Below are 111,026 nucleotides of genomic sequence, written 5' to 3'. Positions count from 1 at the left end.
AGGGCGTAGGAGGTCTCCGGGCGGACGGGATGGTCCTCGTCCAGGGGCAGATGGGCGGGACCGGCGACCCTGAAGGGCGGCCCGAGCACGGTCTCGCTGGAGGCCCACACCACCCGCCGGATGCCGTGCACCGCCGCCGCCTGGAACACGTTGTACGTGGACGTCGTATTGGCCGTGAACGTCGCCCCCTCCGCCAGTTCCGGGTGCAGGGTGTGCGAGTCGGGTACGCCCGTCGCGGCGAGATGGACCACCGCGTCCACCCCGTCCAGCGCGTCCACGGCCTGCCAAAGCTCGCGCAGATCGGCCCGTCGATAGCCGGGGGGCTGCGCGCGCATCGGCGCGACATCGACCTGGACGGTCTCCTGGCCGTGCGCGGCGAGCTCCGCCACCACCGCCCTGCCGATCCGGCCCAGCCCACCGGTCACCGCTACGCGCATGCCAACTCCCCTGCCAGGCAACGGATATGACGGATCGCCACATAAACACGGATCAGGGACTATAGTCGTTGCGCTAACGCTTCGTAAGGTGACCGCCCCGGCGGGTATCCGAGGAGTACACATGGCGCGGATCGTAGTGGTGCACGGGATCGCCCAGCAGTTCAAGGGGCCCCGGTCCCTCCTCGCCTCGGTCGCGCCCGCCCTGCGCGACGGCGTGACGGCCTCGGGTCCTCGCGCACCGGAGCTGAGCGACGACGACATCACCTGCGCCTTCTACGGCGACGCGTTCGTCCGGCCAGGCACCCGCGCCACCTCCCTCCCGGCCTACGACGACGCGGACGTCGAGCCCGACTACGAGTCGGAGCTGCTGCTCGAATGGTGGCTGGAGGCGGCACGGGTCTACCCGGAGGTCCTCGGCCCCGACGCGAAGTCCCGTGGGGTGGCCGGGTACCTGGCCGGCCGCCCGCTGAAGCGCCCCATGGTGCGCCGCGCGCTCAACGCCCTGACGCACGCGCCCTACTTCGCCCGGGTCGCCGAACCCCTGCTGATCTTCGGGCTCAAGCAGGTGCGCCGGTACTTCAACGAGCCCGGCCTGCGCGACCGCATCAAGGAAGCCGTCGCCCAGGCCATCGAGCCGGACACGCGCGTCCTGGTGGCGCACTCCCTTGGCAGCGTGGCCGCCTACGAGTTGCTGTGCGACGAGGCGGTACGGGCGGCCCATCCCGAGTGGGGGATCTCAACGCTGATCACGCTCGGCTCCCCCCTGGGCCTGCGCGGCCTCATCTTCGACCGGCTACTCCCGGCACCCCAACAGGGGCACGGGACATGGCCGTTGGGGATCCAGAGCTGGACGAACATCGCGGATGCGGGTGACATCGTCGCCCTGGTCAAGGAACTCGCTCCCCGCTTCGGCCCCGGGGTCGACGACCGGGAGATCGACAACGGCGCCGAGATGCACTCAGTGGACCGCTACCTGACCGCCCCCGTCACCGGCCGGGCCATCGCCGCCGGTCTCGGCCTCTGAGCCGGACCGTACCCGGTCAGCCCGTGCCCGCGGGGCCGGCGGGGACCTCGGTCATGCGCGCGTCGTAGCCGGTCTCGGGGTTGACGACACGGCCTGCGGCCCACCAGTTCTCACGGGCCGTTTCGAGGACCACCAGCATCAAGTCCTCCTCGGGGACGTCGGCCATCAGTGCGAGGTTGTCGACGATCGCCCGGAACAGTTCGCTCTTCTGCTCGGCCGTGCGCTGGTTGAAGCACAGCTGGATGAACATGGTGTGCTCACCGCGCGGCAGACCGAACGCGACCGGCTGCATGTGGAAGTTGTCGGGGGCGACCTCGTGGAAGACGTGGAACTGGTCGTCGTCGGGGATCTTCAGGACGTCGACCATCGCCTTGTGGAGGGCGGCCGAGACGTTGGCGCGGAATTCGGGTGTGGTGCCCTGGCGCAGGCTGATGGTGATCAGTGGCATGGTCGTTCTCTTTCCGGTGTGGCAGCGGGAGTTGGGGCGCTGCCGAGGAAGGCAGGTGGTCGGTCCGGTCGTGTGGCGCCGCGTGGCGGCGGAGACCTGGAGGCAAGCCGGCAGCGTGACCGGGCACCCAACGAGTCGCCCCCAAAGGCGGGTTGTCGGTTCACTCATTCACGTTAGGAACACCGACATCCATTCCGCCAGCGAATGGATCGCATGACGGGTATGCTGATCGCTCATGGACGTCACGCTGGTCGGGCTGCGGGTGCTGCGTGAGGTGGCCGAGCGGGGTACCTTCACGGCTGCGGCCCAGGCGCTGGGCTATACGCAGTCGGCCGTCTCCCGACAGGTCGCCGGCCTGGAGCAGGCCACCGGCGTCCTGCTGTTCGACCGCCACCCGGGCGGTGTGCGGCTCACCAACCCCGGCCGGGCCCTGTTGGCTCACGCCGTGACCGCGCTGGACGCGCTGGAGGCGGCCGACCGGGAGCTGAGCGGCGCGGCGGACGCCAGCGGCCGGGTGCGGCTCGGCTTCATTCCCGCCGCCGGGGCCGTGCTCGTGGCCCGCGCCCTGGCGACCCTGAGCCGGCAGTCCCCCCGCATCCAGGTCACCACACGGGAGGGGGCCACTCCCTCGCTGCTGAGGGCGCTGCGCGCCGGCGCCCTCGACGTAGCCCTGCTCTCCTCGCGGCCGCCGCACCGCTCACCCGACGCCGACGATCCGCCCCTGCACGCGGAGCCCCTGTTGGAGGATCACCTGGTCCTGGCGGTGCCGGCCGAGGGGCGCTTCGCCGACCGCACCGGTGTCACCGCTCAGGAAATCGCGGGCGAGACGTGGATCGCCGGCACGACCGGCACCGACGCGCCCCTGCTGGGCATCTGGCCGGGCCTGCCGGGTCGGCCCCGCGTACACCATGCCGCCCGCGACTGGCTGACGAAACTGCACCTGGTCGCGGCCGGAGTGGGCATCACCACTGTCCCTTCCATGCTGCTGTCCGCGATCCCACCCGGCGTCCGCCTCATCACCGTCGACGACCTCCCCGAGGAACGACGCCGCGTCAGCCTGGTCCGCCTGCCGGGCTCCACCACCCCCTCGACGGACGCCCTCATCCACGCCCTCCGCCGACACGCCGCCGACCTCGCCGAATAGCGTTCCACGCACGGAAGTTGGGGACGCGCGCACATCCGCCGCCACGGATAGGCCGCGGTCAGCGCCGGTTCGCGGGCCGGTCGGCGAGGCGGCAGTCGATCCGGTGGAGGACATCGCCGTTCAGCTCCAGCTCATCGCCCTGTACGCGCCCGCTGTACGTACCGGCCCCGCCGGTGAGGCGAACGGCCGCGCCGCTCTGCAGCCACGTGCCGCGATCGGGAGCGCGCGGTCCGACGAAGCACATCGCGCCCGGCGGACAGTAGTACGCGAACTTCAGCTCGAACGTGCCGTCGGCGCGCAGCTCCAGGCTGTCCACCCCGTTGGCGCCTGGCCCGGCACTCGACTTCCACACCCCCACTGCCGTGGTCCGGGGGCGGGCCGGCTCGGCCGTGCTGTTGCGGGGCGCGACGGGCTGAGCGAGCGCCGGCCCCGGGGCAGCCGTCGTAAGCACGGCCACGGACAGCATCGCGCCGGTCAGAGCCTTCAAGGCCCGGCTGTTCATCTCCATGGCAGCAGCCTGGCCTACCCACGCGGTCAAACCCGGGAGCCGTGCTGTCCCGTCTCATCGGACTTCGACCATCCCGATGAGGCTCTGCCGGTCCTTCTCGAACCCGTCCGCTGTGAACCGCGGACGCGTTCGAGACGCGAGGAAGAAGAAGCCCCGCCTCGGCGGGTGATGAACGCCTTTCACCTCACCAGGGCACGACACCGGCGTCGTCGAAGAACTGGCCGGTCGGGCCGTCGTCGGGCAGGGTCGCGAGTTTGATGGCGATCGCCGCGCCCTGTTCGGGGGTGCGCACGCCGTGGAAGTCGTTGAGGTCGGTCGCGACGTAGCCGGGGCAGCCGGCGTTGATCAGGATGTTCGTGCCGCTCAGCTCCCGCGCGTACTGGAGGGTGACGGCGTTCAGGAACGTCTTCGACGGCGCGTACGCCACGGCCACCGGACCCGCCGTCCGCTCGGCGGCGGTTCCCGACTGCCGGGTGAGGGAGCCGACGGTGCTGGACATGTTCACGATCCGCGGTGAGGCGGAGCGACGCAGCAGCGGCATCATCGCGTTGGTGACGCGGATGACGCCGATCACGTTGGTCTCCACGACCGTCCGGATGGTGGCGGGATCGATCTGGGTGGGCTGCTGCGGCATGCGGCCGGCGATGCCGGCGTTGTTGACGAGCACATCGAGGCGCCCGGCCCGTTCCTCGACCAGCCGTGCGGCGGCGGTCACGCTCGCGTCGTCGGTGACGTCCAGTGGTACCCCGAACGCGTCGACGCCGGCCGCGCGCAGTCCCTCCACCGCGGCCTCACGGCGCTGATCGTCGCGGGCGCCGACGCCGACGCTCCAGCCGAGGGCGCCCAGGCCCGCCGCGATCTCGTAGCCGATTCCCTTGTTCGCGCCGGTGACCAACGCGATCGTTCGTTCGCTCATGGGAACCATGCTGCCCTCGGACTCCGGCTCGGGTCCAAGACCGATCGGGTGGCCGGCGATACCGTCCGGGTATTGATCCGGGGTAGCGTGGCCGGATGGAGACCCGGGAGCTGCGCTACTTCGTCGCTGTCGCCGAAGAGCTGCACTTCGGGCGCGCCGCGCACCGGCTCGGGATCGCGCAGCCGCCCCTGTCACGGGCGATCCAGCAGCTCGAACGCCGGCTCGGGGCAACGCTGTTGGATCGCACCAGCCGCGCCGTCTCGCTGACCGAGGCCGGCTCGGTGCTGCTGGCCGAGGGCCGGGCGGCCCTCGACGCGGTGGACGCCGCTGAGCGCCGGACCCGCCGCGCCGCCCTCTCCGCGACCGGCCGGCCCGGCCTCGTCCTGGTCACGAAGGCCAGCGCGTCCAGCGCGCTGCTGGCGACACTGCTCGACGCGTACGCCGCCGAACCCGGCGCGGTCCCGGTCGACGTCATCCTGTGCGGCCCGGCCGAGCAGGAACGGCTTCTGCGCGAGGGCCGGGCCGACGTGGCGCTGCTGCACCATCCGTTCGACTCGACGGCCGGGCTCCACGCCGAGGAGCTCAGCACGGAGGGCCAGGTCGCGGTCCTTCCGGCCGGGCATCCGCTCACCGCCCGGGCCCATGTGCACATGGCCGACATCACCGGGCTGCCGGGCCTGCCCCTGCCACGCTGGCCCGATCCCGACGGCACGTACCCGCCCGGCCCGGGCCCCCGGGTCCGCGACCACGCGCAGTTGTTGCAGCTCGTCGCGCTCGGTCGTGCCTGCGCGGTCTCGCCGGAGTCGTGCCGAGCCCAACTGCACGGTGACGTCGCCGCCGTACCCGTGCTGGACGCGCCGAAAGTCACCACCGTGATCGCCTGGCCACCGCACAGCCGGTCCAGAGCCGTCGCCGACCTGGTCCGGACTGCGATGCGTCTCCAGTAGTTCCCGCAGGGCCGGTCAGGTTCCGCCCTTCGTGGCCCGGCACCAGACGATCGGCAGGCCTGGCCGGCCATTTCTCGGGTGCGGGCGCCCCCCTCGTCGGCGTGGGAACGGGTGCCGATCACTACGGCGCGGGAGCGCTCGGGGTCGGGCAGGGTCACCGCGCGGGCCGTACGGGCCATTCGGACCGCCCAGGCCGCCCAGGCCGATCGGACCGCTCGGGCCGGAGCCAGGTGCGCGGCGACTCGCGAGAAGGCGGATCAGACGCATGCGCACTGGCCCCGGCGATCCGTACGATCCGTACGATCCGCACGTCCATCTCGTCCCCCGACGCCGACTGCATCAACTGCCCCATTCTGAGGGGGAGTTCAGAGAGACACCAGGCAGGTGTCCGGCCGCCTCCGGCCGGGGTGCCGTACGGCTCACTCGGCAGCCGCGATCCAGCCCTCCAACTGCTCGATGGTCGTGGCCGGATCGGCGACCAGCGCGGCTAGCCGGTCGTCGGCGGAGTTGAGGGTGGCGAGGGCGGGGCAGCGGTGACAGGCGTCCACTCCTGTCTGGTTCCACCATTTGCAGCGCGGGCGGAGGTGGCACCGCGGCACGGCTCCCGTGTCCTGCGGCGACGGCAGCGTCTGAATGCGCTGGATCAGACCGCAGTTGTCGCCCACTCGGTTCGCGCAGGCGGACGTGCAGTGCGAGGCGAACCTGAGCACGCGATTGGGCGCGATGCCTTCGGGGATGCTCGCCAGCACGTCCCCTGCGGGCACCGGCTCGTCCAGATAGACGACCTGGCCGTTCTCTCCTGATCTGACGCCCAGGACGAGGGATTCCGGACGGTGGGCGTCTCCGCTCGGGCACCAAGTGATGTGGTCTTCGCCTTGCTGGTCCACGGTGCGCACCTCCGCGTCGTCAGGCGGACGCGGACTCGGCGCCGTCCGGGGTGCTCAGAATGAGCCCGAGGATGGGTCCGCCGGTGGTCCCGCCGAGCTGCTGCTCGGCGACGACGGCCTTCTGGATGTGTGCGGAAAGGTTCTGAGCGTCGGTTCTCTCTGCGGCGTTGGCCACGCCACCGGCGGCGAGCAGCCCGGTGACGAGCGCGGCCGTGGCCGCGGCGGCACGAAGATTGGGGTTCATGGTGTCCCTCCTTGACATTGTCGTCTCGACTGACAAGGGCGACCGTATGCAGCAACTCCCCTTCGGGGAAGGCGTTTTGGTGCGTACTTATTTTCGTCAAAGTGCGGATGGCGCAGTCGCGGCGAGCGTGCTGCCACCCGTCCCGGTCCGGGGGCGGTCAGCGGTGGAAGGCGGTGGTCGCATCGAGCGCGGCCCGTGGGGTCGTGACCCGGTTGACCGGCGCGGCCTCGTCGGCGTAACCGAAGGAGACGCCGACGAGCAACTTTCCTTCTGTGACGCCGAGTTCGGCACGGACGACATCGGCGTAGAAGCTCAGCAGCCCCTGCGGGCAACTGTCCACTCCGTACGCCGCCATCGCCAGCAGCAGCGTCTGCATGTAGGCGCCGACATCTGCGGCCAGTCGGGCCCCACCGTCTCCGGTGACGAACAGGAACGCGGCGTGCGGCGCACCGTAGAAGCGCAGGCTCTCCGCGTCGTAGGCCGTGCGTGCCTCGTCGTCGCCGGGCGCGATGCCCAGCGCTCCGTACAGCTCGCCGCCGAACGCGGCCCGGCGCGCCCGGTGCACCGGGGAGTACATCCCTTCGGAATACGGGAAGTCCGCCGAGATGCGCCGCTCGGCGTGAGCAGCCTGAAGGGCCGTCGCCAGACGCTCCAGCGCGGCGCCGCTGACCACTTCCACTTGCCACGGCTGCGCATTGGAGTTGGACGGCGCGCTGCCGGCCAGCGCGAAGACCGCCCGCATCGTCGCCTCGGGCACCTCTGCCGGACGGAAGGAGCGGGTGGCTCGTCGGTTGCGCATCAACTTCTCCGCGCACGCGCTCAGTTCAGTGGAAACCGACCTGCTCATGGACACTCCCCAGACTCCAGTCATGTAAACGCGATCGTTTACTTGAGAGCCCGACCCTAGCAAGACGCATCGCCCAGGTAAACGCTTCCGTACACTTACCGCATGAGTTCGGCAGTCACGGCATCTCAACGACGGGGGCGCGGCGGGCGGGAGCGGATCCTGGCCGCCGCCGCCCAGCTGTTCACGGCCCAGGGGATCAACGCGACCGGAATGGAACAGGTCGCCGAGGCGGCACCGGTGTCCAAGCGCACGCTCTACGCCCACTTCCGGACCAAGAACGACCTGGTCATGGCCCACCTGCAAGGCCTCGCCTCGTCGGACGCCACCCTGGAAAGCGTGCTGACCCGCGACGACATCCCCCCACGGGAACGCGTCCTCAAGCTGTTCGACCAGCCCGTGCCGGACGCCGCTCCGGTCCGCGGGTGCCCGTTCATCGACGCGGCCGCGGAGTTCCCCGACCCCGCGAGCGCGGCCCACGCCTACGCCCGCGAACAGAAGCTGCGGATGGCCGAGCTCATCACCGCGTCGCTGAAAGAACTCGGCTGCCCCGAACCCACCGCGCTCGCCGAGCAGTTGGCCACCCTCGCGGACGGGGCGGCGAGCCGCGCGATGGTGCTGGACGAAGCCGACTACGGCCGGCACGCACGGGCAGCGGCAGAGGTCCTCCTCGACCACGCCCTTCGCAACGTCGACTGACGCTCGCGACCCCCACCGAGGAGGTGGGCCGCCCAGCCCGGCCGCCAGCACCAGCCCCCCCCCCCCCCCGGCCCCCCTGCACCTCCTCGCCGAGCCGAACGCTTTGTCAACTCCACATGAACTGACGGGTGTTGGTGCCCGGCCTGTGGTTCCCTGAGTTCATGACCGTGCTCGTGACCCGCCGCCACGTCGACTACGTGCGTGTCACCACCACGGGTTGTCCCGCCATGAGCTGACGTCACGCTCCAGCACCCCAGCGCCCTTCCCCTCACACCGTGCTGCCCCCTGCCCCGCTCAGGACGGGGCGGCAGCCCATGCGGTGCACGCACCCCCGCCGACACCCGCGCACCCGCCTGCCGCACAAGGGAGAACCATGAGTCAGCCCATCGACGCCGTCACCGCGGGCCACACCCCCGACGACGAGCCCGTCGGACCCGACACCTCGGCCTGGTCGTTCGAGACCAAGCAGATCCACGCCGGCGCGGTGCCGGACCCGACGACCGGGGCGCGGGCGGTGCCGATCTACCAGACCAGCTCGTTCGTCTTCCGCGACACCCAGCACGCCGCCGACCTCTTCTCGCTGGCCGAGCCCGGCAACATCTACACCCGCATCCACAACCCCACCCAGGACGTCTTCGAACAACGCATCGCGGCCCTGGAGGGCGGAGTCGGCGCCGTGGCCCTCGCCTCCGGGCAGGCCGCCGAAACCCTGGCCATCCTGACGCTGGCGTCCGCAGGTGACCACCTCGTCTCCAGCACGTCGCTGTACGGGGGTACGTACAACCTCTTCCGCCACACCCTGCCCAAGTTCGGCATCGAGGTGTCCTTCGTCGACGACCCGGACGACCTCGACGCGTGGCAGGCGGCGATCCGGCCCAACACCAAGGCCCTCTTCGCCGAGACGCTCGGCAATCCGCGCGGCAACGTGCTCGACGTGCGGGCCGTGGCCGATGTCGCACACGCGGCGGGCGTCCCGCTGATCGTCGACAACACCGTGCCGACCCCCTACCTGCTGCGGCCCATCGAGCACGGCGCCGACATCGTCGTGCACTCCGCGACCAAGTTCCTCGGCGGCCACGGCACCACCATCGCCGGTGTCGTCGTCGACGGCGGCACCTTCGACTTCGGCGCACACGCCGAGCGGTTCCCCGGCTTCAGCGAGCCGGACCCCAGCTACCACGGCCTGCGGTACTGGCCCGCGCTCGGCCCGGGCGCGTTCGCCGTCAAGCTGCGCGTCCAACTGCTCCGCGATCTCGGCCCCGCCCTCTCGCCGCACTCCGCGTTCCTGCTCCTCCAGGGCGTCGAGACGCTCAGCCTGCGCATCGAGCGGCACTCCGCCAACGCCCAGGCCCTGGCCGAGTGGCTGGAACAGCGCGACGAGGTGGCCGCCGTCCACTATCCGGGCCTCGAATCCAACCGGTGGTACGCGGCGGGACAGCGCTATCTCCCCCAGGGCGCCGGCGCCGTCCTCGCCTTCGAGCTGCGGGACGGCGTCGAGGCGGGCAAGCGGTTCGTGGACGCCGTCGAACTGTTCAGCCACCTCGCCAACATCGGTGACGTACGCAGCCTCATCATTCACCCGGCGTCGACGACGCACAGTCAGCTCGACGAGGCACAGTTGACCGCGACCGGTACGGCGGCCGGGCTCGTGCGTCTCTCGGTCGGCATCGAGAACATCGCCGATCTGAAGGCCGACCTGGAGGCCGGGTTCCGCGCGGCCAAGGGCGCGTCCTGAGCGTCGTGTCCGGCCGGTCCCGGCTCTCCCTCCCGCCGGCCTCCGGGGCCTGGCGGGAGGGAGACCCGCCCGGGCGCCGCGAGTGGCACACCCGGGCGGGGCCTCTGGCTCTTGAGGCGGGCGGTGAACTGCCCGCCGTGCGGCTGGCGTTCGAGACGTGGGGGCGCCTCGCGCCGGACCGCTCCAACGCGGTCCTTGTGCTGCACGCCCTCACCGGGGACAGCCACGCCTCGGGTCCCGCCGGGCCCGGCCACCCCTCCCCCGGCTGGTGGGACGGGCTCATCGGCGCGGGGCGCGCGCTGGACACGGACCGCTGGTTCGTCGTCGCCCCGAACGTGCTCGGCGGTTGCCAGGGCAGCACGGGTCCTTCCTCCGCGCGGCCCGACGGCAGGGCCTGGGGCAGCACCTTCCCGTTCCTCACCCAGCGCGACCAGGTCGTGGCGGAGGCCGGTCTCGCCGATGAACTGGGCGTGCCAAGCTGGGCGTTGGTGGTCGGTGGCTCCATGGGCGGGATGCGCGCTCTGGAGTGGGCCGTGTCGTATCCGCAGCGTACGGACGCGCTGCTGCTGCTCGCCACCGCCGCCGGGGCGAGCGCCGAGCAGATCGCCTGGGCGAACATCCAGCTCCACGCCATCCGCTCGGATCCCCACTGGCGCGGCGGCGACTACCACGACGCCGGTCCTGGGCGCGGCCCGCACACGGGCCTCGGCCTGGCCCGTCGTCTCGCTCATGTCACCTACCGCAGCGAGCCGGAGCTGGCGGCCCGCTTCGGGCGGACGCCCCAGGGCACGGAGGATCCGTGGGACGGCGGCCGCTACCAGGTCGAGTCCTACCTCGACCACCACGCCGACAAGCTGGTGCGGCGCTTCGACGCGGGCAGCTATGTGACGCTGGCGGAGGCCATGAACAGCCACGACATCGGCCGTGGCCGCGGTGGCACACGCGACGCCCTGCGCCGGGTGACGGCCCGCACCCTGGTCGCCGGGGTGGATTCGGACCGCCTCTATCCGCCTTCGCAGCAAGCGGAGTTGGCGGCGGGTATCCCCGGTGCGGACCGTCTCCGCGTCATCGAGTCCCCGTACGGGCACGACGGATTCCTCATCGAGGCCGAGCAGGTCGCCGGGCTCGTGCGGGAACTCATGGGATAGCGGGGGCCGGTCCGCCCGGGGGCGCCGGTGCGGTCGCCGGCCCCGGCCCCGGGCGGTGGCTCACCGCCTGCGCCACTCCTCGGCCAGCAGTTCGTAGGACCGCACCCGGTCCTTGTGGTCGTGCGTGATGGTGGTGATCAGCAACTCGTCGGCCCCCGTGGCCTCTTGGAGCCGGGCCAGCTGATCGGCGACACTGCCCGGGGAGCCCACGAACTGCGTGTCGGTCCGGTCCCGCACCAGCGCCCGGTCCTCATCCGACCAGGTGTGGGCGCGCGCCTCATCGGGCGTGGGGAACGGGATGGCGCCCTCCGCCGTCCGGATACTGCGGACCCACAGTCCGTAGCCGGTGGCGAGTTCGCGGGCGGTCTCCTCGTCCTCGGCGACGACGACATCGGCCGACACGGTGACGTAGGGCTCGGCCAGGGCGTCGGACGGCTGGAACGCGGCGCGGTATCCCTCGGCCGCCTCCAGCACCGTACCGGGGCTGACGTGGTAGTTCGCCGCGAACCGAAGGCCGTTGCGGCCCGCGGCTTCGGCGCTCTCCCCGCCGCTGCTGCCCAGGATCCAGACCTGGACGTCGGCGCCCTCCCCCGGCACCACGTGTGCCTCGATGCCGTCCTCGGAGCGGTACGTGCCCGCGAGCAGCGCGAGGACGTCGTCGATCTGTTCCGCGTACTGCTGCGACTCCGCGTTGGGCAGCAGGAGCAGCTTGCGCTGGAGCGCGACCCGGGGCGAGCCCAGGAGGTGCTCGAAGGAGAACCGGGGCGGGATGCGCAGCCCGTTGGGGGCGCGGCCGTCGACGACCGGGGTGGCGCCCGGGACGGGAGCGGCGGGGGCTCCCGGCGGGCGGCCGCCGGAGCGGCCGAGCCCCAGGTCGAGGCGCCCGGGGTGCAGCGCGTCGATGAGGCCGAACTCCTCGACCGTGGACAGGGCCGTGCGGTGGCCGAGTTGGACGGCCCCGGAGCCGATCCGGATGGTCGAGGTCGCGGCGGCGGTCAGGGCGAGGACGACGGCGGGCGAGGTGCCGGCGACGCCCGGGTTGAGGTGGTGCTCGGCGTACCAGTAGCGGGCGTAGCCGAGTCTCTCGGCCTGTCTCGCCAGGTCGATGGAGTTGTGCAGTGCCTCGGTGGCCGTGGACCCGGACGATATGGGGACCAGGTCGAGGATCCCGAGGGGGATGTCGGACATGTGCGAAGGCTCCTCAGCGGTCGGCGGGCACGACTACGGGGTGGGGTCCGGCTGCCGGGGAAGCCGGGCCTCGGGCGGTTCCGGGAGGCATGTCAGGACGCCGAACGGACGTCGTGCCGCCGGTCGTCCGGGTGGGCCAGGCCGAGGTGGTCGCGCAGTGTGGTGCCCTCGTACTCCGTGCGGTACACGCCCCGCTCCTGGAGCAGGGGGACGACCTGGTCGGCGAAGGTGTCGAGGCCGCCGGGTGTGATGTGCGGGACGAGGATGAAGCCGTCGCTGACGTCCGCCTGCACGAAGTCGTCGATGGTCCGCGCCACGGTGGCGGCCGAGCCGACGAAGGTCTGCCGGTTGCCGGTCTCGATGACCAGGTCCCTGATCGACCACTTGTTGGCCTCGGCGAGCTCGCGCCATTCGCGGGCGGTGGCCAACGGGTCCCGGTACATGCGGACTTGGGCACGTCCCCGGGCGACGGTGTGCTCACCGAGGTCGGGGTCGACGTCCGGGAGCGGGCCTTCCGGGTCGTACGCGGACAGGTCGCGATTCCACACGAACTCCAGGTGCTTGATCGCGGTGGCCCCGCTCACCTGCTGACGGCGCACATCGCGTGCGATCTCCTCGGCCTCGGCGTCGGTGTCGCCCAGGACGAAACTCGCGGCGGGCAGGATCAGCAGCTGGTCGCGGTCCCGGCCGTAGCGGGGCAGGCGTCCCTTGACGTCGGTATAGAAGGCCTGGCCCTCCTTCAGCGTGGCGTACCGGCTGAAAATGGCGTCGGCGCTCGACGCGGCGAACTCGCGCCCCTCCTCGGAGTCGCCCGCCTGGAAGATCACCGGGCGGCCCTGCGGGGAGCGCGGCACGTTGAACTGGCCCTGGATGTCGAAGTGTTGGCCCGTGTGGACGAAGGAGCCTGCCTTCGCGTCGCTCAGGAACGTGCCGGTGGACCGGTCGGCGAGGATCTCGTCCCCGCGCCAGGAGTCGAAGAGCTCGTTGGCGGTCTCCAGGAACTCCCTGGCCCGTGAGTAGCGCTCCTGTTGCGGCAGGAAGCCGCCGCGGCGGAAGTTCTCCCCGGTGAAGGCATCCCAGGACGTGACCACGTTCCACGCCGCGCGGCCGCCGGAGAGGTGATCGAGGCTGGCGAACTGGCGGGCCACCTCGTAGGGCTCGTTGAAGGTGGAGTTGATGGTGCCGGTGAGGCCGAGCCGGTCGGTGACGGCGGCCAGCGCGGCCAGGACGGTGAACGTGTCGGGGCGGCCCACCACGTCCAAGTCGTATATCTTTCCGCCCTGTTCGCGCAGCCGGAGCCCTTCGGCGAGGAACAGGAAGTCGAACTTGGCGCGTTCCGCGGTCCGCGCGAAGTGCGCGAAGGAGCTGAACTCGATGTGGCTGCCGGCCGCCGGATCGCTCCACACGGTGGTGTTGTTGACGCCGGGGAAGTGGGCGGCCAGATGGATCTGCTTCAGGGGCTTGCTCATGTCGTGCGGTCTCCGTCCGGCTCAGGCGGTGGTGGCGTAGCGGTTGGCGGGACGGGCGAGTCCGAGCAGTCCGCGCAGGGTGTCGGCCTCGTAGGCGCTGCGGAAGGCGCCGCGGCGCTGGAGTTCGGGGACCAGGCCTCGGGTGATCGCGGAGAGGTCGTGGCCGACGACGGCCGGGCGCAGCCGGAACCCGGAGAGGCCCGCCTGCCGCAACTCAAGCAGCAGATCGGCGAGTTGGGAGGGCGTGCCGGTGAAGACGCGGGCGTCGCTGGTGTACGGTTCGCCCGCGAGGGCGTCGAGCCGTTCCCGGCGTGCGGTGGCCTCGGCGGCGTCCTCGTCGAGGAAGACCACCAGGTCGCCGAAGACGTGCACGGTCTCGTCCGCGCGTCCCGCCACGGCCTGCTCGGCGCGGATCTCCGCCACGATCGCGCGGGCCTGGTCGCTGTCGTGCGGGGTGACGTAACCGATGTCGGCGGCCCTGGCCACGAGGCGGTACGGGACGGTCGCGTGGGCGAGCGCGGTGACGACGGGCTGCCCCTGCGGCGGACGCGGGGTGATCGATGGGCCCTTCACACTGAAGTGCTCGCCCTCGAAGTCGATGTAGTGCAGCTTCTCGCGGTCGATGAAACGCCCGGTGGCCGCGTCGCGGATCTCCGCGTCGTCCTCCCAGCTGTCCCAGAGCCTGCGCACCACCTCCACGTAGTCGGCCGCCTCTTCGAAGTGCGTGCGCACCGCTTCCTGCCCAGCGGGGGTGTTGTAGCCCCCGGCGGGCAGCGACGGAACGGTCCGGCGTCCGAAGTGCGCCGCCTCGTTGGGGCGCGGTCCGATCTGCACGCGTACGCCCGCCCGGCCCGTACTCACGTAGTCGAGCGTGGCGATCGCCTTGGAGATGTGGAACGGCTCGGTGTGTGTGGTCACCACGGTAGGGACGACACCTATGTGCCGGGTCAGTGGCGCGATGCGGGCGGCGATGAGGACGGCGTCCAGGCGGCCCCGCACCTGGTCCGTACGGTCGTCGGGCTCGGTGAGCCGCGACGACTGCGGTCCGAGACCGTCTTCGATGGTCACGAGGTCGAGCAGTCCGGTCTCGGCCTCCGCCACGAGGTCGGCCCAGTACCCGGCGGTGAGCAGTTCCCCGGGCCGGGCAACCGGCTCCCGCCAGGACGCCGGATGCCAGCCGGTGCCGTCGAGGGCGACGGCGAGGTGGAGGGGAGAGGGTGTTGAGGTCACGGCAGTGACGCCTTCCTGAAGATCCGTACGAGGATGCCCGCCCGTGCGAGGGCGCGGCCACAAGGGAACGTCAGGGGCGACAGAGCGCGCCGGCTACGCGCAGCAGGTCGATGTGGTGCCGGGAGTACAGGTACAGACGACGCGGGGCCGGCTTCGGGGAGGCAGGGCGGCGGGACGACGTACGCACCTGGCTCACCGCCCCTTCCCCCCGGTGTGCCCGGGCCCCTCGCCGGCCTCGCACCGACGGCGCCCCAGCTGGGCGCCGCACGGCCTTCAGCAGGTCCAACAGCACAACTACGCCTTTTCTTCCCGGAGTTCGGGCCGATGTTGTCCGTCGTCGAGGCGCGGGTCCGACGGCCGTCCCGGGGTGCGGACGAGTGTGAACCGGGTATGGCGGCGCAGGGTGAAGCCGATCGACTCGTAGAGCCGGATGGCGTTGGTGTTGTTCGCGGCCGCGTGGAGGAACGGGGTTTCGCCGCGTTCCCTGATGCCCCTCGCGACAGCGCGGACGAGCCGGGTCGCCAGTCCCCGGCCGCGGTGGTCCGGGTGGGTGCAGACGGCGCTGATCTCGGTCCAGCCGGGCGGCCGCAGCCGCTCCCCGGCGAGCGCGATCAGCCGTCCGCCCTCCCGGAGCCCCAGATAGGTGCCGAGCTCCACGGTCCTGGGCAGGAAGGGGCCGGGCTTGGTCAGGGCGATCAGTTCGAGGATCTCGGGTACGTCGGCGGGGCCCAGCCGCACGGCGTCGGGGGCGGGCTCGTCGCGCAGCGCCGTGGCCACCATCTGGACGCCTTCGCCGCTCTGCTCGATGTGCCAGCCGTCCGGCACGGTCAGGGCGGCCGTGACCGGAGTGACGGCATCGGGTCCGACGAGCAGGGCCAGGTCGTCCCAGGCGAGGACGTCGTCGGGGTCTTCCAGTGCGGTGAAGGGCGAGACGTCCGCGGGGAAACGGGCGGCCCGGCCGTGGCGCTCGGCGAAGTGGGCCTGGGGGCCCGTCAGTGCTGCCCAGGCGGCGTTGTCCAGGACATGAGGTTCCGTCAGGAGGGAGTCGGCTCCCGACGGCGGGGCGGGGTACACGCTGGTGGACATGGCGGTGCGGGTCTCCGTTATCGGGATCGCGACGGGATCTGTGCCGGGACGCGGCGAGTACCCCGGCGGTGACGTGTGGACGTCCGTGGGCGAGGGGGTCGTCAAGCGCGGGCAGCCGCACCGCGACAGCGGCCGGCGTCAGGGATTCGAGGAAAGGTCAGCCTCGGCTGGGGGCGCTGCCCATGTCCGTACACAGCGCGCTGCTGACGCGCAGCAGGTCGACGCAGCGGTCCGTGCACAGCGGGATGCGGCCGGGATGGGGCCGAGCGGCCGTCCCATCAGCTGCGCGCATCACTGTCACCGTCACTTCTCCGGGCCCGTTTGTGTCCGCCGACCCGTTGCTCCGCGTCCGAGCGCAGCACTTCGAGGGCATCACGTCGTTCGCGAAAGGTAGGCAGGCGCCGAAGGGAATGTCAATGTACGGGCCACCAGTTGAGACCCCCTGTCGGCCTTCTTGACGGCTTCGCGAAGCCCGCCCAGACTGGCGAGGACGGTCACGATTGTCAGCGTCCACCCGGCGGGTCCGCCCCGCTCCGTGGTCATCGGCCCCGGCCCGCTGACAGGCAACCCTTCCACCGCGACGGGGTGCCCCGGGTGACGACCGGGTCCCGCCTGCACGGCGGGGCAAGCGTGGTCTCGCGTCCCGCGAGCCCCGAGGATGAGGCGGGTGGACATGCCGAGGAGCGGCTTGACCAGGCGCCTGCACATCGATCTTCAGCGCGTCTCCAGCGCCTACTGATCCGGGACCGGTCCGCGCGATCCGGACCGTCCCCGACCAGCGCAGCCGCCCCGCATCCAGCCGCTGGTGCGCTCATGGCCGCAGTGGCGTCTCATTCCCAGGGAGAGTCATGCCCGAGACCGTTTCCCGCAGTTCCCGCACGGCCGCCTCCACCGGCTGTCAGCCGTCGGCGCCCGCTCAGGGCTCGCGCCCCCGGACCGTGGCGGCGGCCGCGCACCCACGGCGCTTCCGCAGCCGCATCGGCGCCGGCGCGGCCGGCGGCTTCTATCCCGCACCACGGCGCTACGACCTTTTCCTGTGCGGGAGTTGTCCCCGTTCGATGCGCATCGCGATCACCCTCGACCTGCTCGGTCTGCGCGACACGGTGGCCACGACGCTCCTGGTCTCCCCCACCGCGACCCCCGACGGTTACGCCGCGCTGCGCCGCGCCTACGAGACCACCGGGTACCACTACGACGGCCCCCTGACGGCGCCCGCGCTGCGCGACCGCTGGAGCGGACGGATCGTCAGCAACCACACACCCGACATCCTCCGCGACCTCGCGGGCCCCCTCGCCGGTGAGAGCGCCGGGCCCCTCATCCTCCGGCCGCCGCACCTGGTCGGGGACATCGAGGCCCTGCGCACCCTCCTCGACCGCGTCGTCACTCCTGCCGCGCCTCCCTCGGCGCGGCGGGCGGCGCTGGCCTTGCTGGACCGCCGCCTCGCGCGGCGTCCTCATGCGCTGGGCGAGGAGTTGACGGCTTCGGACGTGGACCTGTGGGTGGCGCTCGTCCATCTCGACCGGGCCGAGCTGGAGAGCGCGTCCCCCCGGCTCGGGGACTACGTACGGCGGCTCGGCCAGCTGCCCGCCTTCCGGAACGCGCTCAAGGCTGTGCCCGATCCGGCACGAGGCGCGGTCGGGGCGGACGGGTCATGACGCCGATGGCGTCGGCGGCCTCGGGAGCGTCCGGCCGGCCGCCGTGTGCGCGCTGAACACCGTGGTGGGCCGGTCGAGGCGGTCGCCGTCCACGGTGATGTCGACGGCCTCGTTGTAGAAGGCGAGGAGGTCCCGAATCGCGCCCACGGCGGGCAGCGGGCGCGGGTACGTCCAGACGACGTTCGGCGGCACCTCGGCCCCGCCGCTCCACGACCAGTACGCGGCGGTGCCCTTGTACGGGCATCCGGTGCTGTGGTCGGTCGGTTTGAACAGGTCCAGGCGGACGTCCTCGCGCGGGATGTAGTAGCGCGTGGGAAGCCCGGTCTCGAAGAGCAGCACCGGGCGGTGGGTGTCGGCCACGACCGTGCCGTCGATCTCGACCGTCACATGCCTGCTGCTCGCCAGCGCGTCCACGCGCTTGTGCGGGTCGCGGGGGTGGATGAAGATCTCTTCCTCCTCCTCGTACCAGCGGTCGAGGCCGCGGCCGACGCGGCTGAACCACTCGAAGGCGATGTGACCGGAGAGGTCGTCCGCGGGGAACGTCCAAGCCGCGTTCTCGCTCAACTCCCCATCGGCTACGAGGTCGTAGAAGATCCGCGAGCCCGTGTGCGTACCCGTCGGCGGGTTCTTCGCCGGCCGGAGCAGGTCCTGGCAGACCTCGTCGCGGGGGAAGGCGTACAGCGGGACGGGCACGTCCGGCTCCCACACGAGGACGGGGTGCCTCCTGTCGACGACGGTGACCTCGCCCTTGCGGCCGCGGACCCAGCGTTCGCCGGGCTCCCACACGAGGCCCTCCGGGGTGGTTCGGACGTTTCGCGCGGTGGGGAACGTGGTCATGAACGGCTCTCCCTCGGCTTGCTCCGTGCAACTCCTCGCCCGAGCGGGCCGAACAAGTGTCTCCTTGTCAGCCGGGTTCGACAGGGGTTCACTGGAGGCGTGTCCGCCGTCACCCGCGCACTGGAAGCCTTCTGGCCGTCCCGCCGCGTCTACTTGTACGACCTGTTCTGTCGCTGAGCGCCCCGCGCCGAGCCACTTCGCGCACCCCGTACGCGCCGGATCCGCTCGTGGCCGTGCCGTGCGCGCCGCAGGACCCCACTCCGGACGACGCACCAGAACTGAGGACACATGTCTGTGACCGATGAGCTGTTGGCCAACAACGCCCTGTACGCGAAATCCTTCGTCGGCCCGCTCCCCCTGCCGCCCGCCCAACACCTCGCCGTCCTGGCCTGCATGGACGCACGGCTCAACGTCTACGCCCTCCTCGGCCTGCGGGAAGGTGAGGCCCACGTCATTCGCAACGCGGGCGGCGTCGTGACTCAGGACGAGATCCGCTCCCTCGCCATCAGCCAGCGGCTGCTCGGCACCACCGAGATCATCCTCATCCACCACACCGACTGCGGGATGCTCACCTTCACCGACGACGGCTTCAAGGACGAGGTCCAACAGCAGACGGGAATCCGGCCGCCCTGGGCAGCGGAGGCCTTCACCGACCTCGCGACCGATGTCCGGCAGTCCGTCGCCCGCATCAAGGCCGACCCGTTCATCCTGCACAAGGACGCGATTCGCGGGTTCGTCTTCGACGTCGCCGACGGCAGGCTCAACGAAGTCGTCTGACGCGTACGAGTCACCCGGAGCGGGGCCCCTTTCCGGCCCCGGCAGCACACATCCGCGGGGCCCGGGCACTGCTTCGGTACCCGGGCCGGGCCGCTCACCGGCGCGCCACCTGCTGGGCCGCCCGCCGGTGGGCTACTTGCTGATGGCGAAACGCATCAGCGCGTGCTCGTCGCCCTGCTTGATCTTGCCCGTCACATTGATCACTTCGAGCTTCCAGGAGGCCCCGTCCCGCGTGGCCTTGGCCACGGCGCAGCCGTTGTCCTGCGTCAGGAGGCTGGGCCAGATGTCGGCGACCTGCTGCGCGCTGCCGCCGGTCGCGTCGTAGACCTTGAAGCTGATGTTGCGGGCCTTCTGGAACGAGCTGCCCTTCTTGAAGGCGGCGGCGACGAACACGATCGACGTTATGTTGGCGGGCACGCGCGCGAACTCGACCGTGACGGTCTCGTCGTCGCCGTCTCCGCGACCGGTCTGGTTGTCACCGCTGTGCACGAGGGAACCGTTGCCCATCGGGTCCAACGAGTCGAGACCGGCCAGCCGCACCGGGTCCCCGCCCTGCATGGCGATGGCGATCAGGTCCAGGTCGGTACCCGTCTTGCGGCGGAGCAGACCGACCACCCCGCCGCTGCTGCCGGCCGTGGGGTCCCAGGACACACCGAGGGAGAGGTGAGTGACCCCGTTCAGGTCCGCCGGCCCGGTTTCCTTCGTCAGCGTGATCATGCGTCAGCCATCCTCTGATAGTTCGTAAAGCACCATAAAGAGCAAAGTGTGCCCAATGCGGTGACGGCCCGGGACAGCGGGTCCCATGAGGAGCACGACCGGGGACGCTCCGGGGTTCCCGTGCGAGCCGACGGGCGCGTCATCGCCGCGCGCGGGGGTCGTACGCCGTGTGGCTGTTCTGGCCGCCCGCGGACAGCAGGTCCGGAACGGGGGCCGGGGCGATGAAGTAGTCGCTGTCCTTGGGGCGTTGCTCTGCCTGGGCACGCCGGGGGCGCGAGGCGGGCTCCAGGTGCGGGATGTGTTTCGAGCAGTGGACGTAGGCCTCGTGCACCGTGATGTGGACCCACAGTTCGGGCTGTCGTCCGGGGGCGGCGTCGACGGGGATGTGGGCGTGGGCGATGCGCGGGTCGGCGGGGGCCAGCAATCCGGCGGTCCCGTTGACGTGCAGTCCTATGTGGTGATGGGTGAAGTCCATGAACAGCAGCCCGACATGGGGGTTCTCCGCGATGTTTCCGGCGCTGGCCATGACGCCGTTGCCCCGGTATTCGGGGTAGATCAGGGTGCTCTCGTCGAGGGCCGTGACGAAGCCCGGTGGCCCGGCTCTGAAGCTGGAGTCGCAGCGGCCGCGCGCGTCGGCGGTGGAGAGGAACACCATGGACTGGCGCCCGAGGAACTCCCGCATCGGCGGGGTCAGCACGGGGTGCACCTGGCGCGAGTAGAAGGAGTCCGCGCGCTCCGAGGTGCCGAGGTGGGCCTGGAGGGCACGTTCGCCCGGGGAGGGAAGGGAGTGGGGGCTGGTCACGGTGCTGGGTTCTCCTCGGGGTGGCGCGTGGGGGCGAGGGGGGTGTTGAGGACGGGAACGTCGAGCGGGTCGTGGTGGATCCGGGTCGGCGGGACGCCACCGCGCATGAGGTTGTGGGCGGCGGAGACGACCATGTCGGGCGGCCCGCAGAGGAACGCCTCGTGCTGGTCCCAGGGCCCGAATTCGCGCAGCACCTGCGGCAGGGTCCCTTCCCTGCCCACGATGCGCTGGTGGGAGACGGCCGCGCGGACCGACAGCCAGTGATGCCGCTGGGCCATGCGGAGCATGTCGTCGAGGCCGTACAGCTCGTCCGCCGTGCGGGCGCCTATGAAGAGGTCGACGTACCGTCGTATGCCGGTGTACGCGGCCTGTTCCAGGATGGCGCGGATGGGGGCGAGCCCGGTGCCGCCGGCCACGCACACCAGGTCGCGGTCCTCGGCGGCTCCCAGGGCCATGGCGCCCTGCGGCGGCCCGAGTTGGACGATGTCGCCGACGGCGGCGCGGTACACCAGAGAGTTGCTGACCACTCCGCCGGGTACGGCGCGGACGTGGAAGGTGAGGGTGTTGTCGGGCCGGGGGGCGTTGGCCACGGAGTAATGGCGCCACGCCAAGGGTCTCCATGGCGTCTCCATGCTGACGTACTGGCCCGCGACATAGGCGTAGGGGAGTTCTGGACGCACGGTGATCTCCGCGATGCCGTTGCCACGGGCCAGATGGCCGACGATCTGCGCCTTCCACGTTGCGGGGCGCACACGGCTGTCCTCCTCGGCCGCGAGGACCATCACGCTGGCGGCGGTGTTGTACGCCTTGGCCCAGGCGGCGGCCATCTCCGGCGTCCAGCCGGGGCCCGCATACCGCGCCAGTGCCGCGAGCAAGCACTCCCCGACCGCCGGATAATGCGCCTCCAGGGCTCCGAACTTGCGGTGGTCACGCCCCAGCAGAGAGCAGAACCGGACCAGGTTCTCCGGGTCGTCGGCCAGCTCGATGATGCGCAGCAGACCCCGAAGCAGACGGTCGCGCTGGACGTCCATGTCGGCGGGGAAGAGTGAGCGGACCTCGGGGTAGCGGGCGAAGAGGATGGCGTAGAAGTACACCGTCACCTCGCCGGCCTGCGGTTCGACCACCGCGAGGCCCGCACGTATCAGGGCGACCTCCCGCTCGTTCAGGGGCGGCGCGTTTGTCGCGGATGCCCCCGATGCCTCGGATGCCCGCGGCGGTGGCTCGTGGCCCGGCCGGGTAGCAGTGGAGTAAGCGGGGTCGAGCGGCGGCGTGGGGGCCGTGCGCAACGATCGTCGGGACACAGAGTTGTCGCAATCTCAGAGACCGCCGTTCCGGGAAGCCTGAACGGCGGGTGGGCAGGGACGCAGTGGTTCGGGCGGCTCACCTTCCAGACGGGGCGTTGGCATGACGTTGATCGTCTTCCCCTGAATTACTGCGCCAGCCCTGTCGGACTCGTTACCCAAACGCGCTGCGCGGTGACTACGACACGTGGAGTGGGCACAGCCTCAAAGAGGGGAGCCATCGCCCTGCCGGGAGCTCCCTCGTCACGGCTGCGCGGGGCCTTGCACGCCCCGTCGAGCCACGCTCACGCCAGCTGGTTGACCAGGTGGGAGAAGAGCGCGGGCAGGCGGGTGGCCAGGGGCACGATGCGGGGGGCCAGACGTGGGTTGGAGCGGACGCGGAGCAGTCCGTCGGTGAGGAGCCGGTAGCGCCGGGAGGCGCGGTGCCAGGCCTGTTCGTAGTCCTGGGGCCGATCGGCGCGTACGCAGCGCACGAGGTGGGCCGCGCCGGCCAGCGCGAGGGAGATGCCCTCGCCGGTGAGCGCGTCGATGTAGCCGGCCGCGTCGCCGACCAACAGGATGCGCCCCTCGACGCGGGCGCGCACACGCCGGCGCAGTGGTCCCGCGCCGCGCACCGGCGTCGAGGCGTGGGCGTGGAGGAGCCGGGCCAGGGCCGGGAAGGCGGTCAACTGCTCGTCGAAGGGCGCCCGTTGACTGGTCAGGATGGCCACGCCGACCAGATCGGGTGCCAGCGGGGTGACATAGGCCTCGGACCGGGGTGCCCAGTGGACCTCGACGCAGTCGGTCCAGGGCGCCACCGCGAAGTGCCGGCGCAGTCCGTAGCGGGGCGGCCGGGTGTCGGGGCGTTCCAGTCCCAGCTGCCGTCGGATGGGCGAGTGCAGACCGTCGGCGGCGACGAGGTAGCGGGCCGTGAGTCCGGCGGCGGTGACTCCGCGCGCGTCCTGGCCGACCGGGCCGACCCTGAGGGGAAGGACGGGCACGCCCAGATCCGCCGCCCGGCGGGACAGCGCACCGTGCAGCTCTGTGCGCCGTACGCCCCGCCCCGGCCCGGCCCGGAATCTGGCTTCGGCCAGGCGGTCGCCGTCGAGGTAGCGGATGCCGTGGATGGGCCGGCCGGGCAGCGTGACGCCCAGTTCGCGCAGGGCCCGGACGGCGCCCGGCATCAGGCCTTCGCCGCACGCTTTGTCGACCGGGGCGGTGCGGGGCTCGGCGACCACCACGTCGAGGCCGGCCGAGGCGGCGTGGATCGCGGTGGCGAGCCCGGCGGGCCCGCCGCCGGCGACCAGCAGGTCGATCACACCGGTTCCGGGACACAGCGCTGGAGGGCGAGCGTCTCGCAGCGCAGCCGGGTGGCGAGCAGCGGGAGGTTGAGCAGGGTGAAGGCGACAGCGGTGAGCCACGCGGAGTGGACCAGGGGCAGGGCCACGCCTTCGACGACGACGGCGACGTAGTTGGGGTGCCTGAGCAGACGGTAGGGGCCGGTGGTGACGAGTGGCAGGCCGGGCACGACGACGACCCGGGTGTTCCAGCGCGGCCCCAGAGTGGTGATGCACCACCACCGCAGTACTTGGGCCCCGAGCGCCAGCGCGAGCATCGGCCAGCCGAGGGCCGGCACGAAGGCGCGGGGGGCGAGCTGGGTCTCGGCGAGGCAGCCGAGGAGGAGCCCGGTGTGCAGCAGGACCATGGTCGGATAGTGGCCCCGGCCGTATTCGACGCCGCCGCGCGCGAGGCTCCACGTCATGTTGCGGCGCGCGACGACGAGTTCCGCGAGCCGCTCGACGGCCACCAGCAGGATCAGAAGGGTGTACGGGTTCATCCGGGCCTACCAGCGGAGCAGGACGAGTTCGGAGCAGAGGCCCGGCCCCAGTGCGAGCACCAGGCCTGCGGTGCCCGGCGGCGGCGGACGCAGCGCGAGCGTGTCCCGCAGGATGTGCAGGACCGAGGCGGAGGAGAGATTGCCGACCTCGGCCAGGGAACGCCAGGTCAGGTCGAGCGCGCGGGCGTCCAGCGCGAGGGTCTCGCGAAGCGCGTCCAGCACCTTGGGGCCGCCGGGGTGGCAGACCCATCCGGTGACGTCCGGGGGCTTGAGGTCGTGCTCGGCGAGGAACGAGCGCACCTCTTCGCCGAGGTGGAGCCGCACCAGCTCGGGCAGTTCGGCGCCGAGCACCACGGTGAAACCGCTGTCGCCGATGTCCCAGCCCAGCGCGTCCTCGGTGCCCGGATACAGGCGGCTTCGCGTGGCCACGACCCGCGGTCCCGCCTGCTCGCGAGCGCGCGGATGGTCGCTGCCCACGGCCACCACCGCGGCGGCCCCGTCTCCGAAGAGCGCGCCGGCCACCATGCCCCGGACGGAGTCGTCCCGGCGCTGGAGGGTCAGGGAACAGAGTTCGACGGAGAGCAGAACGGCGACTTGGCCGGGTCTGCCCTCCAGATAGTCGTGCAGCCTTGCCAGACCGGCGGCGCCGGCGACACAGCCGAGACCGAAGACGGGGACGCGCTTCACGTCCGTCCGCAGCCCGATCCGCCCGGCCAGCCGCGCCTCGATCGACGGTACGGCGAGCCCGGTGACGGAGGTGGAGATCACCAGGTCCACGTCCTCCGGCGCGAGCCCGGCCTCCGACAGGGCGGCGACCATCGCCTGCTCACCGAGCCCGAGGGCCGTCTCGATGAAGAGGTCGTTGGCTTCCCCGAATCCGTTCAGCCCGGCGTACCGCTCGAGCGGCAGGGCCAGGTGGCGGCCGGCTACTGCGGCGCCGGCGTGCAGACGCCTCAGTACGCTGCGGTCCGCGCCGGGCGGCAGGCACATCGCCGCGACCGCCTCGGTGATCTCGGACTGCTGGTACCGATGGGGTGGGAGCACCCCGTGGACAGCAGCGATTTGGGTCATTCGGCCACAATAAGTGCGAACTGATCAGCAGTCATGAATTGGTTGATATCCGGCAGGTCGGGCGGCACCTATGCTCGGGGCGTGGACACCACCGCGGCCCCTGCCGCACAGCCGCGCACCGCCTCGGGTGGGCGCCTCATCGGGCTGCTGGCGGCCTCCCACCTGGGACCCTCGCTCACCGTCACCGTGGTGGCGGCCGTCCTCGCGGCCACCGCCGGGCGCGACACGGGCGGCACCGCCCTGACCGCGTCGGCCGTCCTCACCGGACAGCTGTCGGTCGGCTGGTGCAACGACCGCGCCGACCTGCGCCGCGACATCGCCACCGGCAGGCGCGACAAACCGCTGGTCACCGGAGCGGTGACACCGCGCACGGTAGCGACGGCCGCGCTCTGCGCCCTTGCGCTGTGCGTCCCGCTGTCGCTGGTGAACGGGCTGTCCGCCGGGGCCGTCCACCTGGCCGGGGTGGCGCTGGCCTGGGCCTACAACCTCGGCGTCAAGCGCACTCCGCTGTCCTGGTTGCCGTACGCCGCCGCATTCGGCCTGCTGCCCGCCTTCGTCACGCTCGGGCTGCCCACCCACCCCTGGCCCCCCGGCTGGGCCATGGCGGCCGGGGCGCTGCTCGGCGTCGGCGCGCACGCCGCCAACGTCCTGCCGGACATCGAGGACGACCTCACCACCGGCGTACGGGGACTGCCCCAGCGCCTGGGCGCACGCCGGGCTCGCCTCATGGCGGCCATCCCGCTCCTGGCGGCCTCGGCCGTCCTGGTCTTCGGCCCGTCGACGCCGGTCGGCCCCCCGGAATGGTCCGGCCTCGCGGCGACCGGCGCACTGGCCGTGGCCATCACCCTGCCCCCACCCTCCGGCCCACACAGCCGCCTGCCGTTCGTGGCCGCCCTGCTGTTGGCGCTGCTCGACGTCGCCCTCCTGGTACTGCGCGGGGGCGCGCTGGCCTGACGGGGGGCTGACGAGCTGAGCGGCGCGGAAGAGCTCAACGCGACTCACCGGGAGGCTGCATGACGAGTCGTCAGATAGAAGACGTGGCCGGGGGCGACCTCACGGCCGCCCCCGCACAGCACTAACTCTGCTTCTTGACGTAGGAGATCGCCGAGAGTCCGAGCGTGAACGTACCGACGAACGCGGCCGCGCCCGAGCCGATCGCGGTCAGCGGAGCCATTCCAAGGACCACCAGCATGACGCCGGCGAGCAGGCCCACGACCGTGGAGCCCAGGAGAAGGGTCATGACCTCAAGAGCACGGTGATTGCACGCGGCCTGGGTCGAGTTGGTTGCCACTCGGCACCTCCATTGAGTTTTGCTGAACCTGCCGGCCTCCGGACACAGCTCACCTGAGTGAGTGTCCCGGCGGCGATGGCTTGCTAGGTCCCCCGTGGGGCCAGCGGCTGCCATCTGTGCAGTTCAGAACTCAACAAGGGCCTCCTGCGAGAGGGATGTGACGCGGTCAGATTACTGGCCCACGGGCATCGCGGCAATGGCGATGACGCCAACACCGTTTCCACCGAGCCCAGTTAGGCCCAGCCCGGCCATTGATTGGCCCAAGGCGCGACAAGGCGGGCGATGCCATGAGGGGCCCCTCCGGGCCGGTGAGGGATCACCGTGAACGCGGTCGGACCCGGCGTCGCGTCGACCGGCACGATCGCGCCGCGCACCTCAACTCACCAAACGGTAAGGGGACTTGAGGTGATCCGGGCGTGCCGGCTCCGCCTCAGACCCCGCTCAGGTGAAGAGCGCCGTGATCAGGGCGATGTCGTCGTCCTTGTTCTGGCCGAAGCGCGCGAGCAGCACATCGCACATCTCCTCCAGGTCCTCGGGGCCCCTCGCCACCGCGTCGCGGAATTCGGCGAGGGTGTCGTCGAGGTCGGCGTTGCGCACCTCCACGAGGCCGTCCGTCACCATGAGCAGGCGCGTGCCGGGCGGGGCGGGCAGGACGGTGGGCGGTGGGTGGGAGAGGCCGAGACCGAGGAGGGGGCCGTGCGGCGTGTGGTAGCGCGGGCCGGTCTCGGGGTCGATCACCAGCGGGGGAATGTGGCCCGCGTTGGCGATGTGCAGGCGGCGCTCGTCGGGGGTCACCAGGACCAGGCACAGGGTCACGGTGATGCCGGGCTGGGAGTGGCCGAGGAGTATTTCGAGGCGCTCCAGGATGCGGTGCGGCGAGTGGCCCTCGATGGCGTAGGCGCGCAGGGCGTGGCGTACCTCGCCCATGACGGTCGCGGCGGTCACCGAGTGCCCGACCACGTCGCCGATGGCGAGCAGCAGACCGTTGACGGTCTGGACCGCTTCGTAGAAGTCCCCGCCGATTTCGGCGTGTTCGGAGGCGGGGAGGTAGCGGAAGGCCAGGTCGACGCCCGGAACGGTCGGCAGTTCCTTGGGGAGGAACGAGCGCTGCAGGGCGAGGCCCAGCGCGTGTTCCTCGTTGTAGGTGCGCAGGGCTTCGAGGGCGAGGGCGCTGGCGTTGGCCAGTTGCTGGAAGAGCTGCTCGTCGTCGGCGCTCCGCAATGCTTCGGCGGGGACGGCCAGACAGATCGGCGGGCGGCCGCGCTTGGTGCGGGACAGCGCGAGGGCGACGTCTCCGGACAGGTGGTCGCCGGGCAGCAGGGCGCGCCACTGCCCTTGCGGGATGCGCACGATGGTCACCCCGGTGCCCTGGTTCAGGCCGTGGGCCGACAGTTGCTCGATCAGGTCCGGGTGGGCGGGCTGTACGCGCAGTGGCTGCTGGGGGCCGCCGATCATGCTGTGCACGGCCTGCGCCTGGGGCGAGAGGAACACCGCGCTGGCGGGGCACGTCAGGACGGTGGCCGCGCCGCCGGTGGCCGCCGAGGCGAACGAGTGGAAGCCGACCGCGCTGTAGACGTCGAGCGTCGCCCTGTTGAGCGCGATGAGGCGTTGCGCGAGCAGTTCGGCGCGCTGGCGGGCGCGGGCGTAGCGCAGCGTCGCGGTGACGGTGGCGAGGAGCTCACCGGGGTCGATGGGCTGGTCGAGATAGGCGTCGGCTCCCCTGCGCAGGCCCTCCGCGTGATCGTCCGGGCTGATGGCGGCGGCGGATATCTGGATGACGGGCACATGGGCCGTCAGCGGATCCGTCTTGACGCGTTCGCTGACCTCGAAGCCGCTCATGTCGGGGAGCCGGACGTCGACGATCGCGATGTCCGGGAGTTCCGCGGACGCGACGTTGAGCAGGGCCAGCCCGTGTTCGCCCGTGCCGGCCGTCAGGACGGTGTGGCCCGCGCGCTGCAGCCATCGGGTGAGGATGTAGCGGTTGGTCTCGTTGTCGTCGATGACCAGAACGGTGGCGGGTCGAAGGTCGGGGGCTTTGTCGATCATTGGCCTGCCCCTTTGGTTTCCGGGTGCGGGAGGTTCGCCTGGCTGAGGTCCGGCAGGCGCAGGCGGACGCAGGTGCCGACGCCGACGGTGCTGGTGAGCGTGAGGGCGCCGCCGAGCAGTTCGGCGAGGGTGCGGGCGTAGGGGAGGCCGAGGCCGGTGCCGGGCCGCCCGCTCTGGTGCGGTCCTCTGACCTGGTAGAACGCCTCGAAGACCCGCTCGAGTTCGTCGCCCGGGATGCCGACTCCCGTGTCGGTGATGGTGAACAGCACCGAGCGGCCGGCGGGTTCGGGGTCATCGGCAACGTCGAGGCGCACCTCGCCCCGCTCGGTGAACTTCAGGGCGTTGGTCAGCAGGTTGCGCAGGATGCGGACGAGCAGCGTCTCGTCGGTCACCAGGGCAGGCAGCCGTTCGAGGTCGGGCAGGACCAGGGTGACGTCGTCGTGGCCGTGGCTGCTCAGGATCAGGCTGCTGAGATGGCCGATGAGCAGCCGCAGGTCCACCGGTTCCGGGTGGACCTCCAGATGGCCCGCCTCGGCCTTCGCGACATCCAGCAGATCGCTGACCAGCGACAAAAGGATGTGCCCGCTGGACGCGATGAGCTCGACCTGCTCGCGCTGCTCGTCGCTGAGCTGGGGCGAGCTGGGGGCCAGCAGCAGTGTCGACAGCGCGACGACCGAGTTGACGGGCGTGCGCAGTTCATGGCTGATGTTCGTCCAGAACCGCGTCTTGGCCTCGCTGGCCTCCTGCAGCTGGTGACGCTTGTCCTCCAGCTCCGAATGCAGCGCCAGCACACCACTGTTGGTGGTTTCGAGCTCCTGCGTCAGCTCGGAGTACAGCGCGAGGACACCGCGGTTGGTCTCCTCCAGCTCTTCGTTGAGCCGGTGCAGTTCTTCCCGCTGGGCGCGGGTCTCCTCCAGTGCGGCGATCAGGTCGCGGGTCTGGGCACGCAGGTCGTCGGCCTCGGTGGAGCGGACGCCTGTCTGGAGCACCCGGGTCAGCCGGCCGCGCTGCTCGGCGCCGCTCGCGCCGTTGGAGGGGAGCGGCTGGGTGATGACGATGCGGCGGGGCGCGGCATCCGCGTCGTGGTCGACGCGCACGAGCTTGCCGGCCAGGGCGAGCGTGTCCTGGCCGGGCGGCGGCCCTTCGCGCCAGGTGAACGTGACGACGAGGAAGCCCTGTTGAGCCGACTGGTCGAGGCTGAACGAGACCTCCAGGCCCTTGCAGGCGAGGCGGTCCCGGCCGAGCTCACTCAGCGCGGTGGCGAGCCGGACCTGGTCCTGGCCGTCCAACGCCAGTGCTGCCGCGGCCTGTTGGGCGCTTCGGCGCAGGCCGAAGACGTCCTGCGCCGAGGCCAGAGCGAAGGACGCCAACGCGCCTGCCGACACACCGCCGCCGTGGAGCACCCCGGTGCGACGGCCGCGTTCAAACGCGTCGGCTGCCATGTCCGCTCCGCTTTCCGCCGGTCACCAGGCCCCCTTGACGACAACCACACTGGCGTCGTCGCGCCGTACCGCCGCTTCGCGGAGCAACTGGCCGGCCATGACGAGCGGAGTGTGGTGCAGGAGACCGGGCAGCGCCGTGTGGTCCCAGCGTTCGGTCAGCCCGTCGGAGTGCATGACCAGGGCGCCGCGTTCGGGCAGCGCCTCCTCGAAGGTTCGCAGGCGCCGCATGTGCGCGCCGACGATTCCGGGGGCCGAGAGGAGCGCCTTGCGGCCGTCGTCGCCGACGAGGAAGCCGCTGACATTGCCGATGCCGCAGTACAGCAACCGGCCCGCGTCGGGCTCGATCCGGGCCACGGCGACGGCGCCGCCACGGGTGCCCTGGAGTGCTCGGTGTATGGCGCCGAGGACTCCTTCCGGGCTCGACTCGGACGTGGTCTCGAAGGCTTTGACCGCGGCCTCGCTGGCACGTGCGGCGAGGGGCCCGTGCCCCAGGCCGTCACACAGCATGGCCAGGATGACGGGCCGCCCGGCGCCCTGGTCGACGCCGCGCACCGCCCATGCGTCCCCGCACACGCTCTCCCCGCTGATGGGCCTGGTGACCCCGGCGGCGAAGGAGGATCCGGGCGAGGCCACGGCCGCCCTGCCGTCCAGGGAACGCGGCCAGAACTGGGCCGCCATGACCGTGCCGCGGCCCGGGATGGAGTGCAGGTCGAAGTGGTCCGCGAGGCGGGCGACCGCGCCGAGGCCGATGCCCAGGGTGCCCGCGCTGGACGCCCCGTCGGCGAGGGAGGCGGGCACGTCCGTCATCCCGGGCCCCGAGTCGACGGTGAGGAACTCGACGCCGGCCTCGCCGGCCTCGCGCACCACGCGCAGCAGCAGCGCCCCGTCCACCGCGTGGCGGTGGACGTTGGTGGCTGCCTCGGTGACGGCGAGGGCGACCTCGGCCGCGCGGTGGGTGCTCAGACCGACCCGGCGGGCCAGCGCGGCGGCCGCCCCGCGAGCGGCGGCCGCGAGCGACGCGCCGTCACGGAACCACGCCACGTCCTCGCTGGCCAGAACCGTCGTAGTAGTCATCGGACCCACTTGATGATGGTCACGACCGTGCCTTCGCCGGGCGCGGTGTTCAGATCGAAGTCGTCGACCAGACGGCGGGCGCCGCTCAGCCCGAGCCCCAGCCCGCCGCCCGAAGTCCAGCCGTCCGTCATGGCCTGCTCGACATCGGGGATACCGGGACCGGAGTCCTCGAATATGGCGGCGACGCCCCGCTTGCCACCTCGGCTGACGGTGCCGGCCTTGACCGTGCCCCCGCCGCCGTAGATGAGGGTGTTGCGCGCGAGCTCGCTCGCCGCGGTGATCATCTTCGTCTGGTCGACCAGCGACAGACGGCACTCCTGGGACAGCGCCCGGATGGCTTGGCGGATGTGCACGAGATCGCCACTGCGTGCGATCGGGTAGACCCCCGGCTCCTCCCCCGCCGTCCAAGGCGCTTTCACTGCAAGCCCGAACTGGCGGACCGGTTCAGCTTCGCCAGCCCCTTCTCCAAGTCCAGTGCCGTGCTGACCCCGCCGAGCGAGAGGCCGAGCTCGACGAGGGTGATGGCCACGGCCGGACGCATGCCCACGACCACCGTCTCGGCGTCGAGCACACGCGAGATGGAGGCCACCGTGGCCAGCATCCGGCCCACGAACGAGTCGACGATCTCCAGCGCCCCGATGTCGATGATGACGCCCGTGGCCGACCGCGCGACGATCTGGTCCGCCAGGTCCTCCTGGAGGTTCAGAACCGTCTGGTCCTCCAGGTCGAACTGCACGGAAACGATCAGCGTGTTCCCGATCCGGAGGATCGGAATGCGCTCGCTCATCGCTGCACGCTCTGGTGGGAGATCGTGTCGACACCGGACCGGCGCAGGGCCAGCTTCAGGGCGTCCGCGAGGCTCGCCTTCGTCACGATGCCGTCGAACTCAATGCCCAGGGCAACGATGGTCTGCGCGATCTGCGGGCTGATGCCGGACACCGTGCACTCGGCACCCATCAGACGGGCGGCGACGATCGTCTTGAGCAGGTGCTGGGCGACCTGGGTGTCCACCGCGGGGACACCGGTGATGTCGATGATGGCCTGCTCGGAACCGGTGTCCACGAGGGCCTGGAGGAGCTTCTCCATGACCACCTGGGTGCGCGCCGAGTCCAGCGTGCCGACCAGCGGCACGGCGATGACCCCGTCCCACAGCCGGACCACCGGCGTCGACAGTTCCAGAAGCTGCTCCGCCTGGGCGGTGATGAGCTCGTCGCGCGTCTGCGTGTAGGTCTCGACGGTGAACAGACCCAAGCCGTCGAGAATGCGCCCCAGCTGAAGATAGGCACGCACCACTTCGGCGCTGCCGTCCTCGAGGAGCGGTTCGAGAACTCGCTTGAGCGCGAAGACGCTGATGGCCGTCTCGCTCGGCGAGAAGCCCTGCCGCGCCCTGTTGCGCGACAGTTCGGTCAGCAGTGCGCGAACCTCCGACATCTGCTCGGAGTGAACATCGGTCGCACCCTGTCGCAATGCCTCCACGAGCGCGTCGTACAACTCGCGCAGCTCACGGTCGAGCTCGGCCTTGCCCACGCGACTGCCCAGCGTCCCCGACACCTCGCGAACCCACGACGAGGCCAGGTCCTTGTCATCTACCGACAGGATTCCCACCAGGTCCACAGCGCTGTCTCGCTTCACCATTCAGGCGCTCCTTCGGTATTCATATATTCGCGTCAGAGCTGACCCATGCAGCGTACGGCACACAAGACCCCCGTCGTCACGGTCCGCCAGGCCGCTCCCCCGCAGGAGTTGAAAAGTCGGTCTGCCATCTCCTGCGGCGGTGCCGGAGCGCGTGCCGCGCGGCCGCGCATCCCCGGCGGGGCGGGATTCACATGAGGTCGTCGGACAGGGCGATGCGGGTCGTGACGCGTTTGCCCACCGGCTCGCGGCTGACCTCGAAGCTGCGGCAGACGCCCATCACGATCTCCAGACCGTGCTGGCCGACCCGGCCCGGGTCCGTCGGGCGTGCCATGGGAAGCGTGGACTCGCTGTCCCAGACGCTGACCTCGACGGCGCCGTCGCTCACCTGAAGGTCGAGCAGGCAGGGCCCGGGAGCGTACTTGTAGGCGTTGGTCACCAGCTCGCTCACCACCAGCTGGACGGTGCCCATCACACGTGATGACACCGGGATCCCGTGGACCGACTGGACCTCGGCCAGAAAGCGACGCGCGACATCACGGGCCTCCGCGATGGGCTCGTCGCCACCGAATGTAGCCGCCGACCATATCGGCCGGTCCGCCGTCACGCGCCGGACCGCGTCATTGCACACCATCTGATCCACACCGCCATCCCCGTTCCACACATGCCCAGGTCTGGCCTGCTACCCCGATATGTGTCCCCCACACACTCCCCGCCCCACCTTCTCCCGGCCGGTTCCCGTCACCCCTGGGTCCTCCCCCGTCTCGCGTGCGGGAGACGGGGTCCGCGGTCCCTCACGCGACGGTCTTCGATCAGCGGTCGACCGCCCGGTCGACGAGCACGCCCGCCAGGCCCGTGTACGCCGTCGGGTCGCAGAGGGCTCCGAGCTCCTCGTCTCCGATCAGGCCGGTCAGCTCGGGGGTCCCGGCCAGCACCTCGGCCAGCGGACGGCCGGTCCGCTGGGCGAGCGCCGAGGCCTCGCCGAGGATCCGCTTGGCCACCACCTTGCCGAGCTTGGGGGCGAGTACGGCCACGATGCGCTCCGACACGATCTGACTACCCGTCAGCCCAAGGTTGGCGAGCATCTGCTCCGGCCGGACCTCAAGCCCTTCGGCGAGCTCGACCGCCGTGTGGGCGGCGCCGCCCGTGAGCCGCAGGCACTCGCGCAGCAGCTGCCACTCCGCATGCCAGGCCCCGCCGGAGCGCTCGTCCTCGGAGAGCATGCACTGGGTCAACGCCGAGGCCAGGGCGGGCACTTGGAGGGCGGCGCTGCGGATCAGGGTGGCGAGTACGGGGTTGCGCTTGTGCGGCATCGCGGAGGAACCGCCGCGTCCGGCCACGAACGGCTCGGCCACTTCGGCGACCTCGGTCCTGGTCAGCGACTGCACATCGATCGCGATCTTGCCAAGGGCCCCCGCCGTGAACGCCAGAGCCGCCGCCAGGTCCGCCATGGGCGTGCGCAGGGTGTGCCAGGGCAGTACGGGCCGGGCCAGTCCCGTCTCGGACGCGAAGGCCTCGACCAGCCGGTCCAGGTACTGCCCGGGGTCGGTGGATTGCGCACCGTCAAGGCGTGCGTACTCGAGGTACCCGGCAAGGGTCCCGGCCGCGCCGCCCAGCGACACGGGCAGGCCGCCGTCCAGGACCTGGGTGATCCTCTGTTCCGCGTCCAGGACCAGCTGACGCCAGCCCGCCGCCTTGAGGCCGAAGGTGGTGGGGACGGCCTGGAGAGCGAGGGTGCGCCCGGCCATCACGGTGTCCCGGTGCCGCACGGCCAGCTCGGCGAAGGCCGCGGCGGTCCGGGCCAGGTCGCCCCGGATGATGCGCAGTGCCCGCTGGGCGACCAGCATCGCGCCGGTGTCGAAGATGTCCTGGCTCGTCGAGCCGCGGTGTACGTATTCGGCCGCTGTCGGCTCTTCGGCCGCGACCGCCCGGGTGAGCGCCGCGACCAGGCCGACCACCGGGTTGGCCGTCTCCCGCGAGGCCAGGGCGATCTCCCGGACGTCGAAGCGCTCGGCCCTGGCGGAGCGGGTGATCGCCTCGGCCGCCGGACCGGGGAGCGTACCGATGCGGGCCTGGGCCCGGGCCAGGGCCGCCTCGGCGTCGAGCATGGCCTGGAGCCAGGCGCCGTCCTCCACCGCCGACTCCGCCGGCGTTCCGGCCCGGACCGGCGAGAGCAGTCCGGAGTCAACGTGCGTGTTCATACGATCACCTCTGCAAGACGGGCCGTCGCCGACCGCTCGGGATCCCGGGCCTGATGTCCGGGGGTGGTGGCGAGTACGGCTCGGGCGATGGAGTCGGCGTCGGCGAGTGTCATCGAGTCCACCCCGGGCCGGGTGCCGGCCGCGGTCACCCAGTGCACCCCCTCGGTGGGGACACCGTAGGCGAACCGGCGCGGGTGGGCGGCCTGTTGGGCGTCGAGCAGGCGGTAGGGGCGCTCGGTTACGGCCAGGCCGCCGGTCTCGTAGCTCCGGCCCGCTTCGGACGCGATGCGGTGGGGCGTCGCCTGGCCGGTGGTCAGCAGGTGCAGCAGCAGGGGATCGGCCGTGCGGCGCAGGTCCGGCTCGGGCAGCCGGGCCTCGATCAGCACCCGGGCCGATACGGGCGCGCCGGGTATGAGCGAGGAGGTGGCCACGAAGGCCGACTGCTCGGCGTCGATCCGAACGCAGGTGTCAGGACCGGTGAGTTCGAGCACACCGGCTTCGATCAGTGCCGCCATCTCCTCGATGCGCGAGATGGGCGGGCCGATCGAGAGGAAGGCGTTGAGCGGGGTGTACCAGGCGTCCAGTTCCACCTGGTGGGAGTCCCCGTTCAGGCCGCCGTGATCGACGGCGAGCCTGATCTCGTTGCGCAGGTCGCGCAGCACGTCAAGGGCGGCCTTGAGCGGATTGCTGAGGTTTCCCGCCCGGGCCTGTCGGACGTCCTCGGCCAGGTGGTCGAGCAGCCAGCGCCGGAAGGCGTCGCGGTCGGCGAACTCAACTCCCAGGTAGGGGTGGGCGAGACGCTGCCAGTTCCAGCGGTCGGCGCCGGCGATCCCGTATCTGTCGAGCAGACCGGGCAGCAATTCGGACGCATCGGCCAGATAACAGGCGACGAACTCCTCCCGCTCCGCATCCCGCCCCCGGGAGCTGAGAAGCGTCCCGTAGTAGACGCTCTCCACCTCACGCGCGATCAGCGGCCAGAGATCGGTAATGAAGCCGAATTGCCTGCGGCCATCGGCACTTTGGCGGATTTTGTCGATGTGCTCGGCCGTCAGGAGCCGTGGAATGTAACGGCCGAAGGCGCCCTTCTCGTTCTCCCCGCGTGCGTGATGGGGAATTCCGCGTCGCGAACTCGCGTACAGCCGCGGCTCCCGGCCGCTGGGCCGGTAGACCAGCCGGTCCCCTGTCCGTACGAAGCTGCCGCCCCGGCCTGCCGTCAACAGGGCCATCAGATCGAAGAAGTTGAGGCCGAGCCCGCGCAGCAGGACGTTCTCACCGGCCTCGATCGAGCTGAGGTCCAGGTCGGCCGGGTTCGCCGGGGTGAAGTAGGCCAGGCGGTGGCCCCGGGCCAGGAGACCGGTGAGCTCCTCGCGGGGCGTCGGGCGCGTCGGCACATGGCCCTGCGCCAGGACGACCACGTCCAGGCCGTCGATGCGGCTGCCGTCCTCCAGCCTGACGCTCTGCGATCCGGCCGCACTTCCCCGGCTGTCGAAGAGGGCGACCGCGCGGGAGCGGTGCGTCTCGACGGTGACGTGTTCGGGAGCGCGGGCGACCACTCGCCGGTACGCGGCCTTCAGGTACTGCCCGTACAGGGCCCGCGTGGGGTACGAGTCGGGGCCGAGCCCGCTCACCGCGTCGAGGGTCCGCTGGTCGTGGTCACCGCCGCGGCCCGCCTCCGCGACGGTCCGGGCCCACTCGTAGAGCGTCGGCCCCGGCTCGACCGGGCCGTCGATCCGGCAGCTCAGGTCCGTGTAGAGCGTGATCTGCGAGGCCACGGTGTTCATCAGCAGGTCGGGCGACTGATCGGTGCGCCAGACCGAGCCGGCCCCGGCCGGATACGGGTCCACCAAACGTACGGTGACGGCCGAATGCGCGGGCGCGGCACGCTCGTTGGCGCAGAGTCTCTCCAGCACCGACAGGCCTCGCGGTCCGGCACCGACGATGCATATCTCAAGGGGGCGAGGGGGCATGGCGGTCATCCCCTCCCGGCGCCGGCGGGTACCGCGACGGACCCGGCGGGCTTCTCGCGTGTGGGGTGGGCCTGGTCGGCGCGCGGAGAGGTGCGCTCCGGCCTTTGGGGATGGGCCCTGTGGTACTGCCGCGCGGCAGCGGTCGGCATATTCATGAGGACGAGCATGGCAAACAGTCCTACGTGATCACGCCACCTGCCAAGTCGTCGACAACGAAGGTGATCATCGTCATGCCCTGGGTGCCGGCGCCGCCAGCGCCGCCGCGCGGGGGGCGGGACGGGTGAGGCGCCGGGCCCCGCCAACTCGGTCCACCGGTCCGGGAGATACCGGCGGTACGGGGACCTCGCGCGCGCGAAGGCGCTGCCGGCGGCAGCACCCCACGTCGCGCGACGGACCCGGACCCGGCCACCCAGGGTCCGGATCGGCGGACAACTACGCCTGTGCGGAGGCGAGTTCGCGTACCGTCGCCATGTCGCTGAACGGCAGCAGCTCTTCGCCGACGATCTGGTACGGCTCGCTTCCCTTGCCCGCGATCAGGACGATGTCGTCCGGCTCCGCGACGGACAGGGCGAAGGCGATGGCCTCGCCGCGGTCGGCGTACCGCTCGAAGCGAGTGCCGCTCGCCACCAGGCCGGGCGTGATCTGGTCCAGGATCGCCGCGGGGTCCTCGTTGCGAGGGTTGTCCGAGGTCAGGACGACCAGATCGGAGTGGGTACCGGCGATCTCGCCCATCTGCGAACGCTTGGTGGTGTCGCGGTCGCCGCCGCAGCCGAAGACGGTGATCACCTGGTGGGTGGCGAATTCCCGGATGGCGGTGAGCACCTTGTCCAGGGAGTCGGGCGAGTGGGCGTAGTCCACGATCACGGACGTGCCACGGGGAGTCTGGAAGCGCTCGAAACGTCCCGGTACCGGGGGCATCCGCTCCAGTGCCGCGATCAGCCCGGCGAGGTCGTGCCCCAGGAGGTGGCAGGCCGCCACGGTGGCGAGGGCGTTGGCCACCGAGAACCGTCCGGGGACGGGGATCGCCGCCGGGTACTTGCGTCCGCCGTGGTGCAGCGTGAAGCGGGTGCCGAAGGCGTCCATGCTCAGCTCGGTCGCCCGGAAGTCCGCCTCGGCGTCGAGGGCGTACGTGGTGACCTCGCCCGGCATCATCGCCCCGATCCCGGCACCCACCGGGTCGTCGGCGTTGACCACCGCCCGGCGGCACAGCCCCTGGAACAGGCGCAGCTTCGCGTCCCGGTAGTTCTCCATCGTGCCGTGGTCGTCGAGGTGGTCCTGGGTGAGGTTCGTGAAGATGCCGACGTCGATGAAGGCGTGGTCCACGCGGTGGTGCAGCAGGCCCATCGAGGTGGCTTCCAGGACCACGGTGCTCACCTCGCGGTCGCGCATCTGCCCCAGCAGGTACTGGAAGTCCGGCGATTCCGGTGTGGTCAGCACCGAACGCGGCATGGGGATCAGCGCGTCGCCGATCCGGTTTCCGGCCGTGCCGATCACGCCCACCCGCGCGCCTTCGGCGAGCCGCAGCACGGATTCCACCATGTAGGAGACGGAGGTCTTCCCGTTGGTGCCGGTGACGGCCACCATGTCCATGTCCCGGCCAGGCTCGCCGTAGTAGCGGGAGGTGACGAACGCCGCCGCCGTCCGCGCGTCGGGCACCCGCACGACACACACGGCGGCCTCCGCCCACACCGAGGCCGGGAGGTCGGGCGTCGCACTGTCGACGAGCACGGCGACGGCGCCGCGCGCCAGGGCGGGCCCGACCGCTTCGGGGCCGCCTTCGCGGTGGCCCGGCACCGCGATGAACAGAGCCCCCGGCGAGACGCGGTGCGCGTCGAAGCACGTTCCCGCGGTGATCTGCGTCTGGGGGTCCCCCAGCAGCACCTCGTGGTCGTACCCGGCCAGCAACTCGCTCAACTTCATGGAGGTCCTCTCGGTGGTGCGGGCCGGTCGGACGTGCGGCCGTCACCGACAACGGGGACGACACGCGCCGAGGAGCCGCGGGAATGGTGCGGGGGCGTGCGGGAGGTGCGCGACGGACGGCTCAGTGGTGTGAGCGACCGCGGAAGGCACGCGAACCGAAGAACTCGCACGGAAGCGAGGGCGCGGAAGACCCAGAGCGCTCTGCGTGCGGAAAAGAGGACGGACATCGGATCCGTGGGAGAACGGCCGACTCAAGCTAGCCAAAACCGTGCAGCGCGCGACAACGGATGCGCGGCGCGGTGGGACACAGCGCGCGCGGGGCGCCACTCAGGCACTCTCTCACCGCGCATGTGCGACCCATGCTTGGAGTGTACGTCCCATGGCGCCGCCCCGGTCCCACCCACGGACCGGGCGGGACACGCGGCTGGACGCGGGAGCCCCGGTTCGGGCACGGCACCGCACCGGTCGACGTGGGGGTCGTCTCGACGCCGACTCGTCGTGGCACGTGCGCCCGCCCGTACGCCGCCGGCCGACGGCGTACGGGCGGGCGCACGTGGTTCACCAACCGGACACGCGCGTCCAGAAGTCCTCGATCTCCGGCGCGCTGTCCGGGGTCCGGGCGCTGTCGATGACGTGGTAGCCGTGGTGCTGGGCGGCGGTGGCGCACGCGTGGTTGGGCAGGACGCGCAGCCGCGTGCCGATGGGCAGGTCGGGCAGACGGGCGCCGTCGCGGGTGGTGAGCGTGCCGTGCTCCTGGCTGGCGGCCGTCATGACCAGGTCCGGGATGAGGTTGCCTTCGATGTCGGCGACCAGGCCGTAGCCCTGGTCTTGTGCCTGGGCCGAGGTGCCCCGGTCGCGGGACATCGCCATCCAGCCGCCGTCGGTGACGAGCCAGCCGTACTCCGGACGGTGTCCGATGACGGTGACGACGACCGACAGCGCGAGGTCATCCACGCGGCAGACTCCGAGGCCGGCCATCACCAGGTCGAAGAAGACGTAGTTGCCCGCGCGCAGTTCGGTGACGCCGGTGAGGTCGTCGGCCGCATGCGCTGTGGGAGTGGAACCCACGCTGACGGTGGCCACGGGCAGGCCGGCCGCGCGCAGCCGCTCCGCCGCGCCGACAGCGGCATCGCGCTCGTTCTTCGCCGCCAGGCGCTGTTCCTCGGCGGTGTAGGCGAAGTACGACTCGCCCGCGTGGGTCAGCACTCCGTCCAGGCAGCCCGCGTCGTGCAGGATGCGGCCGACCTCGACGAGCTCGGCCGCACCGGGCTTGAGGCCGCCGCGGTGACCGTCGCAGTCGACCTCGATCTGGGTGGGGACGGGGAGGCCTGCCTGCCGGGAGGCCTGGGCGACGGACTGCGCCTGCTCGGCGCTGTCCAGCAGGAGGCGCAGGGTGACTCCGCGGCCCGACAGAGCGAGAACGCGCGGGAGTTTGTGGGGGTCGATGCCGACGGCGTAGGTGATGTCGGTGTAGCCGCCGTCGGCGAACGCCTCGGCCTCGGCGAGGGTGGAGACGGTGATGGGGCCGGGCGTCCCGTGGTGCAGGGAGGCCGCGACGCCGAGGCTCTTGGCCGTCTTCACATGGGGACGCAGCGCAACTGCGAGGCGGTCGGCTCTGGTTGCCAGCCGTTCGATGTTGCGCCGCATCCTGTGGGCGTCGACGACGGCGAACGGGGTGTCGGGATCGGCCAGCGTCCGGGCGGCGTCGGAGCGGCCGGCGTGCGGCGGGGTGTGCACAGAGGTCACAGGGAGATGTCCATCTTCTTCAGGAGGGCGAGGCCCAAGTACAGGTCCTGGACTCCGATTCCGGAGCTGTCGAAGACCGTGATGTCGCTGTCGTCCCTGCGCCCCGAGACGCGGCGGATGAGGACCTCGCCGAGCGGAGTGAGGACCGTACCGGCGGGAGCGTGCTGGCTCTCGCCCATGCGGCGGGCCTGTTCGGGGAGGTCGCAGAAGACGCGGGCGCGGGCGAACAGTTCGGGCGGGAGTTCCCGCTTGCCGGGGGCATCGGCACCCATGCAGGAGACGTGCGTACCGGGACGGATCCACGCGGCATCGAACAGGGGCGGAGTGTCGACCCGGGCGGTCGTGACGGTGACGACGACATCGGCCCGGGAGCAGGCCTCTTCGGCGCCCGCGCCACGGGAGTTGTACCCCCGGGCCGCCAAGGCGGCAGCCGTCCGCTCGCCGCGCTCGGCGGTGTCCTTCACCCCGGCGTGGGTCGCGGATGCGGAGGGCTTGAGCGTGAACCGGTTGCGCGGGTCGGACCCGTGCACCGCGAGACCGGGCAGGACGGTGCCGCCCACCGTCGCGGCGAAGGCGGCGCGGGCCGCTTCGAGGGCCAGCTCCTCGTCGACGTGCGCGGCGGTCTGCTCCTCGGTGAGGTGCAGCAGAGGGCGCGCCGCCACTGCCCGGCCAGGGCCGGGGCCCGACGGAGCGGGCGCCGGGTCGGCGGTCGGTCCTGCGGCGGTCACGGAGTGCCCCTCACTTGGTGTAGTTGTAGACGGTCGCCCGGGACACGCCGAGCAAATCCGCGATGGCCTGTGCGGCGTCCCGCGAGTCGAAATAGCCGTCCTGGTGCAGCTGCCGCACCAGCGCCCTCTTGTCCTGCCGCCCCAGCGAACGGGGCGTCGCGCCACGCTCCGCGGCCAGCTCCTCAACCGCTCGCCGCAAGGCCCGCGCGTTGCGGTCCCGCAGGGTCTCCAGGGGCTGCTCGCGGTACTCGGTGTCCGTGGCCACGAGGTTCGACAACGCGAGCGTCACCGGTGACAGCACCGAGACGTCGAGGTTCAGGCAGAGGGCGGCGATGTAGCGGCCGGCGGCGTTCTTGATCCCGATGGACGTGCTCTTGGCCGGGCGGCCGTCGGGGAACCGGTTGGGATAGTTCTGGATCACGCTCGGGTACTCGGGGTCCTCGATGCGGGCCAGCCCCAGCTCCGTGGCGGAGTCGCCGACCTCGCGGCCCGAGAGGTTGTTCTCGATCACCCTGATCGCATGCTGGGGATCCCGCAGGTCGTGCAGGACCACCTCGCACAGGCCCGGGAACATCCGCCCCAGCGCGACCGCGATCCCCTCGGCCTCACGGATGAGGTGCTCGTCCTCGTCCGTGGAGACCGCGGCATCCGCAGCGTCTGAAGCGTCCGAGGAGATGACGTCCTCGCGCTCGCGCCCCTCCGCACCACCGTCCGTCCTGCGTGGCACAAGACCTCCTCCGCCGCATCCACCATCTAGATTATTAAGTCAACTCTAGACCATGAATCCAAACCAGCGTCTCGGTGGTGGCCCCGCGCACGAGGGCCCGGGGGCGCCGAGACCGGGCGGCGAGGACCGAAGCGGGCGGACGGGTCCCCCCGCCCGAAGCGGGACCGCGCCTATTCCTCGCCCGAGGTCCCCTTCCAGCCCCGGCGCCGGTTCTTCCGCGAGTCGCGCACCAGTTGGCCCGCGGCGAGCGTCACCGCCGCCACCCCCCGGGCCCATCGGGGCCCGCCACGCTCCGCCCAGACGACACACGCACACCCGCCGACGACGAGCACCAGGACGCCGACCAGTACCAGACCGATCATGTTCTCCACCCCTCCGAGGCCTTCCATGGCAACAAGTCCACTACATCTACCCCGCAGCCCAGCACAGGCCAAGCTCCGGCTCATGACAGCGGCCGGATTACCCAATCCGCTTTGTCGTCGGGCAAGTTGCGGAACTCCTCGGACATGCCTGTGGCCGGGTCCGCGTCAATTGACGCTGACCCGGCCACAGGCATGTTTTTCGGAGCGGTGTCCGTCAGTCCTCAGTCCTTGAGAACGTCCTTGACCTTTTCCTTGGCGCCACGGGCGTCGCCCTTTACCTGCTCGCCACGGCCTTCGGCCTCCAGGCGCTCGTTGCCGACCGCGCTTCCGGCCTTCTCCTTGACCTTTCCCTTGGCCTGCTCGACCTTGGACTTGGCCTTCTCGTCGCCTGCCACAACACTCAACTCCCTTGAACCACTGGGGGGATTCCGCTCGATAAGGCGGATGTCCCCGATCCCGCGACCCAAACCGGCAACAGCCCGATCCATTTTCCGCCGATCCGGCCGGCTTGGCCTTCCGGCCCCCCGGACTAGGGGAAAGACAGTTCCCGGCCAAGAATTTCGCAAACAGGCGCATCGAAGTTGTGTGGGCCCATCGCGCTGGGGCATTCGGTGGCTCGGAGGTTGATAACTATGGTTCCCCTGCTTCTCGTTCTTCTGCTCGCTCTGATCCTCTTCGGTGCGGGCTTCGCACTGAAGGCCCTGTGGTGGATCGCGATCATCGTGCTGGTCGTCTGGCTGGTCGGCTTCGTCGCCCGCCCCAAGGGAGGAAGCGGCCGCTGGTACCGCTGGTAGCCGCCGGTCGCCAAACGCATCACGTGTGGGCTCCCCGCCCGATCAGAACGGCGGGGAGCCCACACGCATGTCGGTCTCCGTGGGGCGCGGAGATGCGCACCGCGAGGCCAGGCCGGGGTGCGCCCTGGTCGGCGGGCTCTCAACTGCCCACTTCACCCCGCACCTGGCATGATCAAAACCAAGGCCGGAAAGCGCTTACTGGATGTCAGATCGGCCCGAGGAGGAATATGCCGCCGATTCTCGGGCACCCCAGAGCAGAAACTGGCTGGCGAGAGGGGTTCGATCCGATGTCTGGCCCCGATGTGAGGATGGCACCATGCATGCGGCCTTCGAGAAGAAAGTGCACGTCGCGCAGCATGGGCAGGTCTGCGTGATCACCGTGCGCGGCGAGATGGACTACGACGACGCGGAGGCGTTCCAGGCGGCCTGGGACGCGGCCGACCGCGCGGCGCTGCCCACCACGGCGGTGGACCTGACCCAAGTCACCTTCGGTGACAGCATGCTGCTGGGTGCGCTGCTCAACGCCAGGCGGCGCCACGAAGCCGATGGCCGCGACCTGATTCTGGTCGGCCCGCTGCAGCCGGCCGTCATCCGCCTGCTCGCCGTCACGGGCATGCGCGATTACTTCACCATCGCCGACACCGGCCCCGCTCCGATCAGCTAGCACCTGGGCCTCATGGATGGGACGACAGCGGGTAAGCGAACCACCGCGAGGGACGACACCCAGTGACAGAGTCCCGTGCCGGAACACCGAGGACCGACCCATAAGAGGAGCTCTATGGTCACCCCACTGAGGAATCGCGCATCGGGCGCAGGGGACGCCACGGCGCCCTTGCGTTACAGCGCCACCTGGGACACGACAGAGCTGTCGATCGCCGACGCCCGTGATGCCGTACGCACGCTGCTGACCCGGGCCGGGCACCGTCCCGACGACCGGCCGGTCCAGGACGCCCAGCTCGTCGTCAGTGAGCTGGTGACCAACGCGCTGCGCCACGCGCCCGGCCCGGGCCACCTCTCCCTGGAGGTGCTGCCGGACGCCGCCGAGCTGCGCATCACGGTGCGTGACAGCTGTCCCGAGCCGCCCGAACCGCGCGCGCCCAATCCGCTGCGCATCGGCGGGCACGGTCTCATCCTGGTGACCCGGCTGTGCGACCGGCTGCGTACCGTCGCCCTGGACAACGGCAAACAGGTCGTCGCCCACCTCCGCCTCGGCGAAGCCGTCAACTAGCTTGCGCCGTCTGTCCGTTCGGGGCTCCGGCGTACTGTCCGCGCGGCTCCGTCCGCCGCCCGAGGTCCGGGTCGAGCTTCCCCTGCCTGGCGTTTCAGTGCTGGGCGAGCATGCCCTCGCGCAGCCGCGCGAGCGTGCGTGACAGCAGCCGGGACACCTGCATCTGCGAGATCCCGAGACGGTCGCCGATCTGCCCCTGGGTGAGTTCTTCCACGAACCGCAGGTGGATGATCTGCCGGTCCCGTTCGTCGAGTGCGGCGATCAGCGGGGCCAAGGAGTGGAAGTCCTCCACCAGCTCCAGTGCCTGGTCCTCGACGCCGAGGAAGTCCTGCAGGGCCGACTCGCCGGATTCGCTGCCGCCGATGGTGGCGTCCAGGGAGGCGGAGTTGTAACCGTTGGAGGCGAGGCGGGCCTCGCGGACCTCCTCCTCGGGCAGGCTCATCAGGTCCGACAGTTCCTTCACCGTCGGAGTGCGGCCGAGCCGGCTGTGCAGTTCCTCCGTGGCGCGCGCGAGCTGGACGCGGGCTTCCTGCAGCCGGCGCGGAACGTGCACCGCCCAGGTGGTGTCGCGGAAGAACCGCTTGATCTCGCCCGTGATGTAGGGAACGGCGATCGAGGTGAACTCGGCCTCGCGGGACAGGTCGAACCGGTCGATCGCCTTGATCAGACCGATCATGCCGACCTGGACGATGTCCTCCATCTCCTGCGCACCCCGGCTACGGAACCGGCCGGCCGCGAAGCGGACCAGAGACATGTTCATCTCGATCAGCGTGTTCCGCGCGTACTGGTACTCCGGCGTCCCCTCCTCCAGCACCGCAAGGCGGTCGAAGAACAGCCGGGACATCTCGCGGGCGTCCTTCGGCGCGAGGCGGGAGGCGTCGACCACCACAGGCAACTCACCCAACTCGCACGCCCGCGTGTCCGTTGCCGTTGCCGTTGCCGTTGCCGTTGCGCCGATGAGCGCCATGACTGCTCCTCCCGCCATCGAAGTCAGATGCCGCTGACGACCTTACGCGCCCGTCAACGCGGCCCGATTACCCCCACATTTTGCATCCATGCCTCTCTTCACTCAAACGAGCGAGGAGATCCTTGACGGTCCTGGCGCGCCGACGGCAGACGACTCAGGGTGGCGTTGAACTGGGCACCCACCAGGAGGGCGAGGTTGCTGAACCAGAGCCAGACGAGGAACACCACCACGCCGGCCAGGGAACCGTACAGCCGGGTGTACGACGCGATGTGGCCCGCGTACAGGGTGAAGAGCGCTGACGCCGCGTACCAGAGGACGACGGCGAGCACTCCCCCGGGCAGGCCTCGGCGGACGCCGCGCGCCTCGGCGGGGCCGGTACGGAAGAGCATGAACACCAGGACCGCCACGACACCCAGCAGTACGGGCCAGCGCAGCGCTCCCCACGCCCCGTTCCCGTGCGCTCCCACCAGCGAGGCGGCCCGACGGGCGACCGGGCCCGAGATCACGATGACGGCCGAGCCGGTCAGGAGCAGGGCGAGGAGCAGGAGTGCGGTGGCGACGATGGTGTGGGCCCGGCGCAGGGTGGGCCGGGTGTCGGGCATCTGGTGCATCGCGTGCAGTGCCCGCCGGAACACCGCGAGGTAGCTGGAGGCCGACCACAGTGCGCTCACCGCGCCGGTCGCCACCAGGACCCACACCGTGGACTGGGTCGCGGTCATCTGCCGGAGCGCGTCCCGCAGCGCGCTCGCCGATTGGGCGGGCGCGTAGGAGGTGAGGTCGTCGATGAGCCGGTCGGTGGCCTGCGGGGCGGCCAGACCGATCGCCGAGACCGCGACCAGGAGCGCGGGCACGAGGGCCAGCAGCGCGTAATAGGTCAGCGACGCGGCCCAGTCGGACACGTTGTCGTTCCAGACGGCCACGGCTGTGTCGCGCAGTGCGGTACGCAGCCGCCTGGCTATGGGGGTGACGCGAAGACGGCTGTCGGCGGCTGAGCGGGACGGGGGAGGCACGTGCCTGTTTCTCTTTTCATGCATCGGAGCGTGGCTCTTCGAGTAGCCACCACAGTGTGTTCCATGCACGGTGACGCGACGTAGTCCCCCTGTGCGCGGCGCGGGGCGGCTCAGCGAGAGGGAGCGGGCGGGTCGCCCCAGTTCGCTTCGAGCGCGGAGCGCAGCGCGTCGGCCGCGTCCTTGCCGATCCGTGCGGCGAGGTGCCCCTCCAGCCGTTCGAGGATCTCGGTTGCCCGGCCGTGCGCGCGCTCGCCGTCGGGGGTGCGGCGGATCAGCCGCCGACGGGCCGAGCCCGGATCGGGGACCTGGGCGAGCAGCCCGGCATCGACCAGACCGTGCACGGCCTGGTGCGCGGTCTGGCGGGTGACTCCCATGCGCCGCGCCAGTTCGGAGACGGTCGTGCCGCCGTCGTCCAGTACGGCGAAGAGCTGGGCCTGGGTCGGCGAGACCGGCGTGGCACCCGCCGCTTCCATGGCGGCGAGCAGACCTTCCTCGAACCAGCGCCGGGCGTCGGTGAACAGCTGAGGGAGGCTGCGGCGGGTGGACTGCATCTGATCCTCACGGCTTCTGCGGTAGGGACGGCGCGGTGCGACGGGGCGCCACTTGCCTGCGGACCATTGTAATGTCAGGCTGCCTGACATTCGCCCTGGCAGTCGATCGAGGAGACCGCATGACCATCGAGTACGCCACCCGCTACCGCACCGCCTCGCGGATACCCGCCGATCCGACCAAGCCGTACTTCATCGAGAAGGGCGAGGGCGACCGGGCCCATCTGTTCGGCGATCTGATCACCGTCTACGCCGGCGGGGAGCAGACCGGGAACGCGTTCAACTTCTTCACCGTGGAAGGCCCCAAGGGCGATCTGATCCCGGCTCATCTGCACCCCGACACGCACGAGGTCTTCTACGTCACGCAGGGCGCGGTCCGGCTGTTCGTCGAGGACACCGAGGGCAACCAGCAGGAGAAGCTGCTCACTCCGGGCGACTTCGGCTTCGTGCCGCAGAACTGCGCCCACGCGTACCGCATGGAGCGCCACCACAGCCAGGTCGTCGGTGTCGCGGCGGGCCCGAGCGGCACGTTCGAGCGGTTCTTCGAGAGCCTCGGCGCCCCGACCACCCGGCACGGCCTCCCGCCGGAGCCCGTCGTCCCGGAACGCGAGAAGTTCGCCACGGTCCCGGAGCAGTACGACGTACGCTTCCTGCCGGATCAGCGCTGGCTGACGCACTGACAGGGGCGCCAGGGCTCGGCGACCGGGGAGAGCGGCCGGGGCGCGGTCTCACCTTCGGGCGCGCGCCATCGACATCAGCAGCGCGTGGGTCTCCTCATCGGCGGCGGCGACGAGTCCGCGCCCCGCTTAGCCGAGCGGGGCACCGTCGACCCCGGTGACGACGCAGCCCGCGGCAGACACGACCCGGGGGCGGAGGCGTGCGGTGAACTCGGGGTGCGCCAACAGGTCAACTCCCCGGAATCCGAGGGCACTTGGGAACGACGGGTCCAGGTTGACGTCCACCAGCCGCCTGGCGGGCGAGGGCGTCAGGGGTGCGTCGTCGGCTCCGGCCCGCCGCACTCGGGCGACCCTCCCGTCGGCGAAGAAGGTCTCGCCGCTGAACGGGTCGGCCACCGCCGCCGCTCCGTCGCGCAACGCCACGTTGACGGCCACCAGCATGTTGCCGACGGCGTAGTTCAACGCGCCGCAGTACCGAGGCGGAGCCGTCGCTCCGCCGGCCCCGGAAACTCGCGGCACCCCTGCCGTGGACCGTGCGGGCGGGCCCGCCAGGAGGCCCTCATCGGCGGAGCACCATAAGCGGATTGATCTATCCACTTAGTGCTACAGTTCCGATGTCCGGGACGGACCCCCTGACGACCGGAATGGAGCGCCCATGTCGCGCAGAGTCTGGCTTCCGCTGGGAGCCGTCGTCCTCGTGGTGAACGCCGTGCAGTGGGTGGTCAGCGAAGGAGTCACCGCGGCGGCCTGGACCGATCCCCCCTACAGCTACGCCTCCAACTACGTCAGCGACCTCGGCGTGCCCGACTGCGGCACGCGGTTCCAGGGCCGCGACATCTGCTCGCCGGACCATGCGCTGATGAACGCGTCCTTCATGGCCGAGGGAATCCTCTTCGCGATCGGCGTCGTACTGCTCGCCCGCCTGGTCACCGGTGGCACCCGGCGTGTCGTCGTCGGCCTCGCCCTCGCACACGGGGTGGGCATGGTGCTGGTCGGGCTGTTCCACGGGTCGCGGGGCGGCGTGAGCGTCGGCCTGGCCATCCACGGAGGTGCGGCCGCGGTCGGCATCCTGTGCGCCAACACGCTGGCGATCATCGCGGGATCCCTGCCCTCCCTCGGTCTCCCGTGGGCGTACCGCGTGTTCAGCATCGCGGTCGGCGCGTTGGGCCTCCTCAGCGAGGCGTTCGTGGGTGTCTCGGCGGGCACGGCCGGGGTGTTCGAGCGCGGCGGTGTCTACTCGTGGCTGCTGTGGAGCTGCGTGACGGGCGTCCTGCTCCTGGCCGGGCGGTCGCGTCGGCCCGCCGTGGTGGAGAATGTCGCGGTGTGACCCGGGAGCCCCAGCGCCCGCTACGAGCGGACGCCGAACGAAACCGCCAACTGATCATGCGGACGGCAGAGCGCCTGATCGCGCGGCGAGGGTCGGCCGTCACCCTCAACGAGATCGCGCGCGAGGCCGGCGTCGGAGTCGGCACGGTGTATCGCCGCTTCCCGGATCCGCAGGCCCTGATCGACGCCCTGTTCACGGAGCGCTTCACCACGTTCCTGCACCTCGCGGCGGTGGCCGAGGAACAGGCGGAGCCGGGACGGGCCCTGCGCCAGTACATGCTGGACGCGGCCCAATGGCGGGCCGAGGACCGGGCGTTGGAGACCATCCTCGCCAACGCCGGCACCGACGCGGAGCCGATCGCCCGCATGCGGGACGAACTCGGCCGCCGGGTGGACGGCCTGGTACGGGAGGCGGTCGCGGCGGGCAAGGTCCGCGAGGACTTCGCCGCCGCCGACGTGTACGCCTTCCTGTACATGATCGGCGCCGTCGCCGACCGCACCCAGGACATCGACCCCGCCGCCTGGCGTCGCTACGCCGAAGTCCTGCTGCTCGGCTTCGGCCTGCAACAGGCCCCCGCCGCGCACACCTCGGCACTGAGCGACGACCAGATCCGTCGGACCTGGCCCGGACCCGCCACCCAGCAGACCGACGGCACGGACCGGGCCGGCCGGCCCTAGCCGGTCCGGCTGCCGCTAGGAGCGGTGCTCGTCCCTGTGGTGCGGACGGCAGTGGAAGGCGGGCTCGGCTCGCGGAACACCCCCGGGCTGCACGGCAGTCGCCCCGAGGAGTTCGACGCACCGCACCCGCTTCGCGCTGTCGACGAGTTCATCGCTGTCCGATGCCGCGTTGGCGAGGCTCGCACAGCACACCGCGAGCAGGAGGGCGCCGACCGCGAAGGGCAGCCTTCGGCGAGCGGGAGGCGGTGCCAGCAAGGCCCGTACCCGCTGGGGCACTTCGCCACCGGTGGCGGCGAGAAGCCCCGGGCTCGGCGCGCCGGCGGCCGCGAGGGCGGCACGCCCGACGGCGCGGGCCACCACCGCACGGTCGCCGACGCGGGCCGCGGCCTCCTCGTCGGCCCAGCGCTCCAGGGCGAAGGCGCCGGCCTTGGCCAGGGGGCGCAACAGGGGGTTGAGCGCGGCGGTGAGCTGCCAAAGGCCCAGGAAGAGGTAGTGCCTGGCGCGCAGATGGGCCCGCTCGTGCGCCAGGAGCGCCGCGCGTTCGTCGTTGCCGAGCCGGCGCAGCATGCCCCGGGACACCACGATCCGACCGGGCGCGCCGGGCAGCGCGAACGCCAGCGGGGCGTCGTCGTCGAGCACGGTCAGCTCGGTGTCGCCGGGCAGTTCGGCGCACTCCTTACGGACTCGTACGATCTGGCGGATTTGCCGGAATGCGGCCACGCTCAAGTTGCCGACGCCGGCGGCCAGGACGACCGCGCCGGCTGCCGCGACCGTGACGTACACCGGATCCTGGGCGCGCAGCGCGGCGGCCGACCAGTGGCCCTCGGCCGCGACTTGGGGGATCTGCGCGATGCCGGTGAAGGCCAGCAGGGCGAGCGAGCCCGCCCAGCCGACCGCCGTGACGAGCGCCGCGCAGGCCAGGGCCCAGGCCGCGGGGCGTGGGGTGAGCAGGCGTGCCATGCGCGGCGCGAGCACGGCGAGGACGGTCGTGACGACGAGCGGCACGTAGACGCTGATCAGCACCGGCTCACCGGCCGCCGTCGAAGTGCTCGCCCCGCGCGTCCCGAGCGTCCCGGGCCTCGTGGCCGGCCAGCAGCTGTTGCAGCAACTCCTCGTCCTGCGAGGAGAGTTCGGACACGAAGCGGGCCAGCACCGCCTCACGGTCGGAGCCCTCCTCAAGGACGGACCGCATGCGCCGGGCGGTGTGCGACGCCTCGTCCCGGACGGGCGCGTAGGCGTATCCCCGGCCCTCCCGGTGCCGCACGAGCAGGGCCTTGTCGTGGAGGCGGGACAGGATGGTGAGGACGGTCGTGTAGGCCAGGTCTCCCGGCAGCCGCTCCATGACCTGACGGGCCGTCAGCGGACCGTCGGCGGCCCACAGCGCGGCCAGCACATCGCTCTCCAGCGCGCCGCGCGCCCGCCTGCCGGGACCGGCAGCCTCTTCACCCTTCGGGCCGTCCACCACCATCCGCCTCCTGCCACCCCTCGCCACTCAGGTCCGATCACGCGTCTCCGATCGCGCCGACAGGCTACCCCGAGCACCTCCTACTAGTTGTAGGAGGTATGCTCCGGGCTTCGACCTGCGAGCTACTACATCTTGTAGAGTTTCCGCGCTCTCCCGATGGGCGGAGGACCACCCATGCCCCAAGCCGGACGCACCCTTCCCCGGCCCGCGCCCGCCGGCCCGCCACCGCGCCCGCGCGGCGAGGCGGCCCCCGCAGGCCGGATCGCGATCGTCTCCGCGAGCATCGGCGCGGGGCACGACGGCGCGGCCGCCGAGCTGGCACACCGCCTCACCGCCGACGGCTTCACCGTCGACCGCCACGACCTCCTGGACCTCCTGCCCGCCCGCTTCGGCCGGGCCGTCCAAGAGGGGTACCACCGCCTGCTCGTCCGGGCGCCGTGGGCCTACCAGCGGATCTACGCCGGTACCGAGCGCGCCGGAGGGGGCGGCCCGGTGGCGCGCGCACTGCTGCGCACGGCCGAGAGCCGTCTGCTCAACGCGCTCGCGCCGGGCACGGGTGCGGTCGTGTCCACCTATCCCGGGGCCAGCCGTGTGCTCGGCAATCTGCGCCGGTCCGGGCGGCTGGCCGTCCCGGTCCTCACCTACCTGACCGACTTCTCGGTGCATCCGCTGTGGGTGGCGGACGGCGTGGACGTGCACCTCGCCGCCCACGCCGTGCCCGCATCCCAGGCCCGGGCCGCCGGAGCCCTGGACGTGAGGGTGAGCGGCCCCGTCGCCGACCCGCGCTTTTGGCCGTGCGACCGTCGTGAACGCCTGCGCGCGCGGGCCCGGTTGGGGCTCCCGCCCCACAGCCCGCTCGCCCTGCTGGTCGCGGGATCCTGGGGCGTGGGCCCGGTGCGGCAGGTGGCGCGGGAGGTACGCGACTGCGGCGCCGCCGTACCGGTCGTCGTCTGCGGACGCAACGAGACCCTCGCCGCCCAGCTGCGGGCCGACGGTATCGAGCACGTCTACGGCTGGGTGGACGACATGCCCGGCCTGATGCACGCCGCCGATGTCCTCGTCCAGAACGCGGGCGGGCTCACCTCTCTCGAGGCGTTCGCCGCGGGCCTGCCCGTCGCGAGCTACCGCTGCATACCGGGCCACGGCCTCACCAATGCCGCGGCCCTGGCCGAGGCGGGTGCGGCGGTGTGGATAGAGGACCCCGCCGACCTCAAGGCCGCACTGAACGACCTGATCGACGGGCCGCTCGGACCCGAACGGCGAGCGGCGGGCCTCGCCCTGTTCGCCAGGCCGGCGGACGAGGGCCCGGCAGCGGAGATAGCCCGCGTGCACCGGTCGGGGCTCCGCCCACTGCCCGCACGCCCCGTCGTTCACCGCCGCCGCGCGTCACGCCGGCTCGCCGCCACCGCCTTGGCCGCGTGCACGGTCTGGGCGTGTGCCGTCGGCACGGCGGTCGCCACGTCGTACGGAGAACCGGGGCTGGCCCGCGCCATCGGCCACGGTCTCGACCTGGACGATTTCGCCCGGCACCAGGGACCCCACGCGGAAGGCCACCACTCGTGATCGCGGCGCGCGCCTTCCGCACGGCCGCCCTGGCCGTCCTGCCCGCACTCGCCGTGGTCCACGCGGCCCCGGCCATCTCGACGTACGGGCCGCTGCGCAACCGGGCACTGCCCCGACTAGCGGGCCGAGGCCGCCCGGACCATGTGGCCCTGACCTTCGACGACGGCCCCGACCCTCGCTCAACTCCCTTGTTCCTGAAGCTACTTGAGGAGCGCCAGACCCGTGCCACCTTCTTCCTGCTCGGCACCCAGGCCCAGCGCTCGCCCGGGCTGGTCCGCGAAATCGCCGGCGCGGGCCATGAGATCGGCATCCACGGGCGGCTGCACCGCCCGCTGATCCTGCGCGGCCCGCGCGGCACGTACGACGACTTGGCCCGCGCCCGCGACACGGTCACGGCGATCACCGGCCAACAGCCCACGCTCTTCCGGCCGCCGTACGGAGTCATGTCGGGCGCGGCGCATCTGGCGTGCCACCGGCTCGGCCTCACGCCGGTGCTGTGGACCTGCTGGGGCGAGGACTGGAGGGCCCGGGCCACCCCGGCGTCCGTCCACCGCACCGTGACCCGCGATCTGGCGGGCGGCGGCACGATCCTCCTCCACGACTCCGACTGCACATCGGCCCCGGACGCCTGGCGCTCCGCTCTGGGCGCCCTCCCCCACATCCTCGACACGTGCGCGCAGCGGGGGCTTGCGGTGGGGCGGCTGTGCGACCACGACGTGCCGCCGGCCCGGCTGCCCCGCGAGGGACTCGTGGCCCGGGTCGAGGGCCGGTCCGGCGCCGTCGCCCCCTCGGGGCGACCGTCGCGGTGAGCGGCCGGTCCGGCCGAGCCTCTCTCGCACCCTGCGGCCGGATCTCGCGTACGCGCCCTCGGGGGCGGGCAGTCCCGGAGTCAGTCTCCGCCCGCTGGGTACCCGGGATCCATGTCCGGACTACACGCACGTCCTTCGAGCGTCCCCCACCGTCCCGCCCCCGAGGCGGAGACCTCCCCTCACACGGGGAGGCACCGGCGGCGGAGGGGGCTGGGCAGGCGACTGCGCCGCAGGCTCTTCGCCTACCGCGACATCGAGTTCCTCTCCACCCATGTGCCGGGCGCCCCCGGGCCCGGTGAGGAGCGCCTGCTCCTGGTGCACATTCGCAGGGTGGTCGGCCAGATCCACTACCGCACCTGCGGGCTGTGCGCAGAAGGCACGATCACGGGCATCGACATCGAAGAGGACCTCCACCGCGCCGGGCTCGACACCCGCGCGCTCTCCCACCTGCGGTCCCGCCACCCCGGCATCACCTGGCACAGCACCCGTGCCCTGCGCACCCGACGCGACCTGCTGCGGCGCATGCGCATCCCGACCGTCGGCGCCGACAACGCGTGCGGCCACGCCGAGCGGCAGGGCGACTTCCTGGGGGCCGAGGGCTCGGCTTCCGTCGTCGCGGACCGGGGCGCCCTGAAGCCGTAGAGGCGGAGGCCGCTTGTGCCAGGCCCGGCTCCGGCTGGGCGTGACGACGCGCTGACCGCCCCTTGCGTACGGGCGGACAGCGCGAGAGTGCTGCCGGGTCTATGCGGTGGCGGGCTCGTCGACCAGGCCCGTGCGGAGCTTCGCCAGTATCTTGGCGAGCAGCCGGGAGACCTGCATCTGCGAGACGCCGAGCTCGGTTCCGATCTGAGCCTGTGTCAGCTCTTGGCCGAACCGCATGCTCACGATGTGCCGTTCGCGGTCCGTGAGTCCGTCCATGAGCGGGCCCAGGGAGTTCAGGTCCTCGACCCGTTCCATACCGGGGTCCTCGGCACCGATGAAGTCCGACAGCGTCCGGGCCTTGCCGCTCGCCGTCTGCCCGGCTTCCTGGGTGTCGGCGGACATGTCGAGGGAGCCGGCCGTGTACCCGTTGGCCGCGACGATCCCGTCGATGATCTCTTCCTCGTCCCGGCCCAGGTGCTCGGCGAGTTCCTTCGCCGTGGGGTCACGGTCCAGCTTCAGGGCGAGGTGCTCCTTGGCCTTGGCTATCTCCGAGCGAAGCTCCTGGAGACGGCGCGGCACGTGCACGGACCAGGTCGTGTCGCGGAAGAACCGCTTGATCTCCCCCACGATGTAGGGAATCGCGAACGAGGTGAACTCGACCTCACGCGACAGGTCGAAGCGGTCGATCGCCTTGATCAGGCCGACCGTACCGACCTGCACCACGTCCTCCATCTCACCGCTGCCCCGGTTGCGGAAGCGGCCGGCGGCGAACCGCACGAGAGACAGGTTCATCTCGATCAACGTGTTGCGGGCGTACTGGTATTCACGGGTGCCCTCCTCAAGGACCTGGAGCCGGTCCAGGAAGAGCCTGGACAGCACGCGGGCGTCCTTGGGGGCAACGGCGGAGGCGTCCTCGATCCACGGCAGTTCGTCCTGGCCCTCGGCGGTTCTGCCGAGGGGCGAAGCAGTTGCTGCAGCGGTGTTCACGGACAGGGTCACGGTGCCGCCTTTGGTGGAAAGCAAGGTGTGCACCTCCTGCCCCCTCGGTCGGCATCCATGTGCCCGCGCCCTGCTTTCCCGTAATCGGGGCAGGCTCGGCCGGCTCGTTCGCCGCCTGCGGCCCCTCCCGCTTCACCACGCCACATCCGTGTCCGAGCCGTTCGCTGTTACGAGACAGTGACAGAGCGCCGACAACGCATACGGGGAACGGACCGTCATTCCTGGTGAGACCGCGCCAAGAGCACTTAGCTCGCTATCGGCGCATAACCGGATGCTCCATGTCGAGAGGGATACAACCATGATCGTCACCAAGCGGCACTCCCTTCGCATCGCCACCGTCGGCGCCCTCAGCGCGGCCTGTGTCGCCCTGGCCGGCACCGCGATGGCCGCCACTCCCACCGCTTCCACTCCGGCCGTGCGGCAGGCCGCGGCCGTCAAGGCCGACATCACCGCCAAGCCGTCGGCCACGTCGGTCGGCGCCTGGCAGCTGTTCCGCGTGACCGGCAACACCACCGGCCTCAAGGCCGGCAGCAGCGTGACGCTCCAGCAGAAGCAGAACGGCAAGTGGGTCACGCTGCCCGCCTCCGCGCCCATCTCCCGCAGCGGTTCCTACTCGCTCGGCGTCAAGCTGGGCCTCAAGGGCAAGAACGAGCTGCGCGTCGTGAGCGGCAGCACGGCCTCCGCGGTCTTCACCGTCACCGTGCGCTAGGCAGCGGGGCGGCTCCGGGCCGGTGTGTCAGGTCCGGTGTCCCCTTGCCGTGGGGCGGGCGCCCGCCCCACGGCAAGGGGACAGGCGTGGGCGTACAGCCTTCACTCGCCCCCGCTTCCCTCCCCCACGGCGAACACCTCGTCGTAGTAGTGGACTTCCATGTCCTCGGTCAGCATCTCCCGGAACATCGCGGTGTCGCCCTTGCCGTCCCGCCACCCGAGGTACGTCTCGTAGTCGGCACGGGTGGCCCAGCGGGTGACGGCGACGACCCTGTCCTCGTCGTCCTGGTCCCGCCACAGCCGGATCTCCTCACACCCGTGCTTGAGCGTCTCGGGCAGAACCTGCCGCAGGGTGGAGATGAGTTCGCCGGCCCGGCCGGGCTCGGTGTGAAAGGTGTTCGTAGCTTGAACGCTCACGATCACTTGCCTCCCTGGTGGGTTGAGGAACGGCTCGATGTGGAGTGCCGCCGTATGGCTGCGCGATCTCGAAGCCCTGCGCCGCTTCATCACCCAGGACCTCGCGCCCCTGTCCGTGACCAGCATCGACACGGTCCTGGTCGGCCATGCCGTGAAGCGCCCCGGCAGCGCGCCTGTCGGCTCCTAGCTGCTGCGGCCTCTGGCGGAGGCGAAGCCCAGCCAGGTATGGCGGTTGCCCCACCAGCACCAGCCGACCTTCGGGGCCCCGCGTCGCTCGCGACCGTCCCGCCCCGTGCCATTGCTGATCCAGATCGCCGGGGTCCGGGCGTCCAGGGCGCCATTTGCCTTGCGCAGCCGGGACCCGATGGTCATGAAGCAGCGGTTGCGCTCCAGGACCTCCGGCCGCTGGAGCACCCAGTGGAGGCCTTCGGTGAGCAGCAGCGGGGTGCGGCCCTCCTCGGTGAGGGCGGGCAGCGCCTCCTCGGGGCTCCAATTGGCCATGCGATCGCCGCGGTTGAGGTCCGCGAGGAGGTAGAGCGGGGCGTCCGGCAGCTCCACGTCACAGGGGGCGAACCCGTCGACGTCGGGCATGTCGACGACGACGAACCCGGGCTTGCCGTCGCGGCGTAGCAGCGGCGCGAGGGCTGAGGCGGGGGCGCGGTCCGGGTGGACGGCGAGCAGGACGTCGCCCTCCCCACGGTCGGCGTTCTCGGCGAAGGCGCGCAGTTCCTCGGCGGGGATCCGCGCCAGCTCGTGCACCCCGAGCTCGATCAGGCGCTCGGCCTGGGTCGCGAGCGACGGGAGAAGGGACGTGGTGACGGGGGGCGTGGTGACGGTGGGCGTGGTGTCGGGCAAGGCACTCCCTCGGTTCACGGAAGGCACGTTCTGGGTTCACGGTTCGCAGCAGCGAGCGTTCGCAGCAGCGGGCGTTCGCGGCAGCGGGCGTTCGCGGCAACGGGCTTGGGGTCAACGAGCCGGCCCAGCGGAGTGTTCCCGACTCGGCGCTGCCGTGTCGGAGGGAGCCACGGGGACGACGTGCCGCACCCGCAAGTGGCAGTGCCGGCGCCTCCGACCGAGCCCGGCGCCAAAGGCGCGGAGCGACTTTGGACACCGGCACAGCCTCCGCCTGGGCGGGCGGCTCCCCGCGCGTGGCGCGCGCCGCCCAGCGGGGGTCGCCGATACTTTGCGTCCCATGACGCCAGAACCGGAACGCAGTACGGATGAATCGACCGACGTCCAGGAGGCCCGCCTCGCGATCGAGGAGTACCTGAGCCGCACGCGGACGTCCGCGCGGCCGGACGAGTCGACGGAGGCAGGCGGCCGACGGACCGCGGACGGAAGCTCAGAAAGCTCGGAGGACGGCGGCCGATTCGACGACCGGATGGCGGAGAGCATCGCGCGGGCGGCGTGGGACGCGGTGCAGGACGCCACCCCGCCCCCACCCGACCCGGCGGCGGGCCCGGCCGAAAAGACGGAGCAGCCTCAGGAGCTCGCCGAACTCCACCGCCGGGCCGTGGCGATCGCCCGTGGCCTGCGGGAGCTCGGCTACCACCTGGACGAGACGCTCCTCCCCGGCCCCGACATGGCCGCGGGTTAACAGCTTCTGAGCCCCTCTCGCGCCAAGCCCCCTGTCAGCGCCCCGGGGCCACCCAGTGGCCCAGCCATCGGCAGGCCCGAAGGCAGGGCCCGGGCGCGGCTGGGCTGCCGGATTCAGGCCGTTGCCCGCCGGACCCGGTAGTTCCAGCGGGTGAGCGAGCGGACAACGGTCTCGGCGCCGATCGGGTTGGCGCTGTGAACGAAGACCGTGCCTATGCGGAACGGCCGCCCGTTGAAGGCGGCTTCTTCCATGAGGGTCACCACGGGCAGGATGCTGTCGTCGCCGCCGAGATCGTGGTCGAGCCAGAGTTCATCGACAAAACAGTCGCGGTGCTCATGCAAGAGCCGAATGCCTTCGCGGCTGGTACGGGCGATCCGGGTGGCCCTGGGGAGCGGTCGGAGGTCGTCGATACCGAGGATGACGGGTGCCGGTGCGGTCGGGTCCTGATTCACCCGATCATCATCGCAGTACCTGCTTCCGATCCCGATCAGCGTGGACCGGCGCCGCAACGCCCGACCCCCGGTCGCATGTTCACGGCGTCGGCGGACATGAACCCACTACGGTGCGTTCCGGCGGTGCCGCGCCCGCTGAGGGGGCTAGGCTCCGCCGGATACCGGCGGCCGGCGTCGTGACGCGGCGGCGGGATGGGGAAGTAGGAGAGGGGAATCGTGCGGGGCTTGCAGGACCTACCCGAATCGGCGACGGAACCCGACGGTTCCGTGATCGTGCGTGTGCTCAGCTACAACATCCGGTCCATGCGTGACGACACCGCGGCCCTCGCCCGGGTCATCCAGGCCTGTCGGCCCGATGTCGTCTGCGTTCAGGAGGCGCCGCGGTTCTTCCGCTGGCGCAAGGCCGCCGCCCGGCTCGCCCGGACGTCCGGGCTCATGTACGTCTCGGGCGGTGCCACCGCCTCGGGCCCCATGATCCTTTCCTCGCTCCGCGCCCACGTCGAACGCACCGAGGACGTCCTGCTGCCGCGCACCCCCGGGCTGCACCAGCGCGGCTTCGCCACCGCCGTACTGCGGTTCGGCCGGGCCCGACTCGGGGTGCTCAGCTGTCACTTGAGCATCGAGGACTGGGAGCGTTACGAGCAGGGCCGGCTGCTCCTCGACCAGCTGTCCGCCATGGACGTGCCGTACGCCGTAGCCGCCGGCGACCTCAACGACCGCCCCGACGGCCGGACGTTCGGCCTGCTCGCCGAGGCCCTGCAGGACGGCTGGACCACGAAGCCGTGGGGGCGGGAGCACACCACGCGGCTGGGCGATCCGCTCCAGCGCATCGACGCGGTCTTCGCGACGGAGGGCGTGGAGGTGCTGGGGTGCGGGGTGCCGATGGGACTCCCCCAGCTCTCGGAACGAGATCTCCGCGCGGCCACGGATCACCTGCCCGTACTGGCCGCGCTGCGAGTGCCCGCCTCGTAGAACGGGCCTCGGGGCCCCGAAACGGGCTCGACCCACCCGCACCCGGCCGCCCCGAGAGCGTCAGGCGCGCGGCGGCTGGGTCGCGGTGTCGAGGTAGAAGGAGTCGATGTTCTGGACCGCGAGCTCGAAGTCCTCGAGGTTGACGGGCTTGGTGACATAGGCGTTGGCATGGCTGTCGTACGCGCCCGAGACGTCGTCGGGGGCCGACGACGTGGTGAGGATCACGACGGGGATGGTGTGCAGATCCTTGTCGGTCTTGAGCACCTTGAGCAGGTCGCGCCCGTTCATGCGGGGCATGTTGAGGTCGAGCACGATGAGGTCCGGGCGTACGCTCCCGGGGGCGCGCAGGTATTCCAGGGCGGCCACTCCGTCCGTGACCTGCACCAGATTGCGGGCCCCTCGTTCGGAGAGAGCTTCCTCGATGAGCAGGGCGTCGGCGACATCGTCCTCGACCAGCAGGACGTCGAAGGCGCGGGCGGGGGTCGTCATCATCGGTTGCTCCGTAGGTGCTTCGGTGGAGTGGTGGAAGAGTCCGGGCCAGCGGCGCCGGGCTCCTTGGCGGGTCATTCCGCAGGCGTCGCCGATCTGCGGGTAGCCGGCGCCCGCGCGTGCGGCGTCCGTGGCAGCGGTCTGCTGAAGGCGTTCGGCGGATCTTTGCAGCTGGTCCAGGACGTGCAGGAGGGCCAGAGCCGGTCCCGGGCCGTCGTTCGACGGCGGGCATGATTGGGCTTCGAGCAGTTGTCGTGTGAGGCGCCGCGCGAGGCCACCGATCGCAGCGTCCGTGACGGCGGCCGTCTCCGGCGGTGTGGTCCGCAATGCGAAGTTCTTGCCAGCCATACCCGGAACCTTAGGCCCCGATACGGCAGGCGACAACAACTGTTGTCGATCGGCCTTTAGAGTATGCGGGCCGCGACCCTTTCAATGCGGCTGTCGCAGCGAGGAGTTCAGGGGATGACTGGTAACGAGCAGCGGGCGGGCAGGCGCGGCCTCTCGGCGTGGACGACACGGCAGTGGCTCCGTACCGGAATGGCCGGGGCGCTGGCCGTCCTCGCCCTGCTCGGCGTCGCGGGAGCGTGGATGCTCGGCCGGACGGCGTCGATCAGCCAGGACCTGGTGGACGTGAGGTCTCCGGCGGTGACGACCGCGATCCGGCTGGAGTCGGCCCTCCTGAACCAGGAGACCGGCGTCCGGGGTTACGGAATCACCGGCAACACGGACTTCCTGGCGCCCTACCAGCAGGGTCGCGCCGAGCAGGCGGCGGACGTCGCCCAGTTGTCGAAGCTTCTGGGGGACGACTCGAGCGGGCTCGGCGACGTCAAGGCCGTGCAGGACGCCATGGAGGCCTGGCGGGCGCGGGTCGGGGGGCCGGTCGCCGCGGCGCCGCCCGGCGCGCCCTCGGCGCTCGCCTCCGAACGCGCCACGGAGGGCAAGCTGGCCTTCGACAAGGTGCGGTCGGCCCTGAGCAGGCAGCAGGACCATCTGCGCGCCGAACAGGCACACGCGCGGGCCGATCTGGCGAGCATGATGCGTCAGCGCAACTGGGTGTTCGCCGTGATCGCGCTGTTCATCCTGATCCTGGCCGGGCTGGTCTTCGAGGGCCTGCGCCGCGGCATCAACGAGCCTTTGGAGCGGCTCGGTACGGAGGCCCGCATCATCACCGGCGGTGACTTCACTCACCCCATCTCGGCGACCGGCCCGGCCGACCTGAAGCGGCTGAGCGACGAGATCGACCTCATGCGCCAACGGCTCGTACGGGAGCTCGCGTTCAGCGAGGAGGCGCGCCAGCGCCTGGACGCCCAGTCCGCTGACCTGCAGCGGTCCAACACCGAGCTGGAGCAGTTCGCGTACGTGGCGTCCCACGACCTCCAGGAACCCCTGCGCAAGGTCTCCAGCTTCACCCAGCTCCTCCAGCGGCGCTACGGCGGACAGCTCGACGAGCGGGCGGACCAGTACATCGACTTCGCCGTCGACGGCGCGAACCGCATGCAGACCCTGATCAACGATCTGCTCGAGTTCTCGCGGGTGGGCAGGGTCCACAACAACCACCAGGCGGTGGACCTGGGCCGGGCACTCGACCGGGCCCTGTCCTCGCTGAGCCTGAGCATCGAGGAGTCCGAAGCGGAGGTCACGTACGACCCGCTGCCGACGCTGACGGCCGACTCCACCCAGATGGGCATGCTGTGGCAGAACCTGATCGGGAACGCCGTCAAGTTCCGCCGCCCCGACGAGACGCCGCGGATCCACGTGTCGGCCGTACGCGAAGACGCACTGTGGCGGTTCACCGTCACTGACAACGGCATCGGCATCGCACCCGAGTACGCCGACAAGGTCTTCGTCATCTTCCAGCGGCTGCACACCAAGGACGCCTACAGCGGCAGCGGCATCGGTCTCGCGATGTGCAAGAAGATCGTCGAGTTCCACGGCGGCACGATCGGCGTCGACCTCACGCACGAGCACGGCACCCGCATCACGTTCACCCTCGCTCCCGAGCCGCCGGAACGTCCCGGGCCGAGCGAGGTCCCCGGCGCCGACGCCGCCCGGGCGGTGCTGGCGTCATGACCGCCTTCATGACGGATCCTGCCGGCGCGGCGCCCGAGCAGCAGACGTACCGCGTGGTCCTCATCGAGGACGACCTGGCCGATGCCGTTCTGGTCGAGGAGCTGCTCCTGGACACCGGGCTGCGGTTCGAGCTCACCACGTGCGCGAGCCTCGCCGAGGCCCGCACCGAGCTGGCCCTGCACACCGCCGACTGCATCCTGCTCGACCTGCACCTGCCCGACGTCTCGGGAACCAAGGCGGTGGCCGCGGTCCGGGCGGCGGCCCCGCACACCGCGGTCATCGTCCTGACGGGTCTGTCCGAGGCCCAGGCGGGCAGCGACGCCATGGCCGCCGGCGCACAGGACTACCTCGTCAAGGGCAAGGTGGACGCGGACCTGCTGCACCGGGCGGTCCGCTACGCCGTCTACCGCAGCCGGACCGAGCGCACGAACGCGCAGACCCAAGCGGCCACCCTGCGCGCCGAGGAGAACTCCCGGCTCCAGCGCGGGCTGCTGCCCCAGCCGCTCCTCTCGACCTCGACCGTGACGGTGACCACCCGCTACCTGCCGGGCACCGAGCTGGCCCTGCTCGGCGGGGACTTCCTCGACGTGGTGGAGGGCGACGACGGGCTGCTGCACGCCGTCGTCGGCGACGTCAGCGGGCACGGCCCCGACGCCGCCGCCCTCGGCGTGTGCCTGCGCATCGCCTGGCGCTCCCTGATCCTCGGCGGACACCGAGGCGCCGAGCTCCTGCACCTGATGGAACGCATTCTGACCGCCGAACGCGGCGACCAGCCGCTCTTCGCCACCTGCGCCCTCCTCACCCTCGACCACGGAGCCGCCCGCGCCGAGCTGCACCTGGCCGGGCACCACGGCCCCCTGCTCACGACGGACGGCAAAACCCACGAAGTCTCCGCCACGCACGGCATCGCCCTCGGCATCGACCCCCACGACAGCAACTGGCCGCCGACCGTTCTGCCGCTCCCGGCCACCGGAGCACTGACCCTCTACACAGACGGCCTCACCGAGGGGCACAACGGCAAGGTCCCCGGCCGTCTCGGAGTCGAGGGCCTGCTCACCCTCATCGACCGCCTGCCGCAGTCGGATCCCGCCGCACACATCGACCTCCTCATCAAGGAGACCTCCACGCTCAACGCCGGCCGGCACTCCGACGACGTCGCCGTTCTCCGCCTCGACTGGAGACAGCCCTCGCTCCCGGCCCCCCGCAGCGCGGCCCCGAGCGCCACCCGGAGCACTCCGGGCTGACGGCAGGCGCGCTCGACGGCCGTCCCTCGTCCACGTGCACTCGGGTTTTCGGGGCAGACGGGACAAGAAGCCGGCTGTCGAACCAAGGAGAAACCGTGGCGAAGAACTCATCGCTGAAGGCCGTGGGGTGGGCTCGCTCGCTTCCGTTGAGCAGCAGTGTGAAGGAGGCGAGGGACTGGACGCGCGAGCATCTGGCGACGCTCGACTGGGCACAGTCGGCACCGGATGTGGTCGATGCGGTGCTCCTGGCCGTCTCCGAGCTGGTCACCAACGCCCAGGTGCACGCCCGCAGCACGGCACAGCTGATCCTCACCTGGGACGAGGAGTGCCTGCACGTCACCGTGCACGACGCCTCACCCCAGCTGCCCGAGCAGCGCGACCCCGAAGCCGATGCCCTCGGAGGGCGTGGCCTGCTCCTGATCGACGTCCTCGCCGACGACTGGTACGCCTATCCCTGCCCCCGGGGCAAGAACGTCACCGCGTGCTTCCAGCCACCCATGCCCGCCCACCCCGAGGCGGTCGGCGCCGGTTAGACGGGACCGCATGTGCGCGAGCACCCGCGTGTCCGCTGTTGACCGTTCTTGAACGCATGGGCGATGAATGCGCAACTCACCCTAAAAGAACGGGACTTGACTCCTATAGTGCTCACCGGCCCGACGTCGTGCGACTACGGCGACGGCCACCGCCGGAGTCATGGCAACGGGGAGCAAGGGTGCAGCTGGACGCGGTCATTTCACACCTCACCTTCAGGGAGAGGTTTCCTCGCAGGAGGGTGCGCTTCGAACGGGGTGCCGGAGCGCTGGTGTTGCAGATCGAGGGCGGGAGCGATCCCGTGCGACAGTGGCTGTCCCAGCTGCTCAAGCAGTACCGCGGCATCGTCCCGGTGAACAACCCGAGCGGCGTCGATCCGGACCAGGACCAGGAGCGGCAGGTCCTCGAGCAGTTGCAGGCGATCGCCGAGGGCTGCGGCTACGGAGGCATCGTGGCCCACGGGTTACCCGTGGTCTTCCCGCGCTTCGCCGCCGCCCGCACCGCGCTCTACGACTGGCAGCCCACCCCCGAGCACTCCCACGCCCGGCGGATGGGCAACCTCAAGGGCCAGATCAAGGAGGCGATCTCGCAGGAGCGCCGGCACACCATGCCAGAGGCCCGCCCCCGGCTCGACCCCCTGGTCCAGGATCCGTACGTCACCCAGCAACTAGGCGGTCTGCTCGGCCTGTTGCTGAAGGTGGTCAACGCGCTGAGGCTGCCGCATCACCGCACGGTGCGCTGGTTCCGCACCAAGAGGTTCCGCGGGCTTCGCACCTTCGAGGCGGTCTGCGAGGAGCTGGACGGCCGGCGGACCCGGCCCGCGCACGAGAAGCAGCGGCTGCTCGTCGAGGCGCTGCTCGCCGACGTCGACGCGCACTACGGCGTGGTGCGCCGCCTCAACCGGGCCCGACGCCCCGTGATCCTCCTGCCGGACGTGGACACCGTCCCGGCGCGGCGGATCATCCGGGACAGGGTGCTGGAGGCCTACGACGGCAAGGCCCGGGACCTGCGGGTCCAGCCCGTGGTCATCACCACGGCGCGGCCGGGCGGGGCGGACCCGGTGGTGGGCAAGAGGCCCCCGGTGCCGGCGAACGGACTCGCCGAGGAGATCCCGGGGCGCTTCCGCGAGCGCAGGGTCGTGGCCGTGTGGCGGGCGGAGGGCCGGAATGATCCGCTGCCCAGCCGGATCGTCCACGTCACGCTCGACGATGCCCCGGCCCCGCTTCCCGGGCCGGGCCTGCGCCTCCTGGGCCCGGTGACCGCGATGGTCGCGGCGCTCGCACTCCTCGGCACGGGGCTCGGTGCGTACTTCGCCTTCTTCCGCGAACCCGCCAGCTGCGGCAAGGGACTTGAGGTGCACGGCGGCGAGTGTGTCGGCGTCTCCGACGGGAGCGGAGTGTTCATGCCCGACGTCAAAGGCGTGCCCGAGCTCTTCGCTCGGATCGCCGAGCAGAACAAGGCGGTCGCGGCGCGCAAGCACGCGACCGTCGCCCTGCTGATTCCGATGCAGTCCACCAGCCCCGCCGTGCAACGGCAGATCCTCAGCGAGGTGCAGGGCGCGTACCTCGCGCAGGTGGCGGCGAACGGCGCGGACTCGGTGAAACCCGCGATCCGGCTCGTCCTCGCGAACCCGGGTGACGGGTACGGGCGCTGGCGCGGAACGCTCGATCAACTCACCGCCCAGGAGCCTGACTTGAGGGTAGTGGTGGGCTTCAATCTCAGCCTGGACAAGACCAAGGAAGCCCTCACCTACGTGACCAACACCCTGCACCTGCCGGCCGTGGCCAGCGTGGTGACGGCGGACGACTTCGCCAACCCCGAGGGCACCGACACCGTCCCCTACCCCGGTCTCGCCCGTGCCGTGTCCACCTCCCGCGAGCAGGCCCGGGCGCTGCTCACCTTCGACCCCGAACTGGCCGGATCCGAGACCGCGTTGGTCGCCGACGACCGGCCCGGCGACGACTACAACCGTTCCCTGCGGGACGCGTTCGCCGAGGCCCGGAAGAACGGAGGGGGTGGTGGGGTCCAGGACATGCGCTTCGAGTCGCCCGGGGTCGAGGAGGCGGGCGTCACGCCGAACGAGTTCGAGGACTTCGCCGGAAACATCTGCCGGTCCAACGCCCGTGTCGTCTACTTCGCCGGCCGGGCCTTCCACCTGAAGCTCTTCGTGGAGAAGCTGGCCACCACCTACTGCCGTGAGAAGGCGTCGTACACGGTGATCACCGGGTCCGACGCCACCACCCTCGACGAGCGCCTGGACGACCGCGACCGGGCCCTGCTGCGGGGCGACCCGGGTTCGGGCAAGCCGTCCGTCAGCATCCGCTATGCCGCCCCGGCCCACCCCGATGCCTGGAGTGCCGAGCTCGGCAAGTGGCGCAGCGACCCCAGGACGAAGGGGCAGGACCCCCCGCTGTATCTGAGGGAGGCGCAGGACTCGATGAACGCGCTGCGCCGAGGCATCGCGGACCAGTCGGGGTCCATCGGGCCGGTGAACCTGGACGACGGGCGGACCATCGTCACGTACGACGTCGTCCTGACCGCGAGCCGGGCTCTGGCACGCGCGGTCCACACCAGCGGCCTTGAGGTACCGACGGCCGACCGCGTCGTCAGGGACCTCGGCAAGCTCAACTCCGACCTGCGGGTGCGGGGCGCCGGCGGCTGGATCTGCCTCACGAACGCGGGGAATCCGTACAACAAGGCGCTGTCGGTGGTGCGCCTGGATCCCGGTGCGCGGAAGCTGGTGTTCGAGGGCGTGGCCTGGCCGTCCGGCCACGCGCCGGGCCACGACGACAACTGCGTCGTGCCGGTCCACCCCGGATAGTCGCGCGTTACGTCAGCGGCGATGGATCCGCAAGGACGACACCTCAAAGGACAGCTCTGTCAGGTCCGTTGGCGGCCTCGGGTGATAACGGCCCGCGCTGACCGAGAGGTTGACGATGAGGTAGGCCTGCCAGTTCCGTCCCACGCCCGCGCGGTCCCCGAAGACGCGCACGCCGTTCACCCACCACGTGACCGTCCGGGCCCCGAACCTGACCCGCAGGTCGAGCCACGCGCCAGGGGCGACGGCGGTGTCGCGGAAGTAGAACTGGCCGCCCTTGACGTGGTTGGTCAGCTCCAGGAGGTCCGGGTTGTCCGGGTGGTACTCGAAGACGTCGATCTCCTGGCCGCCGTCCCGCCAGGTCCAGATGGCGGGCCACGCCCCCACCCCGGCCGGCAGCCGCACACGCGCCTCCAGCACGTCGCCGGTGCGGACCATGAACCCGTCGGCGCTGCCCTCCGTGGTCAGCAGCCCGGTGTTCCAGGTGCCGTCGGCGTTCCGGGTCGCCCGGAACACTCCGCCCTGGGTGTACGACGGATCATCGACGAGGTAATCCAGCTTGTTGTCACCGGGGTTGACCGGGCCACCGTCCGGATACGCCGACGATCGGCCCGCGACCCACTGCGTCCGCGACGCGAAGTCGGCACTGAACACGACCGGGCCGTCGGCCGCTGAGGCACGGACACCAGAGCGCGGGCGGCGCAGACGGGCGCGGCACCACGCGAGAGCGTTGGAGAGCACGAGTCCACACTGCCCACCTACGTGCCGAATATCCCTTCGCGCCCTTCACGGGCGTTTCGACGACGTACGGCACGCACGGCACGCAGGTGTCCGGGAGAAACGAGCGGGTGCGGCGTCCTCTCCCCCGGCCTCGTCCTCTCCCCCGACCTCGTCCCCTCCCCCGGCCTCATCCCCGCACATGCAGCCCGAACCCGCTGCGCCCCACCGGCTCAAGGCCCTGCCTGAGGTGCAGGGAGGGGATCTCGTAGTCGCCGGAGTTCTGCCGCCGGAACGCGATCGGCTCGGTCGAGTCCAGAGTGAGCAGGCGCTGCTCCCACGCCTTGGCAAGGCTCGGGTAGTCCTCTTCGGTCAGCCGGTCGGCGCCGTACACGACGAACGGCGGGAGCGACTCGATGCCCGGGTAGTAAAGGATGCCGTGGTGGATCGGGAACAGCAGGTCCTCGATGGGGCCGTTGATCCCCCGGGCGGCGTAGTGCGACCGCGGGCCGCCGATGGTCACCGACAACAGCGCCCTGCGGCCGGCGAGGGTGCCCTCGCCGAAGCGCTCGCCGTACTTGGTCTCGCTGTGCTCGCCGACTCCGTAGGCGAAGCGGTGGGTGAACACCCGGTCCACCCAGCCCTTGAGGATCGCGGGCATCGCGTACCACCACAGCGGGAACTGGAAGATGACCGTGTCCGCCCACAGCAGCTTCTCCTGCTCGGCGCGCACGTCCGGGGTGAGCGTCCCGGCCTCGAAGGCCCGGCCCGAGTCACGGGCGACCCGCAACGGGCTTGAGGCGTCGGCCCCGTAGTCCCCGGCGTCCACGACGGCCTTCCAGCCCATCGCGTACAGATCGCTCACCCGGACCTCGTGTCCGGCGCCCTCCAGCGTGGACACCGCGAGGTCCTTCAGTGAGCCGTTGAGCGACTTCGGCTCCGGATGGGCATGGACGATCAGCGTCTTCATGGGAACTCCTTCGGATCGGCCGGCTTGGGGATGTCATCGATCCTGCGCGCCGCGTCGCCCGGTGTTCAGGGGCGGGCCTTCCGTCGGACCGAGCTTCCTGGTAACGGACTTCCTGGTAACGGCAGGGCCACCCTTACGAGCCGCGATCGCGGACATACTCGGGGCATGGACGATCTTGCGAGCTTCCTGCGGACCCGCCGTGCCCGGGTCGACCCGGCAGCCGTCGACATCCCCACCGACAGCCGCCGCCGGGTCGAAGGGCTGCGCCGCGAAGAGGTCGCGCACCTGTCCGGGGTGAGCGTCGACTACTACGTACGGCTGGAACAGGGCCGCGCGACCCAGCCCTCGGAACAGGTCCTCGACGCGCTGGCCGGCGTCCTCGGCCTCGACGAGACCGAGCGCGGGCACCTCTACCGGCTCGCGCGGCAGCGTCGCCGCCGCGCGAAGGCGCCGGGCGGGCGGGTCCGGCCGGAGGTGCTGCGCGTCCTCGACCTGGTCCCCGACGCACCCGCGCTGATCATGGACTACCGGCTGGACGTACTCGCCGGGAACCGCCTCGCCGGGCTGCTCTACGGCCGGCCCATGCCGGGCTTCAACACGGCCCGGCACATCTTCCTGGAGGAGGCCGAGCGCGGCTTCTACGTCGACTGGGAGAAATGCACCCTCGACGTGGTCGGGCACCTGCGCCTGGCGGCCGGCAAGTACCCCGAGGACCCTCGACTCGCCTCGCTCATCGGCGAGTTGGCGATGGGCAGCGAGCGGTTCCGCCGCCTGTGGGCCCGCGCGGACGTACGGGCCCGCACCCATGGCCGCAAGGCGTACCGGCACCCGCTGGTCGGCCTGTTGGAGCTGCACCAGGAGAACTTCGCACTGCCGGACGGGTCGGGCAGGGAACTGCTGGTGCTGTCCGCGCCCCCCGAAAGCCCCACCGAGGACGGGCTGCGCCTGCTCGCGGGACTGGGCGCGGACAGTGACGACGAGTCCGACATCACAGCCCCACAGGGGAACCCCCGGCTGACAGATCCACTCGGAGCGGGAAAGATCAGGTCTCATGAACCCCGCAGAGACAATCCATCCACCGATCTACGAACGTCTGGTCCGCGAACGCGGTGACGTCCTGGCCGAAACCCGTACGGTGGCCGAGCAGGCCCAGCACGAGGCGCGACAGGCGCTGGACTGGAGCGGGGTGCGGCGCTCTCACGAGAGAAGGCAAGAAAGTTCGTTCTCCGCCTTCGGCTGAGCGGCCTTCTGCCGAGCGGCCTTCGGCTGAGGGCAAGGACCGGGTACCGGATACGTCCGGTACCCGTCGTGGATGAACCTGGCAGGGCCCCGGGCGGTGGCGCTCACCACACCGGGCGTACGAGGTCCGGGGTCAGGGACGCCAGGCCGGGGGCGCCCAGCAGGGCGAGAGCCAGTTCCGTCTCCCGGTGCAGGGCGCGCAGGGCGGCGGTGACGCCCTCGGCGCCGTCGGCCGCCAGCCCCCAGACGTAGGGGCGTCCGATCGCCACGGCGTCCGCGCCGAGCGCCAGTGCCTTCACCACATCGGTGCCACGGCGGATGCCTCCGTCGACGATCACCGGCACCCGGCCCGCCACCGCGTCGGCGACGGCGGGCAGCATGGTGAGGGGAGCGATCGCCGTATCGAGGTTGCGGCCGCCGTGGTTGGACATCCACACCCCGATTCCGGACTCGGCGGCCCGGCGGGCGTCATCGGGGCGCACGACGCCCTTCGCCAGGACCGGCAGTCCGGAGACCGTGCGCAGCCATTCGAGGTCGGCCCAGCCTACGCCCGGGTCGATCCGCGGGTCGTGGATGCCCCGGTGCGCGGGGTCGGGGCCGTCCTGGTCGGGTGACGCTCCAACACCGGCCAGATTGGCGGGAGTTCCGTGGGAGGGGAGCGCGAATCCGTTGCGCAGGTCCCGTTCCCGCAGCCCGGTGACCGGGGTGTCGACGGTGACGACGCAGGCGGTGGCTCCGGCCGCCCGGGCCCGTCGCACCAGGTCCTCGGTGAGCGCCCGGTCCCTTTGCACATAGAGCTGGAACCACCACGGTCCGGTGGCCGCGGCGCCGATCTCCTCCAGCGTCAGGGTGGAGAAGGTGCTCACCGTGGTGAGCGCTCCCGCGACGGCGGCGCCCCGTACGGTGGCCGCTTCCGCCTCGGGGTGGAACAGGCCGTGCGAGGCCGTCGGGGCGAGCAGTACCGGCGAGAGGAGTTCGGTGCCGTAGAGGGTGCTGCGGGTGTCCACGCCCGACGTGCCGGTGAGGACGCGGGGCAGCAGGGCCAGCCGCTCGTACGCCTCGGCGTTCCAGCGGACCGTCCGTTCGTCCGCGGCGCCGCCCTCCAGGTAGTCGTAGGCGGCGGCCGGCAGCACCTCGCGGGCGGCGTCGTGGAAGTCGGCCAGGGTTATGCGCCCGGGGCGCGGCGGGGCGGTCGTCACAGCGCTCCTTGGTCCGCGACGCGGACGCGCAGGTGGAAGGTGAGACGGTCGATCGCCTCCCGGGCGGCGGACAGGGCCTCTTCGGCGGTCGGCGCCACCGCGCGGGCGTGGGCGACCCGCGATTCGGAGGATTCCAGGGTGCCGATGGTGGCGTCGGCGGAGACCAGCGACTGCACTTCCGTGACGCCGGGCACCTCACGGGCCTCGTCGAGGCCCGTGGTCGTGGCGAGCACTCCGGGGGCCGGCAGGGCGGCGAACCAGATCGCCGAGCTGCGAGGGGTGCGCGGTTCGGCGAGGGTGGCGCGGATGCCGGGCAGGACCTGCTCGCCGAGGGTGTGCCGGATGAGGCAGTCGGCGATGTCGACGCCGGTCACGTCGTGGGCCAGGGCCGGGATTTCGTCGCCGCCCATGCGCACATGTGTCTCGATCACCTGGGGCCCGGCGTCACCGAGGACGACCTCGGTGTGGGTGGCCCCGTTCTCGATGCCGAGGGCGTTCAGGATCCGTTCCACGTAGTCGTGGACCTGCTTCTGCTGGGCGGGGCCGAGCGGGGCGGGGCTCACGTGGCCCAGTTCGACGAAGTTCACCGGATCCGAGTACTTGCGGGTGATCGCGACGATCTGGTGGTCGCCCGCCTCCGAGAAGGCCTCGACGCTGAACTGGGGGCCCTCGTGGAACTGTTCCACCAGGACCTCGGTGCCGTGGAGGTCCCCCAGTTCGCCACTGGCGCGTGCGAAGGCGGCGGGGGCCTCCTCGATGTCGCGGACCAGGGCGATGCCCTTGCTGAAGGAGCCGCCGGCCGGCTTCACGATGCAGGGGGTGCCGTGCGCGGCGAGGAACGCCCGCAGTTCGTCGGCGTCGGAGACCGAGGCCGAGGCGGTGGAGTCGACTCCGGCCTCGCGCAGCCGGACCCGCATCGCGTACTTGTCGTGCACGAGGGCGACGGTGTTCGGGGAGTGCGCGGCGAGCCCCAGCGCCTGGCCGACGGCCGCGCACTTGTCCTGGTCGCGTTCGCCGAAGGCCACGATCCGGGTGAACGGGTCGCGGGCGTGGACGGCCTCGGCGAGTTCGACCCATTCGTCGGCCGGGGCTTCGGGGCGCACCCCGATGATCCGGGTGTGTTCCGTCGTCTCACGGAGTCTGGAGAGGTAGTCCAGACGGCAGATGACGCTAGTCCGGGTGCCGGGCCGGGAGCGGCGCAGACGGGTGGGGAGGTCTCGGCCGCTGCCGATGACCAGGACGTGCTCGGACATGCAGGTTCACCTCGTCGGGAGTGGGTGTGCGGGGCTTCTCACAGGTGGGCGAGCCAGTCGTGGGGGTCGTCCGTGCGGCCGTGGACCACGTCCTGGAAGGCCTGGCGCAGTTGCCGGGTGATGGGTCCGCAGCCGGCCTCGGCGACGGGGCGGTCGTCGACGGAGGCGATCGGGACGATCTCGGCGGCGGTGCCGGTGAGGAACGCCTCGTCGGCGACGTAGAGCTCACTGCGGGTCAGGCTCTGCTCCCGCACCTCGTGGCCGAGGTCGCGGGCGAGCGTGATGACGGTGTCCCGGGTGATGCCGGGCAGGATGTTGTCACTGACCGGCGGGGTGACGATGACCTCGTTCCGTACCGCGAAGACGTTGGCCGCGGACGCTTCGGCCACGTGTCCGGCGGGGGTGAGCATCAGGGCGTCGTCGTAGCCGGCGCGGACCGCGGCGACCTTGGCCAGTGCGGAGTTGACGTAGGCGCCGGTGGCCTTGGCCAGTGGCGGCACCGCGTGGACGCCGTTGCGCTGCCAGCTGCTGACCATCAGTCGGCAGCCCTCCTGCTCGGCCTTCTCGCCCAGGTACGAGCCCCAGGGCCAGGCCGCGATGGCGACCCGCGCGCTGTCGAGGCGGGGGGCGACGCCCATGGTGCCGTATTCGAGGTAGACCAGGGGGCGCAGGTATCCGCTCTCCAGGCCGGTGCGGCGCAGGAGTTCGAGGCTCGCCTCGGTGAGTTCGTCGACGGTGAAGCCCGGATCCATGAGGTAGACGCGGGCCGAGTCGTGCAGGCGCTGGAGGTGTTCCCGCAGGCGGAAGACGGCGGGGCCCCGGTCCGTCGGGTAGGCGCGGATGCCTTCGTAGACGCCCCATCCGTAGTGCAGGCTGGGGGTCAGGACGTGCACCTGGGCCTGGTCCCAGGGGACGAACTTGCCGTCCATCCAGATGTCGCTGGTGGGCGTGAGCTTCATCGTGCGGCTCCGTAAAGCGTGGGTGAGGGCGGGGTGGGACGGGACGGAAGGGGGGTGGCCGGGCCGCCGACGCGTTCGAGGCGGCGCTCGATGCTGCGCGACTGGAGGTCCAGCACATCGCGGTAGGTCGCGTTGTCCGGCCCCTGGAAGGCGAACCAGCCCCAGCGGGGCTGGAGTTCACAGCCCCGCTGGAACTTGGCCTCGTAGGTGGCGAGCCCGTAGTGGATGCGGCGGATGCCGTTCGCCAGGGCCCAGCGGGTGGACTCGTGATAGGTGAGGGCGAGGTAACAGCCCGCGGCCTCGGGGGCGAAGCCCACCGTGCGCAGGAAGAGCGAGTCGCCCGCCCTGAGGTACAGCGCGAAGCCCAGCATCCGGTCTTCGTGGACGGCGCCGAGGACGACGCACGACGTTCCGACCTCTTCCCGCAGGGCATCGAAGTCGCGGCGTACGCGCTCGTACCCTCCGGGCAGACCGTACTTCTCGCGGTGCGCCACCTGGAGGTCGATCACCGTGTCGTCGAGGGCCGCGGGGCCGACGGTGGCCACGGCACGGAAGCCGTCCTGCTCGAACTGGCCTACTTCCTTGCGCAGTTGCCTGCGGCGGCGGCTGCTGAGCCCGGCCACGTAACTCTCCCAGTCGTCCGCGTTCAACTGGTGCACGGCGTCGGCTCCGAGGAGGGCCGCGTGATATCCGGCGCGGGTGGCCGAGGCGTCCACGTCCTCGGCCTCGGGCTCGCCCACGTACAGCAACGCGGTGCTGCGGCAGCCCAGTTGGGCCGCCGCCTGCTGAACGAGGGCGGGGAGTGCGGCCATCACCGCACGGCGCTGCTGTGGGGAGCGCCCCTGGGCATGCGCGACGCCGTGGTGGTTGCCGAAGGTGGCGAGGGCGAGCGAGGGGTAGTGGTCGGCGCGGTCCTCGGGCAGGGAGGCGGTCAGCCGGTCCCAGTGCTCGCGTTCGGCCGGGTCGAGGAGTTCGGGTTCGGCCATGGGCGAGGCGGTGCCGGCCAGGCGCGGGGCGTCGTAGAAGAGCAGGCCGCCGGCCCGGGGGGTGAGGAGCAGCGTGGCGAGTGCCACCGGCCTTTCCCCTTCGAGCACTTGGAGGCAGTGGGTGTCGTGGAGGTCGGTGCGCGCGGTGAAGCGCAGCCATCGGGGGTCGTCCCAGATGAGGTCCGCGTCGTCGTGGCCGCTGATGTCTTCCGGCGCGAGCAGGCGGGCCGTGTACGGGCCGTCCTGGAGCGTGGCCGTCGACGTCGCGGTCATCGCGCGCCTCCTTCGGCCGGTCCGGATCCGGCCGCGACCGGGACGGGCTCGTCGGCGTCCTCCCAGCCGAAGCCCGCGCCGACCAGCTGCGCGGTGGCGTCGAGCCTGCCGTCGAGGGCGGCGGGGTCCGGGTCGGTCACCACCCAGGTGGCGAGGAAGTCGCCGGATTTGCGCAGCCGGTAGCGCTCCCCGCTCCAGTCGTCGCCGACCTCGGTGTTGAGGGCGAAGTCCTGTGCTCCGGGAGGTGCTTCGGGCAGCCGAAGGACCCGGCCGTGGCGCGGCGGGATACCGCAGAAGGCGGCGCGCGGGGCGGTGCTCGCGTGATCCCGTACGGTGTCGAGCGCGACGGGCAGCCCGCACTCCACGCGGGCCCACAGTTCCCTCGGGTCGGTGCCGAGGATGTGGCGGAGCATGGCCGGGATGGGGCCGCCGCCGATGCGGGCCGCCACCTCGCACAGCACGATCCGGCCCTCGTCGGTGACGAAGAACTCGGCGTGCGCGCAGATGGTGTCGGGCGAGGGCAGCGCGTCGATCAGGCGCCATGTCTCGCCGACCAGGCGCTCGTGGAGCGGATCGGCCGGGTCGAGGTTGCGGGAGCCGAGCGGGGCGTCGTCCCAGTGGGTCAGACAGCCGGCTCCGGTGTAGCGGGAGGCGACGGCCGCGACGTGCTTGCCCTCCACCCGGAAGACGTCGACGTGGTGCAGGGCGCCCTCGATGAACTCCTCGACCTCGTAGGCACCGCCCGCGACGGGACCGGCGAGGGCGTGCGCCTGGCCGGGTGCGTCGAGCACGTGCACGCCCGAGGATCCGGAGCCGCTCCTCGGTTTGACGACGACGCGGCCGGGGTGGGCGGCCATGAAGTCCGTGATGCCCCGCACATCGGCGACGGGCGCGTAGGCGGGCACGGGTATGCCCGCGGTGCGCGCGTACTGCTTCATGAGGACCTTGTCGCGGTACGCGGCGGCCGCCGTGGTGTCGAGGCCGGGGAGCCCCAACTCCCTTCGCAGCAGGGCGGCTCGCTCGACGTCGGCCTCGGCGAGGGCCAGCACGGCCCGGGGGCGGTGCCTGCGGGCGGCTTCGCGGGCGGCGGCGAGCACGGCGTCGTCGCTCGTGTAGTCGGCGACGGTGACGACCTCCGCGAAGCCGGGGCCGACGGAGGCGCCGGCGGCGGTGACCGCGACGAGCCGGCCCGCCTCCTCCGGCAGCCACTGCGCGAACGGCAGCCCGGCCTGTCGCGGGCTGATCAGTACGAGGATCACGCGGAGACCTCCTGCGGCCCGGCGACGCCGAGGCGTGCGGCCAGCTCGTCGAGAGCCGCCGCGGTGCCCGCGTCCAGGGGGATGCCGTGTGTCTCCCGGTGCTGCTCGTGGGCGCGTTGGGGGTCGCCGGGGGCCAGCACCGGCCGGTCCGTCGCCGGGGTCGAGGTGCGCACCGTGGTCAGCAGGTCCTTCAGCCCGGTGGCGAAGGTGTCCGTGCCGGTGAACGCGGCCGGGTCGAGGGCGAGCACCAGGTGCCCGATGCCACGGCTCTCGCCCGGGCTGCCCGCGCCGACCTGGGAGAGCCGCCAGTCCGGTGCGCCGCCGGTGAGGACGGCGCCGAGCAGGGTGACCGCCATGGCAAGGCCCTGGCCCTTGTAGCCGCCCAACGGGGAGAGCGCGTACGCCTCGTCGGGGTGCGCGGTGGGCCGCCCCTGGAGGTCGGTCGCCCAGCCGCTGTCCAGGTCGCGGCCCTCGGTCCGGCGCTGCTTCACCTCGCCGAAGCAGACCTGGCTGGTCGCCATGTCCAGGGCGAATTCCTCGTCGCCGCCGCCCGCCGCCACGCTGATGGGGTTGGTGCCGAACAGCGGCTCGACGCCTCCGTACGGCGCCACCCTGGAGGCGGCCGAGGTGACGGCGATGCCCACCAGGCCCGCGCGGGCCAGAGTGCGCGTGTAGACGGAGGCCGCGCCGAAGTGGTTGGAGTTGCGGACGCCGACGGCGGCGACCCCGAACCGCGCGGCCCGTTCGGCGGCGAGCCGTGCGGCCGAGAGCCCGGCCAGTACGCCGAGGGCGCCGTCGGCGTCCAGGAGCAGTCCGGCACCGCGGTCCCGCACGACGGCCGGGGCCGCCGTCGCCTTGGCCACTCCGGTGGACAGCTCCGCGAGGTACTGCGGGAGCAGGCGCAGGCCGTGCGTGTCGATGCCGCGCAGCGATGTGGTGACCAGCGCGTCCGCCACCTGCTCCGCCTCGGCCGCGGGCAGGCCCCGCTCGGTGAGTGCCGCCCGGGCGAGGGTGCGTGCCCGTGCCGCGTGGATCGTGCGGCCCGTGGCGGGCGGGGCGGCCTCGGCGTGGGGTGTCCCGGTCGGTTCTTCGGTGATCAACGGGTGCTCCTGTGCACGAAGTGGTTGAGGCCGGTCTCCGGCAGGTCGAGGGGCCGGCCGAGGACGTCGAAGCCGTGCTTGCGGTAGAAGCCGATGGCCGCGTCGGGGACGTGGCCCCACACGGTGTCGGCGCCGTCGAGGGCGGCGAGGGTGAGGGCGGTGCGCAGGAGCGCGGTGCCCGCGCCGGTGCCCCGTACCTCGTCGAGCGTGGCCATGCCGGACAGGCGCCGACCGCGGCCGGGCCGTGCCTTCGGCACGGTGTGTCCGGCCGGCGGGTCCTCGGCGTACAGGGAGGCGGCGCCCACCGTGCGGCCCCGCAGCAGAGCGGCGAGGTGGCGGGTGTCGGGGTGCTCGTCCCGCGCGTCCGTGGTTCCCGGCGGGACGGTCGTGGAGCTCGGCACCTCCCGGCGGACCGGGTGCAGGCGGGCGGCCGGGACCTGGTGGACGTACCAGCCGTGGGCCGCGGGGTCCGGGAGGTAGCCGGAGCCGGGGCGGTCGGGCAGGTCGACGCGGCCCGTGCCGTCGAGCGTGAGGCCGTGTCCGGTGTCCACCGCGAGCAGGTCGACCACGTCGACGTCGAGGTGGTCGACCAGACCGCCGAGGTGCGCGGTGGCGGAGACACCGGCGGCGGACTCGGGCATGCAGCCGAGCATGGTGACCAGGCCGCGTTCCCGGGCCGCTCGCAGCAGTGCGAGGGCCGGGGTGATGCCGCCCGACTTCATGGGCTTGACGTTGATGCCGTGGAAGGCGACGGCGCAGGCGTCCAGGTCGGCCGGGGAGGTGATGCTCTCGTCGGCGATGACGGGGATCGGGCTGAGTTCCTTGAGGGCTCGGGCGTCGTCCCAGGCGGCGCGCGGGTAGGGCTGCTCGATCAGCGTCACCCCGAGGCTGTGCAGGTCCGGCAGGGCGGGAACGAGCCGGGCCGGTGCCCAGCCGCAGTTGCCGTCGATGAGGAAGGGCGCGTCCGTCTCGCGGCGCAGCTCCCGCAGGATCCCCAGGTCGCCGGGGTCGGCGAGTTTGACCTTGTACGCGTGCCAGCCCGGCCGTTCACGCAGTTTGCCGAGCATCGCCTCGGGGGTGTCGAGGCCGATGCTGTAGCTGGAGCGCAGGCCCTGCGGCCGGTCCAGGCCGAGGGACTTCCACAGCGGGACCCCGAGCAGGCGGGCCCGCAGGTCGTGGATCGCGGAGTCGAGCGCCGCGAGCACGAAGGGGGACGCGGGCAGCGCCGCGGCGAGCCGGCGCCAGACCGCGTCGGCGCCGCCGGGTCCATCGAGGTCCAACTCGGCGAGCAGGGGCGCCGTCCGCCGCAGATCGGCGTGCATCCGGTCCAGGCCGGAGTTGTAGTGGTCCGTCATGAAACAGGACGCCTCGCCGTAGCCGGACACGCCGTCCTGCTCGGCCTCGACGATCACGGTGCGCGTCATAGGGATGGCCTCCCGCGCGGAACGCCACAAGTGACGCTGCGTCAGGGCGGTTTCGTGCGCGGTGATCCTCACAGTTCGCCCGCAGGCGACGGTTGGGGCGCCTCGGCGTCCTTCGCTCCGGGGAACCAGGAGCCCAGGGCGGGGCGCAGGTCGTCGAACCACTCCGCCTTCGGGTCGTACTGGGCGAAGAACTGCCGTCCCACCAGCCGGGAGTCGCGGGCCTGGAGCAACCGCAGCGAGAAGACCCGCTCCCCCGCGACGGTGCTGACGGAGTCGAGGAGCACCTTTCCGGGAGAGGCCGACATCACCGGGCCACGGGCGGAGCGGGCAAGGCCCGAGACCCCTCGGATGGCGTCGTTGTAGATGTCGAGGGCCTTGGCGAGCGGGACTCCGAAGTAGCTGCGGGCACCGGTGTCCCGCTCGACGAACATGTAGTACGGCACGACGCCCAGCTCCACGAGCTGCTGCCACATCCGGGACCAGTCGTCGGCCCGGTCGTTGACGTGGGCGATCAGCGGAGCCTGGGCGCGGATCACCGCGCCGGTCGACCGCACGCGGGCGATGGCCTCCCGCACGACGGGGGTCTCCAGCTCCCTGGGGTGGGAGAAGTGCGCCATCACCGCGACGTGGCGGCCGGCCGCGACACAGCGTTCCAGCAGCCGCAGCAGCTCATCGGCGTCGGCGTCGGAGGTGAACCGGGCCGGCCAGTACGAGAGCGCCTTGGTTCCGAAGCGCAGGGTGCGCACGCTCTCCATGGCCGGGTCGAGCAGCGGCTCGATCCAGCGCTTCAGGACCGCCGTCTTCATGATCATCGGGTCGCCGCCGGTGAACAGGACGTCGGTCACCTCGCGGTGGGCCGCCAGGTAGCCCGTGAGGTCGGCGGGCGAGCGCAGGGCCTGCCGGAGTTCGGCCACGCCGACGAACTGGGCCCAGCGGAAGCAGTATCCGCAGTACGCGTGGCAGGTCTGCCCCTGGGAGGGGAAGACGAGGAGGGTCTCGGCGTACTTGTGCTGGAGCCCGTCGAGCCTGCGTCCGTCCAGGGTCGGCACATTGGCCTCGAGCTGGTCGCCCGGGTGCGGGTTGAGGAGTTCCTGGGCGTCGGCGGCGGCCTTGCGCAGGACATCGCGCGGCGCGCCGCTGTCGTGGAGCGCCGCGATGCCGTCGAACACCTCCGGCGGCAGCATGTCGCGGTGCGGGAAGGTGAGCCGGAAGATCGGGTCGTCGGGCGCCGCCGACCAGTCGATGAGCTGGTCGGCGACGTACTCGTTCACTTTGAAGGGCAGCACGGAGGAGACGACCCGCAGGTCGCGCAGGTACTCGTCGGACATCCCGCGGTCGGCAGCGAGCGCCGCCAGGCGTTCGTGGGAGTAGGTCTTCACACGGAATCCTCAAAGGTCCTCGGTGGCGGGGCATCCGCCACCCGTCGTTGCGAGGGCGGCGTCAGGAGGCGATGTGGGAGCGGGACCAGTCGAAGTCCACCTGGTCGGCCACGCCCATCTGCTCCACCAGGGAGTACAGGCCGGTGTAGTCACGGACCAGCCGGCCCCGGCCCGCTTCCGCCTGGCAGTCCGCGAGCATCTCGTGTCCGCCGGGGATGTCCGCGAGGTCGACGATCCGGTGCCAGGTCGAGTAGTCGTTGGCCACGAAGGCGTCCAGACCCTCCATCAGCATGTCGAGGAAGTACCGGCGCCGGGGGGCGTCGAGGTGGTGGTAGACCATCTCGGCGAGCACGTGCGAGATGGACGCGTGACAGTACTCGTCGCGGTTGTGCAGCTTCGCGGTCGTGCTGTTGATCGGCTGGATCGCGGTGTCCTCGGCGAGCAGGTCGAGGTAGGCGTTGATGGAGATCTCCGAGACCGTGGCGAAGGCCAGCGTCGTCAGGGACTTCTCCGCGCGGTCCCCGGCCCGGTCCCGCAGCTCCTGGTGGACGCGGGCGGTGTGGGAGAGGGGCAGCGCGGCGTCCGGCAGGGCGTGGCCCCGGCGGCGGCGGGTCACCGCACTCGCGTTGAGGTGCATGAGCGTGTGGTACTGCTCGTCGACCATCGCCTGGGCCAGCGACAGGTTGAGCGCCTCCCCGCTGAGGCCCGGGTACTCGCCCTCCATGACCAGGGCGAAGGCCGGGTTGGCCACCTTCTGCTCGGCCATGACGGTGTGGCGGTTGTAGGCGATCCATGCCCAGCTCAGCAGTTCGGACCGCTTCTCCGGGTCCAGGGCCAGGTAGGTCGGGTGGTCGTGGAACGGCAGGATCTTCTCGGGGTAGTCGGCCCGCGAGACGTCGAAGAGCTCGTCGAGGTCGGGCTCGTCGCGCTTGACGGTGGCCCGGCGGTGCCAGTTGCCGACGAGCCGGCGGATCACGGCGTTCTCCACCGGGTCGTTCGGGTCGAAGGAGGGCACGCCCTCGGGGAGCGGGGGGCCCGGGACTTCCTGCGCGACGGCCTCGTCGGGACCGCCTTCAAGGGTGGGGGAATCTCGGTTCATCACATTCCTCACAGGGGGCAGCGGTGGTGCCGGCCTGGCACCACTGAGGTCGGGGGCCACCTCGTGGTGGCGGGGGTGGGGCCGCGGCCGTGCTCAGGACTCCTGGAGCCAGTAGCGCGTCAGGTGGCGCCGCGCGTCGCTGTAGGAGGAGCGGGCGTGCAGCATCCGGTGGTTGTCCCAGACGAGAATCGAGTTCTCGGGGATGAGGACGGACACCTTGTTCTCGCGGAAGAACGTCTCGGCCCGCACGGCCAGTTCGGCTCCCAGCGCACCCAACGGCAGTTCCTCGGCGGGTACTTGGGCGTCGACCGGGGGGTCGTAGTGGCCGGCCGTCAGCAGGTTGTAGCTGAAGCGGACGATGTCGCGGCCCTCGACGGTGCGCTCCACCACGGGGCGGCGCACTCCGGTGGTGCCGGTGCCTCCGGTGTTGTGGCCCACCCAGTCGATGCTCTCGCCGTGCACCACCTCGCGCTCGGCCTGGCTGAGGGACGCGGCGAAGGCATAGGCGTCGGCGAGCTCGGTCTGTCCGCTGCCGCACTTCGCCTGGACCCGGCAGTGCAGGGCGAGATAGCGGGGCGGCGGGTTCCAGCCCGGTGCCTCGGTGTGCACGAGAATGGTGTTGGTGCTCTTGGAGTACCGCCGGTCTTCGAAGCCGGGGGCGGCCTTCACCTGGTAGCGCAGCTGCCCGTCGTACTGCGGTATCAGTGTGCCGAGGTCACGCAGCGCCTCGGCGGCCTCTTCGTCGGTGGTGAAGCCCTCCAGCAGGGTGTAACCCTGGTCGAGGAGCTCCTGGGTGCGAGGGGTGATGGCAGTCGTCATGGTCTGTGCTGCTCCATGTCAGTTCCTGGGATGGGGACGCATGGGCCGGGCGCGGAGGGCGGGGGTCGCGACGCCGCCGGCGGGAGGGTCCGGCGCCGGGCGCGCTGTGGCGACCGCGATGACCGGTGCGGGTCGGCCCAGGGTCGTCCGTGAAGGGTGGTGCGTCATCGGGGCCGGCCGTCGTGTACTCGACCGGTCCTGCGGGGAGGCGCTGACCTGGGCGCGCTTCGTGCGGACGCGCCCCGAGGAAGGCGCACGCTCCTCGCGATGGGGCTGGAGCGCCGGGGCTCAACTGCCCCAGGTCACGTCGTCCTCGCCGTTCCGGCCGGCTTGGGTGTGAGCCGGGTTGGCGTCCGGCGCGGTCACGGCCGACGGGCCGTCGGCACGGACCTGGGTCACGGAGGGAGTACCACCCGAGAAGGCCGTCTGAGCCAGGAAGAGGGCGCTGAGCGCGATGCAGCCGGAAGCGACGGTCCTGAAAGTCGGGGTGAGTCTCACTGAAGGACCTTTCTTCGGTGAATTGCCTTCTGTACTTTCGGCGAACGGCCGGCGTCTACGAGGATCGCTTGTGGCTGTTCCCGCCTCGCCGGTACGACTACTCTGCCAACTCGCCGGTCGCTCCGGAAGGGGAACCCGGTGGACGGAACATGTTGTGTCCTATCCCGTCCAATGGCGACGGCGCGGCCAGGATGTCCCAGTACTCCGGAACGAGCACCACACCGCAGGAGGCCATCCGGAAGGGCGCCAGTTGGGAATGCGTGGCGAGTGCGCGCGTGCAGACGGTGGCGGCCCCCAGCTCCGCGACGGCCAGGGTGGGGGCGACGAGAAACAGACCGAGGACCGGCCCGTCGGTGTCGCCCGGGTGCACGCTGACGTGCTCCAGGCCGTCGTCGGGGTCGGCGCAGTCCATCAGCAGAGCCGCCGTCCCACCGGGCAGCGGCACATCCGGTGGCCCGTCCAGTCGGACATGTACGAGGTACATCGTTCCCCCTTCCCCATCACGCGTGTTCGCGTACCGTGGCTCACTGGTCCCGGCCGGAACACGCCCCGCCCACAGGCCAGTTGACCTCACGTGAACCCTTGAGGCCCCTCCGCCCGCCGCCCACGACGTCGGACACCCCCGCGTCGGCCGCTCCACCAGGCGCGTTCGGATCCGGCAAGTACCGTGCGGGGTCGGCACGTTCACCGGCCAGGAACACCGAGGCGGCACCCCGGCACCGGCGGACTCCGACAGGGCGCCCCCCACGCCTCTTGTCCGTCAAGGTAGTTGAAGCATTCGACGGCAGCACCGGGCGACCCCCGCGACGTCGTGGCCGGCCCGGCGACAGTGACGGGCGAGTCCTGCCCGTGCGCCGGGGTTCCGGGATCGGGGCCGATCTCAACTGCGGTGACCGCGGGGACCGGTAGTCCGTCCGGCATCCGACTGACCATTGATACACCACCAATGAAGACATGGGGACCCTTTTCCGGACGCCCACCACCGGAGCCCCCGGGGCCGCACTTTCCCCGTTCCGCGGTACCGGACGGCATTCCCTCGCCGGTCGCCCCGCGCGCCCAACTACGCCCGTTCTGCCCTGTTCTACGACTGGCCGATGAATGCAGTGGCCGATACCGTCCAGACCGAAAGGGTTGATCCCGCCCGTTCGCCGATCGCATCGTGTTCTGCGTGTGCGACGCCGCGAATTCCGCGAGAGGCGGATATCCGGGGCGGGTCGACGCCGTAATTCCGCGTCGATTCCCTTTGTGCGACTTGCGCCTTTCGAAGTCGTCCCACGGCGCGAGAAATCCAGAACGACCGGCAGAGGCGGTAGCCCCATGACGAATGCCACGACCCAAGCGGCACCCGTCCGCCCCTCTCCCCTGGCGTTCCGCATATTCCTCGGCGGGCAGAGCGTGTCCCTGATCGGCGACGGCCTCGCCATTCTCGCGATCCCTCTGCTGGTCCTCGAGGTCAGCGGCTCACCGTACGCCGCGGTGATGGCCGCCATCCCCCGTACCGTCGGCTATCTGCTGGTCGGCCTGCCCGCCGGTGCGCTGGTGGACCGGTTGAATCCCCGCAACGTCATGCTCGCCATGGACGTCGTACGGTTCGGTGTCTTCCTCACCCTCGCCGTGCTCTCGGCCTCCTCGCACCTGTCCGTCCCGGTGATCCTCGCCCTGGCCTTCGTGGCGGCGGGGGCCGGCGTGTTCTTCGAGACCGCGCTGACGGTGGCGGTACGGGACCTGGTCGAGGAGGAACGGCTCGTACGGACGAACTCCCTTCTGGAGGCGGCGAACCAGGGGGCACAGATCATCGGCCCGGGGCTGGTCGGTGTGCTGTCGGCCCTGTGGGGCCTGCAAGTGGCCCTCCTCGTCAACGCCTGCACCTTCGCCGTGTCCTTCGTCACCGTCCTTCGCGTACTGGACGGCAGGGACCGCGCGGGCCGGGCTCCCACCCCGCCGCTGCGAGCGGCGCTGCGCGGGGTGGGCGGGGACCTCGCCCAGGGCTTCCGCTGCCTGCGGTCCCTGCGCGTCGTCCTCGTGGTGACCTGCCTGCAAGCGAGCGCCAACCTGTTCCTCGCCGTCGGCTATCTCCTGGTGTTCTACCTGCGCGACACCCTCCACCTCGGTGCCTCCGCCGCGAGCGCGGTCGTCGCGGCGGGCGGCGTGGGCGGGGTGCTCGGCACGGCGGTGGCGCTCCGGGTCGGCCGCAGGATGCGGCACGAAACGCTCATCGCGCTCAGCGCGGCCTGCCTGGGCACCACACTGGCCTGCCTCGGGGTCGCTACATCCCTGGTGCCCCTGCTGTTGCTGAATCTGCTCCTCGGCGGTTCCACGGTGACGGCGGTGGTGCTCATCCGCACCCTGCGCCAACGCCTCGTCCCCCGGGCCCTGTTGGGCCGAGTCACCGCCACGGCCAGGGTGGCCGCGCTCGCGGCGAGCCCGGTCGGAGCGCTTGCCGGCGGTGCGCTCACCACCCTCAACCACGGGAACCCCCGGCCGGTGTTCATGGCCGCCGGTGTACTCAGCGTCCTGACGACCGTTGCCGCCTGGACGCTCGGGCTGCGCGCCGGGTCGTCCAGCACGCCCGGCACGGAGCAGGAGCCCGACCGTGGGGCGACCGCCCCCGGCACACCTGCGGCCGAGGCCGGCGGAACACCTTAGCCGCCGTCGCCCTCCAGCATTCGCCGACCGGTCGGGAATCCAGTAGCTGACGCAGCGTCAACTATGCTGCGCCCGCGCCCTCTTCGCGAGCGCGGCGCAATGCCGTGTCGTGCCGCGTCGTGCCGTGCCTTGCCGCCGCCCGGAGTGCCTCGCCGCGCCGGGATGCGCCGGGGTGTGCCGTACGGGTGAGCCCGGCGCCGGTGCGTTCCCTGCCGTCGGGTGCATCACCCCATGATCTGCGGGCACACGGACAGCGCCCGACACCTCACGCAGCACGATCGACACGAGCGGACCAGGAAGCCACGCGGCCGAGGTCCGCATCTTCGTGTGCGCCCCCTTCGGGGCGGAGCCCGTGGCCGACCGAAGGGAGGCGGAGTGACAACAGGTGAAGCACCCGTCAGCGGAGCATGAATTCCGGTGCGCCGGCGAGCTGGCCGGGGGTCGACGGAACGCGACCACGGGACTGGCTCCCACCAGGCACGACGGGTCGACCCGGCCACTCCCGGTGGTGATCTGGGGCCGAAAGATGACCTTGACAAGATCACGCACGCAACGGAAGTTCATTCCATGCCCCATGCACTCACCGGCAGTCGTCGCAGCGTGTCCGCAGGACCGCCCAGAGACTGATCGCCCCGGCAGACACGCGCGTCGCGGAGATCACCGCGCCGACCCTCCACCGCCCTTCATGGACACGATCACCGATCGGGGAACACACCTCATGCTGGCCGTACTTGGACTCGACACGGATACCGAACGCGTCTACCGCGCCATGCTGGCCCACCGCGACGACGGGATATCCGCCCTGTCCCAGCGGCTCGCGCTGCCCGAGGACAAATTGCGCGACTGCCTCGACCGGCTCCACGCCCTCGCGCTCGTCCGGCCGTCCGGCCAGGCCGAGTCCGCCTTCCGCGTACTGGGACCGGAGCAGGCCATGAGCCTGCTGCTCGCCCGCCAGCAGGCCGAGCTCGCCGCCCATCAGGAACGCGTCGAGACCGCCCGGGCCGCCGCCGCCCAACTCGTCGCGGAATGCTCCTCGTTGCACAGACCCTCCGCAGGCCTGCGCACGGAGGAACTGACCGGTGCCGAGGAGATACGCGACCGGCTGGCGCGGCTCGCCGCCGACGTCCGGCACGAGATCATGACCCTGGCCCCGGGCGGAGCCCACACGGAGAGCGACCTCGAAGCCAGCCGAGGGCCGAACGCGACCTTGCTGGAACGCGGTGTCACCGTCCGGACCGTCTACCTCGACAGCATCCGCAACCACCAGCCCACGCTCCACCACGTGCAGTGGCTGGGCCGGCGGGGCGGTCACGTCCGTACGGCTCCCAGCCTGCCGATCAGGATGATCATCGCGGACCGCAGCGAGGCGGTGCTCCCTCTCGACCCCGCGGACGCGAGCAAGGGTGCCGTGGTCCTCACCGGGCCGGGCATCCTCATGGCCCTCTGCGAGCTGTTCGAGAGCACCTGGCAGGCCGCCACACCCTTGGTGCCCACGGTGGAACGCGACCCCGACGGCCTGACCCCCCAGCACCGCGAGGCCCTCCGGCTGCTCGCCCAGGGATTCAAGGACGAGGCCATCGCCAAGCGCCTCGGGGTTTCCACCCGCACCGCCCGCCGCTTCGCGGCCGAACTCATGGACGCCCTGGAGGCACGCAGCCGTTTCGAGGCGGGTGTCCACGCGGTCCAGAACGGCTGGCTCCCCGCACACCGCACCTGACGGCCGCACGGCGAGGGGCCCCGGCACCGGCATCCGGTGCCGCACGGTCCGGTCGTGCACCCCCGGCGCGGCCGCCGAGCTGTGTCATGCACCCCGGCGCGGCCGCCGGGATCGTGCACCCCGGCGGCGGCTGCCGAGTTGTCGCGGCGGTTGCGGCGTGCGGGCAACTCCCTTACGGGCCAAGCCTTTCAGCCCGGAAGGAGCTCGGACAGCCGGACGAGGACGGCGTCGATCTCAGCCGGTTCCAGAGCCACGAGTTCGAGGAACAGCTCCTCCGCGTCCGGCCGGCCGGGCATGACCCAGATCGATGGTGCGCCCACTCGCAGCGCGGTCACCAGCGCCGCGGCATCCATTCCCGCTACGGCGGGGTCCACGTCGAGGCGGGCGCGCTCGAAGGGCAGCCCGGTCGGATCGGGGACGGACGTGGCGGCGACTCCCCGAAGCGCACCGGCCCGCACGACGAAGTCCGCGACTTTGTCGGCCTGTTGTCGCCTCCACGCCGTCATGTCCAGCTCCTGACGCGCCTCGATCGCGGCGAGGACTCCGATGACGGCCTCCTTGCTTGCCTTCATCGCACGGCCGATGCCCCGTTCCTGCGCCCGGACCGCGGCCACCAGATCGGCTCGGCCGACCACCAGTCCGGCGGTCGGTGACCCCAGGTACTTCTGTCCGCTGACGGTCACCAAGTCGGCACCCGTGCGCAGCAGTTCATCGATCCGGAAGTCCTGGGCGGCACCGTCGATGACGACAGGCACCCCGCGCCGGTGCGCGACCGCCACCGCTTCGGACAGCTCGGTGCCGGCCCCGCGCACGAGACGGGACGACACCAGCAGCAGACACGCGACATCAGGGCGCGAGAGGCCGGTCTCCAGGTCCTCCAGCGTGTAGCCCGCCTCGGTCCCCACCGCGACGGGAACCGCACCGGCCAGTCGGACGGCCTGCTCGATGGGGTGGCCGTAGTCGACCGCGTGGCCCGCCGGCAGGACGACGGCACGGGGCATCCCGGTCGTGTCGGGCAGGGCCGCGATGCGCTCCGGGGACTCCCCCGTCATCGTCGCCGCGACCGTGAGGGTGATCGCAGATGCCGTGCAGTGAACGGCGGTTCCCGCTTCCGCACCGGTGAACCGGGCGAGGGCCCGGTCGGCCGCGTCCTGCAGTTCCTCCATGACGAAGAACTCCGACAGCGCGGCGGCGACGGCGGTGGCGACGCCCTCCCCACTGCGCGAGACACCCAAGGGGGTGTACGGCCCCCGCGCATTGATGATCCGAGTGAGTCCATATGTGGCGTGCAGTCCCATGGACGACATCCTGCCCGCCCGGTGCGGTCAAGTGTCTCCTCGGGGTACTGGGACCGCAGGAGAGGCGGCGGCTCTCAGCTACATCTGGAGCAGCTGTTCCGTGATCTCCCGGTACTGCTGCAGCGCGACGCGCAGGTCCTCCGTCTCGGCCTGGGTGTCCTCGCTCTGCCAGTTCGCACGCAGGGCGCGTTGGCGTTCCCCGAGCGCGCCGCTCAGCCGGCTGACGACCTCGTCGAAGGTGCTGTCGGCCTCCTCCACCGCGTGGCGGGGGCTGTCGATGAAGCCGTTGACGGCCTGCTGGAGGCGGACGGACAGCTTGTCCCGTTCACCGGCCGGGAGCAACTGCGGCTCGAAGCCCGCGGTGCGGGGCAGGCCGTCGGAGTCGGTGAACGGTGCGCGCGGGTCCGTGCCGGGTCCGGTCTCCGGAGCTTGCGGGGTGCGGCGCTTGGGAGCGTCCGGGTGGGGAGCCGCGGGCTGCCGTGCGCGTTCGGCGTCGTACATCATCAGGTGGTGCTTCCCTTCGCGTGGCGTCGGCCGGGGATCCGCGTGCGGGGTCGTGGCCGACGTGGTGGTGCGGGAGGTACGAGCCCGAGGGGGCGGGTTGCGCGGTGGTGAGTGCGACGAAGAGACTCCGAGCCCGGGTCACGGCCTCGGGAGGCGGCCTCGGCCTCGGCCTCGGGAGGCGGCTTCCTTCGCTGAAGGCGAGGTGCCGGGTGCCCGGCCAGTCGGGCACCCGGCACCCGGTCATGATTCCGGCGGGGAGGCCGGGTTGGCTCACATCATCTGGCCCGGGCGCGGACGGCCGTAGTAACTACCCACCTCCTGGTGGTAGTCCGGGTTGCCGAGGTGCTTCTCCTTGTTGAACTCAGGGGCACCCTTGATCTGCTCCTTGGTGCGGTCGACGTAGAGCTTCTTCTCCTCGGGATCGACGCGCACCACGACCCCGGCCGGCAGGAGGACCTCCTTGCCGAAGATCCACGTGCCGGTGTCGACGACGATGTACGCGGCGCCGACGTCTTCGGAGTGTTTGTCGACCTTGCCGATGCTGCCGTCTTTCGCCTCGACCTTGTAGCCGGTCAGGTCCGTGCCCGCCTGGTAGGCGGCCACCGGCCGATAGCCCCACACGTTCTCGTCCACGGAAGTACTCCTTCTCATCGGGGTGAGCGGGGAGGGTGGGGTGCTTGGTTTCCCTCGGCCGCGACGTTGTGGCGTGGTCCGTCTCTCCCGTAGAGCGGGGGACGGACTGGCGGTGGCTACCGGTGGAACGGTCCGAGCGCGTGCGGCCGCACAGGAGGAAGCCGCTGAAGCACCATCAGAGCGATCCAGGGAAGCATGGCCGAACCTCCGGTTCGCAGGAGTGCGCTCTGCGTTCCGCGGGGTCCCGGCGAAGCGAGTGGCGGGAGGGCGCGCCCCGGAAGTCCCGTAGCGTCATGGCCCATCGCCCACCCGCCAGTCAACGGCTGTCCGCGGCCCTTGTCAACGAATCCGCACAATCCGTCATACCGGGTGCGGCACGCGGACGGGAGAGTTGGCTGCCCGGCCCCTCGCACTCAACCCGGTTGCCGGGAAGGTGAGTTGATGATGTGGGGCCGGCGCCGCCGGGGTTCACAGCACGCCGCGATGGGCTCAGTCGGTCGGCGTTACGGGTCGTCCGAGTCCCCAGGCCGGCTCAGGCGGCGGTGAGCCGGGTGCCACGGCGCCAGACGGCGCGGGTGTTCAGAGTGTCGGAGATGGTCGTGGTGGGGTCGCCGTCGACCAGGAGCAGATCGGCGCGCAGGCCTTCGGCGATGCGGCCCCGGTCGGTCAGGCCGAAGCGCCGGGCGGTGGTGGAGGTGGCCGCGCGCAGTGCCTGGGCCGGGGTGAGGCCGGCTTGCACGAGGTATTGAAGTTCGTGGTGGACGCTGGCGCCGTGGGCGAGTCCGCCGAGGAACGGCACGGGCATGGACGCATCGGTGCCTGCCAGGATGTCGACACCGGCGTCGTAGAGCGCGCGCACCGAGTCCAGCACGTCGGTGATGCTTCCCTGGGGATAGTGATTGAAGCTGCTGCGCAAGGTCTTCATCCATGCTTCGTCGAGACGGCCGGCCACCCGTGGGTCGTCGGCCAGCCGGTCGCCGGTGATGCCCATCATGGAGGCGTTCAGGACCACGCAGGGCACGACGAAGGCGCCGGAATCCCGGATCAGGGCGATGATCTCGTCGTCGTGGGGGCCGTCCATGAACAGGTGAACCAGGCCGTCGATCCCGGCCTCGATCGCCATCCGGGTCGCTTCGACCGTCAGCGCGTGGGCGACGGTGAGCTTGCCGTGCCGCTTGGCTTCGGCGACACCCGCGTTCAAGGTCGCCCGGTCGAGCATGGGAAGGCCCGGGTGTCCCTCGACGGAGCCGTCGTCGACCATGAACTTGATGTAGTCCGAGCCGCGTTCGACGAGCTGCGGAATGAAGGCGACGGCCTCCTCGGGGGTGGTGGAGAACGGCATCAGCGGTGCCGGCCCGGACGGCTTGGCCGCTCCGGGCGGCGGCCCGGGCTGAAAGCCCTCGGGGAACAGCTCGCTGGGGTGGCCTCCGGGCGGGGTGATGCCGAATCCGGAGGAGCGCACGTCGGCCACGGTGTCGTCGTCGGTGATGTGCGCGCGGTTGTCGGCGGTGTGCGTACCCTGCATCTCCAGCTCGGTGGTCACGCCGAAGCGCAGTGCCAGGGCGAGGGATTCGACGTTGGTGTGCACGTGGGCGTCGATCAGGCCAGGCAACAGGGTTCCGCCTGCGGCGTCGACCACCTGGGCGTCCGCGGGCGCGTCTCCGCCCACCGCGAGGATGCCGGTGTCGTCGAAGACGACGGTGGTCGCCTCCAGGGTCCGGTCGCCGTCGAAGACCCGCGCGTTGATGAGGGCGGTGCTCGGGGTGGTGGTGCTGGGGGTGGCGGTGCTGGGGGTGGTGTTCATGGGAGGTGCTCCGTTCATGCCGCGCGGCACGTGGTGCTGACGCAGGTGAGCCGGCGTCAGTTGGCGGTGCTGACAGGGACGTTCTCGGGGGCCTTGGCGGGCGCGGGCGGACCGGCCTTCCTGAGCGGGACTTCGATGACGAACAGCGCCGCGACGAACGCGAGGGCGCAGCCGATCGCGGCGGTCAGGAAGATGTGGCCGGTGCCGCTCGTCACCGCGTTGAGGTACGCGTCCTTGGCGCCGGCGGGCAGGGCGCGCAGGGCGCCGGGGTCGGTGTCACCGCCGGCGGGCAGGCGGCCCTGGACGGCGCGCGTGAACAGCGAGCCGAAGACGGCGACGCCCAGCGAACCGCCCAGGGTGCGGAAGAGGTTGGACGAGCTCATCGCGGCGCCCATGTCGCGCAGGGAGACGCTGTTCTGCGCGATGGTGCCCGCCATCTGCATTGTGAAGCCCAGGCCGGTACCGACGAGGACCATGTACAGGCCGGTCAGCGGGAACGACGTACGGGCGTCCATGGTGGCCAGCAGCCCGAGCCCGGCAGTCAGGAACACGGTTCCGAGGACAGGGAAGATCTTGTATTTGCCGGTGGCGGACATGACCTTGCCGGCGATGGTCGAAACGATCACGACGGGGATCATCATCGGCAGCATCAGGAGGCCGGAGTTGGTGGCGGAGGCGCCCTGAACAGTCTGCTGGAACAGCGGCAGGTACAGGCCCGCCCCGAACATGACGACACCGCCGGCGAGCGTCATGACCATCGCGAGCGGGTAGTTGCGGTGACCGGTGAACACGGACAGGGGCAGCAGCGGCTCGCTGACCCGCTTCTCCACCAGGATGAACAGGGTCAGTCCCACAGCCGTGACCAGACCCAGGGACACGATCTGCCAGGAGCCCCAGGCGTAGGTGCTGCCCGCCCAGGTGGCGGCCAGGACGATCGCGCTGATGGAGAGCGTCAGCAGGGCGATGCCCGCCCAGTCGATCTTCGCCTTGATGCGCTTGCCGGGCACGTGCAGCTTCAGCCACAGCCACACCAGGGCGACCAGGCCGAGCGGCAGATTGATGTAGAAGGCCCACCGCCAGTCGAAGTGGCCGGTGACGAACCCGCCGAGGAGCGGTCCGCCGATGGTGCCGATCGCCATGACGGAGGCGGTCATGCCCTGGTACTTGCCCCGCTCACGCGGCGGTACGAGGGCCCCGATCAGCGCGAAGGCACCCGCGCCGATGCCACCGGCGCCGATGCCCTGCACGACGCGGAACGCGATCAGCTCTCCCATGGAGTGGGACGCTCCGCACAGGGCGGACCCGGCGATGAAGACGGCGATGGACGCCAGATACATGGGCTTGCGGCCGAACAGGTCGCCGAACTTGCCCCAGACCGGGGTGGTGACGGCGGTGACCAGCGTGTAGGCGGTGACGACCCACGAGATGTGGTCCAGGCCGCCGAGGTCGCCGACGATCGTGGGCATCGCGGTGCTGACGACCATGTTGTCGAGCATCGACAGCAGCATGGCGAGCATGACGCCGAGCAGCACCCACCGCACGTTTTTCGGCACGGCGGGCACCTCTGAGGCGGAGGGGAGGGATCCAGCGGACATGGCTGATCACCCCTTTCGGGCGTGAAGGAATTCGGACATGAAGGCATGGCGCAAGGAGAGGAGGCGGGACGGTTTCCGTCGACCGCCGCTCCTCAAGAAAAGCACACCGGATAACTACGTGCAACGGGTCAACTTTTACACTCGTCCACCTTTCCGGGTAGAGTCTGGGGCATGCCCCAGACAGACACCCCAGCCCCGGCGGCGCCGATGGGGCGCCGCGAGCGCAAGAAGGCCGCCACCCGCCAAGCCATCGCCGATGCCGCGTTGCGCCTGTTCCTGGAGCGGGGGTACGACGACGTCGGCATCCGCGAGATCGCGGACGCCGCGGACGTCTCCACCACCACCCTGTTCAAGCACTTCCCCGTCAAGGAGGCCCTCGTCTTCGACGAGGACGCCGACCAGGAAGCCCGCCTGCTCGCCGCCGTACGCGAGCGCCCCGAAGGGCAGTCGATCCCTGCGGCGCTGCGCGAACACGCACTGCGCCACCGCATGGCCGCCACGGGGACCGACGCCCGTTTCGCCGAGTTCTTCGACCTGATCAACAAGACCCCGGCGCTGCGCGACTACGCCCAGGTCATCTGGCTGCGCAACGCCGACTCACTCGCCCAGGTCATCGCGGAGGAAAGCGGCCTGCCCCCGCACGACCCCGCCTGTAGCGCCCTGGCCCACTTCGCCCTCGAAGCCCCCCGCGCGGCACGCGGCCACGACGACCCCCGTCAGGCCGTCGTCCGCGCCTTCGCCCTGCTCGAAGGCGGCTGGGAGGCACTCACCTCCGAACGCTGAACGGCGGGCGGCCCCTGGCGGACACCGCGCCCGCCGCCAGGAATGCGCCTGGACGTGTCCGAAGAGGAGCTCTAGCCGCCCCCACGGCGATACGTGACGCTGAACTCGTGGATCCGGGAATTTACTTGAAGTCTCACATTGTTTAGTGTCACGAGCGAGGCCACCCGCCTCACCCTTCGCAGTCCAGGGAGATCCCCATGCCGGTACGCCGCCTCAACCACGCGGTGCTCTACGTACGCGACGTCGCACGAGCCGTCGAGTTCTACACGGACGTGTTCGGCTTCAAGCTCGACGTCGACATCCCCGGCCGCGCGGCCTTCCTCAGCGCCGAGGACACCCTCAACGACCACGACCTCGGCCTCTTCTCGGTCGGGCCGCAGGCTCCCGGCCCGGAGCAGGGCCGTGTCGGGCTCTACCACCTGGCCTGGGAAGTAGGCACCCTGGGCGAACTCTCCGAGATCGCGGCCAAGATCAACGAGCGCGGCGCCCTGGTCGGGGCGACGGACCACGTCGTGTCGAAGTCCCTGTATGCCAAGGACCCGGACGGCAACGAATTCGAGATCATGTGGCGCGTGCCGCGCGAGGACTGGCCGTCCGCGACCGAAGCCGCCGGCAACAGCGCACTCGACCTCGAAGAAGCGCTCAAGCGTTGGGGGCCCGACCTGAAGACGGGCGCCGCGGCCGGATCCGCGACCTGAGCGACGGTCCGGAGTCGGACGGAGAAGAGCCGGTGTCCCTCGGGGCGACAGGGATGCGGGCCTCAGGAGCCCGGTCGTAGTCGACGAACACGACCACGGCCCGGACCCCGGCACTCATCTGCCGCACCAGGCGCTCAGGGCGACTGGCCGTCGCCACCCCCGAAGAGCTGCGCACGGTCCTCCTCGTCCTGCGCGGTTACGGAACGGACGAGCCGGGGCCCGCTCCCGGGCCCCGGCTCGACGACCTGGCCCCGCTGCTCGCCCAGAGCGGCGTCGACGCCCGGCTGCGCCTCTCCCCCGCCGTCGCCGCCCTGGCCCTGCCCGACGCGCATCAGCGCGCCGTGTACCGCACCGTCCAGGAATGCCTGACGAACATCCGCGAACACGCGCCCGGCGCCACCGCCAGCGTCGACGCCGACACCACGCACCTGCGTGTCACGGTCCGCAACACACCTGCGCGCACGCCGCCGGCAACGCCCCTGCCCGGCAGCCGCCAAGGCCTGATCGGACTTGGCGAACGGGCCACCCCGCTGAACGGCACCGTCACGAGCGGCCCCTCCCCCGACGGAGGATTCACCGTCCGCCTCACCCTCCCCGACCGGCCCGGTGAGCCGAACCGCCTCTGCCTCCCGGCACGCCAACCGCTCATGACCATGAGTCATGTGGCCGCCCGCTCCGGGGCGTGTTACGTGTGGCAGGTCGACTGTCCGTCGTGAAGACGGAACGGCCGGCACCGGCCGGTGTGCCGGTGGCGACCGTTCCGTATGGCCTGACCTGGAGGATTGCCATGCCCGAGCTGTTCATCGCCGGCCGGTGGACGGCGGCTGCGGAGGGGCACAAGCGGGAGATCAGGTGTCCCGCCGACGGCACCCTGGTCGCCCAGGTGGACGAGGCCGGGCCGCAGGACGCGGCCGCCGCGGTGGCCGCCGCCCGGGATGCCTTCGACCGCGGCCCATGGCCTCGCACCGCCGTCATGGAGCGGGCCGCGCTGCTGCTCCGCGTCGCCGACCTCCTCGTGCGCGACAAGGCCGACTTCGCCCGGGCGGAGTCGCTCGACACCGGCAAGCGCCTGGTCGAGTCCGAGTACGACATGGACGACATCGCCAACTGCTTCCGCTACTTCGGCAACCTCGCCGCGGCCGGCGGCACGGACCGGATCGTCGACACCGGCACCCCGACCGTCGACAGCCGCGTCGTCCATGAGCCGGTCGGCGTCTGCTCCCTGATCACACCGTGGAACTACCCGCTGCTGCAGACCGCGTGGAAGGTCGCACCCGCGCTCGCCGCGGGCAACACCTTCGTGCTCAAGCCGAGCGAGCTGACACCGCACACCGCGATCATGCTGATGAGGCTCCTCCAGGAGGCCGGTCTTCCGGACGGCGCCGCCAACCTGGTGCTCGGCACCGGAGCCGTGGTCGGCGCGCCGCTGACCACGGACGAGCGGGTCGATCTGGTCTCCTTCACCGGTGGCCTGGCCACCGGCCGGAGCATCATGGCGGCCGCCGCCCCCACCGTGAAGAAGGTCGCCCTCGAACTCGGCGGCAAGAACCCCAACATCGTCTTCGCCGACGCGGACTTCGACACCGCCGTCGACTACGCGCTCATGGCCGTCTTCCTGCACTCGGGGCAGGTCTGTTCGGCCGGTGCCCGGCTGCTCGTCGAGGACGAGCTGCACGACCGCTTCGTCACCGAACTCGCCGCGCGCGCCGGGCAGATCCGCATGGGCGGCCCCTTCGACGAGCACGCCCGCACCGGCCCCCTCATCTCGGCCGCGCACCGCGACAAGGTCGAGGCGTACGTCGCCGCCGGTGTCGCCGAAGGCGCCGTGCTGCGGCTCGGCGGTGCCCGGCCCGACGACCCGGCGCTCGCGAACGGCTTCTACTACCCGCCCACCATCCTCGACGAGTGCACCCCGCAGATGTCCGTCGTCCAGGACGAATCGTTCGGGCCGGTCGTGACGGTCGAGCGGTTCCGGGGCGAGGCCGAGGCCCTCGCGCTCGCCAACGACACCGTCTACGGCCTGGCGGGCGCCGTGTGGACGACGGACGAGGGCCGGGCGCACCGGTTGGCCGCCGGCCTGAAGGTCGGCACGGTCTGGATCAACGACTTCCACCCCTACGTCCCGCAGGCCGAGTGGGGCGGCATGAAGCAGTCCGGAGTGGGCCGCGAACTGGGCCCCGCCGGACTCGCCGAATACACCGAGGCCAAGCACATCTGGCGCAACACCGCGCCCGAACCGCAGCGCTGGTTCGACTGACCATCAGCGCGCCCCTGCCCGTACGGAACGAGGAGACCTGCCATGGCGGACATCCCGCCCGGCCCGGACGAACCGGCCAAGAACGCGTCCTCCGACCAAGACGCGGCGCTCACCGAGCTGGGCTACAAGCCCGGACTCAAGCGGACGCTCGGCAACTTCCACACCTTCGCCGCCGGGATCAGCTACATCTCCATCCTGACCGGCACCTTCCAGCTGTTCTACTTCGGCGTCAGCTTCGGCGGCCCCGCCTACTGGTGGTCCTGGCCGATGGTCTTCCTCGGGCAGCTGATGGTCGCCCTGTGCTTCTGCGAACTCGCCGCCCGTTTCCCGGTCGCGGGTTCGGTCTACAACTGGTCCAAGCACTCCGGCGGCCCGCACGTCGGCTGGCTCGCGGGCTGGATGATGACGGTGGCGACGATGGTGTCGCTGGCCGCCGTGGCACTCGCCTACCAGCTGACGCTCCCTCAGATCTCCAGTATCTTCCAGGTAGTCGGCGACGGGACGGGGAAGTACGACAAGGCCGCCAACGCGGTTCTGCTCGGCACGATCCTGATCCTCTTCACCACGCTCGTCAACGCGTTCGGCGTCAAGCTGATGGCCACCATCAACTCCGGTGGCGTCTTCATCGAGCTGGTCGCGGCCGTGGTCCTCGTCGTGCTGCTCGCCGCGCACATCACCCGCGGCCCGAGCGCCATCGTGCAGACGGACGGCTACGGGCAGGGGCAGTCGCTCGGCTATCTCGGCGCGTTCCTGACCGCCTCGCTCGCTTCGGCGTACGTGATGTACGGCTTCGACACGGCGTCCTCGCTCGGCGAGGAGTCCGTCGACCCGTCCCGCAACGCGCCTCGCGCCATCCTGCGGGCCCTCATCGCCTCCTTCCTCCTCGGCGGCCTGATCCTGCTCTTCGCGCTGCTGGCCGCTCCCGACCTGCACGCCAAAGAGCTGTCCGTGGACGGGCTGCAATACGTGGTGAAGGCCGCGCTCGGCCACACGGTCGGCGTGGTCGTGCTGTGGTGCGTCGTCATCGCCATCACCGTGTGCGCGCTGTCGGTGCAGACGGCGGGCCTTCGCCTCGCGTTCGCGATGGCCCGGGACAACAACCTGCCCGGCGGCTCGAAACTGGCCCGGCTCAGCCCGCGGTTCCAGACGCCCGTCCTGGCCACGTGTCTGATCGGGTTCGTCGCCATCGTCATCCTGGTCGTCAACATCAACCAGCCGCAGATCTTCTCCGTCGTCACCAGCATCGCCATCGTGATGATCTACATCGCCTATCTGCTGGTGACGCTCCCCCTGCTGGTCCAGCGGCTGCGCGGCCGCTGGACGACCTCCCCCGGCCACTTCTCGCTCGGCCGGTTCGGGGTCCCGGTCAACATCCTGGCCGTGCTCTGGGGCGCCGCGATGACGGTCAATCTGCTGTGGCCGCGCGCCGCCGTCTACAACGCCACCGGCCCGCAGCACTGGTACCTGCGCTGGGGCGGCGTCCTGTTCGTCGGCGTCGTCGGCGTCGGCGGCTTCCTCTACTACTGGTTCATCCAGCGCAAGCAGACCGGGGTGCTCGCCGAGCATTCCGCCGCCGGCCCGTCCGGACCGATGGGCCACGGCGCACCGTAGGAGCGCACGACAGACCGTGCGGGACAGGCCGAAGGAGAAGGAGCAGACGTGGACGAGTTCGACTATGTGGTGGTCGGCGGCGGCACCGCCGGATGTGTCGTCGCCGCTCGGCTGAGTGAGGACCCGTCGGTCACGGTCTGCCTCCTGGAAGCGGGGCCGAGCGACGTCGGCGACGACAACGTCCTGCGCCTTGAGCGCTGGATGGGCCTGCTGGAGTCCGGCTACGACTGGGACTACCCGGTAGAGCCGCAGGAGCACGGCAACAGCTTCATGCGGCACGCCCGCGCGCGGGTGCTCGGCGGCTGCTCCTCGCACAACTCCTGCATCGCCTTCTGGGCACCCGCCGAGGACCTCGACGCCTGGGCCGCGGCCGGCTGCACGGGCTGGGGCGCGGCCGAGACCTTCCCGCTCTACCAGCGCCTTGAGACCAACGATGGGCCGGGCGACCACCACGGCCGCTCCGGCCCGGTCAAGATCCGTACGGTCCAGCCCAACGACCCGTGCGGCAGCGCCGTCCTCGAGGCGTGCGCCCAGGCCTCCATCCCCACCGCCACCTTCAACAGCGGCACCACGGTCCTGCGGGGCGCGGGCTGGTTCCAGATCAACTCCGACGAGAACAACATGCGCCAGTCGTCCTCGGTCGCCTATCTGCACCCCGTACTCGGCAAGCGCCCGAACCTGGAGGTGCGCACCGGGATCCGGGCCAAGCGGCTGCTGATCGACGCCGACCGACGCTGCACGGGCGCCGCCTACCTCGATCCGGATCTGGTCCACTCCCGTACGGTCACCGCGCGCCGCGAGACGATCGTCAGCTGCGGCGCGATCGACACCCCCAAGCTGCTGATGCTCTCGGGCATCGGGCCGGCCGGCCATCTTCGGGACGTGGGTGTGGACGTGGTCCTGGACGCCCCCGGCGTGGGCGAGAACCTCCAGGACCATCCGGAGGGAGTGATCATGTGGGAGGCCCGGCAGCCCATGGTGACCACGTCCCAGCAGTGGTGGGAGATCGGCATCTTCGTCGACACCGTCCCGGACCTCGACCGCCCGGACCTGATGTTCCACTACGGCTCGATGCCGTTCGACATGAACACCTACCGGCGCGGCTACCCGACGAGCGAGAACGCGTTCTGCCTCACGCCCAACGTCACCCGGGCCCGCTCACGCGGCACCGTACGGCTGCGGACGCGCGACTTCCGCGACAAGCCGCGCGTCGACCCGCGCTACTTCACCGACGAGCACGACGTCCGGGTGATGACGCACGGGCTGCGTCTCGGCCGCCGGATCGCCGCGCAGCCCGCGCTCGCGCCGTGGGCGGGGGCCGAGCTCGCGCCGGGGCCCGACGTACAGACCGACGACGAGCTGCTGGACTACATCGCCACGACGCACAACACCGTCTACCACCCGTCCTGCACCGTGAAGATGGGCGCGGACGACGACCCGAGCGCCCCGCTCGACGCCCGGCTGCGCGTGAAGGGCATCGCGGGTCTGCGGGTCGCCGACGGCTCCGCGATGCCGGACCTCGTCACCGTCAATCCGTGCATCACGACGATGATGATCGGCGAGAAGTGCGCCGACATGCTCAAGGAGGACGCCAAGGGCTAGCAACGGGCATACGAGATGGGCGAGTTGGGGCTCTCGGGCCAACGGGGCGCCTCCCGGCCCCTTCAGGCGGCGCCGAGCCGGTCCCGTACCGCGCTCTCGTAGGCCACCAGCAGTTCCTCGGTGATGAAGTCCCGCACGTGGTAGTGGAAGGGGGCCCCGATACGGGTCCCGTCGATCCGTAGGGCCAGTCGGTCATCGAACCCGTAGCTCACGTAGGGGCGCCACTCGCGGGCCGACTCCGGCACGCCGGGCCAGCCCTGGACGCAGGCCTTCATGTGGACGAAGTGCGGTGTGCCGGGCCGCGGGCCGCCCGCGACGGCTTCGAGGCCGTTGTCCCGGATGGCGAGCAGGAGGGCGGAGTCGGAGGAGAACGGCACGTCCGGGCGGCCGAAGTGCCGGGCGCAGGTCCCCTCCCAGTCCTTCAGGTAGTCCGACATCGTGGCGAACAGCCGCTCGGCGACCGGTCCGCGCCGGAAGTAGAAGAACCCGTTGTGCAGGTCGGGCAGTCCGATCCGGTAGAGCTCCTTGCGCAGCGGGTTGTGCGCGATCGGCTCCTCGCGGTAGGTCACGGCGGTTCCGCCGACGATGTCCGCCTCCGCCATCACGTCCCACCAAGGGGAGACGTCGTCGAAGAAGAGGGTGTCCGCGTCCACGGTGACGCTCTCCTCGTACGGGCTGAGGTCGTACATCCGCACATAGTTGTCCACCCGCCAGGACCGGTCGACGAAAGCGGGCCGTACGTCCGGGATCGCGATGACATGGTCGAACGCGTCCCGGTAACGCGCCGGGAAGTCCTGCGACTCCGGCACGATGACGCTCAGGCCGGTGACGGTCGACTGCGTCAGCCGCAGCGACAGCGCGAGGCAGTAGGCCATGCGCAGGTAGTCGGAACCACTGTGGTTGAAGGCATGGGTGAGGTAGCCACGTCGCGGGTGTCGTGGGGTCACGTCAACTCCTCGCTCGATGAGGTGGGCCGAACGGCGACACCGGTGCGCCCGGTGCCGGTCGTGGGGGCGCGGTGACCGGTCAGGACGACGCGGCGGGCCCGGCGCGCGGTGTCCGGACTCAGACCGTGGCCCATGAGGAACCGCAGGACGGAGCCGTGCTCGCGTTCCAGGTCGCGCAGCAGCGTCCACAGCACGAACCCGGGAGCGGCGGTACGCGCGGCCAGCTCCCGCACGCCCAGATCGCGCGCCCATGCCATCGACCGCGCCGTGGCCGGGTCCCTGCGGAACAGCCGGGCGGTCAGGGCGTGGTCGCGGGCCAGTTCGGCCCGGCGTACGCCCAGGGACCGCAGGGCCAGCGCGCACACGACGGAGGTGCGGTCCTTGCCGGCCGAGCAACACACCAGGAGCGGAAGGCCCGTTGGCTCGGCGAGCAGGCCGACGAGTTCCGCGGCGGTGGGAGCGGCCAGCCGGGCCAGCTGCCGGTAATAGGCCAGGTAGTGGGAAGGCTGGGGCGCGGCACTGGACTTGATCACCGATCGGTCCGTGACCAGCGGCCTGGAGAGCACCGTGACGTCGCGGGGTGACGGTTCGCCGGGGGTCTCGCGGCGGTCGCGCAGGTCGACGACGAGCCGCAGCCCGACCCGCTCGGCCAACGGACCCACCGCGACTCCGGCGCCCCGGTACAGCAGCCCCGACCCGACCCGAAGTCCGGTGCCGTCGCGCAGGCCCGCCAGGTCCCGGGTGTTCGGCGCGCCGGGGACGACGCGGGTGCCCGTGGAGGGACGGTGCACGGTTCAGGCCTCCGTGATGTCGGCGCCCAGGCCCACGAGTTGGCCGACCAGGTCGGCATAGCCCCGGGCCAGATGGCCCACGCCCGCGAGGTGGGTGGTTCCCGGCACGTGCAGCGCGGCGAGGAGCAGGACCGCCGCAGCGCGGAGATCTCCGGCCAGCAGCCTGCGCCCGGGCACCGCCGCCGACCAGGGGCCGTGGAGGGACACGGCTCCGTCGCGGACGTCCAACTTGACGCCCAGTTCGGCGAGTTGGTCCGCATAGCCGAACCGGTTGGCCCACACCGTGTCCCGGATCCTGGACCTTCCCTCGGCGAGGCTCGCCAGGAGGGCGATGAAGGGGTGGCTGTCACTGAACACCCCGTCGGCGGCGACCAGGACGTCCACCGGGGCCAGCGGGGTGCGGCCCGGGCCCACGGTGAGGGTGTCGGTGCCGGCTTCCAGGGGCACGCCCAGATCGCGGAGCACCCGTAACTCGGGTGCGAGCGCCCGCACCGCCCGGTCCATGCCCGCCCCGTGGACGGTGAGGCCCTCCGGGCACAGCACCGAGGCACAGCACCAGGTGACCACCTCGATCAGATCGGGGGGAAGGACGGCCCGGGACGCTCCGGCCGGCAGGTCGGGCAGGCCGTGCACCACGAGCCGGCCCGGGGCCGGTTCCTCGATGCCGACGCCGGCCTGGCGCAGCAGCGGCAGCATGTCGAGGACATCGGGTTTGCCGTAGACGTGGTCGAGCACCGTGGTGCCGCGTGCCACCGCGGCGGCCAGCACCGCGACCTTGGTCGCGCCGGAGTGGTAGGGCCCGCTGCCCAGCGGCGTCCAGTAGTCCGCGAGGTCGATGGCGCAGGCGCGCAACCCGCCGGTGACCGCCACCGTGAAGCCGCCGTCGTCGAGCGTCCGGCCGCGCGCGCCGAACCGGCCGAGCACGTCGACGTAGTGGGAGACCGGGCGCCTGCCCTGGCTTCCGTCGCCGATGCGGCAGCCCCCGGTGCCGGGGACGGTCACGGAGCCGAACCGGGCCAGCAGCATCGGCGCCAGGTAGACCGAGCCGTGGATGGCCGCGCTCAGTTCCGGGTCGAGGGAGTTGGTGGCGATGCCGGACGCGTTGAGGGTCAGCGTCGTTCCGGTCAGTAACGCCGAGCCGCCCATCCGCTCCACCAGCGCGGCCAGGGTCGGGGTTTCGGCGATCATCGGGCAGTTGTCGATGCGCGCCGTGCCCTGTCCGAGGCACGCCGCGGCCACCGTGGTGACCAGGGAGTGCTTGAAGCCGGAGGTGGTCACCGAGCCGTGCAGGGGGCGCCCCCCGCGCACCGTCAGCTCGTCGGGTACCGCGGTGGGGACGGGGGCGGGTTGGTGGGTCACGCGGTAGCTCATCGGTACTCCGTCTCGTGGAGGGCTCGGACCAGGTCTTCGACATCGGGCTCGTTGATGGTCAGGTCGACGATGCGGGCCTGCTTCGCGATCTCCACGATGAGCTTGTCCGGTGACAGCGACGCGCTGGAGAAGGTCAGCCACTGGCGGGGGCCGTCGACCTTGCTGACCCGCGCGCCGGTGACCCGCAGGGGCGGGCCGGCGTCCGCCAGGTCGACCACCAGGGTGCGTTCGAGGCCGTGCGCCATGAACAGCCTCGTGATGGAGTCGTCGCAGATCAGCTTGGAGCGGGAGAGCAGGAGCAGCCTGGAACACATGCGTTCCAGGTCGGCCATGTCGTGGGTGGTCAACAGGATCGTGACGCCCTGCTTGCGGTTGATGGTGGTGAGGAAGTCGCGGATGCGCTGCTTGGCGAGCACGTCGAGGCCGATCGTGGGTTCGTCGAGGAAGAGCACGTCCGGGCTGTGGATCACGGAACCCGCCAGCTCTCCCCGGATCCGCTGGCCGAGGCTGAGTTGACGCACCGGTACGGGCAGCAGGGCCGCGAGGTCCAGCACGTCGACGAGCTCGTCGAGGCGCTCCCGGTACGCGAGGGGGCCGACGCGGTAGATGTACCGCAGTTGCTCGAAGGAGTCCCGCAGCGGCAGGTCCCACCACAGCTGGACCCGCTGGGCGGACATCGTTCCGATGCGGTGGGCGGTTCGGGACCGGTCCTCGAACGGGTCGTGGCCGAGCACCCGCACCTGGCCGCTCGTCGGCGCCAGCACCCCGGTCAGGAGCTTGATCGAGGTGGACTTGCCCGCGCCGTTGGCCCCCAGGTAGCCGACGAACTCCCCTGCGGGCACCGTGAAGTTGAGGCGGTCCACGGCGGTCACCTCGGTCCGCGTCCTGCGGAATCTGCCGGTCTTGCGGCGCACGGTGAACGTGCGGGTGACGTCGCGCATCTCCATGGCGTCTGCCACTCAGCCTCCTGTGCTTCTGTAACGCCGGACGGATGTACGCCACACCGCCGCGGCGGCGGCCGCGGGCAGGAGGGCCACCACGGGCGAGGCCAGGCCGGCCTGGCCCGGCAGTCCTGCCGCGTCCGGTTTGCCGAGCACCCAGCAGACCGGCAGGTACGCGACGAACCCGATGGGGATGACGAAGAGGACGAGCGTCCGCAGCCAGGCCGTGTAGATGTCGAGCGGGTACTGGACGAGGAAGGCGGTTCCGGCGGAGAAGACGCCGCCGATGTCGTCCGAGCCGCCCGTCCAGAACGAGAGGGTCACGGCCATCGTCCACAACGACCCCATGATCACTGCCCCGCACACCACCGCCGACGCCAGCACCAGGACCCTCCCCGTGGTCCACTGCGTCGCGGGGAAACGGGTCATGACCACGGCGAGCACGATCACCGCCTGGATCAGCCGCCCGGCACGGCGCAGCAGGAAGTCGGTCGCGAGCAGGTGGACGAAGGTGGGGCCGGGCCGGACGATCAGCGTGTCGAACGAGCCGTCACGCACCATCGCCGGCAGCTGGTCCAGGCTCCCCAGCGCGAGGTCGCACAGGGCGTAGGACAGCGACGAGACGGCATACAGGAGCAGCACCTCGTCGGCCGTCCAGCCGCCGAGGCGGGAGATGTTGCCGAAGAGGATGACGATCGCGGCGAAGTCGAGGCCGGTGAAGGCGAAGTTGCCGGCCAGCGACAGCGCGAAGCTGGTCCGGTACTGCATCTGTGCGCGTATCTGCACGCGCACCAGCCTGAGGGCCAGCTTGAGAGTGAACACCGGTCAGCCGCCCTGGATCACGACACGGCGGCGGGCGACGGCGAGCAGCCACCGTCCGGCCGCGAGGAGCAGCACGGCCCACATCGCCTGCGTGGCCAGCGCCCCGGCCGTCCCCGAACCGGCGTCGTGACCGGTGAAGACGTCGACGGGGACCTGGATGATCGAGGGGAACGGGGTGGCCGCGGCCACGGTCCGCAGCCAGCCGGGGAAGAAGCCGGTCGGCATGACGAAGCCCGACAGGAGGTTGACCAGGATGACCGCGATCAACGCCACTCCCCGGTAGTCCAGGAGCCAGAACGAGGACAGGCTGTAGAGGAAGCGGAAGAGCGTACTCACCATCACCGCCAGGGCGACGCTGACGACGAACGCCAGCCAGGTCAGCGGATCCGCCGGCCCGGTGAGCCCGAAGAACACCCAGCCCACGATCATCGGCGGCACGCCTCGGTGGAGCAGATGGAACCAGGCCCGGCCCAGGTCGGCGGCCAGGTACGCGGACTGCAGGTTCACCGGCCGGACCAGGTCCGCCACGATCTGGCCGCTGCGTACCCGTGCGGCGAACTCGGAGTCGCCGTAGATCCGGACCACGGCCATCAGGCCCTGCACCAGCCACACATAGGTGACGGCCTGCGCGACGCGGTATCCGCCGATCTGATGGGGCTCGGCGTAGATGCCTTTCATGATCGCCGAGCGGAGCACGCCGAACAGCACGGTGGTGCCGAGGCCGACCAGTGTCGCCTTGGCGTAGACGGAGTAGCGCCGGTAGCCGTAGCGGGCCAGCACGGCGTGCGTGCGCAGGGGCGTGGCGGTGCTATCCATGGGTGCGCTCGTAGGCCCTGATGGTGGCTCGACGGAAGTACTGGTGGATCTCGTTCCGCGTGGCGCGGCCGGCGAGGATCGCGTCGACGGCCTGACCGGCGGTTCCGCCCCTTCCGTCGGACCCCAAGTCCTCGCTCCGGTCGAAGAGTTGCTCGGCGTGCCGGGCGAACTCCGTGTTGCCGCGCAGCCAGTGCTCGATCGGCTTGTGCTCGTTGGTGGCCGGTACGGCGATGCGGCACGGAGCCAGTGCCGGCCGCTTGCGTTCCAGGAGGGTGTCGTAGAAGCGGTTGCCGACCCGCCACGCGTTGGGCAGGTCGAGGGCGGACTCGAACACGTCGACGTCTTCGAACACCGAGAAGTGCGGGGTCCTGCCGAAGGTGTGGAAAAGGCCGCCCTGTTTGACGGTCGTGCTCATGCTCTGGAAGTTGAAGCCGCGTCTGCGCTGCACGCCCGAGCCGCCCAGTTCCGACAGTTCGGCCGTGATGTCCGCGACGACCGCTTCGGCGGCGGACGGCCCCGCCGGCTCCTTGGCCAGCTCGCGGAAGAGGTCCTCGGCGATCCCCCGATCGCCTTGCGGGCCCTCCTCGGGCTGGTGGCCCTTGTCGCTGAAGAGGTGGTCACCGAGACGGCCGGACAGCAGCGCGCCGGAGCCCGCGACCAGGCCGTCACGGCCGGGCAGGTACTTGCACCACTCCAGGTCCGCCAGCGGCTGGTGCCGCACCGACTCGTCGAAGTACCGCGGCATCTCACGGTTGCGGCCGGGGAATTCGAGCGGTACGCCGAGCACCCGGGCCACCTCCTCGGCCGCACGCGCCGCGCTGCTGTCCCGCTCTCCGAAGAAGTAGCCGGTCATCTTCGTGCCGGCGGCGGCGCAGGCGGCGCCGGTCACACGCGAGTCGTGTCCGCCGCTGATCCCGAGCAGCGCGGGGCCTGCCGGCCCGGTGTGTGCCTCGATCCGGCGTCCCGCCCGCTCGATCAACTCCCAGCAGTGGTGCACCGCTTCGTCGAAGTCGCGGGCCGCCGGGTCGAAGCGGTACCGCCAGCTGCGGCCCCTGCGCACCGCGCCGTCGCCGAACGCCAGCAACGCCCCCGGCGGCATACGGCGGACTCCCCGGGCGAAGGTCCTGCCGTTCACCGTCGCCCCCAGCACCCGGAACGCGTCCGCCGCCCGCTCGTCCAGGAGCCGGGCCGTCGCGGGGACCCGGCCCAACAGCGCGGCGAAGTCGTTGCCCACCGCGAAGTGGCGAACGGCCCTGTCCGGGCCGTCGATCCAGGCGTAGAGGTCGCTCACGCCGAGGTGGTCGTTGAACGCGAGCAGCCGCGTTCCCCGCGGGCCGGCGCTGAGATACGCCCCGGCGTACGTGCCCTTCACCCGCGCCCCGTCGCCGAAGACGGACTGCGGATCGGCGGCGCGGCGCAGCAGGTCCAGGAGCCGTGCGGGGGTGACACCGGTGTCCGGGTGGAGCACACCGTCCAGGACGAGGAGATCGTGACCGTGCCGGCCGAGCACGATGACCTGACCCTCCGTCATGAGTCTTATGCCTGGCAGGCCTTGCTCATCGGCCGCCTCGTCACTGACCACCAGGAACATCGCTCTCCCTCACGTCGTCGTGGACCGCGCGCTCCGCTCCCGCTGCCACGCATCGGCCGCCCAGCCCCGCCAGGAACGCCGCCACCTCGGCCGGGGTGCGCAGTCGCACCACGGCGCCGCCGAACCCGGCCAGCAGCAGCCGTTCCCGCTCGCGGCGGACCCGGAAGTCGAGCAGGACCTTCACCGCGGGGTGCCGTCGGCTCAGGACCCCGCGCCAGGTCTCCCGGTTGCCCGCCCACAGCGGCTGCCGGGCCAGCAGCCGGTGCGCGGTGCGGCGCAGGACCCGGCGCAGCACCACGGGACGGCTCAGCTCCAGCCAGACGGCGGTGTCCGCCCGCGCCCACAGCCGCGCCAGGATCTCGGGGTAGGCGGTCGAGTCGACGACCCAGCCGTCCGTCGCGGTGAGCGTCGCGACGTCGTCGGCGAACGACGGCCGCACTCCCCACCGGGGGCCGTGCCGCAGTGCGTCGACTTCGATGTGCCGCAGTCCCAGCCGTTGCGCCAGGACCCCTGCCAGCGTCGTCTTGCCCGCGCCGCAGATGCCCACGATCACCACGTTCCGCATCTCAGTACCGCTCCGCGCCCGGCGCCCCGGGGGGCCGGGCGAAGTGGACCAGCAGGGTCTTCCGGTCGTGGGTGCCGGACCCGGTGACCGGCGGCACCGCGTGCCACGCATCGTCCGTGCGGACCATCAGCACCGAGTGCCCGGCGAGCGGGAACACCTCCTTGCTCCAGTCGTCCATGTCGGCCGACCGCAGCACCCGCAGCGCGCCGGACCACTCCGGCCGCCAGGTGTCATTGAGGTAGAAGAGGTGGGTCACCACCTTGTCGGGGCGGTCGACATGCGGTTCGATCCAGCAGTTCTCCGCGTAGCGCACCATCCGGATGTCCAGCACGGTCCCGGTGAGGTCGACGCCCGTACCGGCGCTGACGGCCGCGCGATAGGCGGCGCTCGTCAGGTCGGCGAGCAGCAGCCGCCAGGCCGGGGGCAGCCGGTTCACGTTCTCCTCGTCCGGTACCCCGAACCGGACGAGCTGGTAGTTGTAGGTCCGGTAGCGCTTGCGGTCCGGCCCTCCGTCCTCCCGTACGTCGTAGTGGAAGCCTTCGGTGGGGAACTCCCTTACCAGGGAGTCCTGTTGAGCGAGGAAGCTGTCGTTCAGGACGGCGTGCGGGTAGGGCTCCGGCGACAGCGGTGCGGAGCCGATGGCCGCGAGATTGAGCAGGGACATCTCAACTCCTCGTCTGCGTGCGCAGTCCGGCCAGGGCGTTCATGACCCGGCCGACCGCGGACATGCTCGGGGTGGCGACGCGCAGCCCGCCGGAGAACCCGGGCACGCCGTTGAGGAGCCTGGTGCGGATGCCGCGCCCGAGCAGCTCGGCGTACACCCGCTCGGCGTCCTGCGGCTCCGCGTCGAAGGCCACGAAGTTCGCCTCGGTGGGCCGCGCGGACCACCCCGGCAGCATCCGCTCGACACCGGAGGCGAGTTCGGCGCGTGCCCGTCTCACCTCCGCCCGCGCCGAGCGGAACACGGCGGGTTCGGCCAGCGCGCGTTCCAGCAGCGCGAGGCTCACGTGCGACAGCATGCCGTCGGGCGACCAGCGGGCCAGGTAGTCGACGACCGACGCCTCGGCCAGCACGGCCCCGACCCTGGCGCCGGCCAGGCCGTGGCTCTTGGAGAAGCTGTTGATCCGCACGGCGTTGTCCCACCCCGCCAGGCCCTCAAGGGTGGATTCCCCGTCCTCGGCGTAGGCGAGGTAACAGGTGTCGACGACCAGGATGCTGCCGTGCTCATGCGCCGCCGCCACCGCCCGGGCGAGCTCGGCGCGGGTGTACAGCTGCCCCGTGATGCTGTCGGGCTGGGTGATCACCAGCACGGCCGGGCCTGCGGACAGCAGCCTCTCGATCAGCGGCTCCACGGGCAGGGGTGCCCGCTGGGGCAGGTCGACGGCGTCCAGGCGGAAGCCGAAGCGCGCGGCGCAGTGCGTCCAGCTGTCGAAGTGCGGCCGGGCCACGACGAGGCGGCGCGCCGGGGCGGCCAGTGCCTCCGCGACCACGTGGATGGCGTGGTCGGAGCCGGGGGTCAGCAGCACGCGCGGAGCGGCCTCGCCGAAATGGGCCGCGACCGCACCGACGGCCGGAGCGGTCAGGGGGTACTCGACGACGACGCCGGGGTCGAGCCGCCCGAGCTGGTCGGCGTACCAGCGTGCCACGGCCGGGTGCAGCAGTTCGCAGCTCTTGAGGTTGAGCTGACCGCTCACGTGGCTGCGGCGCCGGGGTTCGAGGGCGTGCATGGCGGCCGTGGTGGGGAACCAGTCACGCAGGGACGGCCGGGGCGCCGGGGCCGTCATGACCGGGAGCCCGCCGTCGACCCGGCCTCGCGCCGCTGGGGGACGGACTCGTCGACGTGGGTGGTGCGTCGTTCACGGCCGAAGATGATGTCGTAGGCCCGCCGTCGCTCGGCCGTGTCGGGGAAGACGCCCTCGGGGAGGATCTGCCGGTTGTGCAACGAGATGGCGTCCGCGGACATCCCCGGGCGCAGCAGCTCGTGCGGGCTGTACATCGTGGGGCGCACCCGCCCGCCCAGGGCCCGGACTTCGGCGATGGCCGCTTCCGCGTCATCGACCGCTGTCCCCGGCAGCCCGACGATGACGAAGCAGTTCAGCTCGATGCCCGCCCGCTCGCACCAGGCGGCGAGCGCCTCGACGGCGGTCGTCCCCTTGCGCTTCAGCCGTGGCAGCGCGGGGTGTCCGGATTCCGCCAGCGTCTCCACACCCACGCTGATCCGCACGCATCCGCTGCGGCCCATCAGGGCCACGAGTTCCTCGTCCAGGTGGTGGACGGTGGTCGCGCACTTCCACGGGTAGCGCGCGCCCCGCTCCACCAGCTCTTCGCACAGCCGCACCGTCCAGGCCCGGTTGAGGGTGAACGTCGGCGCGTAGAAGGCCACGTACTCGAACGGCAGCGCGGCGAAGGACTCCTCGATGTACCGCACCACGCGCTCCACCGAGGCGCGCCGGTCCGGCCTGCCGAAGACGGCGGGGACCTCGCAGTATTCACAGCCGACGGGACAGCCCCGCGCCGCCGGGACAACCAGTTCGCGGCGGCCGGGGATGCCGCAGAACTTGTTCTGGTCGTCGCGGTAGAGCCAGTCGTAGGCGTGGTACGGGATCTCCCGCACGTCGGGCATCACCCAGTCCTCGTCGGACAGCACGGCGCCCGGCCGGCCGGGCTCGTTCCACTGTCCGTCCACGCGCAGCCAGACCCCGGGCACCGTGCCGGCCGCCACCCGGCCCGCGTGCACGGCCCGGACGTACGCGGACACCGCGGGTTCGTAGTCGCCGGGGCCGACGATGGCGTCGAGGTCGAAGTGGGTGAACAGCTCCGGGCGCATGCCGCTGAGCCGGCCGAACGTCACCAAGCCTGCGGTGGGCGCCAGATGGCGGGCGTAGGAGAGCAGGCGGGTCAGGCCGTCCACCCCGTCGAGGTCGTTGGCGACCGCCACCACGTCGTAGCCGCCCTGGTGCAGGCGGTCGCCGACCTCTTTCCAGGTCAGGGATTCCACCGAGGCGTCGAGCGTGTCCACGTGACCGACTTCGTCGAGGCGGCGCAGATGACCGGCCACGCTGTAGAGCAGGTTGTGGTGACCGGCGTTGAAGTAACTGAGGATCTGGGGCGGCCAGATCACGAGGACGCGTAAGGGGTTCATGACCGTCAGTTCCTTGGGGTGTCCGTCGGATGGGGGTGCCGTGCCGTCGTGGGGCCGTCGGCAGCGGTGGTGCGGGCGGAGCGGCGGTCTCCGATCGCCGCCACCGCGGCGCGTACGGCCCGTGCCACGGTGGCGAGTTCGGCTTCGGTGATGCCGGGGAACAGCGGGAGGGACAGGCACTGGGCGGCCAGTGCCTCGGTCTCGGGGAGCCCCTCCGGCACGGTCCGGAACTCGCCGAACGGCTTCAGGGCGTGGACCGCCGGCGCGTAGTGGACACGCGTGTCGACACCACGCCGTGCCAGTTCCGCCCGCAGCGCGTCCCGCTCCGGGTGGCGCACCACGTACAGGTGGTACGCGTGCCCGCTCTCCGGGGCGGGGAGCACCGGGCCGCTGCCGTCGAGCAGGCGGCGGTAGCCGTCAGCGGCGCGGCGGCGCGCGCGGACCCAGTCGTCCAGGTACGGCAGCTTCGCGTTCAGTACGGCGGCCTGGATGGCGGCCATCCGCCAGTTGTGGCCGACGGTCACCACCTCGTCGACCTCCCGGCCGTGGTCGCGCAGGGCCCGCGCCCGCCGGGCGACGCCCGCGTCGTCGGTGACCACCGCCCCGGCGTCCCCTGCGGCGCCCAGGTTCTTGGACGGGTAGAAGCTGAAGCAGCTGATGTCCGCGTACGCGGCGGCCGGCCGACCCTCCCAGGTGGCCCCGTGCGCGTGCGAGGCGTCCGCGATGACGGGGATGCCGTACTCGGCACCGATCGCCGCCAGTTCCCGCGGGCCGGCGGGCCGGCCGTACAGGTGCACCGGCACGATGGCCCGGGTCCGGGGGGAGATCGCCGCTCTGATGTGGTCCGGCCGGGCCGTCAGGGTGACCGGGTCGATGTCCACGAACACCGGCCGTGCGCCGGTGTGCACGATCGCGGCGGCGGTCGCCACGAAGGTGGCCGCGACGGTGACGACCTCGTCGCCGGGCCCGCAGCCGACGGCGGCCAGCGCGCACTGCAGGGCGCTGGTCCCGGAGGACGTGCCGACGCAATGGGCAACGCCGTTGTACTGGGCGAACCGCTGCTCGAAGGTGTCGATCGCACGGCCGTGGACGAAGTCTCCGTCGGTGACGACCTCGTCGATGGCGGCGCGGAGAATGTCCGTGAGGGCGGTCCGCGCCAGGTCGTTGAAGGGGATCCGGCCGCCGGCCGGCGCCCTGTTGGTCGTCACGTGTGGTTCCTCCGCTCGCGGGCGGTCCGCCCTGCGGGTCAGGGGTAGATGTACGGGTCGGAGCGGTCGGAACGCCGGGTGCGCGAGCGGGTACGGCGTGACCTCACGAATCTGCCGATGCGTTCGGCTCCCTTGCGGTCGTGGCGTCTCACCGCCTTGACGCCCCCGACCACGGGCAGGCCCGCCTCGTCGAGCGAAGCGTGCCCGACGCTCTCCAGGTGCTCGGCGTTCTCGGCGCCGAGGTGCCCCGCCATCGACGTGGCCCACAGCCGGTGGCCGGTCTCGTTGGGGTGCTGCACGTTGACGGCGTTCGGCCGGCGGCGCACGAACTGGGCCATGGCCGGATCGGCCGGGTCCGGGCGGAGGAAGACATCGCCCGTGAGCGTCGCCTGCACGCAGGTGTTCCGCAGGTGCTCGGGGACGCCGGGCACGAGGATGCC

Annotated in this window: 114 protein-coding genes, 1 pseudogene and 1 riboswitch (2 of these 116 only partly in view); of the genes and pseudogenes, 36 read left to right on the top strand and 79 right to left on the bottom strand. The window is 71.4% G+C overall.

Features of this window, described 5'->3' with window-relative positions; all coding sequences use genetic code 11:
* Positions 1-437, bottom strand: partial view of an NAD-dependent epimerase/dehydratase family protein gene (locus ACFYZA_RS15800; protein ID WP_388490820.1) — the 5' portion only. It extends 415 nt beyond the left edge of the window; 437 of the gene's 852 nt are visible here — the first part of the coding sequence; it begins with the start codon at positions 435-437; the stop codon falls past the left edge of the window.
* A gap of 121 nt (positions 438-558) precedes the next feature.
* Here ACFYZA_RS15800 and ACFYZA_RS15795 point away from each other — a divergent pair, with 121 nt between their 5' ends.
* Positions 559-1,461: an antibiotic ABC transporter ATP-binding protein gene (locus ACFYZA_RS15795; RefSeq protein ID WP_388490819.1), complete on the top strand. Its 903-nt coding sequence runs from the start codon at positions 559-561 to the stop codon at positions 1,459-1,461.
* A gap of 16 nt (positions 1,462-1,477) precedes the next feature.
* Here ACFYZA_RS15795 and ACFYZA_RS15790 read toward each other — a convergent pair whose 3' ends face one another.
* Positions 1,478-1,909, bottom strand: a complete 432-nt coding sequence (locus tag ACFYZA_RS15790; protein WP_388490817.1) for a tautomerase family protein — start codon at positions 1,907-1,909, stop codon at positions 1,478-1,480.
* Positions 1,910-2,144: 235 nt separating this feature from the next.
* Here ACFYZA_RS15790 and ACFYZA_RS15785 point away from each other — a divergent pair, with 235 nt between their 5' ends.
* Positions 2,145-3,053: a LysR family transcriptional regulator gene (locus tag ACFYZA_RS15785; RefSeq protein WP_388490814.1), complete on the top strand. Its 909-nt coding sequence runs from the start codon at positions 2,145-2,147 to the stop codon at positions 3,051-3,053.
* A gap of 58 nt (positions 3,054-3,111) precedes the next feature.
* Here the strand turns inward: ACFYZA_RS15785 and ACFYZA_RS15780 are convergent, their stop codons facing one another.
* Entirely contained in the window at positions 3,112-3,561 is a 450-nt protein-coding gene (locus ACFYZA_RS15780; RefSeq protein ID WP_388490813.1) for a hypothetical protein, read from the bottom strand.
* 184 nt (positions 3,562-3,745) lie between these two features.
* Positions 3,746-4,477: an SDR family oxidoreductase gene (locus ACFYZA_RS15775; RefSeq protein ID WP_388490810.1), complete on the bottom strand. Its 732-nt coding sequence runs from the start codon at positions 4,475-4,477 to the stop codon at positions 3,746-3,748.
* Positions 4,478-4,572: 95 nt separating this feature from the next.
* Between ACFYZA_RS15775 and ACFYZA_RS15770 the strand changes: the two genes are divergently transcribed.
* Positions 4,573-5,424 (top strand): LysR family transcriptional regulator, encoded by an 852-nt coding sequence (locus ACFYZA_RS15770; protein WP_388490808.1) that lies wholly within the window; start codon positions 4,573-4,575, stop codon positions 5,422-5,424.
* A gap of 419 nt (positions 5,425-5,843) precedes the next feature.
* Here ACFYZA_RS15770 and ACFYZA_RS15765 read toward each other — a convergent pair whose 3' ends face one another.
* The 3 genes from ACFYZA_RS15765 to ACFYZA_RS15755 form a co-directional block, all read right to left on the bottom strand.
* Positions 5,844-6,311 carry a hypothetical protein gene (locus ACFYZA_RS15765; RefSeq protein ID WP_388490806.1) on the bottom strand — a complete coding sequence of 156 codons (468 nt, stop codon included), beginning with the start codon at positions 6,309-6,311 and terminating at the stop codon, positions 5,844-5,846.
* Positions 6,312-6,330: 19 nt separating this feature from the next.
* Complete coding sequence (locus ACFYZA_RS15760; protein ID WP_382585248.1) at positions 6,331-6,555, bottom strand: hypothetical protein; 225 nt, start codon at positions 6,553-6,555, stop codon at positions 6,331-6,333.
* Positions 6,556-6,712: 157 nt separating this feature from the next.
* Positions 6,713-7,402 (bottom strand): nitroreductase, encoded by a 690-nt coding sequence (locus ACFYZA_RS15755; RefSeq protein WP_388490804.1) that lies wholly within the window; start codon positions 7,400-7,402, stop codon positions 6,713-6,715.
* A gap of 102 nt (positions 7,403-7,504) precedes the next feature.
* Here ACFYZA_RS15755 and ACFYZA_RS15750 point away from each other — a divergent pair, with 102 nt between their 5' ends.
* The 3 genes from ACFYZA_RS15750 (at position 7,505) to ACFYZA_RS15740 (ending at position 10,981) form a co-directional block, all read left to right on the top strand.
* Positions 7,505-8,098 (top strand): TetR/AcrR family transcriptional regulator, encoded by a 594-nt coding sequence (locus ACFYZA_RS15750; protein WP_388490802.1) that lies wholly within the window; start codon positions 7,505-7,507, stop codon positions 8,096-8,098.
* Between the two features lie 373 nt (positions 8,099-8,471).
* Entirely contained in the window at positions 8,472-9,833 is a 1,362-nt protein-coding gene (locus ACFYZA_RS15745; RefSeq protein WP_388490799.1) for a bifunctional o-acetylhomoserine/o-acetylserine sulfhydrylase, read from the top strand.
* Between the two features lie 5 nt (positions 9,834-9,838).
* Complete coding sequence (locus tag ACFYZA_RS15740) at positions 9,839-10,981, top strand: homoserine O-acetyltransferase (protein WP_388490798.1); 1,143 nt, start codon at positions 9,839-9,841, stop codon at positions 10,979-10,981.
* Between the two features lie 60 nt (positions 10,982-11,041).
* Here ACFYZA_RS15740 and ACFYZA_RS15735 read toward each other — a convergent pair whose 3' ends face one another.
* From ACFYZA_RS15735 to ACFYZA_RS15715, 5 genes are all read right to left on the bottom strand, one after another.
* Positions 11,042-12,169: an LLM class flavin-dependent oxidoreductase gene (locus tag ACFYZA_RS15735; RefSeq protein WP_388490797.1), complete on the bottom strand. Its 1,128-nt coding sequence runs from the start codon at positions 12,167-12,169 to the stop codon at positions 11,042-11,044.
* Between the two features lie 92 nt (positions 12,170-12,261).
* On the bottom strand, positions 12,262-13,638 hold the full coding sequence (locus tag ACFYZA_RS15730) for an NtaA/DmoA family FMN-dependent monooxygenase (protein WP_388490795.1): 1,377 nt from the start codon (positions 13,636-13,638) through the stop codon (positions 12,262-12,264).
* 21 nt (positions 13,639-13,659) lie between these two features.
* A complete protein-coding gene (locus ACFYZA_RS15725) occupies positions 13,660-14,868 on the bottom strand; it encodes an LLM class flavin-dependent oxidoreductase (protein WP_388490794.1) in 1,209 nt (402 codons plus the stop codon).
* A gap of 294 nt (positions 14,869-15,162) precedes the next feature.
* Positions 15,163-15,954: a GNAT family N-acetyltransferase gene (locus ACFYZA_RS15720; protein WP_388490792.1), complete on the bottom strand. Its 792-nt coding sequence runs from the start codon at positions 15,952-15,954 to the stop codon at positions 15,163-15,165.
* Between the two features lie 157 nt (positions 15,955-16,111).
* A complete protein-coding gene (locus ACFYZA_RS15715) occupies positions 16,112-16,246 on the bottom strand; it encodes a hypothetical protein (RefSeq protein ID WP_382585220.1) in 135 nt (44 codons plus the stop codon).
* Between the two features lie 200 nt (positions 16,247-16,446).
* Positions 16,447-16,591: riboswitch (SAM riboswitch) on the top strand.
* A gap of 21 nt (positions 16,592-16,612) precedes the next feature.
* Between ACFYZA_RS15715 and ACFYZA_RS15710 the strand changes: the two genes are divergently transcribed.
* The gene (locus ACFYZA_RS15710) at positions 16,613-16,693 is read left to right on the top strand and encodes a putative leader peptide (RefSeq protein ID WP_382585689.1); all 81 of its coding nucleotides are present in this window, start codon (positions 16,613-16,615) and stop codon (positions 16,691-16,693) included.
* A gap of 109 nt (positions 16,694-16,802) precedes the next feature.
* Positions 16,803-17,609, top strand: coding sequence for a glutathione S-transferase C-terminal domain-containing protein (locus ACFYZA_RS15705; RefSeq protein WP_388490790.1), 807 nt, complete (start codon positions 16,803-16,805; stop codon positions 17,607-17,609).
* On the opposite strand, the gene ACFYZA_RS15700 is transcribed toward ACFYZA_RS15705, so the two are convergent.
* Positions 17,604-18,446 (bottom strand): DUF427 domain-containing protein, encoded by an 843-nt coding sequence (locus tag ACFYZA_RS15700; RefSeq protein WP_388490788.1) that lies wholly within the window; start codon positions 18,444-18,446, stop codon positions 17,604-17,606. The genes ACFYZA_RS15705 and ACFYZA_RS15700 overlap by 6 nt on opposite strands.
* 288 nt (positions 18,447-18,734) lie before the next feature.
* On the opposite strand from ACFYZA_RS15700, the gene ACFYZA_RS15695 reads away from it, so the two are divergent.
* Entirely contained in the window at positions 18,735-19,223 is a 489-nt protein-coding gene (locus ACFYZA_RS15695) for a beta-class carbonic anhydrase (RefSeq protein ID WP_382585210.1), read from the top strand.
* Between the two features lie 132 nt (positions 19,224-19,355).
* Here the strand turns inward: ACFYZA_RS15695 and ACFYZA_RS15690 are convergent, their stop codons facing one another.
* The 6 genes from ACFYZA_RS15690 to ACFYZA_RS15665 form a co-directional block, all read right to left on the bottom strand.
* Entirely contained in the window at positions 19,356-19,940 is a 585-nt protein-coding gene (locus tag ACFYZA_RS15690; RefSeq protein ID WP_382585207.1) for a TerD family protein, read from the bottom strand.
* Positions 19,941-20,079: 139 nt separating this feature from the next.
* Entirely contained in the window at positions 20,080-20,742 is a 663-nt protein-coding gene (locus ACFYZA_RS15685) for a pyridoxamine 5'-phosphate oxidase family protein (RefSeq protein ID WP_382585204.1), read from the bottom strand.
* Positions 20,739-21,866, bottom strand: coding sequence for a globin domain-containing protein (locus ACFYZA_RS15680; RefSeq protein ID WP_382585201.1), 1,128 nt, complete (start codon positions 21,864-21,866; stop codon positions 20,739-20,741). The genes ACFYZA_RS15685 and ACFYZA_RS15680 overlap by 4 nt, the downstream gene beginning before the upstream one ends.
* 461 nt (positions 21,867-22,327) lie before the next feature.
* On the bottom strand, positions 22,328-23,341 hold the full coding sequence (locus ACFYZA_RS15675; protein WP_388490785.1) for an NAD(P)/FAD-dependent oxidoreductase: 1,014 nt from the start codon (positions 23,339-23,341) through the stop codon (positions 22,328-22,330).
* Positions 23,338-23,859, bottom strand: a complete 522-nt coding sequence (locus ACFYZA_RS15670) for an isoprenylcysteine carboxyl methyltransferase family protein (protein WP_382585195.1) — start codon at positions 23,857-23,859, stop codon at positions 23,338-23,340. The genes ACFYZA_RS15675 and ACFYZA_RS15670 overlap by 4 nt, the downstream gene beginning before the upstream one ends.
* Before the next feature lie 6 nt (positions 23,860-23,865).
* The gene (locus ACFYZA_RS15665) at positions 23,866-24,930 is read right to left on the bottom strand and encodes a type III polyketide synthase (RefSeq protein ID WP_388490783.1); all 1,065 of its coding nucleotides are present in this window, start codon (positions 24,928-24,930) and stop codon (positions 23,866-23,868) included.
* An 81-nt stretch (positions 24,931-25,011) separates the two neighbouring features.
* Between ACFYZA_RS15665 and ACFYZA_RS15660 the strand changes: the two genes are divergently transcribed.
* Positions 25,012-25,884 (top strand): UbiA family prenyltransferase, encoded by an 873-nt coding sequence (locus ACFYZA_RS15660; protein ID WP_388490781.1) that lies wholly within the window; start codon positions 25,012-25,014, stop codon positions 25,882-25,884.
* Between the two features lie 121 nt (positions 25,885-26,005).
* On the opposite strand, the gene ACFYZA_RS15655 is transcribed toward ACFYZA_RS15660, so the two are convergent.
* The 16 genes from ACFYZA_RS15655 to ACFYZA_RS15580 all read right to left on the bottom strand — a co-directional run bounded on the left by ACFYZA_RS15655 (position 26,006) and on the right by ACFYZA_RS15580 (position 42,461).
* Positions 26,006-26,170 carry a hypothetical protein gene (locus ACFYZA_RS15655; RefSeq protein WP_388490779.1) on the bottom strand — a complete coding sequence of 55 codons (165 nt, stop codon included), beginning with the start codon at positions 26,168-26,170 and terminating at the stop codon, positions 26,006-26,008.
* A 492-nt stretch (positions 26,171-26,662) separates the two neighbouring features.
* Positions 26,663-28,267 (bottom strand): SpoIIE family protein phosphatase, encoded by a 1,605-nt coding sequence (locus tag ACFYZA_RS15650; RefSeq protein ID WP_382585182.1) that lies wholly within the window; start codon positions 28,265-28,267, stop codon positions 26,663-26,665.
* Positions 28,264-29,709 carry a sensor histidine kinase gene (locus ACFYZA_RS15645; protein ID WP_388490776.1) on the bottom strand — a complete coding sequence of 482 codons (1,446 nt, stop codon included), beginning with the start codon at positions 29,707-29,709 and terminating at the stop codon, positions 28,264-28,266. The genes ACFYZA_RS15650 and ACFYZA_RS15645 overlap by 4 nt, the downstream gene beginning before the upstream one ends.
* Before the next feature lie 21 nt (positions 29,710-29,730).
* The gene (locus ACFYZA_RS15640) at positions 29,731-30,792 is read right to left on the bottom strand and encodes an ATP-binding SpoIIE family protein phosphatase (protein WP_382585175.1); all 1,062 of its coding nucleotides are present in this window, start codon (positions 30,790-30,792) and stop codon (positions 29,731-29,733) included.
* A complete protein-coding gene (locus ACFYZA_RS15635) occupies positions 30,780-31,202 on the bottom strand; it encodes an anti-sigma regulatory factor (protein ID WP_382585172.1) in 423 nt (140 codons plus the stop codon). The genes ACFYZA_RS15640 and ACFYZA_RS15635 overlap by 13 nt, the downstream gene beginning before the upstream one ends.
* Positions 31,199-31,570, bottom strand: a complete 372-nt coding sequence (locus tag ACFYZA_RS15630; RefSeq protein WP_382585169.1) for an STAS domain-containing protein — start codon at positions 31,568-31,570, stop codon at positions 31,199-31,201. The genes ACFYZA_RS15635 and ACFYZA_RS15630 overlap by 4 nt, the downstream gene beginning before the upstream one ends.
* On the bottom strand, positions 31,567-32,418 hold the full coding sequence (locus ACFYZA_RS15625; protein ID WP_388490774.1) for an STAS domain-containing protein: 852 nt from the start codon (positions 32,416-32,418) through the stop codon (positions 31,567-31,569). The genes ACFYZA_RS15630 and ACFYZA_RS15625 overlap by 4 nt, the downstream gene beginning before the upstream one ends.
* A 187-nt stretch (positions 32,419-32,605) precedes the next feature.
* Positions 32,606-33,049 (bottom strand): ATP-binding protein, encoded by a 444-nt coding sequence (locus ACFYZA_RS15620; protein WP_382585686.1) that lies wholly within the window; start codon positions 33,047-33,049, stop codon positions 32,606-32,608.
* 178 nt (positions 33,050-33,227) lie between these two features.
* Positions 33,228-34,616 carry a 3-carboxy-cis,cis-muconate cycloisomerase gene (pcaB, locus tag ACFYZA_RS15615; protein ID WP_388490772.1) on the bottom strand — a complete coding sequence of 463 codons (1,389 nt, stop codon included), beginning with the start codon at positions 34,614-34,616 and terminating at the stop codon, positions 33,228-33,230.
* Entirely contained in the window at positions 34,613-36,583 is a 1,971-nt protein-coding gene (locus tag ACFYZA_RS15610) for an FAD/NAD(P)-binding protein (protein WP_388490770.1), read from the bottom strand. Before ACFYZA_RS15610 ends, pcaB begins: the two co-directional genes overlap by 4 nt.
* A gap of 432 nt (positions 36,584-37,015) precedes the next feature.
* Positions 37,016-38,503: a UDP-N-acetylmuramoyl-L-alanyl-D-glutamate--2,6-diaminopimelate ligase gene (locus ACFYZA_RS15605; RefSeq protein WP_382585157.1), complete on the bottom strand. Its 1,488-nt coding sequence runs from the start codon at positions 38,501-38,503 to the stop codon at positions 37,016-37,018.
* 558 nt (positions 38,504-39,061) lie between these two features.
* Entirely contained in the window at positions 39,062-40,249 is a 1,188-nt protein-coding gene (locus ACFYZA_RS15600; RefSeq protein WP_388490768.1) for a DSD1 family PLP-dependent enzyme, read from the bottom strand.
* On the bottom strand, positions 40,246-40,977 hold the full coding sequence (locus ACFYZA_RS15595) for an ornithine cyclodeaminase family protein (protein WP_388490767.1): 732 nt from the start codon (positions 40,975-40,977) through the stop codon (positions 40,246-40,248). Before ACFYZA_RS15595 ends, ACFYZA_RS15600 begins: the two co-directional genes overlap by 4 nt.
* Before the next feature lie 10 nt (positions 40,978-40,987).
* Entirely contained in the window at positions 40,988-41,653 is a 666-nt protein-coding gene (locus ACFYZA_RS15590; RefSeq protein ID WP_388491017.1) for a transcriptional regulator, read from the bottom strand.
* Positions 41,654-41,874: 221 nt separating this feature from the next.
* Entirely contained in the window at positions 41,875-42,093 is a 219-nt protein-coding gene (locus ACFYZA_RS15585) for a hypothetical protein (protein WP_388490765.1), read from the bottom strand.
* Between the two features lie 194 nt (positions 42,094-42,287).
* Positions 42,288-42,461 carry a CsbD family protein gene (locus tag ACFYZA_RS15580; RefSeq protein ID WP_167151788.1) on the bottom strand — a complete coding sequence of 58 codons (174 nt, stop codon included), beginning with the start codon at positions 42,459-42,461 and terminating at the stop codon, positions 42,288-42,290.
* Between the two features lie 237 nt (positions 42,462-42,698).
* On the opposite strand from ACFYZA_RS15580, the gene ACFYZA_RS15575 reads away from it, so the two are divergent.
* From ACFYZA_RS15575 to ACFYZA_RS15565, 3 genes are all read left to right on the top strand, one after another.
* A complete protein-coding gene (locus ACFYZA_RS15575) occupies positions 42,699-42,860 on the top strand; it encodes a hydrophobic protein (protein ID WP_100575597.1) in 162 nt (53 codons plus the stop codon).
* A 316-nt stretch (positions 42,861-43,176) separates the two neighbouring features.
* Positions 43,177-43,524: an STAS domain-containing protein gene (locus tag ACFYZA_RS15570; RefSeq protein ID WP_382585148.1), complete on the top strand. Its 348-nt coding sequence runs from the start codon at positions 43,177-43,179 to the stop codon at positions 43,522-43,524.
* Between the two features lie 168 nt (positions 43,525-43,692).
* The gene (locus ACFYZA_RS15565) at positions 43,693-44,088 is read left to right on the top strand and encodes an ATP-binding protein (protein ID WP_388490762.1); all 396 of its coding nucleotides are present in this window, start codon (positions 43,693-43,695) and stop codon (positions 44,086-44,088) included.
* A gap of 94 nt (positions 44,089-44,182) precedes the next feature.
* On the opposite strand, the gene ACFYZA_RS15560 is transcribed toward ACFYZA_RS15565, so the two are convergent.
* From ACFYZA_RS15560 to ACFYZA_RS15550, 3 genes are all read right to left on the bottom strand, one after another.
* Complete coding sequence (locus ACFYZA_RS15560; RefSeq protein ID WP_388490759.1) at positions 44,183-45,055, bottom strand: RNA polymerase sigma factor SigF; 873 nt, start codon at positions 45,053-45,055, stop codon at positions 44,183-44,185.
* Positions 45,056-45,153: 98 nt separating this feature from the next.
* A complete protein-coding gene (locus ACFYZA_RS15555) occupies positions 45,154-46,065 on the bottom strand; it encodes a YihY/virulence factor BrkB family protein (protein WP_382585139.1) in 912 nt (303 codons plus the stop codon).
* Between the two features lie 110 nt (positions 46,066-46,175).
* Complete coding sequence (locus ACFYZA_RS15550; RefSeq protein ID WP_388490755.1) at positions 46,176-46,616, bottom strand: MarR family winged helix-turn-helix transcriptional regulator; 441 nt, start codon at positions 46,614-46,616, stop codon at positions 46,176-46,178.
* A 119-nt stretch (positions 46,617-46,735) separates the two neighbouring features.
* On the opposite strand from ACFYZA_RS15550, the gene ACFYZA_RS15545 reads away from it, so the two are divergent.
* On the top strand, positions 46,736-47,293 hold the full coding sequence (locus ACFYZA_RS15545; protein ID WP_388490753.1) for a quercetin 2,3-dioxygenase: 558 nt from the start codon (positions 46,736-46,738) through the stop codon (positions 47,291-47,293).
* A gap of 48 nt (positions 47,294-47,341) precedes the next feature.
* Here the strand turns inward: ACFYZA_RS15545 and ACFYZA_RS15540 are convergent.
* A pseudogene (locus tag ACFYZA_RS15540) lies at positions 47,342-47,761 on the bottom strand (phosphatase); the annotation flags it as partial.
* A 184-nt stretch (positions 47,762-47,945) separates the two neighbouring features.
* On the opposite strand from ACFYZA_RS15540, the gene ACFYZA_RS15535 reads away from it, so the two are divergent.
* Positions 47,946-48,617 (top strand): DUF998 domain-containing protein, encoded by a 672-nt coding sequence (locus tag ACFYZA_RS15535; RefSeq protein WP_388490750.1) that lies wholly within the window; start codon positions 47,946-47,948, stop codon positions 48,615-48,617.
* Positions 48,614-49,294, top strand: a complete 681-nt coding sequence (locus ACFYZA_RS15530) for a TetR/AcrR family transcriptional regulator (protein WP_388490747.1) — start codon at positions 48,614-48,616, stop codon at positions 49,292-49,294. The genes ACFYZA_RS15535 and ACFYZA_RS15530 overlap by 4 nt, the downstream gene beginning before the upstream one ends.
* Before the next feature lie 15 nt (positions 49,295-49,309).
* On the opposite strand, the gene ACFYZA_RS15525 is transcribed toward ACFYZA_RS15530, so the two are convergent.
* Positions 49,310-50,317: a M56 family metallopeptidase gene (locus ACFYZA_RS15525; protein ID WP_388490745.1), complete on the bottom strand. Its 1,008-nt coding sequence runs from the start codon at positions 50,315-50,317 to the stop codon at positions 49,310-49,312.
* A gap of 4 nt (positions 50,318-50,321) precedes the next feature.
* Entirely contained in the window at positions 50,322-50,762 is a 441-nt protein-coding gene (locus ACFYZA_RS15520; protein ID WP_382585118.1) for a BlaI/MecI/CopY family transcriptional regulator, read from the bottom strand.
* 171 nt (positions 50,763-50,933) lie between these two features.
* On the opposite strand from ACFYZA_RS15520, the gene ACFYZA_RS15515 reads away from it, so the two are divergent.
* The 3 genes from ACFYZA_RS15515 (at position 50,934) to ACFYZA_RS15505 (ending at position 53,773) form a co-directional block, all read left to right on the top strand.
* Positions 50,934-52,322 carry a glycosyltransferase gene (locus tag ACFYZA_RS15515; protein ID WP_388490743.1) on the top strand — a complete coding sequence of 463 codons (1,389 nt, stop codon included), beginning with the start codon at positions 50,934-50,936 and terminating at the stop codon, positions 52,320-52,322.
* Entirely contained in the window at positions 52,319-53,131 is an 813-nt protein-coding gene (locus ACFYZA_RS15510) for a polysaccharide deacetylase family protein (RefSeq protein ID WP_388490741.1), read from the top strand. Before ACFYZA_RS15515 ends, ACFYZA_RS15510 begins: the two co-directional genes overlap by 4 nt.
* Before the next feature lie 111 nt (positions 53,132-53,242).
* On the top strand, positions 53,243-53,773 hold the full coding sequence (locus tag ACFYZA_RS15505; protein WP_388490738.1) for a hypothetical protein: 531 nt from the start codon (positions 53,243-53,245) through the stop codon (positions 53,771-53,773).
* A 99-nt stretch (positions 53,774-53,872) separates the two neighbouring features.
* On the opposite strand, the gene ACFYZA_RS15500 is transcribed toward ACFYZA_RS15505, so the two are convergent.
* The gene (locus ACFYZA_RS15500) at positions 53,873-54,766 is read right to left on the bottom strand and encodes a SigB/SigF/SigG family RNA polymerase sigma factor (RefSeq protein ID WP_382585677.1); all 894 of its coding nucleotides are present in this window, start codon (positions 54,764-54,766) and stop codon (positions 53,873-53,875) included.
* Between the two features lie 304 nt (positions 54,767-55,070).
* Between ACFYZA_RS15500 and ACFYZA_RS15495 the strand changes: the two genes are divergently transcribed.
* Positions 55,071-55,481: a hypothetical protein gene (locus tag ACFYZA_RS15495; RefSeq protein WP_388490736.1), complete on the top strand. Its 411-nt coding sequence runs from the start codon at positions 55,071-55,073 to the stop codon at positions 55,479-55,481.
* A gap of 101 nt (positions 55,482-55,582) precedes the next feature.
* Here the strand turns inward: ACFYZA_RS15495 and ACFYZA_RS15490 are convergent, their stop codons facing one another.
* Positions 55,583-55,897 (bottom strand): putative quinol monooxygenase, encoded by a 315-nt coding sequence (locus ACFYZA_RS15490; RefSeq protein ID WP_388490733.1) that lies wholly within the window; start codon positions 55,895-55,897, stop codon positions 55,583-55,585.
* A gap of 37 nt (positions 55,898-55,934) precedes the next feature.
* Between ACFYZA_RS15490 and ACFYZA_RS15485 the strand changes: the two genes are divergently transcribed.
* Positions 55,935-56,084, top strand: a complete 150-nt coding sequence (locus ACFYZA_RS15485; RefSeq protein ID WP_388490731.1) for a hypothetical protein — start codon at positions 55,935-55,937, stop codon at positions 56,082-56,084.
* On the opposite strand, the gene ACFYZA_RS15480 is transcribed toward ACFYZA_RS15485, so the two are convergent.
* Complete coding sequence (locus tag ACFYZA_RS15480; protein WP_388490729.1) at positions 56,081-56,752, bottom strand: DUF5701 family protein; 672 nt, start codon at positions 56,750-56,752, stop codon at positions 56,081-56,083. The genes ACFYZA_RS15485 and ACFYZA_RS15480 overlap by 4 nt on opposite strands.
* A gap of 337 nt (positions 56,753-57,089) precedes the next feature.
* Between ACFYZA_RS15480 and ACFYZA_RS15475 the strand changes: the two genes are divergently transcribed.
* Positions 57,090-57,494 carry a hypothetical protein gene (locus ACFYZA_RS15475; protein ID WP_388490726.1) on the top strand — a complete coding sequence of 135 codons (405 nt, stop codon included), beginning with the start codon at positions 57,090-57,092 and terminating at the stop codon, positions 57,492-57,494.
* A gap of 113 nt (positions 57,495-57,607) precedes the next feature.
* Here the strand turns inward: ACFYZA_RS15475 and ACFYZA_RS15470 are convergent, their stop codons facing one another.
* Entirely contained in the window at positions 57,608-57,946 is a 339-nt protein-coding gene (locus ACFYZA_RS15470; RefSeq protein WP_388490724.1) for a cyclic-phosphate processing receiver domain-containing protein, read from the bottom strand.
* 225 nt (positions 57,947-58,171) lie between these two features.
* On the opposite strand from ACFYZA_RS15470, the gene ACFYZA_RS15465 reads away from it, so the two are divergent.
* On the top strand, positions 58,172-58,918 hold the full coding sequence (locus ACFYZA_RS15465; protein ID WP_388490722.1) for an endonuclease/exonuclease/phosphatase family protein: 747 nt from the start codon (positions 58,172-58,174) through the stop codon (positions 58,916-58,918).
* Positions 58,919-58,978: 60 nt separating this feature from the next.
* Here the strand turns inward: ACFYZA_RS15465 and ACFYZA_RS15460 are convergent, their stop codons facing one another.
* Positions 58,979-59,755 carry a response regulator gene (locus ACFYZA_RS15460; RefSeq protein WP_388490721.1) on the bottom strand — a complete coding sequence of 259 codons (777 nt, stop codon included), beginning with the start codon at positions 59,753-59,755 and terminating at the stop codon, positions 58,979-58,981.
* A 114-nt stretch (positions 59,756-59,869) separates the two neighbouring features.
* Between ACFYZA_RS15460 and ACFYZA_RS15455 the strand changes: the two genes are divergently transcribed.
* The 4 genes from ACFYZA_RS15455 (at position 59,870) to ACFYZA_RS15440 (ending at position 66,073) form a co-directional block, all read left to right on the top strand.
* Positions 59,870-61,477, top strand: coding sequence for a CHASE3 domain-containing protein (locus tag ACFYZA_RS15455; protein WP_388490719.1), 1,608 nt, complete (start codon positions 59,870-59,872; stop codon positions 61,475-61,477).
* An 8-nt stretch (positions 61,478-61,485) separates the two neighbouring features.
* Positions 61,486-62,721: a PP2C family protein-serine/threonine phosphatase gene (locus ACFYZA_RS15450; RefSeq protein WP_382585082.1), complete on the top strand. Its 1,236-nt coding sequence runs from the start codon at positions 61,486-61,488 to the stop codon at positions 62,719-62,721.
* A gap of 95 nt (positions 62,722-62,816) precedes the next feature.
* The gene (locus ACFYZA_RS15445) at positions 62,817-63,254 is read left to right on the top strand and encodes an ATP-binding protein (RefSeq protein WP_382585078.1); all 438 of its coding nucleotides are present in this window, start codon (positions 62,817-62,819) and stop codon (positions 63,252-63,254) included.
* Positions 63,255-63,553: 299 nt separating this feature from the next.
* On the top strand, positions 63,554-66,073 hold the full coding sequence (locus tag ACFYZA_RS15440) for a hypothetical protein (RefSeq protein ID WP_388490716.1): 2,520 nt from the start codon (positions 63,554-63,556) through the stop codon (positions 66,071-66,073).
* Between the two features lie 12 nt (positions 66,074-66,085).
* On the opposite strand, the gene ACFYZA_RS15435 is transcribed toward ACFYZA_RS15440, so the two are convergent.
* Positions 66,086-66,775 (bottom strand): beta-glucanase, encoded by a 690-nt coding sequence (locus ACFYZA_RS15435; protein ID WP_388491014.1) that lies wholly within the window; start codon positions 66,773-66,775, stop codon positions 66,086-66,088.
* A 202-nt stretch (positions 66,776-66,977) separates the two neighbouring features.
* On the bottom strand, positions 66,978-67,757 hold the full coding sequence (locus tag ACFYZA_RS15430; protein ID WP_388490714.1) for an NAD(P)H-dependent oxidoreductase: 780 nt from the start codon (positions 67,755-67,757) through the stop codon (positions 66,978-66,980).
* Positions 67,758-67,922: 165 nt separating this feature from the next.
* Between ACFYZA_RS15430 and ACFYZA_RS15425 the strand changes: the two genes are divergently transcribed.
* A complete protein-coding gene (locus ACFYZA_RS15425; protein WP_382585068.1) occupies positions 67,923-68,870 on the top strand; it encodes a helix-turn-helix transcriptional regulator in 948 nt (315 codons plus the stop codon).
* Positions 68,871-69,100: 230 nt separating this feature from the next.
* Here ACFYZA_RS15425 and ACFYZA_RS15420 read toward each other — a convergent pair whose 3' ends face one another.
* The 11 genes from ACFYZA_RS15420 to ACFYZA_RS15370 form a co-directional block, all read right to left on the bottom strand.
* Positions 69,101-70,195 (bottom strand): alpha-hydroxy acid oxidase, encoded by a 1,095-nt coding sequence (locus tag ACFYZA_RS15420; protein ID WP_388490712.1) that lies wholly within the window; start codon positions 70,193-70,195, stop codon positions 69,101-69,103.
* Positions 70,192-71,448, bottom strand: coding sequence for an ATP-grasp domain-containing protein (locus tag ACFYZA_RS15415; RefSeq protein WP_388490710.1), 1,257 nt, complete (start codon positions 71,446-71,448; stop codon positions 70,192-70,194). Before ACFYZA_RS15415 ends, ACFYZA_RS15420 begins: the two co-directional genes overlap by 4 nt.
* Positions 71,449-71,486: 38 nt before the next feature.
* Positions 71,487-72,407, bottom strand: a complete 921-nt coding sequence (locus ACFYZA_RS15410) for a branched-chain amino acid transaminase (protein WP_388490709.1) — start codon at positions 72,405-72,407, stop codon at positions 71,487-71,489.
* Complete coding sequence (locus tag ACFYZA_RS15405) at positions 72,404-73,666, bottom strand: GNAT family N-acetyltransferase (protein WP_388490706.1); 1,263 nt, start codon at positions 73,664-73,666, stop codon at positions 72,404-72,406. Before ACFYZA_RS15405 ends, ACFYZA_RS15410 begins: the two co-directional genes overlap by 4 nt.
* Positions 73,663-74,925 (bottom strand): acetyl-CoA carboxylase biotin carboxylase subunit family protein, encoded by a 1,263-nt coding sequence (locus ACFYZA_RS15400; RefSeq protein ID WP_388490703.1) that lies wholly within the window; start codon positions 74,923-74,925, stop codon positions 73,663-73,665. The genes ACFYZA_RS15405 and ACFYZA_RS15400 overlap by 4 nt, the downstream gene beginning before the upstream one ends.
* Positions 74,922-76,025: an Ldh family oxidoreductase gene (locus tag ACFYZA_RS15395; protein WP_388490701.1), complete on the bottom strand. Its 1,104-nt coding sequence runs from the start codon at positions 76,023-76,025 to the stop codon at positions 74,922-74,924. The genes ACFYZA_RS15400 and ACFYZA_RS15395 overlap by 4 nt, the downstream gene beginning before the upstream one ends.
* Positions 76,022-77,521 (bottom strand): GNAT family N-acetyltransferase, encoded by a 1,500-nt coding sequence (locus ACFYZA_RS15390; protein ID WP_388490698.1) that lies wholly within the window; start codon positions 77,519-77,521, stop codon positions 76,022-76,024. The genes ACFYZA_RS15395 and ACFYZA_RS15390 overlap by 4 nt, the downstream gene beginning before the upstream one ends.
* Positions 77,518-78,828 (bottom strand): KamA family radical SAM protein, encoded by a 1,311-nt coding sequence (locus tag ACFYZA_RS15385; RefSeq protein WP_382585044.1) that lies wholly within the window; start codon positions 78,826-78,828, stop codon positions 77,518-77,520. Before ACFYZA_RS15385 ends, ACFYZA_RS15390 begins: the two co-directional genes overlap by 4 nt.
* Positions 78,829-78,889: 61 nt before the next feature.
* A complete protein-coding gene (locus ACFYZA_RS15380) occupies positions 78,890-79,927 on the bottom strand; it encodes a diiron oxygenase (RefSeq protein WP_382585041.1) in 1,038 nt (345 codons plus the stop codon).
* A gap of 93 nt (positions 79,928-80,020) precedes the next feature.
* Positions 80,021-80,746, bottom strand: coding sequence for a TauD/TfdA family dioxygenase (locus tag ACFYZA_RS15375; protein ID WP_388490695.1), 726 nt, complete (start codon positions 80,744-80,746; stop codon positions 80,021-80,023).
* 595 nt (positions 80,747-81,341) lie between these two features.
* Positions 81,342-81,728 (bottom strand): hypothetical protein, encoded by a 387-nt coding sequence (locus ACFYZA_RS15370; RefSeq protein WP_382585035.1) that lies wholly within the window; start codon positions 81,726-81,728, stop codon positions 81,342-81,344.
* Between the two features lie 833 nt (positions 81,729-82,561).
* On the opposite strand from ACFYZA_RS15370, the gene ACFYZA_RS15365 reads away from it, so the two are divergent.
* Together ACFYZA_RS15365 and ACFYZA_RS15360 are read left to right on the top strand one after the other, a co-directional pair.
* Complete coding sequence (locus ACFYZA_RS15365; protein WP_382585032.1) at positions 82,562-83,890, top strand: MFS transporter; 1,329 nt, start codon at positions 82,562-82,564, stop codon at positions 83,888-83,890.
* A gap of 718 nt (positions 83,891-84,608) precedes the next feature.
* On the top strand, positions 84,609-85,607 hold the full coding sequence (locus ACFYZA_RS15360) for a LuxR C-terminal-related transcriptional regulator (protein ID WP_382585028.1): 999 nt from the start codon (positions 84,609-84,611) through the stop codon (positions 85,605-85,607).
* Between the two features lie 188 nt (positions 85,608-85,795).
* Here ACFYZA_RS15360 and ACFYZA_RS15355 read toward each other — a convergent pair whose 3' ends face one another.
* The 5 genes from ACFYZA_RS15355 to ACFYZA_RS15335 all read right to left on the bottom strand — a co-directional run bounded on the left by ACFYZA_RS15355 (position 85,796) and on the right by ACFYZA_RS15335 (position 91,441).
* Complete coding sequence (locus tag ACFYZA_RS15355; RefSeq protein WP_388490691.1) at positions 85,796-86,905, bottom strand: aminotransferase class V-fold PLP-dependent enzyme; 1,110 nt, start codon at positions 86,903-86,905, stop codon at positions 85,796-85,798.
* 78 nt (positions 86,906-86,983) lie between these two features.
* Complete coding sequence (locus tag ACFYZA_RS15350; RefSeq protein WP_388490689.1) at positions 86,984-87,409, bottom strand: hypothetical protein; 426 nt, start codon at positions 87,407-87,409, stop codon at positions 86,984-86,986.
* A 270-nt stretch (positions 87,410-87,679) separates the two neighbouring features.
* Positions 87,680-88,042: a PRC-barrel domain-containing protein gene (locus ACFYZA_RS15345; RefSeq protein ID WP_382585019.1), complete on the bottom strand. Its 363-nt coding sequence runs from the start codon at positions 88,040-88,042 to the stop codon at positions 87,680-87,682.
* Between the two features lie 532 nt (positions 88,043-88,574).
* On the bottom strand, positions 88,575-89,846 hold the full coding sequence (locus ACFYZA_RS15340; protein ID WP_388490686.1) for an amidohydrolase family protein: 1,272 nt from the start codon (positions 89,844-89,846) through the stop codon (positions 88,575-88,577).
* A 56-nt stretch (positions 89,847-89,902) separates the two neighbouring features.
* Positions 89,903-91,441 carry an MDR family MFS transporter gene (locus ACFYZA_RS15335; RefSeq protein ID WP_382585013.1) on the bottom strand — a complete coding sequence of 513 codons (1,539 nt, stop codon included), beginning with the start codon at positions 91,439-91,441 and terminating at the stop codon, positions 89,903-89,905.
* A gap of 171 nt (positions 91,442-91,612) precedes the next feature.
* Here ACFYZA_RS15335 and ACFYZA_RS15330 point away from each other — a divergent pair, with 171 nt between their 5' ends.
* Together ACFYZA_RS15330 and ACFYZA_RS15325 are read left to right on the top strand one after the other, a co-directional pair.
* Positions 91,613-92,224 carry a TetR/AcrR family transcriptional regulator gene (locus ACFYZA_RS15330; protein WP_388490684.1) on the top strand — a complete coding sequence of 204 codons (612 nt, stop codon included), beginning with the start codon at positions 91,613-91,615 and terminating at the stop codon, positions 92,222-92,224.
* Positions 92,225-92,421: 197 nt separating this feature from the next.
* Positions 92,422-92,922 (top strand): VOC family protein, encoded by a 501-nt coding sequence (locus ACFYZA_RS15325; protein ID WP_382585007.1) that lies wholly within the window; start codon positions 92,422-92,424, stop codon positions 92,920-92,922.
* On the opposite strand, the gene ACFYZA_RS15320 is transcribed toward ACFYZA_RS15325, so the two are convergent.
* Together ACFYZA_RS15320 and ACFYZA_RS15315 are read right to left on the bottom strand one after the other, a co-directional pair.
* The gene (locus ACFYZA_RS15320) at positions 92,867-93,040 is read right to left on the bottom strand and encodes a hypothetical protein (RefSeq protein WP_388490682.1); all 174 of its coding nucleotides are present in this window, start codon (positions 93,038-93,040) and stop codon (positions 92,867-92,869) included. The two genes, ACFYZA_RS15325 and ACFYZA_RS15320, sit on opposite strands and share 56 nt — an antisense overlap.
* A gap of 16 nt (positions 93,041-93,056) precedes the next feature.
* Positions 93,057-93,254 carry a hypothetical protein gene (locus tag ACFYZA_RS15315; protein WP_388490680.1) on the bottom strand — a complete coding sequence of 66 codons (198 nt, stop codon included), beginning with the start codon at positions 93,252-93,254 and terminating at the stop codon, positions 93,057-93,059.
* A gap of 9 nt (positions 93,255-93,263) precedes the next feature.
* On the opposite strand from ACFYZA_RS15315, the gene ACFYZA_RS15310 reads away from it, so the two are divergent.
* The 4 genes from ACFYZA_RS15310 (at position 93,264) to ACFYZA_RS15295 (ending at position 98,392) form a co-directional block, all read left to right on the top strand.
* On the top strand, positions 93,264-93,638 hold the full coding sequence (locus ACFYZA_RS15310) for a hypothetical protein (protein ID WP_388490677.1): 375 nt from the start codon (positions 93,264-93,266) through the stop codon (positions 93,636-93,638).
* A 71-nt stretch (positions 93,639-93,709) separates the two neighbouring features.
* A complete protein-coding gene (locus tag ACFYZA_RS15305; protein ID WP_388490674.1) occupies positions 93,710-95,179 on the top strand; it encodes an aldehyde dehydrogenase family protein in 1,470 nt (489 codons plus the stop codon).
* Between the two features lie 42 nt (positions 95,180-95,221).
* Positions 95,222-96,790: an APC family permease gene (locus ACFYZA_RS15300; RefSeq protein ID WP_382584995.1), complete on the top strand. Its 1,569-nt coding sequence runs from the start codon at positions 95,222-95,224 to the stop codon at positions 96,788-96,790.
* Between the two features lie 48 nt (positions 96,791-96,838).
* Positions 96,839-98,392 carry a GMC family oxidoreductase gene (locus ACFYZA_RS15295; RefSeq protein ID WP_388490671.1) on the top strand — a complete coding sequence of 518 codons (1,554 nt, stop codon included), beginning with the start codon at positions 96,839-96,841 and terminating at the stop codon, positions 98,390-98,392.
* A 62-nt stretch (positions 98,393-98,454) separates the two neighbouring features.
* On the opposite strand, the gene ACFYZA_RS15290 is transcribed toward ACFYZA_RS15295, so the two are convergent.
* The 13 genes in view from ACFYZA_RS15290 to ACFYZA_RS15230 are tightly spaced (at most 40 nt apart) and all read right to left on the bottom strand, a layout consistent with a single transcriptional unit that may run on beyond the window.
* Entirely contained in the window at positions 98,455-99,339 is an 885-nt protein-coding gene (locus ACFYZA_RS15290; RefSeq protein WP_388490668.1) for a hypothetical protein, read from the bottom strand.
* Positions 99,336-100,130, bottom strand: coding sequence for a tyrosine-protein phosphatase (locus tag ACFYZA_RS15285; protein ID WP_388490666.1), 795 nt, complete (start codon positions 100,128-100,130; stop codon positions 99,336-99,338). Before ACFYZA_RS15285 ends, ACFYZA_RS15290 begins: the two co-directional genes overlap by 4 nt.
* Positions 100,131-100,133: 3 nt before the next feature.
* Positions 100,134-101,501 (bottom strand): hypothetical protein, encoded by a 1,368-nt coding sequence (locus ACFYZA_RS15280; RefSeq protein ID WP_388490665.1) that lies wholly within the window; start codon positions 101,499-101,501, stop codon positions 100,134-100,136.
* Positions 101,498-102,460, bottom strand: coding sequence for an ATP-binding cassette domain-containing protein (locus ACFYZA_RS15275; RefSeq protein ID WP_388490663.1), 963 nt, complete (start codon positions 102,458-102,460; stop codon positions 101,498-101,500). The genes ACFYZA_RS15280 and ACFYZA_RS15275 overlap by 4 nt, the downstream gene beginning before the upstream one ends.
* Positions 102,461-103,228 carry an ABC transporter permease gene (locus tag ACFYZA_RS15270; RefSeq protein ID WP_388490662.1) on the bottom strand — a complete coding sequence of 256 codons (768 nt, stop codon included), beginning with the start codon at positions 103,226-103,228 and terminating at the stop codon, positions 102,461-102,463.
* A gap of 39 nt (positions 103,229-103,267) precedes the next feature.
* Positions 103,268-104,080, bottom strand: a complete 813-nt coding sequence (locus ACFYZA_RS15265) for an ABC transporter permease (RefSeq protein ID WP_388490660.1) — start codon at positions 104,078-104,080, stop codon at positions 103,268-103,270.
* Positions 104,073-105,611: a hypothetical protein gene (locus ACFYZA_RS15260; protein ID WP_388490658.1), complete on the bottom strand. Its 1,539-nt coding sequence runs from the start codon at positions 105,609-105,611 to the stop codon at positions 104,073-104,075. The genes ACFYZA_RS15265 and ACFYZA_RS15260 overlap by 8 nt, the downstream gene beginning before the upstream one ends.
* A gap of 40 nt (positions 105,612-105,651) precedes the next feature.
* Entirely contained in the window at positions 105,652-106,236 is a 585-nt protein-coding gene (locus tag ACFYZA_RS15255) for an adenylate kinase (protein WP_382584968.1), read from the bottom strand.
* 1 nt (position 106,237) lies between these two features.
* Entirely contained in the window at positions 106,238-106,900 is a 663-nt protein-coding gene (locus ACFYZA_RS15250; RefSeq protein WP_382584965.1) for a 2OG-Fe(II) oxygenase, read from the bottom strand.
* A gap of 1 nt (position 106,901) precedes the next feature.
* Entirely contained in the window at positions 106,902-108,020 is a 1,119-nt protein-coding gene (locus ACFYZA_RS15245; protein ID WP_388490656.1) for an aminotransferase class I/II-fold pyridoxal phosphate-dependent enzyme, read from the bottom strand.
* Entirely contained in the window at positions 108,017-109,378 is a 1,362-nt protein-coding gene (locus ACFYZA_RS15240) for a B12-binding domain-containing radical SAM protein (protein ID WP_388490654.1), read from the bottom strand. Before ACFYZA_RS15240 ends, ACFYZA_RS15245 begins: the two co-directional genes overlap by 4 nt.
* A gap of 5 nt (positions 109,379-109,383) precedes the next feature.
* A complete protein-coding gene (locus ACFYZA_RS15235) occupies positions 109,384-110,586 on the bottom strand; it encodes a DegT/DnrJ/EryC1/StrS family aminotransferase (protein ID WP_388490652.1) in 1,203 nt (400 codons plus the stop codon).
* Positions 110,587-110,624: 38 nt separating this feature from the next.
* Positions 110,625-111,026, bottom strand: the 3' portion of a protein-coding gene (locus ACFYZA_RS15230; RefSeq protein ID WP_388490650.1) for a DUF6071 family protein. 480 nt of this gene lie beyond the right edge of the window; the window shows 402 of its 882 coding nt (coding positions 481-882); its start codon lies off the right edge, out of view; the stop codon is at positions 110,625-110,627.

Origin of the sequence: Streptomyces sp. NPDC001828, assembly GCF_042892175.1 — a bacterium.
GTDB lineage: Bacteria > Actinomycetota > Actinomycetes > Streptomycetales > Streptomycetaceae > Streptomyces.
This window is presented reverse-complemented; position numbering and strand designations above follow the sequence as displayed.

Coding starts and splice junctions, on each gene's coding strand:
- ACFYZA_RS15795 (WP_388490819.1), top strand. CDS start 559: ATGGCGCGGATCGTAGTGGTGCACGGGATCGCCCAGCAGTTCAAGGGG.
- ACFYZA_RS15790 (WP_388490817.1), bottom strand. CDS start 1,909: ATGCCACTGATCACCATCAGCCTGCGCCAGGGCACCACACCCGAATTC.
- ACFYZA_RS15785 (WP_388490814.1), top strand. CDS start 2,145: ATGGACGTCACGCTGGTCGGGCTGCGGGTGCTGCGTGAGGTGGCCGAG.
- ACFYZA_RS15780 (WP_388490813.1), bottom strand. CDS start 3,561: ATGGAGATGAACAGCCGGGCCTTGAAGGCTCTGACCGGCGCGATGCTG.
- ACFYZA_RS15775 (WP_388490810.1), bottom strand. CDS start 4,477: ATGAGCGAACGAACGATCGCGTTGGTCACCGGCGCGAACAAGGGAATC.
- ACFYZA_RS15770 (WP_388490808.1), top strand. CDS start 4,573: ATGGAGACCCGGGAGCTGCGCTACTTCGTCGCTGTCGCCGAAGAGCTG.
- ACFYZA_RS15760 (WP_382585248.1), bottom strand. CDS start 6,555: ATGAACCCCAATCTTCGTGCCGCCGCGGCCACGGCCGCGCTCGTCACC.
- ACFYZA_RS15755 (WP_388490804.1), bottom strand. CDS start 7,402: ATGAGCAGGTCGGTTTCCACTGAACTGAGCGCGTGCGCGGAGAAGTTG.
- ACFYZA_RS15750 (WP_388490802.1), top strand. CDS start 7,505: ATGAGTTCGGCAGTCACGGCATCTCAACGACGGGGGCGCGGCGGGCGG.
- ACFYZA_RS15745 (WP_388490799.1), top strand. CDS start 8,472: ATGAGTCAGCCCATCGACGCCGTCACCGCGGGCCACACCCCCGACGAC.
- ACFYZA_RS15735 (WP_388490797.1), bottom strand. CDS start 12,169: ATGTCCGACATCCCCCTCGGGATCCTCGACCTGGTCCCCATATCGTCC.
- ACFYZA_RS15730 (WP_388490795.1), bottom strand. CDS start 13,638: ATGAGCAAGCCCCTGAAGCAGATCCATCTGGCCGCCCACTTCCCCGGC.
- ACFYZA_RS15720 (WP_388490792.1), bottom strand. CDS start 15,954: ATGTCCACCAGCGTGTACCCCGCCCCGCCGTCGGGAGCCGACTCCCTC.
- ACFYZA_RS15715 (WP_382585220.1), bottom strand. CDS start 16,246: ATGCGCGCAGCTGATGGGACGGCCGCTCGGCCCCATCCCGGCCGCATC.
- ACFYZA_RS15710 (WP_382585689.1), top strand. CDS start 16,613: ATGAGGCGGGTGGACATGCCGAGGAGCGGCTTGACCAGGCGCCTGCAC.
- ACFYZA_RS15705 (WP_388490790.1), top strand. CDS start 16,803: ATGCCCGAGACCGTTTCCCGCAGTTCCCGCACGGCCGCCTCCACCGGC.
- ACFYZA_RS15700 (WP_388490788.1), bottom strand. CDS start 18,446: ATGACCACGTTCCCCACCGCGCGAAACGTCCGAACCACCCCGGAGGGC.
- ACFYZA_RS15695 (WP_382585210.1), top strand. CDS start 18,735: ATGTCTGTGACCGATGAGCTGTTGGCCAACAACGCCCTGTACGCGAAA.
- ACFYZA_RS15690 (WP_382585207.1), bottom strand. CDS start 19,940: ATGATCACGCTGACGAAGGAAACCGGGCCGGCGGACCTGAACGGGGTC.
- ACFYZA_RS15670 (WP_382585195.1), bottom strand. CDS start 23,859: ATGAACCCGTACACCCTTCTGATCCTGCTGGTGGCCGTCGAGCGGCTC.
- ACFYZA_RS15665 (WP_388490783.1), bottom strand. CDS start 24,930: ATGACCCAAATCGCTGCTGTCCACGGGGTGCTCCCACCCCATCGGTAC.
- ACFYZA_RS15655 (WP_388490779.1), bottom strand. CDS start 26,170: ATGACCCTTCTCCTGGGCTCCACGGTCGTGGGCCTGCTCGCCGGCGTC.
- ACFYZA_RS15650 (WP_382585182.1), bottom strand. CDS start 28,267: ATGATCGACAAAGCCCCCGACCTTCGACCCGCCACCGTTCTGGTCATC.
- ACFYZA_RS15645 (WP_388490776.1), bottom strand. CDS start 29,709: ATGGCAGCCGACGCGTTTGAACGCGGCCGTCGCACCGGGGTGCTCCAC.
- ACFYZA_RS15630 (WP_382585169.1), bottom strand. CDS start 31,570: ATGAGCGAGCGCATTCCGATCCTCCGGATCGGGAACACGCTGATCGTT.
- ACFYZA_RS15625 (WP_388490774.1), bottom strand. CDS start 32,418: ATGGTGAAGCGAGACAGCGCTGTGGACCTGGTGGGAATCCTGTCGGTA.
- ACFYZA_RS15620 (WP_382585686.1), bottom strand. CDS start 33,049: ATGGTGTGCAATGACGCGGTCCGGCGCGTGACGGCGGACCGGCCGATA.
- pcaB (WP_388490772.1), bottom strand. CDS start 34,616: ATGAACACGCACGTTGACTCCGGACTGCTCTCGCCGGTCCGGGCCGGA.
- ACFYZA_RS15610 (WP_388490770.1), bottom strand. CDS start 36,583: ATGCCCCCTCGCCCCCTTGAGATATGCATCGTCGGTGCCGGACCGCGA.
- ACFYZA_RS15605 (WP_382585157.1), bottom strand. CDS start 38,503: ATGAAGTTGAGCGAGTTGCTGGCCGGGTACGACCACGAGGTGCTGCTG.
- ACFYZA_RS15585 (WP_388490765.1), bottom strand. CDS start 42,093: ATGGAAGGCCTCGGAGGGGTGGAGAACATGATCGGTCTGGTACTGGTC.
- ACFYZA_RS15575 (WP_100575597.1), top strand. CDS start 42,699: ATGGTTCCCCTGCTTCTCGTTCTTCTGCTCGCTCTGATCCTCTTCGGT.
- ACFYZA_RS15570 (WP_382585148.1), top strand. CDS start 43,177: ATGCATGCGGCCTTCGAGAAGAAAGTGCACGTCGCGCAGCATGGGCAG.
- ACFYZA_RS15560 (WP_388490759.1), bottom strand. CDS start 45,055: ATGGCGCTCATCGGCGCAACGGCAACGGCAACGGCAACGGCAACGGAC.
- ACFYZA_RS15550 (WP_388490755.1), bottom strand. CDS start 46,616: ATGCAGTCCACCCGCCGCAGCCTCCCTCAGCTGTTCACCGACGCCCGG.
- ACFYZA_RS15545 (WP_388490753.1), top strand. CDS start 46,736: ATGACCATCGAGTACGCCACCCGCTACCGCACCGCCTCGCGGATACCC.
- ACFYZA_RS15535 (WP_388490750.1), top strand. CDS start 47,946: ATGTCGCGCAGAGTCTGGCTTCCGCTGGGAGCCGTCGTCCTCGTGGTG.
- ACFYZA_RS15520 (WP_382585118.1), bottom strand. CDS start 50,762: ATGGTGGTGGACGGCCCGAAGGGTGAAGAGGCTGCCGGTCCCGGCAGG.
- ACFYZA_RS15515 (WP_388490743.1), top strand. CDS start 50,934: ATGCCCCAAGCCGGACGCACCCTTCCCCGGCCCGCGCCCGCCGGCCCG.
- ACFYZA_RS15505 (WP_388490738.1), top strand. CDS start 53,243: ATGTCCGGACTACACGCACGTCCTTCGAGCGTCCCCCACCGTCCCGCC.
- ACFYZA_RS15495 (WP_388490736.1), top strand. CDS start 55,071: ATGATCGTCACCAAGCGGCACTCCCTTCGCATCGCCACCGTCGGCGCC.
- ACFYZA_RS15485 (WP_388490731.1), top strand. CDS start 55,935: ATGTGGAGTGCCGCCGTATGGCTGCGCGATCTCGAAGCCCTGCGCCGC.
- ACFYZA_RS15475 (WP_388490726.1), top strand. CDS start 57,090: ATGACGCCAGAACCGGAACGCAGTACGGATGAATCGACCGACGTCCAG.
- ACFYZA_RS15460 (WP_388490721.1), bottom strand. CDS start 59,755: ATGGCTGGCAAGAACTTCGCATTGCGGACCACACCGCCGGAGACGGCC.
- ACFYZA_RS15455 (WP_388490719.1), top strand. CDS start 59,870: ATGACTGGTAACGAGCAGCGGGCGGGCAGGCGCGGCCTCTCGGCGTGG.
- ACFYZA_RS15450 (WP_382585082.1), top strand. CDS start 61,486: ATGACGGATCCTGCCGGCGCGGCGCCCGAGCAGCAGACGTACCGCGTG.
- ACFYZA_RS15430 (WP_388490714.1), bottom strand. CDS start 67,757: ATGAAGACGCTGATCGTCCATGCCCATCCGGAGCCGAAGTCGCTCAAC.
- ACFYZA_RS15425 (WP_382585068.1), top strand. CDS start 67,923: ATGGACGATCTTGCGAGCTTCCTGCGGACCCGCCGTGCCCGGGTCGAC.
- ACFYZA_RS15415 (WP_388490710.1), bottom strand. CDS start 71,448: ATGTCCGAGCACGTCCTGGTCATCGGCAGCGGCCGAGACCTCCCCACC.
- ACFYZA_RS15410 (WP_388490709.1), bottom strand. CDS start 72,407: ATGAAGCTCACGCCCACCAGCGACATCTGGATGGACGGCAAGTTCGTC.
- ACFYZA_RS15405 (WP_388490706.1), bottom strand. CDS start 73,666: ATGACCGCGACGTCGACGGCCACGCTCCAGGACGGCCCGTACACGGCC.
- ACFYZA_RS15380 (WP_382585041.1), bottom strand. CDS start 79,927: ATGAACCGAGATTCCCCCACCCTTGAAGGCGGTCCCGACGAGGCCGTC.
- ACFYZA_RS15375 (WP_388490695.1), bottom strand. CDS start 80,746: ATGACGACTGCCATCACCCCTCGCACCCAGGAGCTCCTCGACCAGGGT.
- ACFYZA_RS15370 (WP_382585035.1), bottom strand. CDS start 81,728: ATGTACCTCGTACATGTCCGACTGGACGGGCCACCGGATGTGCCGCTG.
- ACFYZA_RS15365 (WP_382585032.1), top strand. CDS start 82,562: ATGACGAATGCCACGACCCAAGCGGCACCCGTCCGCCCCTCTCCCCTG.
- ACFYZA_RS15360 (WP_382585028.1), top strand. CDS start 84,609: ATGCTGGCCGTACTTGGACTCGACACGGATACCGAACGCGTCTACCGC.
- ACFYZA_RS15355 (WP_388490691.1), bottom strand. CDS start 86,905: ATGGGACTGCACGCCACATATGGACTCACTCGGATCATCAATGCGCGG.
- ACFYZA_RS15350 (WP_388490689.1), bottom strand. CDS start 87,409: ATGATGTACGACGCCGAACGCGCACGGCAGCCCGCGGCTCCCCACCCG.
- ACFYZA_RS15340 (WP_388490686.1), bottom strand. CDS start 89,846: ATGAACACCACCCCCAGCACCGCCACCCCCAGCACCACCACCCCGAGC.
- ACFYZA_RS15335 (WP_382585013.1), bottom strand. CDS start 91,441: ATGTCCGCTGGATCCCTCCCCTCCGCCTCAGAGGTGCCCGCCGTGCCG.
- ACFYZA_RS15330 (WP_388490684.1), top strand. CDS start 91,613: ATGCCCCAGACAGACACCCCAGCCCCGGCGGCGCCGATGGGGCGCCGC.
- ACFYZA_RS15325 (WP_382585007.1), top strand. CDS start 92,422: ATGCCGGTACGCCGCCTCAACCACGCGGTGCTCTACGTACGCGACGTC.
- ACFYZA_RS15320 (WP_388490682.1), bottom strand. CDS start 93,040: ATGAGTGCCGGGGTCCGGGCCGTGGTCGTGTTCGTCGACTACGACCGG.
- ACFYZA_RS15315 (WP_388490680.1), bottom strand. CDS start 93,254: ATGCGCGTCGGGCAGGGCCAGGGCGGCGACGGCGGGGGAGAGGCGCAG.
- ACFYZA_RS15305 (WP_388490674.1), top strand. CDS start 93,710: ATGCCCGAGCTGTTCATCGCCGGCCGGTGGACGGCGGCTGCGGAGGGG.
- ACFYZA_RS15300 (WP_382584995.1), top strand. CDS start 95,222: ATGGCGGACATCCCGCCCGGCCCGGACGAACCGGCCAAGAACGCGTCC.
- ACFYZA_RS15280 (WP_388490665.1), bottom strand. CDS start 101,501: ATGAGCTACCGCGTGACCCACCAACCCGCCCCCGTCCCCACCGCGGTA.
- ACFYZA_RS15265 (WP_388490660.1), bottom strand. CDS start 104,080: ATGGATAGCACCGCCACGCCCCTGCGCACGCACGCCGTGCTGGCCCGC.
- ACFYZA_RS15260 (WP_388490658.1), bottom strand. CDS start 105,611: ATGACGGAGGGTCAGGTCATCGTGCTCGGCCGGCACGGTCACGATCTC.
- ACFYZA_RS15255 (WP_382584968.1), bottom strand. CDS start 106,236: ATGCGGAACGTGGTGATCGTGGGCATCTGCGGCGCGGGCAAGACGACG.
- ACFYZA_RS15250 (WP_382584965.1), bottom strand. CDS start 106,900: ATGTCCCTGCTCAATCTCGCGGCCATCGGCTCCGCACCGCTGTCGCCG.
- ACFYZA_RS15245 (WP_388490656.1), bottom strand. CDS start 108,020: ATGACGGCCCCGGCGCCCCGGCCGTCCCTGCGTGACTGGTTCCCCACC.
- ACFYZA_RS15240 (WP_388490654.1), bottom strand. CDS start 109,378: ATGAACCCCTTACGCGTCCTCGTGATCTGGCCGCCCCAGATCCTCAGT.